The 115,343-nt window shown below is 35.5% G+C and carries 86 protein-coding genes, 2 pseudogenes and 3 riboswitches (2 of these 91 cut by a window edge); of the genes and pseudogenes, 59 read left to right on the forward strand and 29 right to left on the reverse strand.

The annotated features are described in order from the left end of the window. The 5 genes from IGJ11_RS04385 to IGJ11_RS04405 form a co-directional block, all read left to right on the forward strand. Window positions 1-307, forward strand: partial view of a family 43 glycosylhydrolase gene (locus IGJ11_RS04385; RefSeq protein WP_178306082.1) — the 3' end only. Its footprint begins 671 nt before the window's first position; the window shows 307 of its 978 coding nt (coding positions 672-978); its start codon lies off the left edge, out of view; the stop codon is at window positions 305-307. Between the two features lie 16 nt (window positions 308-323). Further along, complete coding sequence (locus tag IGJ11_RS04390) at window positions 324-1,757, forward strand: PTS transporter subunit EIIC (RefSeq protein ID WP_178306081.1); 1,434 nt, start codon at window positions 324-326, stop codon at window positions 1,755-1,757. 40 nt (window positions 1,758-1,797) lie between these two features. After that, the gene (locus IGJ11_RS04395; RefSeq protein WP_207433566.1) at window positions 1,798-4,212 is read left to right on the forward strand and encodes a glycoside hydrolase family 3 N-terminal domain-containing protein; all 2,415 of its coding nucleotides are present in this window, start codon (window positions 1,798-1,800) and stop codon (window positions 4,210-4,212) included. 110 nt (window positions 4,213-4,322) lie between these two features. Then, entirely contained in the window at window positions 4,323-4,811 is a 489-nt protein-coding gene (locus tag IGJ11_RS04400) for a PTS sugar transporter subunit IIA (RefSeq protein WP_251850091.1), read from the forward strand. A gap of 145 nt (window positions 4,812-4,956) precedes the next feature. Continuing rightward, window positions 4,957-5,208 (forward strand): hypothetical protein, encoded by a 252-nt coding sequence (locus IGJ11_RS04405; protein ID WP_251850089.1) that lies wholly within the window; start codon window positions 4,957-4,959, stop codon window positions 5,206-5,208. Between the two features lie 120 nt (window positions 5,209-5,328). On the opposite strand, the gene IGJ11_RS04410 is transcribed toward IGJ11_RS04405, so the two are convergent. After that, the gene (locus tag IGJ11_RS04410) at window positions 5,329-6,291 is read right to left on the reverse strand and encodes an AraC family transcriptional regulator (RefSeq protein ID WP_178306077.1); all 963 of its coding nucleotides are present in this window, start codon (window positions 6,289-6,291) and stop codon (window positions 5,329-5,331) included. Between the two features lie 150 nt (window positions 6,292-6,441). Between IGJ11_RS04410 and IGJ11_RS04415 the strand changes: the two genes are divergently transcribed. Beyond that, window positions 6,442-9,081, forward strand: a complete 2,640-nt coding sequence (locus IGJ11_RS04415; protein ID WP_438772364.1) for a glycosyl hydrolase — start codon at window positions 6,442-6,444, stop codon at window positions 9,079-9,081. 130 nt (window positions 9,082-9,211) lie between these two features. Then, complete coding sequence (locus IGJ11_RS04420) at window positions 9,212-10,363, forward strand: PTS transporter subunit EIIC (RefSeq protein WP_207433563.1); 1,152 nt, start codon at window positions 9,212-9,214, stop codon at window positions 10,361-10,363. 196 nt (window positions 10,364-10,559) lie between these two features. Here IGJ11_RS04420 and IGJ11_RS04425 read toward each other — a convergent pair. Beyond that, a pseudogene (locus tag IGJ11_RS04425) lies at window positions 10,560-11,639 on the reverse strand (ISL3 family transposase). 852 nt (window positions 11,640-12,491) lie between these two features. Here IGJ11_RS04425 and IGJ11_RS04430 point away from each other — a divergent pair. Next, window positions 12,492-16,496, forward strand: a complete 4,005-nt coding sequence (locus IGJ11_RS04430; protein WP_438772366.1) for a Cna B-type domain-containing protein — start codon at window positions 12,492-12,494, stop codon at window positions 16,494-16,496. A gap of 245 nt (window positions 16,497-16,741) precedes the next feature. On the opposite strand, the gene IGJ11_RS04435 is transcribed toward IGJ11_RS04430, so the two are convergent. The 3 genes from IGJ11_RS04435 to IGJ11_RS04445 form a co-directional block, all read right to left on the reverse strand. Beyond that, complete coding sequence (locus IGJ11_RS04435; protein ID WP_207432527.1) at window positions 16,742-17,008, reverse strand: bacteriocin immunity protein; 267 nt, start codon at window positions 17,006-17,008, stop codon at window positions 16,742-16,744. A 4-nt stretch (window positions 17,009-17,012) separates the two neighbouring features. Further along, complete coding sequence (locus tag IGJ11_RS04440; RefSeq protein ID WP_207432557.1) at window positions 17,013-17,177, reverse strand: leucocin A/sakacin P family class II bacteriocin; 165 nt, start codon at window positions 17,175-17,177, stop codon at window positions 17,013-17,015. Window positions 17,178-17,269: 92 nt separating this feature from the next. Next, window positions 17,270-17,467 (reverse strand): DNA/RNA non-specific endonuclease, encoded by a 198-nt coding sequence (locus IGJ11_RS04445; protein WP_207432525.1) that lies wholly within the window; start codon window positions 17,465-17,467, stop codon window positions 17,270-17,272. 272 nt (window positions 17,468-17,739) lie between these two features. Here IGJ11_RS04445 and IGJ11_RS04450 point away from each other — a divergent pair, with 272 nt between their 5' ends. Then, entirely contained in the window at window positions 17,740-17,982 is a 243-nt protein-coding gene (locus tag IGJ11_RS04450; RefSeq protein ID WP_438772368.1) for a hypothetical protein, read from the forward strand. Between the two features lie 172 nt (window positions 17,983-18,154). Here the strand turns inward: IGJ11_RS04450 and IGJ11_RS04455 are convergent, their stop codons facing one another. From IGJ11_RS04455 to IGJ11_RS04465, 3 genes are all read right to left on the reverse strand, one after another. Continuing rightward, window positions 18,155-18,505 (reverse strand): bacteriocin immunity protein, encoded by a 351-nt coding sequence (locus tag IGJ11_RS04455; protein ID WP_207432523.1) that lies wholly within the window; start codon window positions 18,503-18,505, stop codon window positions 18,155-18,157. Beyond that, window positions 18,505-18,723: a leucocin A/sakacin P family class II bacteriocin gene (locus IGJ11_RS04460; RefSeq protein WP_207432521.1), complete on the reverse strand. Its 219-nt coding sequence runs from the start codon at window positions 18,721-18,723 to the stop codon at window positions 18,505-18,507. Before IGJ11_RS04460 ends, IGJ11_RS04455 begins: the two co-directional genes overlap by 1 nt. A gap of 748 nt (window positions 18,724-19,471) precedes the next feature. Beyond that, window positions 19,472-19,783 (reverse strand): hypothetical protein, encoded by a 312-nt coding sequence (locus IGJ11_RS04465; RefSeq protein WP_207432513.1) that lies wholly within the window; start codon window positions 19,781-19,783, stop codon window positions 19,472-19,474. A 29-nt stretch (window positions 19,784-19,812) separates the two neighbouring features. Here IGJ11_RS04465 and IGJ11_RS04470 point away from each other — a divergent pair, with 29 nt between their 5' ends. After that, window positions 19,813-20,334, forward strand: a complete 522-nt coding sequence (locus IGJ11_RS04470) for a thioredoxin family protein (protein ID WP_207432511.1) — start codon at window positions 19,813-19,815, stop codon at window positions 20,332-20,334. 1,117 nt (window positions 20,335-21,451) lie between these two features. Beyond that, on the forward strand, window positions 21,452-22,045 hold the full coding sequence (gene yqeK, locus IGJ11_RS04475; RefSeq protein ID WP_207432509.1) for a bis(5'-nucleosyl)-tetraphosphatase (symmetrical) YqeK: 594 nt from the start codon (window positions 21,452-21,454) through the stop codon (window positions 22,043-22,045). Between the two features lie 419 nt (window positions 22,046-22,464). Here yqeK and tenA read toward each other — a convergent pair whose 3' ends face one another. The 5 genes from tenA to IGJ11_RS04500 all read right to left on the reverse strand — a co-directional run bounded on the left by tenA (window position 22,465) and on the right by IGJ11_RS04500 (window position 26,638). Beyond that, the gene (tenA, locus tag IGJ11_RS04480; RefSeq protein ID WP_207432499.1) at window positions 22,465-23,148 is read right to left on the reverse strand and encodes a thiaminase II; all 684 of its coding nucleotides are present in this window, start codon (window positions 23,146-23,148) and stop codon (window positions 22,465-22,467) included. Between the two features lie 4 nt (window positions 23,149-23,152). Next, complete coding sequence (thiE, locus tag IGJ11_RS04485; protein WP_433961363.1) at window positions 23,153-23,782, reverse strand: thiamine phosphate synthase; 630 nt, start codon at window positions 23,780-23,782, stop codon at window positions 23,153-23,155. Further along, on the reverse strand, window positions 23,775-24,596 hold the full coding sequence (gene thiM / locus IGJ11_RS04490) for a hydroxyethylthiazole kinase (RefSeq protein ID WP_207432489.1): 822 nt from the start codon (window positions 24,594-24,596) through the stop codon (window positions 23,775-23,777). Before thiM ends, thiE begins: the two co-directional genes overlap by 8 nt. A gap of 4 nt (window positions 24,597-24,600) precedes the next feature. After that, a complete protein-coding gene (gene thiD, locus IGJ11_RS04495) occupies window positions 24,601-25,404 on the reverse strand; it encodes a bifunctional hydroxymethylpyrimidine kinase/phosphomethylpyrimidine kinase (RefSeq protein WP_251849641.1) in 804 nt (267 codons plus the stop codon). A 75-nt stretch (window positions 25,405-25,479) separates the two neighbouring features. Next, a riboswitch (TPP riboswitch) is annotated at window positions 25,480-25,578 on the reverse strand. Between the two features lie 112 nt (window positions 25,579-25,690). Further along, complete coding sequence (locus tag IGJ11_RS04500; RefSeq protein WP_081128757.1) at window positions 25,691-26,638, reverse strand: sugar-binding transcriptional regulator; 948 nt, start codon at window positions 26,636-26,638, stop codon at window positions 25,691-25,693. A gap of 246 nt (window positions 26,639-26,884) precedes the next feature. On the opposite strand from IGJ11_RS04500, the gene srlA reads away from it, so the two are divergent. Genes srlA through IGJ11_RS04530 form a run of 6 tightly spaced genes read left to right on the forward strand, consistent with a single transcriptional unit; the run spans window position 26,885 to window position 32,227 of the window. Then, window positions 26,885-27,418 carry a PTS glucitol/sorbitol transporter subunit IIC gene (gene srlA / locus IGJ11_RS04505; protein WP_010737301.1) on the forward strand — a complete coding sequence of 178 codons (534 nt, stop codon included), beginning with the start codon at window positions 26,885-26,887 and terminating at the stop codon, window positions 27,416-27,418. Window positions 27,419-27,442: 24 nt separating this feature from the next. Then, window positions 27,443-28,480, forward strand: coding sequence for a PTS glucitol/sorbitol transporter subunit IIB (gene srlE, locus IGJ11_RS04510; protein WP_207432486.1), 1,038 nt, complete (start codon window positions 27,443-27,445; stop codon window positions 28,478-28,480). Window positions 28,481-28,495: 15 nt separating this feature from the next. Beyond that, complete coding sequence (locus IGJ11_RS04515) at window positions 28,496-29,569, forward strand: zinc-binding dehydrogenase (RefSeq protein WP_207432484.1); 1,074 nt, start codon at window positions 28,496-28,498, stop codon at window positions 29,567-29,569. Next, a complete protein-coding gene (locus IGJ11_RS04520) occupies window positions 29,566-30,561 on the forward strand; it encodes a 2-hydroxyacid dehydrogenase (protein ID WP_207432482.1) in 996 nt (331 codons plus the stop codon). Before IGJ11_RS04515 ends, IGJ11_RS04520 begins: the two co-directional genes overlap by 4 nt. A gap of 40 nt (window positions 30,562-30,601) precedes the next feature. Next, window positions 30,602-31,849 (forward strand): NAD(P)H-dependent oxidoreductase, encoded by a 1,248-nt coding sequence (locus IGJ11_RS04525; RefSeq protein ID WP_034867482.1) that lies wholly within the window; start codon window positions 30,602-30,604, stop codon window positions 31,847-31,849. Between the two features lie 15 nt (window positions 31,850-31,864). After that, complete coding sequence (locus IGJ11_RS04530) at window positions 31,865-32,227, forward strand: PTS glucitol/sorbitol transporter subunit IIA (RefSeq protein ID WP_063626862.1); 363 nt, start codon at window positions 31,865-31,867, stop codon at window positions 32,225-32,227. A 158-nt stretch (window positions 32,228-32,385) separates the two neighbouring features. On the opposite strand, the gene IGJ11_RS04535 is transcribed toward IGJ11_RS04530, so the two are convergent. From IGJ11_RS04535 to celB, 7 genes are all read right to left on the reverse strand, one after another. Next, window positions 32,386-33,381 (reverse strand): DUF916 and DUF3324 domain-containing protein, encoded by a 996-nt coding sequence (locus IGJ11_RS04535; protein WP_178286473.1) that lies wholly within the window; start codon window positions 33,379-33,381, stop codon window positions 32,386-32,388. A 16-nt stretch (window positions 33,382-33,397) separates the two neighbouring features. After that, window positions 33,398-34,006 carry a WxL domain-containing protein gene (locus IGJ11_RS04540; RefSeq protein WP_010719619.1) on the reverse strand — a complete coding sequence of 203 codons (609 nt, stop codon included), beginning with the start codon at window positions 34,004-34,006 and terminating at the stop codon, window positions 33,398-33,400. A gap of 21 nt (window positions 34,007-34,027) precedes the next feature. Next, entirely contained in the window at window positions 34,028-35,386 is a 1,359-nt protein-coding gene (locus tag IGJ11_RS04545; RefSeq protein ID WP_063626866.1) for an adhesive domain-containing protein, read from the reverse strand. Window positions 35,387-35,844: 458 nt separating this feature from the next. Further along, window positions 35,845-36,453: an alpha/beta hydrolase gene (locus IGJ11_RS04550; protein WP_063626868.1), complete on the reverse strand. Its 609-nt coding sequence runs from the start codon at window positions 36,451-36,453 to the stop codon at window positions 35,845-35,847. A 63-nt stretch (window positions 36,454-36,516) separates the two neighbouring features. Then, complete coding sequence (locus IGJ11_RS04555; protein ID WP_034867486.1) at window positions 36,517-37,491, reverse strand: VOC family protein; 975 nt, start codon at window positions 37,489-37,491, stop codon at window positions 36,517-36,519. A 157-nt stretch (window positions 37,492-37,648) separates the two neighbouring features. After that, window positions 37,649-38,368, reverse strand: coding sequence for a GntR family transcriptional regulator (locus IGJ11_RS04560; protein ID WP_010719615.1), 720 nt, complete (start codon window positions 38,366-38,368; stop codon window positions 37,649-37,651). A 214-nt stretch (window positions 38,369-38,582) separates the two neighbouring features. Beyond that, window positions 38,583-39,854 (reverse strand): PTS cellobiose transporter subunit IIC, encoded by a 1,272-nt coding sequence (celB, locus tag IGJ11_RS04565; RefSeq protein ID WP_010719614.1) that lies wholly within the window; start codon window positions 39,852-39,854, stop codon window positions 38,583-38,585. 153 nt (window positions 39,855-40,007) lie between these two features. Here celB and IGJ11_RS04570 point away from each other — a divergent pair, with 153 nt between their 5' ends. From IGJ11_RS04570 to thiD (IGJ11_RS04600), 7 genes are all read left to right on the forward strand, one after another. Then, entirely contained in the window at window positions 40,008-41,405 is a 1,398-nt protein-coding gene (locus tag IGJ11_RS04570; RefSeq protein ID WP_207432478.1) for a glycoside hydrolase family 1 protein, read from the forward strand. Window positions 41,406-41,719: 314 nt separating this feature from the next. Next, the gene (locus IGJ11_RS04575) at window positions 41,720-42,712 is read left to right on the forward strand and encodes a hypothetical protein (RefSeq protein WP_251849639.1); all 993 of its coding nucleotides are present in this window, start codon (window positions 41,720-41,722) and stop codon (window positions 42,710-42,712) included. A gap of 34 nt (window positions 42,713-42,746) precedes the next feature. After that, entirely contained in the window at window positions 42,747-48,536 is a 5,790-nt protein-coding gene (locus IGJ11_RS04580) for a hypothetical protein (RefSeq protein WP_251849637.1), read from the forward strand. A gap of 145 nt (window positions 48,537-48,681) precedes the next feature. After that, the gene (locus IGJ11_RS04585) at window positions 48,682-54,156 is read left to right on the forward strand and encodes a hypothetical protein (RefSeq protein ID WP_251849635.1); all 5,475 of its coding nucleotides are present in this window, start codon (window positions 48,682-48,684) and stop codon (window positions 54,154-54,156) included. Window positions 54,157-54,228: 72 nt separating this feature from the next. Then, the gene (locus IGJ11_RS04590) at window positions 54,229-59,550 is read left to right on the forward strand and encodes a hypothetical protein (protein WP_251849633.1); all 5,322 of its coding nucleotides are present in this window, start codon (window positions 54,229-54,231) and stop codon (window positions 59,548-59,550) included. Window positions 59,551-59,625: 75 nt separating this feature from the next. Further along, window positions 59,626-60,066 carry a universal stress protein gene (locus IGJ11_RS04595; protein WP_010719609.1) on the forward strand — a complete coding sequence of 147 codons (441 nt, stop codon included), beginning with the start codon at window positions 59,626-59,628 and terminating at the stop codon, window positions 60,064-60,066. 337 nt (window positions 60,067-60,403) lie between these two features. Beyond that, window positions 60,404-61,252, forward strand: coding sequence for a bifunctional hydroxymethylpyrimidine kinase/phosphomethylpyrimidine kinase (gene thiD / locus IGJ11_RS04600; protein WP_010737316.1), 849 nt, complete (start codon window positions 60,404-60,406; stop codon window positions 61,250-61,252). Window positions 61,253-61,447: 195 nt separating this feature from the next. Here the strand turns inward: thiD (IGJ11_RS04600) and IGJ11_RS04605 are convergent. Further along, window positions 61,448-61,594: pseudogene (locus IGJ11_RS04605) on the reverse strand (MurR/RpiR family transcriptional regulator); the annotation flags it as partial. Window positions 61,595-62,072: 478 nt separating this feature from the next. On the opposite strand from IGJ11_RS04605, the gene IGJ11_RS04610 reads away from it, so the two are divergent. The 5 genes from IGJ11_RS04610 to IGJ11_RS04630 are packed head-to-tail and all read left to right on the forward strand — an operon-like array spanning window position 62,073 to window position 66,541. Further along, complete coding sequence (locus IGJ11_RS04610; protein WP_010737322.1) at window positions 62,073-62,384, forward strand: LPXTG cell wall anchor domain-containing protein; 312 nt, start codon at window positions 62,073-62,075, stop codon at window positions 62,382-62,384. Continuing rightward, window positions 62,381-63,040, forward strand: a complete 660-nt coding sequence (locus tag IGJ11_RS04615) for a WxL domain-containing protein (RefSeq protein ID WP_063626886.1) — start codon at window positions 62,381-62,383, stop codon at window positions 63,038-63,040. Before IGJ11_RS04610 ends, IGJ11_RS04615 begins: the two co-directional genes overlap by 4 nt. Before the next feature lie 28 nt (window positions 63,041-63,068). Then, window positions 63,069-63,779, forward strand: a complete 711-nt coding sequence (locus IGJ11_RS04620) for a WxL domain-containing protein (protein WP_207432469.1) — start codon at window positions 63,069-63,071, stop codon at window positions 63,777-63,779. A 13-nt stretch (window positions 63,780-63,792) separates the two neighbouring features. Continuing rightward, window positions 63,793-64,806: a DUF916 and DUF3324 domain-containing protein gene (locus IGJ11_RS04625; protein ID WP_063626888.1), complete on the forward strand. Its 1,014-nt coding sequence runs from the start codon at window positions 63,793-63,795 to the stop codon at window positions 64,804-64,806. Between the two features lie 13 nt (window positions 64,807-64,819). Then, the gene (locus IGJ11_RS04630) at window positions 64,820-66,541 is read left to right on the forward strand and encodes a hypothetical protein (protein ID WP_207432467.1); all 1,722 of its coding nucleotides are present in this window, start codon (window positions 64,820-64,822) and stop codon (window positions 66,539-66,541) included. A gap of 197 nt (window positions 66,542-66,738) precedes the next feature. Here IGJ11_RS04630 and cls read toward each other — a convergent pair whose 3' ends face one another. Then, window positions 66,739-68,190, reverse strand: a complete 1,452-nt coding sequence (cls, locus tag IGJ11_RS04635; protein ID WP_010737327.1) for a cardiolipin synthase — start codon at window positions 68,188-68,190, stop codon at window positions 66,739-66,741. Window positions 68,191-68,540: 350 nt separating this feature from the next. Here cls and IGJ11_RS04640 point away from each other — a divergent pair, with 350 nt between their 5' ends. The 3 genes from IGJ11_RS04640 to IGJ11_RS04650 all read left to right on the forward strand — a co-directional run bounded on the left by IGJ11_RS04640 (window position 68,541) and on the right by IGJ11_RS04650 (window position 75,049). Then, window positions 68,541-71,207, forward strand: a complete 2,667-nt coding sequence (locus tag IGJ11_RS04640) for a cation-translocating P-type ATPase (protein ID WP_207432465.1) — start codon at window positions 68,541-68,543, stop codon at window positions 71,205-71,207. Window positions 71,208-71,591: 384 nt separating this feature from the next. Next, a complete protein-coding gene (locus tag IGJ11_RS04645) occupies window positions 71,592-72,320 on the forward strand; it encodes a class I SAM-dependent methyltransferase (protein WP_207432463.1) in 729 nt (242 codons plus the stop codon). 581 nt (window positions 72,321-72,901) lie between these two features. Beyond that, window positions 72,902-75,049, forward strand: a complete 2,148-nt coding sequence (locus IGJ11_RS04650) for a putative mucin/carbohydrate-binding domain-containing protein (protein ID WP_242697167.1) — start codon at window positions 72,902-72,904, stop codon at window positions 75,047-75,049. A gap of 284 nt (window positions 75,050-75,333) precedes the next feature. Here IGJ11_RS04650 and IGJ11_RS04655 read toward each other — a convergent pair whose 3' ends face one another. Further along, a complete protein-coding gene (locus IGJ11_RS04655; protein ID WP_010719603.1) occupies window positions 75,334-76,485 on the reverse strand; it encodes a hydroxymethylglutaryl-CoA synthase in 1,152 nt (383 codons plus the stop codon). Window positions 76,486-76,670: 185 nt separating this feature from the next. Here IGJ11_RS04655 and IGJ11_RS04660 point away from each other — a divergent pair, with 185 nt between their 5' ends. The 3 genes from IGJ11_RS04660 to IGJ11_RS04670 all read left to right on the forward strand — a co-directional run bounded on the left by IGJ11_RS04660 (window position 76,671) and on the right by IGJ11_RS04670 (window position 81,744). Further along, window positions 76,671-79,112: a hydroxymethylglutaryl-CoA reductase, degradative gene (locus IGJ11_RS04660; protein WP_178286457.1), complete on the forward strand. Its 2,442-nt coding sequence runs from the start codon at window positions 76,671-76,673 to the stop codon at window positions 79,110-79,112. Between the two features lie 221 nt (window positions 79,113-79,333). After that, a riboswitch (M-box (ykoK) riboswitch) is annotated at window positions 79,334-79,501 on the forward strand. 281 nt (window positions 79,502-79,782) lie between these two features. Further along, window positions 79,783-80,922: an FtsW/RodA/SpoVE family cell cycle protein gene (locus IGJ11_RS04665; protein WP_010719601.1), complete on the forward strand. Its 1,140-nt coding sequence runs from the start codon at window positions 79,783-79,785 to the stop codon at window positions 80,920-80,922. Window positions 80,923-80,967: 45 nt separating this feature from the next. Further along, on the forward strand, window positions 80,968-81,744 hold the full coding sequence (locus IGJ11_RS04670) for a phosphatase PAP2 family protein (protein WP_034700241.1): 777 nt from the start codon (window positions 80,968-80,970) through the stop codon (window positions 81,742-81,744). A 249-nt stretch (window positions 81,745-81,993) separates the two neighbouring features. Here the strand turns inward: IGJ11_RS04670 and IGJ11_RS04675 are convergent, their stop codons facing one another. From IGJ11_RS04675 to IGJ11_RS04685, 3 genes are all read right to left on the reverse strand, one after another. After that, window positions 81,994-82,710, reverse strand: coding sequence for a hypothetical protein (locus IGJ11_RS04675; protein ID WP_034867500.1), 717 nt, complete (start codon window positions 82,708-82,710; stop codon window positions 81,994-81,996). A 230-nt stretch (window positions 82,711-82,940) separates the two neighbouring features. After that, window positions 82,941-83,195, reverse strand: a complete 255-nt coding sequence (locus tag IGJ11_RS04680; protein ID WP_010719598.1) for a hypothetical protein — start codon at window positions 83,193-83,195, stop codon at window positions 82,941-82,943. Window positions 83,196-83,215: 20 nt separating this feature from the next. Then, complete coding sequence (locus IGJ11_RS04685; RefSeq protein WP_096709251.1) at window positions 83,216-84,067, reverse strand: aldo/keto reductase; 852 nt, start codon at window positions 84,065-84,067, stop codon at window positions 83,216-83,218. A 171-nt stretch (window positions 84,068-84,238) separates the two neighbouring features. Here IGJ11_RS04685 and IGJ11_RS04690 point away from each other — a divergent pair, with 171 nt between their 5' ends. The 4 genes from IGJ11_RS04690 to tuf all read left to right on the forward strand — a co-directional run bounded on the left by IGJ11_RS04690 (window position 84,239) and on the right by tuf (window position 87,865). Continuing rightward, a complete protein-coding gene (locus IGJ11_RS04690) occupies window positions 84,239-85,243 on the forward strand; it encodes a nucleoid-associated protein (RefSeq protein WP_207432459.1) in 1,005 nt (334 codons plus the stop codon). A 341-nt stretch (window positions 85,244-85,584) separates the two neighbouring features. Continuing rightward, the gene (locus IGJ11_RS04695) at window positions 85,585-85,965 is read left to right on the forward strand and encodes a VOC family protein (protein WP_207414565.1); all 381 of its coding nucleotides are present in this window, start codon (window positions 85,585-85,587) and stop codon (window positions 85,963-85,965) included. A gap of 44 nt (window positions 85,966-86,009) precedes the next feature. Beyond that, entirely contained in the window at window positions 86,010-86,414 is a 405-nt protein-coding gene (locus IGJ11_RS04700; protein ID WP_010737338.1) for a GNAT family N-acetyltransferase, read from the forward strand. A 263-nt stretch (window positions 86,415-86,677) separates the two neighbouring features. Then, window positions 86,678-87,865, forward strand: a complete 1,188-nt coding sequence (gene tuf, locus IGJ11_RS04705; protein ID WP_010719593.1) for an elongation factor Tu — start codon at window positions 86,678-86,680, stop codon at window positions 87,863-87,865. 105 nt (window positions 87,866-87,970) lie between these two features. On the opposite strand, the gene mprF is transcribed toward tuf, so the two are convergent. Beyond that, on the reverse strand, window positions 87,971-90,556 hold the full coding sequence (gene mprF, locus IGJ11_RS04710; protein ID WP_207432457.1) for a bifunctional lysylphosphatidylglycerol flippase/synthetase MprF: 2,586 nt from the start codon (window positions 90,554-90,556) through the stop codon (window positions 87,971-87,973). A 21-nt stretch (window positions 90,557-90,577) separates the two neighbouring features. Then, window positions 90,578-91,294, reverse strand: a complete 717-nt coding sequence (locus IGJ11_RS04715; RefSeq protein WP_010719591.1) for an alpha/beta fold hydrolase — start codon at window positions 91,292-91,294, stop codon at window positions 90,578-90,580. 211 nt (window positions 91,295-91,505) lie between these two features. Between IGJ11_RS04715 and IGJ11_RS04720 the strand changes: the two genes are divergently transcribed. The 17 genes from IGJ11_RS04720 to IGJ11_RS04800 all read left to right on the forward strand — a co-directional run bounded on the left by IGJ11_RS04720 (window position 91,506) and on the right by IGJ11_RS04800 (window position 112,015). After that, entirely contained in the window at window positions 91,506-92,138 is a 633-nt protein-coding gene (locus IGJ11_RS04720; RefSeq protein WP_053766455.1) for a lysozyme family protein, read from the forward strand. 144 nt (window positions 92,139-92,282) lie between these two features. After that, window positions 92,283-93,065, forward strand: a complete 783-nt coding sequence (locus IGJ11_RS04725; RefSeq protein WP_242697180.1) for a DUF368 domain-containing protein — start codon at window positions 92,283-92,285, stop codon at window positions 93,063-93,065. A 168-nt stretch (window positions 93,066-93,233) separates the two neighbouring features. After that, on the forward strand, window positions 93,234-95,555 hold the full coding sequence (locus IGJ11_RS04730) for a cation-translocating P-type ATPase (protein WP_179299871.1): 2,322 nt from the start codon (window positions 93,234-93,236) through the stop codon (window positions 95,553-95,555). 186 nt (window positions 95,556-95,741) lie between these two features. After that, on the forward strand, window positions 95,742-97,583 hold the full coding sequence (gene dnaG / locus IGJ11_RS04735; RefSeq protein WP_010719587.1) for a DNA primase: 1,842 nt from the start codon (window positions 95,742-95,744) through the stop codon (window positions 97,581-97,583). 23 nt (window positions 97,584-97,606) lie between these two features. Beyond that, the gene (gene rpoD, locus IGJ11_RS04740) at window positions 97,607-98,716 is read left to right on the forward strand and encodes an RNA polymerase sigma factor RpoD (protein ID WP_010719586.1); all 1,110 of its coding nucleotides are present in this window, start codon (window positions 97,607-97,609) and stop codon (window positions 98,714-98,716) included. Window positions 98,717-99,090: 374 nt separating this feature from the next. Further along, window positions 99,091-101,400 (forward strand): cell division site-positioning protein MapZ family protein, encoded by a 2,310-nt coding sequence (locus IGJ11_RS04745; RefSeq protein ID WP_207432453.1) that lies wholly within the window; start codon window positions 99,091-99,093, stop codon window positions 101,398-101,400. A 201-nt stretch (window positions 101,401-101,601) separates the two neighbouring features. Next, window positions 101,602-102,465 carry a CvfB family protein gene (locus IGJ11_RS04750; RefSeq protein WP_010719584.1) on the forward strand — a complete coding sequence of 288 codons (864 nt, stop codon included), beginning with the start codon at window positions 101,602-101,604 and terminating at the stop codon, window positions 102,463-102,465. A 103-nt stretch (window positions 102,466-102,568) separates the two neighbouring features. Beyond that, a complete protein-coding gene (gene fur, locus IGJ11_RS04755; RefSeq protein WP_010719583.1) occupies window positions 102,569-103,042 on the forward strand; it encodes a ferric iron uptake transcriptional regulator in 474 nt (157 codons plus the stop codon). Between the two features lie 92 nt (window positions 103,043-103,134). After that, complete coding sequence (xerD, locus tag IGJ11_RS04760; RefSeq protein ID WP_010719582.1) at window positions 103,135-104,022, forward strand: site-specific tyrosine recombinase XerD; 888 nt, start codon at window positions 103,135-103,137, stop codon at window positions 104,020-104,022. Between the two features lie 18 nt (window positions 104,023-104,040). Further along, window positions 104,041-104,412, forward strand: a complete 372-nt coding sequence (locus IGJ11_RS04765; protein WP_010719581.1) for a hypothetical protein — start codon at window positions 104,041-104,043, stop codon at window positions 104,410-104,412. Continuing rightward, complete coding sequence (locus tag IGJ11_RS04770; RefSeq protein WP_277749450.1) at window positions 104,409-105,176, forward strand: segregation/condensation protein A; 768 nt, start codon at window positions 104,409-104,411, stop codon at window positions 105,174-105,176. The genes IGJ11_RS04765 and IGJ11_RS04770 overlap by 4 nt, the downstream gene beginning before the upstream one ends. Continuing rightward, a complete protein-coding gene (scpB, locus tag IGJ11_RS04775; protein WP_181914903.1) occupies window positions 105,160-105,735 on the forward strand; it encodes an SMC-Scp complex subunit ScpB in 576 nt (191 codons plus the stop codon). Before IGJ11_RS04770 ends, scpB begins: the two co-directional genes overlap by 17 nt. After that, on the forward strand, window positions 105,735-106,451 hold the full coding sequence (locus IGJ11_RS04780) for a pseudouridine synthase (protein ID WP_010719578.1): 717 nt from the start codon (window positions 105,735-105,737) through the stop codon (window positions 106,449-106,451). The genes scpB and IGJ11_RS04780 overlap by 1 nt, the downstream gene beginning before the upstream one ends. Before the next feature lie 80 nt (window positions 106,452-106,531). Further along, window positions 106,532-106,655: riboswitch (FMN riboswitch) on the forward strand. A 121-nt stretch (window positions 106,656-106,776) separates the two neighbouring features. Then, on the forward strand, window positions 106,777-107,391 hold the full coding sequence (locus IGJ11_RS04785) for an ECF transporter S component (RefSeq protein ID WP_010737347.1): 615 nt from the start codon (window positions 106,777-106,779) through the stop codon (window positions 107,389-107,391). A 596-nt stretch (window positions 107,392-107,987) separates the two neighbouring features. Next, window positions 107,988-109,511 carry a YfcC family protein gene (locus tag IGJ11_RS04790; protein ID WP_010719576.1) on the forward strand — a complete coding sequence of 508 codons (1,524 nt, stop codon included), beginning with the start codon at window positions 107,988-107,990 and terminating at the stop codon, window positions 109,509-109,511. Between the two features lie 151 nt (window positions 109,512-109,662). Further along, complete coding sequence (locus IGJ11_RS04795; protein ID WP_081128717.1) at window positions 109,663-111,003, forward strand: M20 family metallopeptidase; 1,341 nt, start codon at window positions 109,663-109,665, stop codon at window positions 111,001-111,003. A 286-nt stretch (window positions 111,004-111,289) separates the two neighbouring features. Further along, window positions 111,290-112,015, forward strand: coding sequence for an alpha/beta hydrolase (locus IGJ11_RS04800; protein WP_053766480.1), 726 nt, complete (start codon window positions 111,290-111,292; stop codon window positions 112,013-112,015). A gap of 373 nt (window positions 112,016-112,388) precedes the next feature. On the opposite strand, the gene IGJ11_RS04805 is transcribed toward IGJ11_RS04800, so the two are convergent. After that, window positions 112,389-112,607, reverse strand: coding sequence for a ferredoxin (locus tag IGJ11_RS04805; RefSeq protein ID WP_010719573.1), 219 nt, complete (start codon window positions 112,605-112,607; stop codon window positions 112,389-112,391). A 30-nt stretch (window positions 112,608-112,637) separates the two neighbouring features. On the opposite strand from IGJ11_RS04805, the gene IGJ11_RS04810 reads away from it, so the two are divergent. The 3 genes from IGJ11_RS04810 to IGJ11_RS04820 form a co-directional block, all read left to right on the forward strand. Beyond that, on the forward strand, window positions 112,638-113,666 hold the full coding sequence (locus IGJ11_RS04810) for a helix-turn-helix domain-containing protein (RefSeq protein ID WP_207432451.1): 1,029 nt from the start codon (window positions 112,638-112,640) through the stop codon (window positions 113,664-113,666). After that, a complete protein-coding gene (locus tag IGJ11_RS04815; RefSeq protein WP_207432449.1) occupies window positions 113,650-115,041 on the forward strand; it encodes a RecQ family ATP-dependent DNA helicase in 1,392 nt (463 codons plus the stop codon). The genes IGJ11_RS04810 and IGJ11_RS04815 overlap by 17 nt, the downstream gene beginning before the upstream one ends. 84 nt (window positions 115,042-115,125) lie before the next feature. Beyond that, window positions 115,126-115,343: the start of an SAG1386/EF1546 family surface-associated protein gene (locus tag IGJ11_RS04820; protein ID WP_010719570.1), read on the forward strand. It continues 409 nt past the right edge of the window; only the first 218 of its 627 coding nucleotides appear in the window; it begins with the start codon at window positions 115,126-115,128; its stop codon lies off the right edge, out of view.

The raw sequence follows: 115,343 nt of genomic DNA on the forward strand, positions 1-115,343 counted from the left end.
TCCAAATTCATCGTTAGCAGCGAAAGCATCTAATATACATGGTCCATGGTATATAACAGGTGATCCGTGTATAAATGATAATGAGAAAAATTCTTTTAATTCACAAATAAGTAGTGTATTTAAAGTACCAAATAAGGAGTTGTACATCGCAATAGGCGATCGTTGGGTTGTTGACCTGACGAAAAAAATTGAGAAAAGTTCATGGAACATAGATACAAGCATTTCAGAATATGTCTGGCTACCTATTGACTTAAGTAGTGGAATACCACAAATAATTTGGCATCCACACTGGAATCCGAATAAATAGAGAAGGGGAGCCCAAAATGAGTTTGAAAGAAATGGCAAAACAAATTGTAGATGAAGTTGGTGGGAAAGACAATATTGTAAGTGTCACCCATTGTGTAACAAGATTAAGATTTGTATTAGCAGATGAATCTAAAGCAAACGATGATAAAGTAAAAAAAATAGATAAAGTTCTTGGAGTAATGAGAGCAGGTGGTCAATATCAAGTAGTTGTTGGAAATATTGTGAATGATGCCTATAAAGAAGTAGAGAACATTTTGAGCAATGAAGCAAGCAGTAAGGTAGTAACAGCTGATGGAGTTGAAATGTCTGAGGATGTTACTGGAATGAAGGACAAACTTGATTCAATTCGGGACAAAAATAAAGAAAAACTGATTAACAGAGTTTCAAGAATGCTAATGAATACAATTTATCCACTTGTACCAACAATGGCAGCAGTTGGGGTATTTAAAGGATTGCTGGCTCTGTTTGTTTTAGCTGGATTATTAAAAGAGACTGATGGAACTTATATTATTTGGGCAGCAGCCAACGATGGTTTTTTATATTTAATGCCACTAATGATTGCGTTCTCTACAGCAAAATACATGAAGTCAAATCCATATATTGCGGCAGCAATTGCTTCAAGTATGGTATTTCCTGCAATTGTTACAGCTTTGGGTGTAGAAGCGGAGGCTATTAATTTTCTTGGTATTACTGTTCCACAAGTAGGGTATGGTAATTCTCTATTTCCAATGCTAATTGGTACAATGATTGCAGCAAAATTTGAACACTTTTTAGATAAGTATATTCCGCAATTTTTAGAATTTATCAAGATTATGATTGTTATTGTTGTTATGATTCCTTTAATGTTTCTTGCAATTGGACCGGTATTTACAGAAGTTGGGAAACTATTAGGTGGCGTTGTAACTGGAATGTATGGTTTAAGCCCAATTCTTGCAGGGTTATTCTTCGGAGCATTTTGGCAGGTATGTGTAATGTTTGGTATCCACTATGCTTTGATTCCTGTTTTGACGGATATTGTTTTACGAGAAGGTTCTAGTGCATTTAACCCAATTTTAGGTATGGGAGTTTGGGCATTAGCAGGTGCATCACTTGGTTTTGCTTTGAAAACAAAAGACAAAACGAAAAAAGCTCTTGGTTTTTCAACAATGACTTCTGCCTTATTTGGGATTACAGAGCCTGCAATCTTTGGAGTTGCTTTGACTTACAGAAAACCATTTATTGCGGCTATGATTTCTGGTGGTATCGCTGGCATGCTGTCTTCATTTCTTGGAGTTAACCAATATTCTCCAGCAACAGTTGGAGGCGTTTTAACATTTGGTGCTCACATGAATCCAAATGGTAATCCCAATTCTTTGATTGGCTGGATAATTTGTTTCTTCGTTGCATTTGGTATTAGTGCAGTCTTAACATTCTTTATGACAAAGCCAGATGAAAAACTGGATATAGCTTAGTATAGGTGTAGTAATCAAATTAAGAAAGGTTTGAGAAAAATTGAATTATCAAAATGCAAACTTATCAAATGTAGAAAGAGCTCATGATCTTCTAAAACGATTAACAACAGAAGAAAAAGTAGCTCAATTACAATGCTACAATCCGAAAGACAAAAATGGTCCTAACTTGGAAAATGATTTTTCTCATGGTGTAGGGGCAGTGGCTTTCCTTGCAGCTGCATGGGATGATTCAAAAGAAATGGTTGCAGAGAAGTTAAATACTTACCAGAAACAAGTGATGAAAAATAGTCGGTTTTCTATTCCAGCATTGTTTCATATAGAAGGATTAACTGGTGTATTGATGCCTGAAGCAACGAGTTTTCCTACTGGAATAGGAAGAGGTTCTGCTTGGAATCCATCTTTAGAAAAAGAAATGGGACAAGTAGTAGGAAAAGAGATGGACGCAGTGGGGATCAAACATGCTCTAGCCCCAGTTCTTGATGTTACAAGAGATGCTAGATTAGGAAGATATGGAGAAAGTTACAGTGAAGATCCTACATTAGTCTCAGCACTGGGTACCTCATATGTTTCAGGAATTCAGAACTCAGGTGAAAATTCAAATTACAAAATTATGGCAACTAGCAAACACTTTATTGGATATCATGCCGGGCAAGGAGGGATCCATGCAGCAGCAAGCAATATCCCTCCTAGAGAATTACAAGAAATATTTGGCAAACCATTCCAAGCAGCAATAGCTAAAGGTAATTTGAGATCTGTAATGAACCAGTATGGTACCGTTGACAGTGAACCTGTTACGGCTTCAAAAAAAATCTTAAAGGATTTGCTGAGAAAAGAAATGGGATTTAATGGATTACTAGTATCTGACTATGCTTCAATTGAAGAATTGTATACTCGTATGCATGTTTGTGAGAATGCCGATGATACGGCTGCTAAAGTATTAGATGTAGGATTTGATATGGAATTTCCAACACCTAAAGCCTATAGTGATAATTTAGTTAAATTGATTGATCAAGGAGAAATTAATCCCAAATTACTTGATGAGGCTGTTCTACGAATTCTAATCGAAAAATTTAAATTAGGACTTTTTGAAAGTCCATTTGCAAAATCTGAAGAAGAAATTTCGGAAATATTCAACCTTAAAAGTTCTAAAGAGGTTAGTCTGCAATATGCAAGAGAATCACTAGTTCTCTTAAAAAATGAGAATATTTTACCATTAAATACTGATAATAAAAAAATTGCAATTATTGGTCATTTAGGTAAATCAGTAAGAAGTTTGTTTGGCGGTTATTCATATATGAGTGTTGTTGAGTTAGCTATGGGTGCAAGAAATACAATGGCAGGTATAGAAGTTCAAGATTCTGACGTATTATGGAGAAATCAAAAGAAAGCAACTTATCCTGGTAGTATGATAGAGCTTGAAATTCCTAAATTGGAACAAGTTGCCAGGAAAGCCTACGAGCATTGCAACAATATTTTTGAAGAATTTAAAACAGCATGCCCCACAGCAGAAGTGAGTTATGAATATGGCTATCCATATGTTGGTGATGATATGAGCCAACATGAACCAGCATTAAAACTTGCTGAAGAATCTGACATAACGATTGTCACGGTAGGTGGAAAATATGGTTGGGGGACATCTTGTTCAACGGGTGAAGGTGTTGATTCAAGCAGTATCAATCTTCCTGTCTGTCAAGAAGCATTTCTGGAAAAACTAGGAGAAAAGGGAATTCCTTTTATCGTTGTTCATTTAGATGGTAGACCTATTTCAAGTAATGCTGCTGATAAATACGCTCAAGCAATTATTGAAGCTTGGAATCCGGGGGAATACGGTAGCCAAGCAATTGTTGAGACAATTACTGGCAAAAATAATCCTAGTGGCAGATTACCAGTTTCTATTGCCTATAGCTCAGCGCAAGCACCACTTTACTATAATCATAGTCAAGGATCAAGCTACCATGTAGGAACAGATTCACCTTTTTCGACTTATATTGATTTACCTCATACGCCAAGATACTACTTTGGTTATGGATTGTCATACAGCACTTTTGAATACAGTGGTTTGAATGTTGAGAAAAAAGAGATTAAGCCATTTGAACAAGTATGTATTCAAATTACGGTGCAAAATATCAGTGATAGAACAGGTATAGAAACTGTGCAGGTCTATGTTCGAGATAAAGTTGCGTCAATGGTTAGACCAGAGCGCGAATTAGTAGGATTTTGTAAAGTGGTATTAGAACCAAATGAAAGTAAGCAAATTGAATTTTCTATTTCACCAAGTCAATTTGCATTTCTAGATGAAGATATGAAGTGGAAGATTGAAGCGGGCGAATTTGATTTGTTAGTAGGGAGTTCAGCAAACGATATTCATTTGGAAGAAAAATTCTCCATTAGTGAAAGCAAGTATATGGCAAGCAAAGATAGAAACTTCTATGCTTCTCACAAAATTTTAGACTAAATAATAATGATTAAGGCCGTGAACTTGTTCCCTTGTTTCTTTTAAGGTAATAAAACAAGTCATGGCTTTTCTTGACGATAAAGTATGTTAAAAATTTAGGAGGAAATACTATGTTAAAAATATTTAAAAAGAATAAAAGTAAAGATATTACTATTTTTAGTCCAGTAAAAGGAAAAGTTATCCCTATTGAATATATCAACGATGGGGTATTTTCTGAAAAAATGTTAGGTGATGGATTTGCAGTTATTCCTAATAGTAATGAAATATATTCTCCAGTCATCGGTAAAGTAGTAAATATTTTCCCAACAAAGCATGCGATAGGTATTCAAACAGATGCGGGATTGGAAATACTTATTCATATAGGTTTAGACACAGTTGAGCTGAATGGAGAACCTTTTGAGTTGCTGATAGATATAGGGGAAACGGTTGATGAAAATACCTTATTAATGAAGGTTGATTGGCCTTTAATAGAAGCCAAAGGGAAAGGAAACCCAGTGATAATTGTGTTCACGGATACTGAAATAATAGACTTGATAGAAATGAAGACTGACTCTGATACGGTTGAAAAACAACCAATTGGATTAGTCCAGCTAAAGTGAAAGTTTAATACTATGAGAACTCGATACTTGCTATGGTTCAGGATATAGGGATGTGGAAAAAATTGAGTGTGCTGTCTTTAAAAAACGGTAAAGACATTAATATATCAGTCTTCAATTATAAAAAAATGAGTACATGGCTTCTTTTATGCCGAATCAACTAAGCAACTGGCCTTACAAAATATCTTATAAAAATATAGAATTGTCTGTCGAATTTGAATGTATAAAAACAAATAAAATATTTCATGGACTTGTAGAAACTAAAGGTTCAGTTTTTTCTTATACTGCAGGTAGAGGTCATAGATATTTAACCCATGACAAGAAGTATTGTGAGCAGCAAAGTAACTGGGTAAGTGAAAGTTTCTCTTCTCGAAAAAAGAGAGAAGAGAAATTCTTTTAACGCAAGAAGACAGTTGATTTATTATGACGACATTTCTTAAAAAGTAGCTAAACAATTTTAGTTACTTTTTAAGAAATTTAAAGTAATAGAAGTCTGTTACATTGCGTCTGCTATCTTTTATTATCTTTCCGAAGGTAGCTTATTGAATTTTTCTTTGTATTTATTATAGAAGAAAGTTGGGTTTGTAAAACCGGCTGCAATGGCTACATCATTAATTGTTAAGTCAGAATGTTGTAATAGCGCATGTGCACGGTCTAGTTTTTTCTCTAAAATAATTTCTGAATAACTTTTCCCAATTTTCTTTTTCAATAAGGTGCTTAGATAATTTGGTGTGTAATTAAATTTTTTGGCCAATAAAGATAAATCCAAACTTTCATAATTTGTTTCCAAATATTTTAGAATTTCCAATATTTCCTGTTCTTTGCGGCTTGTTTGACCGTTTGTTTCATAATCAAAGTCTCGAAGCAGCTTAATAAAAAAGATACTAAGATAATGACTAATGACTTGTTTATCTCCTATATTTGGAGAGTACGATTCAAGCAACATATCACAAATTGTAGAGTGAATTTTTTCAAAGTCCCTGTTTTTAAAAATAATGTATTGACGGTGATTGGCAGTTTCAGATATGACATTCATTATGAAATCTGTAATGATACCTTTATTTAAAGAATTTGAGAGCAGCTGGTTTTTAAAGTAGTTTTTATGAATCAATATATTGATTATAATATCTTGTTCTCCTGTTTCTTTAATTGAGTGAGGGACATCTGTATCAATTAGACAAATTTGTCCTTTGGTAAGGAGAACTTCTCTGCCATCAATGATTTGTGTGCATTGACCATTAAAAATATAATTGATCTCTATGAAATTGTGTATGTGTGTAGGAACTGGAGCAAATCGATTATGTTTTTGAATGGTAAAGTCGTCATTTTTAGGAATATAGCCATCAAATATATAGACTTTTTGTTGGTTAATCATCTTGAATTTCATGAATTCATAAGATTTTGAAAGAGTGTGGGTTTCTAAATAACGCAGTTCACTTTTATTTTTCTTATACAAGTTTTTTTCTAGTAATTGCAGCTCCATGAGAGTAGAAGCACTCCTTTCGTAGAAAATGATATAAAAATACATGTGTTTTGACATTGATGGATGAATGTAATCATAATACCATATTATAAGAAAATAAAAAATTTTCTTACATATGTATGAAAAATAGAAAGTGAGGAAATTAGATAATTGAAGAAAATTGTTAAGGCAATTAACCGAGAATATGATAATCATTTTTTACCTTTTTTATGGATGCATGGAGAAGATCATCAGATAATTGGTGAGTATTTAGAAAAAATCTCTGATGCAGGTATCCAATCAATTTGCATTGAATCAAGGCCGTATGAGAACTTTTTAGAGGAGCAATGGTGGTCTGATTTGTCATTTATTATTAAAGAATGTAAAAAGCTAAACATGACTGTCTGGGTACTAGACGATAAGCATTTTCCAACAGGCTATGCAGCGGGAGTAATCGAAGCACAGTATCCTCATTTACAAAAACAGTTCTTAGCAATGAAGTCATTGGATTTTGTTGGACCACGAGAAGATGCAGAAATTCTGCTAGATTGGTTGGTTTCAGAACGGCCAAATATAATGAATGTTGGGACAGAGGTAGAAAAGCTTTCGGCTCATTCAAATAACATAAAAAATGAGATTTTGGGTATTTTTGCAGCTAAGAAAACAGCCTACAGTGAAATTGATGAAGAAATAATTATTGATCTTAGTGAGTATATGAATGAACGTACGCTATTTTGGAGTGTACCTGAAGGTGAGTGGACCATTTTTGCTTTGTACACTACATTCGAAGGTGGGGAAGAAGCCACAAAAGGGTACTTAAACCCATTAGTTAAAGAATCCACACAAGTATTAATAGATACCGTTTATGAGCCTCATTATAAGCATTTTGGTAAAGAATTTGGAAAAACAATTGCTGGATTTTTTTCTGATGAACCACGTTTTGGTAATGTTAAAGGACCAAATGCATCAATTGGAAGACAAGAAATGCAACTATCATGGAGAAAAGGGTTAGAGGTTGAATTAGCAGAAAAAATGAGGATTCCTCAAGATAAAATATACCCCTATTTATTGCTATTGTTTACTGGTGAAAATAAAGAAGCGCACGAAGTTCGATACCAGTATATGAATTTAGTAAGTCAGTTGTATTCAGAGAATTTCTCCGAGGTCATTGGAGAATGGTGTAATAATCGAAATGTTGAATATATTGGTCATGTGATTGAAGATAATAACGCTCATGCTCGTTTAGGTTATGGTGCTGGTCATTTCTTTAGGTCAATGGCAGGACAGCAGATGTCAGGAATTGATGTTGTATTACATCAATTGATTCCTCGCCAAAACAATGATTTATTTAAGTCGTATACAAGTACCGGTTGGGATGGAGAATTTTTCACATATGGATTAGCAAAATTAGGTTCCTCACTAGGTCAATTAGACCCACAAAAAAAAGGAAGAACGATGTGTGAAGTTTATGGAGCATATGGCTGGTCTGAAGGTCTTCGTTTAATGAAATGGATAACAGATCACATGCTAGTAAATGGAGTAAATTATTTTGTTCCTCATGCATTTACAATGAAAAAATTTCCAGATCCTGATTGTCCACCACATTTTTATGCACATGGTCATAATATGCAATTTCCATATATGAATAAGTTGATTGAATATGTAAATCGAATCAGTTATTTGCTTTCAGAAGGGAAATTTACTAGTTCAGTTGGAGTGTTATATCATGCCGAAGCAGAGTGGTCTGGAGACTATATGTTATTTCAAAAGCCTGCTAGAACTTTAACTGAAAATCAAATTGGTTTTAATATCATTTCTGCAGACATGCTAACCAACCAAGCACTTATTGTTGACTCAAAATTTGTGTTAAATGAAATGACATTCAATACATTGATCATACCGTATTCAGAAAGACTACCAATCAAATTGCTTAATCAGATAACCCGTCTAGCAGATAAAGGCGTATCAGTTATTTTTGTAGACGGCTATCCATTAGGGACTAGTGAAAACATAACGGATACAGAGTTATTTGAGAAGATCAAAGAAAAATGTAAAGTAAGTAATTTAAGCGATTTAAATAAGAATCTTAGAAATCAAGTGGATCAATTAGAAGTAGATAAAGTTTCTCCATATTTGAGGTATTATCACTATACTCAAAAAGATGGAGAGATATTCATGCTATTTAACGAAGATCTGTATGAACCACTAGAATTTGCTGCTTCATTTCCAACAAAAGAAGATTTATTAATCTATAATCCAATTGAAAATAGGATTGTTCGACCAACTAAAATACAAGGTAAGTACCAGGTCTATTTAGATCGCGGAGAAACACTTATTTTTTATACTGAAAATGAACTTAAACAACGTATTGAGGTGGATGAAGTTGGAATAAATGAATCATCTTTAAATCATTATCCTTGGTCTGTGGAAATTGTTAGAGGATATGGATTACCTGAAAGAAGAAATTGGAATTTTGATAAGCTACCGAATCTAACAAAGTTACCTGAATTTAGTGATTTTTCTGGTGAATTAATTTATAAAACTTACTTCGAATCTAAAAGCGAAAAGTTATCTCTGAATATTTCAGATCTATCTGAAATAGCAACAGTTCGATTAAATGGCGAGGAGATTGGAACTAAAATTTCATATCCGTATAATTTTGATTTATCCGAAAAACTTAGGGTAGGTAAAAATGAATTGGAGATAGCTGTTATAAATAATTTAGGTCGTCATGTGAAGGACTACTTATCTCAATACTTATATTTAGACCCAGTAGGAATTTCAGGAAGTGTTACATTGATTGAATATTAAATGTCCGGTCTGCTAGTTAAAATAAAGATTAAGAAATTTATAGAGAATTGATTTCTTGATTTTTATACTATCACTGCTTGAGAAACTCGTTTAATCGCTTTGTTGGTAATTTTATGTAGGAGGGAAATGAGTGGATAACGTGAATTTTTCAAAAGAAGTTGCTGTGACAAATAAAAGGAATGTATTTGATGCATTTTCAGCAACTGTTTCAGGTATTTTTTCTCCCGTTCTAGGGATATTAGCTGCTTCAGGTACAATTAAAGGTATATTGTCTATTCTGCAAGTAAGTCATATTCTTAAAGATGATTCAGGGACATATATTATTATATTTGCTATTTCAAATACATTTTTCTATTTTATGCCAGTTGTCCTCGGTGCCTCAGCGGCAAAATATTTCAAAATAGATAGCTATTTGGGAATGATTATTGGTGCGTCAATGATTTATCCTTCACTTATTCCTTATATTTCAGAAGGAAATTTAACTTTTTTAGGTCTCTCGGTAAATATGACAGATTATACTTTTTCTGTCTTTCCAGTAATTATAGCAGTATGGTTTGCTTCAAAAATTGAAAGACAAATTCAGAAAATCCCATTAAGAGAGGTACGTTTTTTAATTCAACCAATGCTTATTTTGATAGTTATTATTCCTAGTTCTTTATTAGCTATCGGACCTTTTGTATCTCGGTTTAGTAAAATTATCGCTGTAATGATGGACTTAGTGTATAGCTTTAGCCCAATTATAGCTGGAATAGTATTAGGTGGAACATGGATTTTATTAATTATACTAGGACTACATTGGCTATTTATCCCTATTTTCATTAGCAATATAGCAGTGCAAGGGTATAATCCAATTTTAGGACTATTACTAGCAAGTCAATTTGCGATTGCAGGAGCATCTTTTGCTGCAGGACTGAAATCAGAAAAGGAAGATTTAACAGCGTTGTGTTATTCAGTAGGAGTCACTACTTTAATAGGTGTTGCTGAACCAGCTCTTTATGGAGTATTACTTCCGTTGAAAAGACCTCTTGTTGCAGCTGTAATTGGTGGCAGTGTAGGGGCAATGATTGCTGGTATGACAAATACAGTACAATATGCTTTTGGCGGATTTGGACTATTAGGAATCCCGTTAATTATCAATAGTAAAGGAATTGATGTCGGTTTTTATGGAGGAATAGCTTCTCAAATTATTGGTTTCACTGTTGCTTTCCTAATAACATTGGTTTGGGGATTAAAAAAAGAAGTAAATAAAAAGGAAATAAAAGCAGATCTATCGATGTATTAGTTAAATAATCACCCAGATGTTGTCTGCTTTCATTTTTTTTAGAATACACATGTAACAATAAAATAAAAATGAGCAAAAAAATCCAGATGATTAATTGTTCATTACTAAATAATGAGGTTCTTTGTCAAATGATGTTGGTAAAGAGAAATCTTAGAATCATTTGGGCAGAAAGAAGAAAAACTTCTTTCTGTTCTTTTTATTTGGTTAAAATAGTTTTACCGTGTCGAATCATGATCCGACGTTTGAAATGATAAAAATTTCGAAACCCATAAGCATTGCGTTTTAATACTTTAATATGGTTGTTTAAACATTCTAGTGGTCCGTTTGAATAACTGTAGCGGAGGGCATTTTGGATCTGTGGCAGAAACTTTTTAAGTGTTCGCAAAGTTGTCGCATAAGTTTCAGGTAACTGGCAGACTTCTCTGGATACACAGTTCTCAAATAGTGAATGATCTCTTTTCTTTGTTGCATAAAGAACATCTTGGTATAACTGATAGCCTTGTCGTAGATTGGGACAAGTAGCTAACAATCGGTCGACAATCTCACTTTCAGTTAAGTAATCTTTGAAACTGGCACGCCAAACCCGTTTTTCATCGTTCAACTTTGCTTCTTCTTTTTGCAGGAGTTTCCAATAACGTTTCATTTTTTTACCAAGCCCACGTTGGTATTGAGAAGTACTTTTAAGTCGTGCATTGGTTTCCTTTACTCGGTGGTTTAAAAAAGTTCTGCCTATATGTTGGACAATATGGAAACGATCAATAATCAACTGAGCATTGGGAAAAGCTTTTTAACCAATGAAACATAAGGGGCATACATATCAATAACAATGAATTCAACGGCTTTTCGAGTCGCTAAGGAAAACCGAGAAAAATAGCGTTCTAAATAAGGCAATCGTCGATTTTCAACAATGTCTAATAGTTCGTGCCTTTGTCCATCCATCATAATAAAGCTCATGGCACTTGCGACACTTCGAACTGATTTGAATTCATCAAAGCATAAGACCTTTGGTAAAGTCTGTTTGAAAGGGTTCAATGGGCGGTAAAATCTCTTCATGACACGATAAACCGAAGAAGTGGAAATATTTTTCTGACGAGCGATTTCCGTCATCAACGACACAAAGACAAAGTGGACACTCTTCGGGCGTGTATTGAAGAGTACCTTTGTAAATCAAGCAAATTTGTCCTTTTTATCTTTCTTTGGTTAAACAATTTTCCTCGAAATAGATAGTTAGGTCTAGAATATTTAGGGTATCTTTGATAAGCTGAGTCTGAGACATCTTGAATCCTCCTTATGAATGGTTATGCCAAATCAATTCTAAAGGAGGATTCAAGGTGTCTTTTCTATTTTTTTATCAATAAAAAAGATGTCAGTGGAATCCACCAACATCAAAAAGTATAGAGACGAAATTACACACTAGTTGGTAAGGTGAGGATAATCATGTAGAAACTTCAGTGAATCTTTCATCACGAAATTAGGCACAACTGTCGATCCCCAATATGAAATCGACTCATACGCAGAGAAAGGATTTTTGGAAGGTTAAGTTCACTCGATGTAACAAATCAAACTACGAATATTACCATGAGAATATAAGAACACGAACATTTTAAGATAAAAAAATGGAGAGACTTATGAAAAATATTCTTGGAAGCAAGTACAGTTGAAGGAGAAAATCCTAAATCATCAATATACATGTTTTACTATCAAAATCTACTGAAATCTATGTATTTAATTATAAAATTTAATTGGTGTTATATATAAGTACAGGAATATTTTTTAAATCTAATATTTTTTAAATCTAATATTTTTAGGTATGCCATTGATATATATAACGTACGAAAATAAAATGATGGGGTGGTGGAATAACTTTCATAATATAAAATATATTATTAATATTAAGTATAAAATAATTTAAAAATAACATATTTTAATTTCGTATTACATAATTATACCTATATATATGTTCAGTTTTATCCAATGTTGACTATAAATAAAATATTTTGCTATATTATACAAATCAGGTATAATTTGCTTGGCTTGTTAAAACTAGAGATAGCTATGTTTGTTTTATGTTACGTTTTTAACGTGATTCTTTTTAGGTATGCCAATTATATAGTTAGGAGAATTAAGAATGAAAAAATTGAATAATCTACTAGTATTGACTTTATTTTTGTTATCCAATTTTTCTTCTCTTCTTCCGCAATTTGTATATGCAGAAGAGGGTAGAGATGTCAGTAGTAATGTTACCTCTTTAAGTGTTGATCCTAAAAATGTAAGAGATGGTGAGAATTTTACTGTTAGACTAGAATTTGACGAAAAATCTATAGACATTAAACCGCAGGATTATATCAGGGTAAGTTGGAATAGTAATGGGGAAATTTTTGGAACAGGATATAATAAAAACATTGATTTACTTATTCAAGGTAAAAATGTTGGAACAATTTACGTAAAAAATGATAATGCTACAATTGTTTTCAATGAGAATATACGCAATTTGAATGATGTAGAGGGTTGGGCTCAATTTGAGATGCTAGCAAGAAACTTAACTAATACCAGTCAAGAAAATACAGGTGATTTGACAATAAGTAGTGGTAATAAGAATGCGGAAGTGTCTGTAACCAAACCAGCTTCAGGTAATAGCAGTGTATTTTATTATAAAACCGGTGATATGCTTCCAGAAGATACACAACATGTTCGTTGGTTTTTGAATATTAATAATAATAAAGCATATGTAGAAAAAGAGGTATATATAATAGATGAAATTCAACGAGGGCAAAGACTTGATCCAGATACTTTTGAAATCACAACAGAAATGAATGGTTATTCAAAGAATTACAGAGGCACAGAAGGAGTCGCTAAATTTTTAACGGAATATCCAGGATCAACATTCAACTATTCAGTAGATGATAATACTATTACTGTCATCTTACCTGCCAATATAGTAAATCTAACAACTTTTAGAATTGCATATAAGACGATTATTACTAATGATAATCAAGAGTCCTTTGTTAATAATTCTACAGCTTGGTTTAAAGAGTACAATCAACCAGCCGTTGAAGGCGAAGCTTTTAATCATTCAGTGAAAAATATAAATATTTCAGGCGGAATTACTGGAACAGTCAAAGGCGAATTAAAACTTGTGAAAAATATTCAAGGGACAGATATTGGGATTCCAAATGTTCAATTTGAGTTAAGAAGAGTAGATGGGCAGCTTATTCAAGGAAAAGATAGTGTCACTTTAAAAACAAATGAACAAGGAGTTGCAGTAATTAAAGGTTTAGCAGTAGGTGAATATGCTGTAAAAGAAATAAGTGCACCAGAATGGATTCATTTCGATCCATTAAATACACCTGAAATAAAATTTTCGATTAGTGAGACAGATACTAAAGGGATCGAATTAAATATAACTAATGAAAAGAAAAAAATAAATGTTACAGCAACGAAAAAATGGGAAGGTGGGGAATTACCTCGACCAACTATTTATTTTAAATTATTCCGCGCAATATCGACGGATAATAAACTAGAAGAGATTTCAAACATAAATCTAGGAGAAATCAAAGATGGACAAGATTCATTTACATGGAATGATTTAGATCAATATGATGATTATGGTAATGAATATAAATATAGTGTCAAAGAAGTTGATCAGAACGGAAATGATTTTGTTCCGAATGGATATAAAAAAATAGAAAATGGGCTTACAGTAACCAATCAAAATATTGAACAAGTTAATATCACAGGAACAAAAACATGGAATGACAATGAAAATCAAGATGGAAAACGACCAAAAAATATTACGGTGAACTTACTGGCAAATGGGAAGCAAGTACAAAGCAAAGAAGTAAGTGAAACCGACGGTTGGAAGTATGAGTTTACCAACTTACCAAAATACGAAAATGGACAAGAAATCACCTATACGGTGACGGAAAACCAAGTGCCAGAGTACAATACAGAAATCAAAGGATTCGATATCACCAACAGTTACACCCCTGGAAAAACCAGTGTAAGTGTAACAAAAACATGGAACGATAATAATAACCAAGATGGTCTACGTCCAAATAGTATCAAAGTCCAATTGTATGCCAATGGAGAAGCCAAAGGATCACCAATTGAGTTGACAGAAGGAAATCAATGGAACCATACATGGAATGATCTAGCCGAAAAAGCGAAGGGACAAACCATTGCCTATACAGTAAAAGAAGTAGACCAAGTGCCAGGTTACACGAGTCAAGTAGACGAGAGTGATTTAGGAAATGTGAAAATCACGAACACTCATAATCCGGAAACGACAGAAGTATCTGGTCAAAAAACATGGAATGACAATGAAGATCAAGATGGAAAACGACCAAAAAATATTACGGTGAATTTACTGGCAAATGGGAAGCAAGTACAAAGCAAAGAAGTAAGTGAAACCGACGGTTGGAAGTATGAGTTTACCAACTTACCAAAATACGAAAATGGACAAGAAATCACCTATACGGTGACGGAAAACCAAGTGCTAGAGTACAATACAGAAATCAAAGGATTCGATATCACCAACAGTTACACCCCTGGAAAAACCAGTGTAAGTGTAACAAAAACATGGAACGATAATAATAACCAAGATGGTCTACGTCCAAATAGTATCAAAGTCCAATTGTATGCCAATGGAGAAGCCAAAGGATCACCAATTGAGTTGACAGAAGGAAATCAATGGAACCATACATGGAATGATCTAGCCGAAAAAGCGAAGGGACAAACCATTGCCTATACAGTAAAAGAAGTAGACCAAGTGCCAGGTTACACGAGTCAAGTAGACGAGAGTGATTTAGGAAATGTGAAAATCACGAACACTCATAATCCGGAAACGACAGAAGTATCTGGTCAAAAAACATGGAATGACAATGAAGATCAAGATGGAAAACGACCAAAAAATATTACGGTGAATTTACTGGCAAATGGGAAGCAAGTACAAAGCAAAGAAGTAAGTGAAACCGACGGTTGGAAGTATGAGTTTACCAACTTACCAAAATACGAAAATGGACAAGAAATCACCTATACGGTGACGGAAAACCAAGTGCCAGAGTACAATACAGAAATCAAAGGATTCGATATCACCAACAGTTACACCCCTGGAAAAACCAGTGTAAGTGTAACAAAAACATGGAACGATAATAATAACCAAGATGGTCTACGTCCAAATAGTATCAAAGTCCAATTGTATGCCAATGGAGAAGCCAAAGGATCACCAATTGAGTTGACAGAAGGAAATCAATGGAACCATACATGGAATGATCTAGCCGAAAAAGCGAAGGGACAAACCATTGCCTATACAGTAAAAGAAGTAGACCAAGTGCCAGGTTACACGAGTCAAGTAGACGAGAGTGATTTAGGAAATGTGAAAATCACGAACACGCATAATCCGGAAACGACAGAAGTATCTGGTCAAAAAACATGGAATGACAATGAAGATCAAGATGGAAAACGACCAAAAAATATTACGGTGAACTTACTGGCAAATGGGAAGCAAGTACAAAGCAAAGAAGTAAGTGAAACCGACGGTTGGAAGTATGAGTTTACTAACTTACCAAAATACGAAAATGGACAAGAAATCACCTATACGGTGACGGAAAACCAAGTGCCAGAGTACAATACAGAAATCAAAGGATTCGATATCACCAACAGTTACACCCCTGGAAAAACCAGTGTAAGTGTAACAAAAACATGGAACGATAATAATAACCAAGATGGTCTACGTCCAAATAGTATCAAAGTCCAATTGTATGCCAATGGAAAAGAATTTGGAAACGTTGTGAAGTTGAGTGAAAATAATAGTTGGACTACAACGTGGAATAACCTATCGGAAAAATCTGGAGGTCAAACAGTTACGTATACAGTAAAAGAAGTTGGAAAAGTAGATGGCTACACGAGCCAAGTAAATGAGAAAAATATGGGGAATATCGTGATTACAAACACTCATAAGGTTGATAAAAAAAGCACATTGATCAATAAAGAGAATAATAAAGTCAATAAGGATAATATTATTAAAAAATTCCTACCTAGAACAGGTAGTCATAAGTCAAATATATTCATACTTCTTGGTATATTAGTATTAGCAGTCAGCTTAATTTTGTGGATTAAGAAATATAAAAAGTGAGATCTTTATAATTATTGGAATTGGATCGATAGGTTTATTTAAAAACATAAAAGCTAGTAAAATTTTCGGCTCTTTGTCAAACAATATTGGTGAAGAGAAACCCTAGAATGATTGGTGAACAGAAAGAACTATTTTTCTTTCTGTTCCTTCCAAATATATTGTAACATTTTAATTTCTATATTCCATATGTTCCTTAAAACTCAATTAGATACTTTTACAAAAAATAGAATGGCACTTATCGTAACTCAAAGTCCCGACCATGCTTTGGGAGTTTTTACTTCAGCAAGTAACTCCAATAAAACCTTCGGGGTGGAAAAGCCATTTCTAATAGTGAATCCACTAATTGCAGGTTGAAATTCTTTCTTGTAATCATAATAAAATTCACCTTTAGCAGCACTAGCTTTTACTTTTTCTAAAATTTCACATAGATTTTTATCTTTTTTAATTTCCGGGGTGGCTAATGCTGTTTCAGTTAATTCTAGAACTTTGTTGATAGATTTATTACTTTTCATAGTATTAATGTCCCATACCTGCCAAACCAGAAGCCCAGCCACTAATAATGATTCCTGCAATATTTTCTTTAGCTTCTTCCCAGTTAACCCAGCATTTACTATTATTACAATAAACAACATTACCATATGAACGCGTAGCTGCATCAACTTTTGTACCAAAATTTGTCACAGCTAACCCAAATGTTCCAATAAGAGCTAAACTAAATAATTTTTTTCTCATAAATCAATACCTTCTCTTTCTAAAATAATTATAAATGATTTTTAGAAAAATTTGATAATTATATCATAAACAGTTGTTTTGAAAGCATAATGGCAATAAAAAATCATTGTTAAAACTAATCTCATTTGTATTCTTCTGGGAATTAATTCATTCCCTCGAAAATCGAGTGTCACACAATAACGCACATAATTTCCTACTTTTCTCAAATATTTTGCTACTTGATTTTCATATTCTTCCATTCCTGGAGTATACCCTATTGAGATCTAATTTTATATCTATCTGAACTTAATTAAATGAACTATTGAAAGAACGCTGAAATGAGGAATTAAAACAGGATCAAAACCTTAAAAGTTGTTGGCCCTTCTATAAAGCTATAGAATATTTTTCGAATTTTTGTGTGACAAATACTGAGAAAAATTTTTGCTATTTAAATAGAAAAGTGACAACTAGATTTTTCAATGATCCGTCAGTGTCTATTTAGGGTACACTCAAATTTAACACTACAAAATACTTGAATGCAAAATTCGTTTGTTTTATCGAAGAAGATAATTGGTCGATTCAATCGCAGAAAGAAGTTGCCACTTTTGAAAGAGGAAAAGCTATTCTCAAGCAGTGGATATTAAATAACTTAGAATTTGTAAACTTAGACCAATTAGTACTAAGATATATTGATCCAGCAAAGCAGAAATTTGGACTATCCATTATTTCAGGTAAGAGAATCTATGTAGAATATAGAAAACAATATGGTATTTAGTGTTCATACAACGATTCTAAGGTCATTTTGAATTAACTAGTTGTATAGTTTTGTCAAACAAGATGAATGAGAATCTCTTATAGTAGTGAACCTAGTTGAACAAAAAAAAGTTAGACATTTTTGTCTAACTTTTCTTTATCAATTTTTTATATTTATAGTAGTATACTATATTTTATCGTGGAGGCATTGTTTCTGAATAACTATAAAATTGCGATTTATCTGTAAAGTTTGCTTTATATTTACTATTAATTCCAGCTTTTTTAGAAATATCCCCTAATTCTATTAATAATTTTTCATCATTATCAATAAAGCGTATTTTATTATCAAAACCCACGATGTAAATATAATTAACTAATTTATTTACAAGAATTTCAGGATATTTTGCTGTATCAATTTTTTTATATACCTGAAATAAAACATCAGTAATATCTAATAATGCTTTTGTCTGATTAGGTCGTGTCATTAAACTATTATATAATTCATGTATGACTTTTTTTGTGTGATCAATGTTTATTGAAGTCATTATCGGCCTCCAATAAAACTACCAAAAAGATTATCTCCCCAACGTTTTAACCCTTCTGACCATGATTGTCCCCAATTTACCCAACATTTTTCTTTGTTACAATAAAGAACATTTCCATAGTAAGTAGCTGCGTCAACGTCTATTCCTGTACCAATGCCAGCTAGACAAGTTCCTAATATTCTTAGAATAACACAATGTTTCAATACTTTCTTTTTCATAATCATTTTTTCCTTTTCGAATTTTTTTAGATTGCTTGTAATATTAAATAACTTTAGTAATTTTATTATATAACAATGATTGACGTCATAAAAGTAGCTTTGAATTCATAATCGTTTATATAACGATTAATAGAAAACAATATAGTATTTAGTGTTCATATAACGATTCTAAGATCATTTTGAGTTAATCAGCCCTATAGTTGGTTAAACAAGGAGAATAAGACGATCTCTAAATTGTCATTACTAAGAATTTTTGCCATTTAAAAAGAAAAGTTATTCACTTATTTTGAGATTAAAAAATATGTTTAAATGAAAACTGAGATATAAGATTTGATGAGCAATCAAAATCTTATATCTCAGTTTTTATAAATAAATCTTATATCTGTCATTTATTACTGAAATATTTTTCCGTTTGAAAAGAGGTATATCCTCAATTACTTATTTTTCATAATGTTGTCTTGGAGTTTAAAAATCCCATTTATAATAAGAAAAAGCAGGAAATGGTTTTATATAAACGTTTTTTAATGATGTTCTCTTATTTTAAAATATATATATTGCCCAATTGTTGTTATTATAATAAAAAGTATAACCATCACTAAATATCGTGTGAAAGTTGTTAAATTAAATGACCCCAAGCTAAAGTAACTTATAAGTTGACTAACAAAAGGTTGAATAATAACAATAAACAGGTTAAATTTTTTTTTAAAAACATATTTAGTATTCATGACAACATCTTCTTTCACGTAGCTTACCTACAAGCATTATTCCAAGATAATAATCCTGTGCCCAACATTACATAAGGAACAGAAGGAGAAGATAAAATCATTGAACCTGCCATGTTTACATAACAATTCCACTGCTTTGATGTCAATCCACTTTTATAAATAATTGGACGTTTACCATATTTTCCTATAGATCCGCGAGTGCGTGTTTGAATTTGAGGACCACTTTTCATTGGTATACTTTCAGCTTTAACAATAGTAGATATGCCCATACTAGAAATACTGAACAAAGTAACTAGTGCTAGTTTATATAATTTCGTTTTTATTTTATCAAACAAGTTAATTAAATCGCTTTCTAAAATTGAAAATGGAGTGGTTTAGTAATGAAAAAAAATTAAATAACTTTTTTAGTTTAAGTATACTTTTATTTATATTTTTAGTTCTACAAGTGAGTTGTTCTAAAAAGGGTTCTACACATCAACAAATGAAAGAAACTTCTATTTCAGTTTCAGAGCATCAGAAAAATATTCCCGTAAATAAAAAAATTGCTGAAGCATATAAAGAAAATACGAAAAATTTTATTCAAATTAATCCTGAGAATTTAAAAAATATCGTTAATGAAAAAAGAAATAAGGATATATTTGTATATTTTGGACGACTAAGCTGTCCTTATTGTAGAAATTTTGTTTCATTATTGACTAAAGAGAAACCGTCTAATTTAGATATTTATTATATTGATACAGAAGACACAGACGAAAACTTACAAATAAAAAAGGTGAGAACAGAATATGAAATTGACTCAGTTCCTAGCTTTATAAAAATAACTAAAAATACATTCATAAAATTTAATATTGAAGATGGAAACTTTAGTAATTTTTTTGGAATTTGAAAAACAATAAAATTATAAAATGAAATTGTTAAACCTTAAATTTAATGAAGTTGACAATTGAAATTTATAATATGTTATAAAAATTATTTCTAAAGTTAGAATCAATGGAAATACTTCAAACATGTATATTTGATTGATTTTTTTAGTGAATTATTTTTTGTTTTGGATATAAATAATATGAAAGAAGGGTACTTTTAATGTCTAAACTGAATTGGTTAGTAGTCAAAAAAATTATTTTGATTATTTTAACTTTTACTGCAGGGATGGTATTTGCAGACATAGTTTTTTCAACCATTTTGAACTGAATTGATTATACAAATAAAGGCTCTTTGTCAAATGATGTTGGTAAAGAGAAATCTTAGAATCATTTGGACAGAAAGAAGAAAATTTCTTTCTGTTCTTTTTATTTGGTTAAATTAGTATTACCATGACAGATAATATTCTAGTATCTCTAAAAACGAATAAACGGTGTTCAAAGAGCTGACCTTCGGCGATAAGTCAAAAAATCTCAAAACATGAGGAGCTATTTCGAGATTTTCATCCTTAATGCTCCTGCGATTACTCGTCGCAGTTTTTACTTGGTGAGCGCTCAGGTCAAGACACTCTTTTCACAACCTCATGAAATAATGAGAGAGAAGTAAGAAGTAGTTAGTCTCTAAGGATAAACGATCACCTGTGATAGCTGGGTTATTAATAGGTAGTATGATAAAGTATGAGTAACATATAAAGGATGGTGAATCATATGAAAGTTTTTAAGTTTCTCGTTAAAATGTTCTTAGCTGTAGTAATTCCTGCTTATGCCACTTATGGTTTGTTATCTGATAGGAATAAGTCAGACAGTAAGAAATCAAAACGCACTTAGATTGATTTGATGATTTTATTCGTTGTACCCTGATCCATGGGAATCGAAAAGCTAAAAAGGAGCAAACATCAATTTTTCATACTGCAAATCAGTCTATCTTCATTTTTCTTTTAGCTTTTTTCCTAAAATCATCTGAGCTGATAGGTGAAAGCTTAAAGGAGCAAAACTATCAGAGGATGGAATGATTGTCGAACTTTATTTTTGACCTTATTAATACATAATAATGTAAATGCATTCATTGGAAGGTGAGTTAAAATGAAGAACATTATTGAGTATAAGATACCCTTTAGTTCTAAAAATATTGAAATACAAGTCAGAGAATTTTTGAATTATTATGAGAAAGATAAAACTGTCTTTCACTCGTATGAAGTAGCCAACAAGGCGAAAGAACTTGCAGAAAAATTTAATGTACCAAAAGATAAAGCCTATCTTGCTGGTTTGTTACATGATATTAGCGTAGTCATTCCTGATGATGAAAGGATAGAACAACAAAAGAGTTTAGGGGAGGAAGTTCTAAAAGAAGAAGAGAAACTACCTATGATTCTCCACCAAAAACAATCAGTATGTATAGCAAAAGAACTATTCAATATAAAGGATAGAGAAATATTATCAGCTATTGAATGTCATACAACGCTTAAAAAAAATGCTTCTAGTTTAGATAAAGTTGTTTTCATTGCAGATAAGATTAAATGGGATAGAGACCATAGTGCTCCTTATTTAAAACAATTGGACAAAGCTTTAGACATCTCTTTAGATCAAGGGTGTAAAACCTATATTGAATGGGCTTTAACGGATATTTTCGTTTTACATCCTTGGTTAAAAGACGCAATGTGTGACTTAGGAATGTGAGTTTATGAGAAAATTCTATTTGGTTCAATAAAGAATTTGTGCTTTTTTATGATTATATTTTCGTCAGTTAATTTTATAGAGAGATTACTATTTTTTATGTCGAATGAGTGCAATCACCGATGAGGACTAGACAAACGATTATTCTCAAAGCAGTAAAAGACATACACAATTTTACTTAGTAGTTTGGCGTGATCAAATAAGTTCTTTCAGATTGATGGGTTGAATAACTTCATCTTAACGGTAGTGTGGTAGTTTTTTATAAAAAAATCAGGACCGATAGAATACTCTATCAGTCCTACAATGATTGAGTGTTCGTCTGGTATAGAGACTAAAAGGAGAGTGTCCTAGACTTAACATGTTTTACTAGATCTGCTTTAAACGAAAGCAGAAGAAGTTGTCTACTGAGATCACTATACAATTTATTCTGATAATGGAATCAGATTCATTTCTTCATAATAAGACATTTCCCAAAAAAGATATTCAAATTCCAAACTTGATATAAAAATTTGTTTTATTTTTTGTTGGTCCTTCGCACTTTTCATTTCGGCTAATTCATCCAACAGGTCAAACATCCACTCAAATGATTTTTCAAAACTAGGATCTGCATATAAATCAATCCAGGAGCGATAGGGGTTCTTTTCTAAACTCGATTGATATCGTTTTTTTAAACGACTCGCATAATCGTAATAGGTCCAAGCACAGGGAAGGATAGCTGCGATGATTTCAGCGACACCTCCACTATGGCCGATTGCTAGCATATTTGTTGTATAAGAGCGATTGTAAAAAGAAGGTTGTACGGTGTTAAATTCTTCTTTTTCAATAGCATAATCCAACATATATTGGCGATGTAAGTCAAGTTCTGTTGCTAGAATACTGTATTGTGCTTCCACAAAATGAAATAATTGATGTTCATTGTCTGATTTGGTGGCAGCTAATGCGAATACTTTAGCATATTCAAATAAATACAAGTAATCTTGTAGTAAATAAAATTGAAATGTTTTTTTAGCAAGAATACCTTTTCCTAATTCTTGAATAAATGGATGATTAAATCCTTTTTCCCAGCTGTCATAAGCTTCGATTTTTAAATTTTTTGAAAATGACATTGATTTACCTCCCAATCGTTTGATCAATCAATCCTAAAAGTTCCTGACTGGCTTTTTTGATATCTTTTTTTGACAAAATAGCAGATACGACAGCAAAACCTTGAACGGGAAGTGAGTGAAAAGCTGGGATTGTTTGCTGATTGATTCCACCGATCACAATGATTGGAAGCGAGATTTGCGCACAGATTTTTTCTAATTCTTCAGTTGTGACATGTATTGCATCTGGTTTGGTATCTGTAGGAAACATTGCACCGACTCCTAGATAATCCGCACCATTTTTTTCTGCTTCGATGGCTTCTTCAACCGTTTGTACTGAAACCCCGATTAGTTTATCTGGTCCAAGATGCTTACGAGCTATAGTTAAGGGTAAGTCATTTTGACCTATATGGAGACCGTCTGCATCACATGCCAGAGCAATATCAAGGCGGTCATTGATGATCAAGGGAACGTTATATCTTTTGGTTAATCGTTTTATCTGTATGGCTTCTTCGTAAAACTTTCTAGAATCTAACTGTTTTTCTCGGAGTTGGACAGCAGTAACGCCTCCTTCAAGTGCTTGTGAGACAGCTTCTAGCAGTGTATTGGTAGTGAACAAGAGTGGATCTGTTACTAGGTAGAGCCGGTAATCAATCATCGAATGCAATATAGTCACCTCGTTCTGATAAGGTTTGATCCGTTAGTTTACTTATTTCATCTATTAAATGGGTGCGTAAACTACCTGTTCCTTTGGTTTTTGCCTTTTCAAAAGCTAATTCACCAGCAACTCCCATTGCAATCACGCTACTTACGGCTGCTTCAAAAAAATCATCGGAATAACCACCACAAAAACTAGCAATTAGAGAATCTAACATACAACCAGTACCAGTAACATGGCGCATTGCAGCACAACCATTTTTGACCTGCATTGTTCGAACACCATCTGAAACGATATCGATTGCGCCGGTTATGACGATGATACAGTGAAAAGAAGAAGCTAGTGTTCGTGCAATATTGATGACTTCAGTTTCTTTTTTTTGATTCACAAGCGAAGTGTCTACTCCTTTAGCTGAAGTTTGAATACCTGCTAGACAAAGGATTTCTGAATAATTTCCACGAATGACTGTAAAATGTATACTGTTTAATAACTTTTTAGTCACATCCATACGAAATTGAGAAATACCCACACCGACTGGATCGAATATGACCGGAATTCCATGCTTGTTCGCTTCTTTGCCAGCAAGAATCATCGAATCAACGGTTTGTTCATTCAAGGTTCCTATATTGAGAACGAGTGCATCCGTTTTAGCTGTTATTTCTGCTACTTCTTGAATCGCATCAGCCATTATCGGAGAACCACCAATAGCTAAAGTAATATTGGCACAATCATTGACTGTTACATAGTTCGTTAGATGGTGAACCAACGGATTGCATGCACGAATCTGTTGGATAATAGTTTCGGATGATGACATAAAATTACTCCTCTTCAACGGTATTTTGGTAAAGCGAGTAGAAATGATTCGTAGGACCATGTCCTTGACCGATCACCAACGAATGTTGGATTGCAAGTGTAACGTATTTCTTTGCTTCACAGACAGCCTGCTCTAAAGATTTTCCTAGAGCTAATTCAGAAGCAAGAGCAGAAGATAACGTACACCCTGTCCCATGAGTATTTTTGGTTTCGATTCGTTCTGCAGTAAAATGATAGAATTTATTTCCATCAAAGAGCACATCAGTAGCTTCGCCAGATTTATGTCCACCTTTGATTAAAACAGCTGTTCCACTATTTTCGTAGATGGTTCGTCCGACTTGTTCCATATCTGCAATTGATGAGATCGTACATTGAGCAATTTTTTCTGCTTCTGGGATATTAGGTGTAATCAAGTTAGCTAAGGGAAGAACCGTCTGAATCAGTGTATCAATCGCAGTTGGCTCCATTAACGCATTGCCGTTTTTAGCGTACATCACTGGGTCTAAAACAATATTTTGTGGTTGCCATTTTTTTAAACTTTCAGTCACTGCAAGCATTGTTTCTTGGCTAGAAAGCATCCCAATTTTTACGGCATCGGGAAAAATATCTTCAAAAACCGCATCCATTTGATCCTTGATGATTCGAGGGGAAATATCTTGGTAGGTCAATACACGAACCGTATTTTCAGCTACGACTGAGGTGATAACCGACATTCCATACACTCGATGAGCAGAAAAAGTCTTTAAATCGGCTTGTATACCCGCGCCACCACTACAATCTGATCCTGCAATACTAAGCACTTTTTTCATCTGTAATCCTCCTTAAAATAGAAAAAGACATTCCCCTAGAAAGAAGAATGTCTTGTTTGTTTTGATTTCGCATCAACAAAAAGGACATTTGCTCCCTACGCTGGTATCAACCAAACAGGTTCAAAGGGTCAGGTTTTACCTTCTCAACGCAACAGCGTCCCCCTGCAAACAAAATCATATTTTATTACTTTTTAATCATAGCGGAAATAGTTAGGAGATTCAAGAGCAGATAAAGGAAACAGTGAGAAACGGAACCGCTCTTACGTAACTTCCGTTTTTGTCATTGCTAAATATCCATATGAATCAAGTGATCCGCAATGGTGTCGGTAGTAATGATGGAGTCAATCAGTTGATTTTTACAAGCATAATAGATTCCTTGCCATTTCGCATCATCATAAGCAATAGCGATGGTTTCAGGAATTGCTTTAAGCTCTTCAAGACTTAGGCCAACCACATGCTTATTGATTGGATGATTTACTTCTTGCCCATCTTTATCATAAAAACGGGAGTTGATGTCCCCAACTGCACCAATCCCTCTTAATTGTGCCATTTCTTTTTTATTAGTATACCCGATTTCTTCCATCGTGTTGAAATGATCAGGGGAGGAGATACCGACAAGTGCTAATTCGACTTTTTTGGCTTCAGAGAGAATTTTATCAATGTAGATATTACCTTCAAATTCTTGACGAATTATCTCATTAGAAACCAGTGCTGGAGTGTAAAGATATTTTGAAGAACCACGTGTCTTTCGAGCAAATTCATGGCAAAGTTGATTGGAGTGGATATCAAAATGATCATATCCCATGCCGCCGATTAATGGAATGAATGTTGTATCAGGATAATTCTCAAATGGAAATTGAGTAACTAAGCTTTTGATTGACTTTCCCCATGAAATCCCGATTGTTTTCGCAGCTGCAATCTTATCTTTTAAAGAAATTGATGCAATTTGTCCAACCATTTTCTCGATTTCTGGATAAGATAGATTAGTTGTGTCCACCACTTTAACAAAAGATAAGGCAAATTTTTTCTCTAGTTCGGTTTCTAATTCAATGGCATAGATATTTTCACTATTAATAAAAAATTCAATGAAACCTGCTTTTCGAGCATCAATTAACCATTTAGAAATGAGTGAACGAGAGACTCCCATTTTCTTAGCAATCTGTGCTTGTGTCAGACCTTCTTTATAATATAAAGTTGCTACTTTCACCATGTTTCTTTCTTCAGATTTACTCATTTTTTCCTCCAATTGATCGTTTCACTCCAGTTATTCACTTCACTTAAATAGATCAAGTCGATCGGGTAATCATAACTGTCATACATTTAATAAAAAACATTTCCATTTTTAGTGTACTTTATTTTTTCAAAAAAATCAATTGACATTAATTTTGTCAAATGATATATTCTTGGTGTGATATCATATGACAAATGAATTGTCTTTTGATATAAGCGCGCAATTTGATCTTAAAAGGAGGAATGGGATTTGAATTTTCTGGTGAAGTTGTCAGATGGCTTTATGGGAATGTTTCAAGCTGGAGCAGATACTTTTGTTGGATTTTTAACGACGATCGTTCCGCTGTTGATTTCTTTGATTCTTTTTGTAAACGCTCTAATAAAAATTATCGGAGAAAAAAGAGTATTTGGATTCATGCAACGATGTACGAAATTCACGTTATTACGCTATACATTGATTCCGTTTTTAGCGTGTTTCTTTTTAACAAATCCAATGTGTTATACATTTGGACGATTTTTAAAAGAAGAACACAAGGCAGCTTACTATGATGCAACGGTGTCAATGCTTCATCCCATCGTGGGATTATTTCCTCATGCAAATTCAGCTGAACTATTTGTTTATCTTGGTGTGGCAGCTGGCTTTGGTAAAGTGGGAAATCAAAGTGAATTAGGTCTAAGGTATTTACTAGCTGCTTTTATGATTATCTTAGTACGAGGAATCATTACAGAAAAAATTGCTCGTTTCTTAACACAAAGAGAAGCAAAAAAAACAACAGAAGCATAGACGAAACTGAGAATGGAGGTAGAGATGGAAGCGAAAAAACTAATTATCCATAAAGGAAATGGTGGCTGGGGAGGACCATTAACCATTCCGTTAAATGATGAACGTAAGAAGTACGTTATCAGCGTAACCGGTGGGGGCATTCATCCCGTCGCTGAAAAGATTGCGGAATTAGCTGGGGTAACAGCGGTTGATGCATTTAAAAATCCAGTGGAAAAAGAAGAAACCTTGTGTGCAGTCATTGATTGTGGCGGAACAGCACGCTGTGGAACGTATCCAAGAATGAAGATCCCAACAATCAACGTAAAATTGCAAGCGCCTTCTGGGCCGTTGGCGAAATTTATGACAGGAGATATTTTTGTTTCAGGAACAACGATTACAAACATAGAAATTATTAGTGAGAGCGAAGCTGCACAAGTACATAATAAAGAAGATAAGAATGAAAAAACATCAAATATCAACACAAATAAACCGGAAACAACTACAGAAATAACAAAAGAAACCACTGAAAAGAAAAATCATAGCAATAAAAAAGGTGGGATTTTTGGCTTGATCGATACCATCGGACGTGGTGCGGGGAGCTTTATCAATATCATGTATCAAGCAGGGCGTGAAACGATCGATACCGTGCTAACAAATATTATTCCATTTATGGCTTTTGTTGCAACTTTGATTGGTATTATCAACTATACAGGAATTGGGGATATTATTGCGAAGATTTTGTCACCTTTAGGCGGTAGCTTACTTGGCTTAGTTCTATTAGGTGCTATTACTAGTTTGCCGTTTTTATCTCCTTTATTAGCACCAGGGGCGGTGATTGCTTCGGTGATTGGTTTATTGATCGGAACAGAGATCGCTAATGGTACAATCCCGCCACATTACGCTCTACCAGCACTGTTTGCTATCAATTCACAAGTTGGCTGTGATTTTGCACCTGTAGGAATGACTTTGGGAGAAGCAAAACCAGAAACGATTTCTAATGGTGTGCCAGCTGTGTTGTTTTCGCGAATTTTAACTGGTCCGATCGCAGTTATCATTGCGTATGCTTTTTCAATTGGATTATAGAATAGGAGTGAAAAAATGCAACCTAAAAACATAACGTTTGGCTATTTAGCTGAGAAGAAGAATGCAAAGATCAAGGAAATACCGATGCCTGAATTGGCAGAAGATGAATTGTTAGTAAAACAAGAAGCTTGTAACATTTGTACAACTGACTATCAACAATGGTTAGGACTTAGAGAACATCAAGGCTATCCTATGGCTGGCGGACATGAATGTTCAGGAATTGTCATAGCAAAAGGCAAAGCTGTCGGCGATACCTACCAGATCGGCGATCGAGTCAGTGTACTTTATGATTATTGTGGTTACTGTGATGAGTGTAAATTTGGTGAAATTACGAATTGTGAAAACAAACGGCAATTTGGAAAGAATTATTCAAAAGAGTTTTATGGGATTTTTGGATTTGCGAATTATTTTGTTCGTAAAGCCAAGAGCTTCGTCAAGATGAGACCAACTTTATCTGCCTCAGAAGCTGCTTTTGTCGAACCCTTATCCTCCGTCGTTCAAAATATGAAAAAATTACGAATAGTGCCTGGGAAAGAAACGATCGTGATCATCGGTGGAGGAACAATGGGACTTCTTAATGGACTAACAGCACGAGCAATGGGCGCAAGGGTCATTATTTCTGAGGTCATGCCTAAAAAGTTAGCTCTAATCAAGGAATTAGGGTTTGAAGCGATTGATGCAAGTCAAACCGATCCAGTCCAAAAAGTCAAAGAACTCACAAATGGGAGAGGGGCTGACAGCGTTATTGTCGCAGTTGGATCAACTTTGGCGATGAATCAATCCCTTGAGATGGTGAAAGAAAAAGATGGGAAAATCTCGATTTATGCTGCGGGTTATCCTGCGCCTGAAATGGCTATCCAGCCAAATACGATTCATTATATGCGTCTCGAAGTGATCGGTACGTATGCTTCCACATTAGAAGATTTTTATGACGCAGCTACACTCCTGAATGAAGGACGAGTGGATGTATCAAAATTGATCGAAACCAAAGTTCCATTAATGGATATTCAAAAAGCATTCGAGATCGCTAGCACCCCAGGAAGCTACCGGGTATCAGTTGTATTAAATGAGGAGGGGAATAAAGAATGATCAAATGTTTAGCAATCGCAGATTTATTTATCAATCGAGAAATGATGGAAGAAGGCTTAAAAGATTTAGCTACAAAAGGAATTTCTGTAGACATCAAAGAATGGCGGCATTCTGATTTAGATAGTCTGCAAAAAGATAATATCAAGATTGAAAAACATGGGTGTGATGCAGTCGAATTACCAGAGTATCTCTTAGAAAATATTGAAGAGTATCAGTGGATCATTACTCAATTTGCACCGATTGGTAAAAAAGTGATCGAACGGGCGGAAAATTTGGAATTAGTTGGCGTACTGCGAGCAGGTACAGAAAATGTCGCTGTTAGCTATGCCGAAGAAAAAGGAATTGCTGTTTATAATACTCCTGGCAGAAGTAAGACTAGTGTGTCGGAATTTACTGTTGGTTTGATTTTGACAGAAATTCGAAATATCGCACGAGGAAATCAAAAATTAAGAGAGCATCAGTGGCAAAAGTACTATCCTAATGGGCTATTAGCACCTGAATTAAAAGAGTCAACGATTGGTTTAATTGGTTATGGCGAAATTGGCCAACGAGTTGCTCATTTGTTGCGACCTTTTGGATGTAACATTCTTTTCTTTGATGATTATTTTGATGGTACGTCCCCTGATACTCAAGTTAGCTTAGAGGAACTTGTGGAAAAAGCAGATATCTTTTCGATGCATTATCGATTGACTCCTCAAACAAAACATATGATCAATGAGTCGCATTTCAAGAAAATGAAACCTTCTGCTGTTTTCATCAATAGTGCCCGTGCTGGATTAGTCAATGAACAAGATTTGATTCAAGCATTAAGAAACAAAGAGATTACGGGAGCGGCAGTGGATGTTTTTGAACAGGAACCATTACCCGCAGACCATCCTTATCTAACATTAGATAATCTCACGATCACTCCTCATATTGCGGGCTCGACAATTGGTAATTTTGCCAATTCGCCTAAAATATTAGTGAACCGAATCTTTAGAGAATATTTATAAAAAAACATAAAAAATTGAATGAGTGGAGGAAATACATAAGATGACTTTATATGGTGAATTACAATTAAGAGAAAAAACAGGAAATCCAATCAAAGTGGGTGTAATTGGTGCAGGACAAATGGGCAGGGGAATGATTGCACAAATAGCGTCAATTCCAGGGATGATCGTAACAGGGATCAGCGACTTGTCCCTTGATTATGCACAAAAAGCGAAAGAAGCGTATCTAGCTTCGGCAAAAGTTAAAAATGATGTCCTTATTTCAACAGATGCTAAAGAAATTATTCACTCTGATTGGAATGAAGTAATCGTAGATGCTACTGGTGTACCTGAAGCAGGAGCAAAAATTGCGCTTGAAGCGTTATTAGCAAAAAAACATCTTGTCTTATTAAATGTTGAAATCGATATCACTATTGGACCTTTGATGCATAAACTCTATGATTCAGCAGGGTTGATCTATACTGGATCAGATGGCGATGAACCTGCAGCAACCACCGAATTATTTGAATTTGCTTCGTCTATGGGGATGGAAGTCTTAGTTGCGGGAAAAGGGAAGAATAATCAATTGAATATTTCCGCAAATCCGGCAACTGCTGAAAAAGAAGCTCAGAAAAAACAAATGGCTCCTCATATGCTAGCTGCTTTCCAAGATGGAACAAAAACAATGGCTGAAATGAATCTTTTATCAAATGCGATTGGCTATATCCCTGACAAGGTAGGTATGCATGGTTTGAAAGGGGATCTAGATTCTGTCATTACTTCGTTAGATTTAAAAGAAAATGGTGGGGTCTTATCTCAATTTGGTGTAGTGGAATATGTGGATGGTTTAGCGCCAGGCGTCTTTGTTATCGTTAAGGGGCAAAATAGCGAAGTAGCTGAAGAAATGAATTACTTGATGAAGAAAGGGGAACGGGATCATCATATCTTATATCGCCCGTATCATTTAGCAAGTTTAGAAACACCAATTACGATTGCAAAAGCTGTCTTACAACAAGATCATGCCATTGTTCCATTAGGCGCCCCAATTTCAGAAACCGTTGCGGTAGCGAAAAAAGATATTCAACCTGGGGATCATTTAGATGGAATCGGTGGTTTTTGTGTCCGAGGAGTACTTGAGACCCACGAAGAAATGAAGCGAGAGGGACATATCCCGATCGGACTGATCTCTGGAGAAGTAGTAGCAAAACGTTTTATACGGGCGGGTTCTTTCTTAACTGAAGATGACGTTGAACTAGATGCCAGTACCACTGTTTGGCAGTTACGTCATTTACAAGATACGACGTTATCATAGAAGGAGGAGAAAACCATGCACACAACAAAGATTGTTGAGGTTGGTTCTTTAGTGGAAGAATTTGCGGCAGAGTACTTAATGATTCTTTTCGGACAACAGGTACCACCTGAATTAAAAGACATCTGTGTGGTTCATAACAATCATGAAACGGCTAAAAATGTCATCAAAACAGGGGATATACTGACCATCGGCAACCAAGAATATCAAATCAAAGAAGTTGGCAGTGAAGCCAATCATAACTTTGAAACCCTTGGACATATCTCCATTTATTTCCGCACAGGAGAAAACGAAGTTTTGCCAGGAGCAATCGTTGTAGAGCCTCAAATCTTTCCAGAGTTTGCGATTGGAGATACCATTCGATTTGGAGAATCACAATAAGAAGCTGTTAGTTAGAAATAAATAGATGGAATCACTGTTGTTCGTGAAAAAGAACAAATGAGGTTGGTGGTATATCCTTCGATAAAAACTATACCAGAAATAAAAACTAACTCTGCCTCGTGAAAATTTAGGTAGAGTTAGTTTTTGTTTGATAACAGTTATCGTTTTTTCTTTTTTACAATATACAGTAAAAAGACAATAATGAGGACGAGAGCGAAAATAATACCTCCAGCTAGCCAAAGGAGCCAATTGTTTTGCGGCTCATCCTTTGTAGTAGATATATTTTGTTCATTATAAGTTGCAGCTGTTTTTTGCGAAATAGTAAAATTTATCTTTTGCTGCCAATTGATTTCCTTGTTTTTGACATTCGTCATTAGCTGATAGGTTCCTGGTTCGAATTCTTTTCCTTCTAAAAAAATCAAATAGTCCGTGCCGCTGTTAGGGGCGAACGAAATGGGCTGGGTCCCAGTTAGTACTGGGGTTTGTTGTTGTTCTTTTTTGATCTCATAGTGTATACGAGCACTAGATAGATAAGCAGCATTAGTATTTTCCAAAGTTGCTTTGATGGCATTTCTCTGGTTGATTTGGGTAGGTGCTGCTTTTTTTAGTTCTAAGTTCGGTTGGATTTTGTTTAGTTGTGTTTTAAGTAAGACAGCAATCTCCCGAGAAAAAACATGTTGAATATTTCCTTGTATATCTTTTTTTGGTTCTTCTTGGAGGTAGAGCCCACCCGCAATTACTCCATCAAAATCTTTTTCTGGCATTTTGATGGTTAAAGGAATCTTTTTTTGTTCATGTCCCGCAAGAGTAAACTTTTGCTTATCAACAGAAACAATTTTCTCGATATCAATGGGCAAATTATTAGGACGATCTTGATTTCTACCAGAATATTCAACAACACCTAGTTGATTAGTCTTTGCACGATTAAAGGACGGAATGATCGTGATCTCAGTTTCTTTTAGATTCGTGACTAAGACATTCAAAGTCGATTCCTGTCCAGGTTTTAGTTGTAGATCAAAATAATTGTCGTTTGTTGATGGTGTTGATTCATTGCCTTGCATTTGTGCATCAAAACTTTGTAAGGATTCGCCGTAGACGGTAAGATTTCCCATCAGTAGAAAGAAGAAGGGTAGTATCCAAAACCACTTTTTCACGATCATTCCTCCTTTCTTAGTTGGTTGGACTGGATGAGAAAGTCCAATTTAATGTAGTAGTATATTGTTCGGCTACTTTATTTGTATTCGCTGGAACAGATAAGCTGAATTGATTAATCGCTAGTGCAGTATCGCCCGAGTTTTGACCTGCGGTTGCATCTAAAATCGTAGCATCTTGATTGAATACTTGGATCGCTAATTCATCGTTTTCATAGGCACTGGTAGGGGCTAACCCTAAGTTATTTGTAAGTGCGCCAAAAGATAAATTGAGCTGTGCACCTGATAGCTCAACATCATCCGCTGTTTTGAACTGGTCAGTTTGAGATAACTTGACTGTCCATGTAGCTGCAGGATTTCCTCGGTTGTCTCGAACTGCTACGGTTCCAGTAGTAGGTGTAGAGCCGGTTTGTTCACCTGTAGCAGTAGCAATCCAGTTTTCAGCAGCTGCAGTTTGCAGGGGATGATCCCCAAAGTCTAAATTAGTTGGTATACCGCCAGCATAGTCAAATTCAAGTGCGCCTTCCACATAGGCCACTTCTCCTTGGGTTTGTGAATCAGCAAAAACGAGAGAACTTGAAAACAAGCTGATTCCCAAGACAAAAAAAGATAACGTTTTCTTTTTCATTTCTTCTTCCTCCTAAATAAATTACGGTGTATCCGATAAGAGCCATTCCACCATTGTTTGGTAGGTTCCCTTTGTTTTCAGACTTTCTTTGGGAACCGCTAATGAAAACTGATTGATTGCTAATTGGACTTGACCAGGATCAGTTACACCATTTAATTTGAGTAATGTTTGTTGCGTGCCTATAGATAGAGGGACCATTTGATTAGCAGTACTTGTGATCCCAGTGATAGGAAAGGTAGTTGTTAAATCTGCTGTTGAGATTTGTAATTGGGACGTTAATTGATTGGTTCCGTTTTGCCAAGGACTAAGTTGTTGGACTTTTATTTGCCAATTTTTTACAACTGTCCGTGTATCAGTAATCGAAATTGACCCGGTAGTTACTTGATTGTTATTGGTGGCTACTAAGTGCTCATCCTGTTGGGTCTGGATCAAGTGCTGACCAAAGTTCAAGTGAGTCGGCAAGCTTGTGCTCTGCCAGGTGAGTGCTCCAGCTGAAAAATAAACAGGTGTTGTACCAGTAGTAGTTCCTAACTGAATCGTCGACTGATCTGTTTGAATAAAACCGCCCTTAAAATTAGCTGTTAGATCTTGGGTCAATTTGGGCGAAGATAAAAGAAATGGTAGCGAAACACTCGTATTACCTAAAATCGAAGCAGCAACCAAATTTTTACTATTATCAGAAGTTGGTGAATTTAAACTCGTAATAAATTGAGACAAAGCTGTGACAAAGGGGGACAATAATGTTCCTAAAACAGTCCCAATCAGCGGTAAAGCTTGGACGATCGTTAATAAATTTTGAATCCGATTTTTTAATGTCGTTGTCAGGATGGGTAATAGCCCTTGACTAATCGCTACGCCATACTGAGTGCTCGACCGTGGGACGATAGCTAGAGTAAGATTCTGGGCACCAAAAGTTTCCGAACGTAATTCTGACAATGCCTGATTAACCGCTGTTTTATTTTGTGTGGAAACTAAAGGTGAGTTGACGATCAACGAAATCACAGAGGTTATGGTCGGCAAAATCAATTGTAAAGGGGACTGACTAAGTGGCACAGTAACAGTAGTTTGAACAGTCGCATTCCCATTAGGTTGGATATACCCGACCATTTCAGTCGGTGCTTCTAAAATGGCATATTTATCGCCAGTTGTGATAACCCCAGCGCTGATGCCATTTTTTCCTTCAATGAGAAAAGTGACAGGGACATTTACTCGGTTTAAAAAAGGCGCATTTGGACTGGTTTGACTGTTATTAGTTGCGGTAGTCGTACCAAATAAATTTAACGAAACTGCTTGAACAACATTTGTTTGTGCAAGCACTGACAGAAGTGTCAATAACAGAAAGATTACTTGTTGAATCTGTTTTCTTTTTTTGTGAAGCATCGTGCCCCCTCCCTAATGAGTGAACCATATTAACTCGACAAAAAATTGGCGAACGCTAAAATGATTGCAACTCTGATTAATTAAACTATAGCAATTTTTCGGAAATCTAGCTAATCAAAAACTCATTTTTTTCTAATTTTTATAATAGAAATCCATATTCTACAGTTTTTTCAAATGAGGAATATTTCTATTTATCTTTAATATGATGCGTTTATAATGAGGGGGAGCCAAGAAGGATTTTCCAAAATGAAAGTTAAAAGAGATGATTTGAGAAAAATGGATAGTTGGATCTAGCACTTACATTCATTTTTCTGTTTCGTGAGTAGAGGTCGAAACAAAAAAATACGCTCCAAAAATTGTCGTTTTCACGTACAACCTTTGGAGCGTACCTCATTATAGAGTCTTTGAAAAAGAGACTTTGAAAAAATAATCCGATGCATCACAACCTTGGTCCAATATTAGTTAACCGAAAGCGAAGAAAGCCAACTTTTTGCGGCAATTAATTCAGCCTTTGTTAATTGATGACCAGTAAACGTTTCTTGGAATGTGAGGTGAGCTTTTTGCATTTCAAAATCTTTGATCAGATTCGTAATCGCTACAGAGGAGACGATTGGATCGGTCTTGCTGTAAGAAAGCCAGATCTGAGTATCAGTCATTATTTTTGCTGGATAATTGACGTTTAAAGACATTGGATGAAAAAGGATTCCTTTTCGCAGCTCAGTATTTCTCGATAATAGCAAGTGAGCAGCGATATTCGCTCCATTGGAATAGCCTACGATCACCCAGTCATGTAACGAGATGTTTTCTTTTTGGCTAACTGCTGAGATTTTATGATACAGAAGCGCTGTTTCTTCTGCTAAACTCTGGTAATCGAATTGATTCAACCCATTCCGTCGAAAGAAGCGATTCATTCCGTCTTCTTTGATTGAACCACGAAATGAAAGAATCGTAGCATCCGGTTCAAGGAACTGGACGGTTTCAAGTAAAGAATATTCATCGCCACCTGTACCATGAAGAAGGAGTAAATTTCTACTTGTTTGTTTTCCCGCTTGAAAAAAATATTCCATGATTTGACCTCTTTTTCTTGAAAGATATGCTTCTTGGAATCGAATGTCTGGATAGAAAGAAGATCATTCTCGTTGTTGGTTGGCATCCTGAGTATCGAAGGGACGAATGTACGCTTCGATTTCTTCTCTTTTACTTTCGAGTTGTGGTGGGAGTGATAGTTTTTCGCCAGCTGTATCTGCTGATTCATCTCCAAAAAAACCAGGTCCATCTGTTGCTAATTCAAAGAGAACGTGGGTGGCAGCTAAGAAGTATTCTGATTGGAAGTAGAAGCGATCCACAAACCCTGAACTTGGTACGTTTATCTGATTGATCACATGTATCCAGTGACGTAAGGCTTCTTCATCAGCGACACGCAAGGCAAGGTGATGGATATTGCCGAATCCTTCGATTGCTTTTGGTAAATCTGCTCGCTGTTCAACAATGATGCTTGCTCCATTACCGCCTTGACCGACTTCAAAGAGCGAAAAAGCTCCTGTTTGATCAGTAAGTTTAAACTCTAAAGTCTGTTCTAATAGTAACTGTAATGGTTCCATTTGACTCACTCGGACAAAAACTGGTCCCAAGCCTGTAATTGCATATTCTGATGGAATATTGCTGTTCTTCCAAGGAGTACCACCAGCAACACCTGTATTGTTTTCATCAGAAATCAATTGATAGAATTGATGATCAAAGTCTTCAAACTCCAGATATTTTTTTGAAAAACGTTCCTTGATCGCAGAGTGAAGAACATTCTTTTCTTCAAAGCGTTTGAACCAATAAGTCAATGCTTCATCAGTTGGTACTCGAAAGGACACTCTAGAAATCGTATCCGTTCCTTTACTTCCTTGAGGTTGATTAGGAAAAGCGAAAAAAGTCATGTCAGTTCCAGGGGAGCCGTATTCATCTGTAAAATAAAGGTGATACGTTTCGATATCATCTTGGTTGATCGTTTTTTTTACTAAGCGCATTCCTAAAATATCCGTAAAAAAACGATAAATTTTAGTGGGACTTGAAGTCATAGCGGTAACATGGTGGATGCCTTTGATTTGAGTATCCATGAGAGTTCCTCCTTTGCACTTACAAAAAGTAAGCGTTGTGTTAATTACAGTATAGTGAGTGGGAACGTTTCTGGCAATTATTCTGTTTGACTCCGCTCTTTTGTAAACATCAAAAAATCCGTTTCACAATAGTTTCCTATTTTTGAAACGGATTTTTTTAGTTTGAACGGACATCAAGTAAGGAATAGTTGCGGACATCAAACCGATTTCTACTAGATGAATATTCGATGGGCTGACCATCTTTTAGATAAACGACTTGTTGCACATCCAAAACAGGATCTATTTCCGAACAATTCAAGTATTCCTGATCAAAGTGCGTACTTTTATCTGCTGAAATTGCTCGATAGGCGCCTGCAAAATGAAGATTTAGATCTTGGTGCAAGTAATCATAGATAGAAGAAAGCAGATGTTCTTTTTTTAGCCCTGGAACTAAATGTACAGGCATAAATGTATGTTCCAAAATATAAGGTTCGTTGTCTAAAATTCGTAAACGGTGAATATTATAAACCGGTTGTTCGGCACCAATCATTAATTTTTCTTGAATAAATGGGTTCGGAAACTCGACATCAAATTGAATGATTTGACTCGTCAGTGAACGATGACGACGCTTCATTTGATGGCTGAGTCCCTCATACTCATTGGCAGGGGAGGTATCTTTCTCGATAAAAGGATGATCTAAAATTTTGGTTCCAGCCCCTCTTTGCGAATAAACTAATCCTTCCATAGCCAGAATATTGATGGCTTTTTTGATGGTCATTCGACTTGCGCCAAATTCTTCGACTAAAGTGATCTGATTAGGCAAAAAGCTGTTTGGTGGATATTCTTTTGAACGGATTCTTTCCCTTAAAACATTTGCGATTTCTTCATATTTTGGCACGTTATTCACCTCGTATTGAGTATAACGAAAGTTATTTCGTTCGACAAGAAAGAAATAACGAAGTTTAGTTGTTGAATCACTCATTTCAATGAAACAAGCATGAACAAATCAATTCACATCATTCCATGTTTTGACTGTTCATGCTAGATTATAAAATTTGCTTAATCTCTATTAGAAAGAAGATGATTTGCTTCACAGGTGAGTAGATAAGGCTTTACACAACGTCTAAATCAGGTTGTTTATCTAATACTTTTAAGAATGGGTACCAAATAAAAGCGACGATCACAAAATCGACTACTTGTAAGAGACCGCCTAGCCATGAATTGGTAGCTAAAACACCACTAGCAATGATCGGCACAGTCCACGGAACTGAAACACCTGTAGGCGGAGGAACGATGCCAGCTGCCATCATCAAGTAGTTGAACGTTGTCACGACCAAAGGAGCAACGACCCAAGGAATCAAAATGGTTGCGTTCAATACGATTGGTAGACCAAAAATCGCAGGTTCATTGACATTGAAGATTCCAGGTGCTAGCGCTAAACGACCAACATCACGGTATTGTTTTTTCTTCAAGACAAAAGCCATCAATAATACTACTGCTAACGTCATTCCAGAGCCACCGATACCAACGGTAAAGGTTTCCATAAATGGTTTTGTGATGATATGTGGTAGTTCTTTCCCATGCTGATAAGCTTCTAAATTATCAAGCATCAATGTATTCCAGATAGGGTCCATAACAGAATTAACAATAATTTGACCGTGAAGACCAAAGAACCACAAAAATTGAACAAAGAATAAGGCAATCAACGTGGCAGGTAAACTACTACCTAAACCAGTTAGAGGTTTTTGGATAACTTCATAGACTAAGTCATGAAGGTTCGCATTGAATACGCCAGTCATGACAGCGTTGATGATCAAGAAAACAGTCAATGTGACTACAGCTGGAATCAAAGCGGCAAAAGATTTCGTTACTGCAGGTGGTACGCCATCAGGCATTTTAATTTGCCAACCACGTTTGGTGATTCGACAGTAGATTTCCGCAGCTAAAAAGGCAGCAATCATTCCAATGAACATTCCTTTAGCACCTAGACGATCAAGTGATAGGACACCCGAAACTTCTTCACCACCAGCTGTTGTCATCACAAAAGGTGTGAGAATCAAAAAGCTTGCGAATGAAACAGCGCCACCAAAAATACCTTCTACATCATATGATTTTGATAAATAATAGCCGATACCAAATGTAACAAAAACGGACATGATACTCATCGTCGCATTTTGACCATTGCCAAAAAGGGTGCTTAACGTGCCTTTGGTACCATCACTGAAGAACGGTAGATTATTCACAACGACCACAATTGATCCAAACATTGTTAGCGGAAATGACAACATAAATGCATCCCGTAACACAGTTAAGTAACGGTTTTGCCCTAAAAGATTGGCTAAGGGCATAATTTTTTGAGAAAGTTTATCCATAAAACCATTCATTTTTTTCACCTCAAATTTATTTTGCAATCGATTACAAACGTAGTATAACGTCTGTCTGTTTAAATGTCTAGTCATTTTTATCAAAAGTATTGATTTATTTTTAGTGATTGTTTATGATTACGGTAATTACTAAAAGAATTGAGGGATTATGAAATGAAACACTACGATTTTCCAAAGAATTTTTGGTGGGGAACCGCCGCAAGTGGACCACAAACAGAAGGCAGAATCAAAGGAGATGGGAAAGGAGAAAACATTTGGGACTATTGGTATGATCTAGAGCCAGAAAAATTTTTCAATCAAGTTGGTCCTGAGAAAACCTCTCAAGTTTACACGAAATATCGAGAAGACGTTCAATTGATGAAAGAGACAGGTCATAATACTTTCCGAACATCCATTCAATGGAGTCGTCTATTCCCTAAAGGAAAAGGAGAAGTGAATCAACAGGCTGTATCATTTTACCGTTCATATTTTACAGAATTACTGGAGCAGGGAATTGAACCATTTGTCAATTTATATCATTTTGATATGCCTTTAGAATTACAACAAACAGGTGGCTGGTTGTCTCGTGATACGGTTGACGCCTATGTGGCCTATGCAAAAACCTGTTTTGAGTTATTTGGGGATTTAGTAAAGAAATGGTTTACCCATAATGAACCGATTGTTCCAGTAGAAGGCGGTTATCTCTATCAGTTCCATTATCCTAACCATATCAATCTAAAAGAGGCTATTCAAGTTGGTTTCCACGAAAATTTGGCAAGTGCCAAAGCAATTGAAGCCTATCATAAGATGGGACAAAAAGGAGAAATTGGAATCATTTTGAATTTAACTCCTAGCTACCCGAGAGACGAAACAAACCCTGAGGATGTCAAGGCTGCTAGAATCGCTGATGCTTTTTTCAATCGTTCTTTTCTTGATCCTGCAGTAAAAGGAGAGCTTCCATCAGAGTTGGTTGCTATTGTGAAAGAATTAGCGATAATGCCAGAGATGGGGCCCGATGACTTAACGATTATCAAAGAAAATACGATTGATCTATTAGGAATCAATTATTATCAACCTCGGAGAATCAAGGCAAAAGAAACACCGATTGATCATCAGAATGGACCAATGCCAGAAGATTATTTTGATTATTATGATATGCCTAATAAAAAAATGAATATCTATCGTGGTTGGGAAATTTATGAAAAAGGGATCTATGATATCTTGACGAATACGAGAGAGAACTATGGCAATATCAAATGTTATATCTCTGAAAATGGTATGGGTGTAGAAGGGGAAGAACGTTTCATTAACTCGGAAGGCGTAATTGAAGATGATTATCGGATCACTTTTGTCACAGACCATCTGAAATATGTGCATCAGGCAATCCAGGAAGGAACGAATTGTGTGGGTTACCACATGTGGACTTGCATGGATAACTGGTCTTGGACGAACGCTTATAAAAACCGTTATGGACTGATTGCTGTCGATCTAAACAAAGACGGTAAACGGACGATTAAAAAGTCGGGCCATTGGTTTAAAACCGTAGCCATGAAAAATGGGTTTGAAGCCTAAAAAGGTTTGTAAATAGTTTTTAGAATAAAAACGAATGAAACTGGGACAAAAAGTTGTGAAGTACAAAGGTCATAATCGCAATAAACGATTTTATTATTTTTACCAATCTTCAGAAATTTCAGCTTATCGGCTTATTTCTTGAGAATAAAAACTTTTTGTCTCAATTTCATTGGTTTATTACATAAAAAATGGTAGATACAATACTAAAAAGCAGTGTGAACCGACACAGTTATCCATACTAGTAAGAACAAGGATACGAGTGATTAAAATTTGTTGCAATTTACAAAAACGGACGATAAAGAAAAGGAGATCGAATGGAAAAAAACGAAGGTTTATTTAATGTATATTTTAAAGCAGATCGAGTGGACTATGGAAAAAATGGCTATGAATCTATCAATTTAAAGAATAACCCGAATTTGATGTCAGATAGTATTTATTTATATAATCTTTTATTCATGAATAAGCCGGCATTTGCTCCAAGGGATTGGGAACAACACCAAGTTAACTTTGAAAGATATGTTATGCCACGTTTAACTTTGAACGAACAAGCAATAGTCAGTGAATGGATAAATACTCTTCATAAAAATGAATTGTTAAAGTACAGATCTTTAGAGGGAATGGCGAAAACTTACGTTACTTTTCATAAGCTGTTAAAAAAAATAACTAATGAAGCGGACCAAGCTTTTGAAGATCAGTTTAAAGATGTTCAGTCATTAGATCAGCAATCACGAAAGAAAACAATCGATATCTACAGTTTTTATCATAAGATTTCTAATGAAAAAACAGCAGAATCAACTAAAAGACTGGAAGCACAGGTCAATGATTTGTTGATCAAACCGATGGTAAATAAAGGTGAGACTAGCCCTACTTGGTTTAATGATTTAGTGAGAGCAGTTATGGTTCTGGATCGAGAGATAGAGTCAGAGAAACTAAAAACAAAAATATTTACTGAAATAAAAAAATCCGGTAATCAACCCGTTCTTGAAGAAAAATGGGATTCATTCATCAAAAACCATGCGATTCCACGCCTGAAAAAAAATACCGGTTTGGATGAAGTCTATTATGAATTATCTCAAACAATCAATGTTTTGAACAAGAAAATTAAGGTATCTGTAGAAGAAGCACAGTCTGTTTCTTCTGTTTTTTATAATAAAATATTTCCCAATTTACTCCGTTTGCCTGACATGTCTCATCTGGAAAAAATAGCAATTTATGAAATTTATATCGATGAAAGTAACTTATTACCGAAAACCAAAAATAAAATAAAAAAAACTTTGGAGAAAAATTTATTAAAAAAAGAAACTTGAAGAAGTCAAGCTTTTAAAAAAACAAAATATTCAGATGATAGAAGAGATAGAACCGCATGATTTATTAGCCCTTGAAGAAATACAGCGAGGAAAGCAAAAAGCAACAGTAGATTTTTTTACAGCTATTTATAAAAAGTATGGTGCATTAAATAGAACAACAATGACTAGAGAAAAATATTTAAGTGAAGAAGTACAGCGAGGAAAGCAAAAAGCAACGGGGGATCTTTTTACAGTTATTTATGAAAAGAATGGTGCATTGAATAGAACAGCAATTTCTAGAGAAGCGAAGAAATATTTAAGCAAAGTAGGCTATTTAGAATTTGAATTTATAGTACATAATAGTGAACAAAAAAATCATATAATAAAACAAGAATCCACTTCTTTAAGTGTACTTAAATCTATGCTTAAACGGAAAGATTTATCTCCTTATGCAGTGAAAGCTTATTGTTTAGCCTATTTAGAAGAGCGACAACTGGGAAGCAATATCAAAAAACTTTGGAGAAAACCTTTTTTGAAAGATTTAACACCAGAAGAGATTAAAGTAGTGGAGAATCTAGTTTCTGAAAAAAGATTATGTCTACAATTGGGGAAGGAAGTAGGGCCAGAACTTGCAGTCAGATATGAAAGAAGCAATCAAGATAATCAAGTAGAACGACTGAAATTGTTCAATGAAATGGATCAAAAGGTTTTTTCAGTGACTTGTCGCCAATTCATCAAAGAGCAAGCTAAAAAAAGGTTAAGTGAAGAAAACTATGTTCGATATAAAGTAACTCGAATGGTACGAGCTGTAGAGAGAAAAAAAGCGTTACAGAGAGAGGATAAAACAGAATTTCTTGATCAATTTATTAGAAATGTAAATTTATCCCCTAACGAAATTAGAGCTTATTGTTTAGCTTATTTAGAAGAGCGACAAATAAACCGAAATAGCAAAGAAAAGTTTAAAAACACTTTTTTGAACGGTTTAACACCAGAAAATATTATAGAAGTGATGGATCTAGTTTCAGAAAAAAGATTATATTTACAATTAGGAAAAGAAGTAGGTCCAGAACTTGCAACTAAGCTTGACAATAGCAAGGAAAGCAACCAAGTAGTCCTATCTCAATTGTTCAAAGAGATGGATCAAAAAGCTTTTTCAGTGACTTGTCGCCAATTCATCAAAGAGCAAGCTAAAAAACATTTAAGTAAAGCAAACTATGTGAGATTTGAAATAGGTCACGTGATACGAGAGGGAGAGAGTAAAAAAAATTTACAGGAATGGGAAAAAACAGATTTTCTTAATTCATTTCTAAGTCGCGAAAATTTATCTCCTAACGAAATTAGAGCTTATGAGTTAGCTTATCTAGAAATGAAATACGAACCACTTAGCCAAATGAATAGTTGGAAAAAGAGTTTACAACAATATTTTGAGAAAAACTTAACAAGTGAAGAAAGAAATGAAGTGCAAGCCTTAGTTCCTCAAAAAATAGTTCTTATCCAATTGTCAAAAGAGCTAGATTTAAAAAACGTATTCCAGCTTGAAGAAATACAGCAAGGAAAACAAGAAGGAAGGCTTGGTTTTTTCACAGATATTTATGAAAAATCCTTTTCAACGACTAACCAAGAATACATCAAAACACAAGCAAAAATATGTTTAAGTCCTGCTAACCATGCTGAATTTGCAGTGAAAAGTCAGATGCAAGATGCATTGAGAGAAAAAGGATTAAAGCTAGCGAATATTAAGTTTAGCGAAGATAAAATTCGGGTGTTTCTTGACCAGAAAATGCAATCACCACTTGAAATTAGAGCGTATTACTTAGCCTGTATAGAAGAACAAGTGATACCAATGGATATCAAAAAAAGTTTGATACACGCTTTGAAAAAAGATTTAACTGTAGACGAAAATCTGAAATTGTCAGAACTCATTTCAGAACAACAAAGACTTATCCACTTGTCTGAAGAAATAGGCCCAGAACGTACATTGGAATTCTTAAAAATAAAAAAAGAAAACAAAGCAGCAACAATTGATTTCTTTACAGATTTATATAACAACGTATCTTCCTATACCCAACAATGGATAAAAGAACAGGCATCGTTACATTTAAATCAAAAAGAACATTTAGAGTTTACTAAAAAAATCAAACTAAAAGAAATAATCAAAGAAGGTGGGCCTGATTTAAAAGCATCTGCAGTCTATACCCAACGTAAACGAGCATTCGAAAAAGCAATGAGTCTTCCAGTCATTGAAGAGTTGCAAGTGAGAAACGGGCTGCAACAAGTCAATGCTAATCTTATAGATCCTCTTGAACTTAGGCGATTAAACAAGGAACAACTAATCGATTCTTTGGTCAAAGTCCAAGTGAGATTTCCACATTGGGAACAACGTTTAAAAGATCAAGCAATCGACCGCTCCATCTCGCATTTAAACGATTTAGAAAAAAAAGAGATCAAGACTTCTTTAAAAGTTGAAGAATTGAAAGGATTTTTAAATAAAGTTAAGTTTCATGATTCTGATGGATTTAGCTTAATTTGGGGTTATGCTAAATTTCACGTTGACAATGATCGTAGAATTATTAAACTCCAAAAAATTAAAGAACAACTAGATGAGATCGCGCCAGCCAATTTACTTCAGCCAGTTGTTGTAAAAATATTAACGAACAATAAGTGTGATTATCAAGATCTAAAACTAAGAGAAGCTATTGTGTCCTATGATGAAACAGCGATAGAAATCAATCGTCAATTAAAAAGTGAATTTAACGCAATGGGTGTAAGGTTTAAAGAGGTAGGTAGAAACCAAATACTAAGAAGAATATTCAAAAATCTTGATAAGGGACTAAAGTCAGAAAAAGAACAAATTGCGGAGGTTCTGTCAGATTCCAACTTACACTATAATAATTTACTAAATACATTGCTCGTTCAGTTTGAAAAGAAGGTACATGAGTATATTCCATATTTAGATACGTTGATTCAAAAGGATTATGAGGATAAAGGTGACGTGTCATTAACGAATAAAAGGATTTTAAAACTTGTAGAAAACGAACCGGGCCTTAAAGATTTACTCGTTTGTTGCCAAAATATGCTGCCTTCTTATCCTTTAAAAAATTATGCTCAGACGATTCCAATGGTGTCTACCTATTTTGCCAATTTAGCGCATCAAATTGAGGAAACATATCAAAGTCCAGGAAAAAAATTAGCAAAGCAAATTTTCATGCTAGGGAAACTGGATCCATTATATTGTGCAAAAATGATTCAGTACTTGAGCGCACAATACACTAATAAGCAACCTAACCCTTTACCAATACATCCAAATATTTTAATACAAAATAAAATGGAGAAGATAGTAGAAAGCTATCATGACCTATACCCACTTCCGTCCATGCGTAGCGAATTGACTGGCAAAAAAGTAGTTAATAAAGTAGCTAATGAAGTAGTTGGAAATGTTGAAAGGCCAATCTCAACACCAATCATAGAGCAATCAAGTCAGCCGTTTGATTGGGATCCTTTTGTCATTTTAAATCAAGAAGTAAGTCCGACTGAAACAGCTAAGGCAATTGTTGCGTTTCACAATAAATACCATGATCTAGAGATGACTAAGCAGTTTACAGCTTTTGTAACGAAACCAAGGCTTGAGAGAGAAAAAGACAAAACCAATACAACTAAAGAAGAAAGTCTCAAAGAAGTTGCCTATCAAGAATTTCTTAAGAAAAAAAAGAGCTATAAAAAATCAAAAAATTCCGCTGGAAGAGAGATTGCTCATAAAGAAATGGAACTAGCATTAAAAAAATATCAGCATGTCGTGCAAAAAAAACAAGATCAAAAAGAATGTGCGAACAATATGGAGAATCAAGAATTAGTTCGAGCAGGTGTGTATTTGACTCAACAATTACAGTCAGATGAGCTGACGAATTATCTGGTGGAACGAATGATTGCTCCTGAAACCAGTTCTCCTGAAAATAGGAGACCCGCTAATGTTCAATTGCAATATTTTATTAAAGAATTAGTACATGATTTAAATACAGCAACAGAAAGAGAAGCGGCAATTCAAACGATCATGCAACCCTATTTAAGTGTGGAAGAAAGACAAAAGTTTTATGCTTTTATGAAGCAGGATACGTATCTTCAACAGTTTCTTAAGCAAGAAAACCTATCGAAAATTGAATTAAAAGCATGTGTTAGTGCTTGCCTACATAAAAGTGATTTGCCATTTAAAGAACAAGTGGATCAGAAACTAGATGTTTTTTTAACAGACAAGGAACAACGTCAGTTGAAAGAAATGGTTAGTCAAAAAGAGATAGTACGTGTCTTAGCAGAACAACGGGATTATGAAACAGCAGTGAAATTTGAAAAGGTATTAAAGAAAGAAGAAGTAGGTGAGATAAATTGGCTAGTATCCATTTATAATGATACGCCATTCCTATTAATAAAAGAATCAATTACATCACTGATTGATTCTTCTTTTAATGAAGCAGATCGTATGCAATTTTATAATAAAATTAACTCTAACCATAAGCTGAAAGACCTTAGCAAACAAGTGTCTCTTACTACAGCAGAAGGAGAAAATTCTCGGTCAAACAAGGAAGACCTGTTTTCGTTAGTTTCTGCAATCAGTCCAGAAGTTGCAGAGAGGATAGAAGCAACTAACTTAAAACGATTGCCATTAATTGCTGAAATAAAAGACAATCTAGAAGAGAAAGGGATCAAGTATTATCTTCCTGAAATAATCAAAGAAATTGGAAAGATAGATTGGAACAACCATCAGGGAAATTCTGAAAATGAATTAATAAAAGAAAAATTGAAACAAGTAAGCATAACTTGTTCAGATGAGCAAATAGAAAATTGGAGAGATATATTTTTTGATAACTTTATAGAAGGCATAAGGATAGGGGATTTAAATGAACAAAAAGAAATATATCCTTTAAGTGGAATGGGAGTAACATTTAACACAACTATTGAAAAAATAAACGAACTTTTAAAGAAAAAATATGAGGAACAAATGAATCAAGTGGAAAGCCCATCAATGAAGAAATCTTTAGATGAGGCAAAAGACAACTTAATCGAAGAGATTGAACAATCTGTGCGTATGATTAACCCAAACGATAAAAAAAGGACTATAGAAGATCAATTTGTTGAAAATTTTACTCGTTGCAGCATTCAAAAGTATGGAGGAAAAGGTTTCCCAGTCAAAAATATTTTAGAGGAATCACCTACATTGAAAAAGGTATTGTTAAAAAAATTACCCACTATTAATCTTTCTTACCCTATTGAATTACGTAAGCTAATCAATGAATGGTATGAAAATACCCCATTCTCTCCATTTTTAAAAGAATATAATGAAACAGAACAAGAAAGAATCCAAGTTGAGAAATCCATTTACAAATTATTTTATAATGATGACAATTATTGTGCAGAAAATATGCGTGTAATGCTTGTCGATTATGCGGGTATATCGGTAAGTTTAGACCCAAGAGATAGAGAAATGTATGGTTATCCCCTAAGAAAGAAGGCAGAATCAGTACTAGTGGGCTATAAAGAAGTAATGAAAAAACAAGGTATATCAAAGATACTTCCGAAAGAATTACAAGAATTGCAGAAAAACATTCCTGGGCAAACAAAAAGTACTATGATCTCATTTGATTTTATCACGCAAAATGATCAATCAGTGAAGGGCAATCAAAGAACGCAAGTTAGCATGCAACAAATAATGGAAAAAGCAGGAAATTGCTCTACTAATTCACCATTGGTACCAGAAAGAACACACGGCACGTCAATAAAGAGAGGTGAAAGCACAAATGAGAGGAGCATGCCTAACGATAGACAATTATCAGAAAAACTTAGTTATAATCGATGAATTTGGAAATCATCTTTCTTGAGTTCAGTATCCTTCCTGATTGCCATCTAACTTGAAGAAAAAGTCAGTCAATCTATTGATTGATAGAAAATTAGATAGATAAAAACATAATGAGGGCAAATTCTGAATAAAAGGAGTAAAACAAATGGGAAGAGACTCTTATAAGAAATACTGTATGCAGATTAAAGGAAGTAAAGTATCTTGTAAAGAAAATGAAGAGTGGATCACAATTAACCTAGACAATAATCCCAACTTATTGGCGGATAGTATTTATTTATTGAATAAATTATTAGATGAACAAGATGTACTACCTCGAAAGGATACGGAGGAGAAAAAGGAAATTTTAAAAACAAGTATATCAGAACGATTGGTAGGAGATCAGAAAAAAATTTTTTTAGATTGGCAAGAAGTCACCCAGGCAATCTCTGAAGGCAATCTTACAACACGACAAAAACTTATGGAGGTGTTCCATAAGAAAAGATTATTTTCTTTAGAAGAAAAGGCGAAAGTTTGTGTGCTGTTTCAAGAGTTGATAAACGATATCAAAGATAAAAAGGAAAAAAAGTTTAAAGAGCAATTTTATGCTAATTATTCATTAAATGATAACGAACTAAGTGAATCCATGGAAATTTATCATTATCTATATCCATTCGAGAATGAGAAAATAGCCAAATCAATGAACAATATCGAACAACTATTTATTGATTTGGTGTCTCCTTCCAGTAGTACAGACAAAAGACGTAAAATGTATGATGTAGTCAGAGCCACTTTGATTTTAAAACGGAAATTATCCTCGATACAATTGAAAAATGATTTACTCAAAAAAATGGTGGAACCTCAGGTTTTTTCCCATGAACAACCCGAGTTTGATACGTTTATGGAGATAATCGTTAACCCCTATCTTAAGAAAAATCCTGCCACAGATCCTGACTATAGTCGTTTTCCAATTGAAAACGAACAGGAACAAGTTGAATTATCCCTGACAAACGAGGTAGAACCATACTACTTATTAGCATTGAAAGAAGTCCGAAAAGGATTTAGAAAAGCATCAACAGAGCTATTCACACATATCTACTTACAGACAACGATTGAAGAGAAAAGAGATATCATTGATGGGTATGCAAAACAGTATTTAACTAAATTTGATTATTTGGATTTTATGTTCAGGATAAGACAACAACATATTCAGAAAAAATGGAATAAAAACAATTCTTTACAAGAAAATTTCCATCTACTCCTAGATGGAAAAAGCAGAACGGCTTACGAGGAACGAGCGTATTATTTAGCTTATCTTGAAGAGACGACATTACCAAAGTCTCTAAAAGATACTTTGAAATACCTTTTATTGAACGAGCTATTTTCTGGTGAATACAGACAAGTGATAGAGCTTGCTCCTGAGAAAAGACAATTGTTGCTGTTGGCAAAAGAAATAGATATAGAGACTGTATATGAATTTGAAGCAATCCAACAAGGCAAAAAAAAGGTGACGTACGCTTATTTCTTAGAGTTATATGAAAAAACCAATTCGAAAAAGGTTCAAGAAATTATCACAGAACAAGCCAAAAAATACTTAACTGAAAGTAAGTATGTTGAATTTGAAATTTATACCTATTTTCAAGAAGAATTTAGAAGAAAATCAGTTACACAACCGAATGTAGAAAAAGTATTCAGACGATTTATTGAGAGGGAAGACTTATCTGCTAATGACATTCGAGCTTTTTACTTGGCGTATATAGATGCACAAAAATTTCCGAATGATATCCAAGTAATTATTGAAGAACACTTAACTAAAGATTTAACGGATAAAGAAAAAAATGAAGTGATAACGCAATCTTTAGAAAAAAAACAATTGTTACTGTTGGGGAAATACTTAGGAAGCGACATTGGATTAGAACTTGAAGCAATCCAAAAAGGTAAAAAAAAGGGAACAGATGACTATTTTTTAGCGATATATAAAAAGAGTGACTCGATATTGGCTCGAGAAATGATTAAAGAGCAAGCTCAAAAATATTTGACTGAAAGTAATTATCTGGAATTTGACATAAAAATCCAACTCCAAGAGGAAAGTAGAAAAATGGACGTCACTTTACCGACAGTGGACTTTAAAGATGAAGCACTACGGTATTTTGTTGACCATGAAGTATTATCCAAAAATGAACTGATCATTTATTGTCTAGCCTATCTTGAATCTAAAGAAATACCCAGTGATTTAGAAACAATAATAAATTTAAAAAAAGCTGTCGTAACTCCAAGTCAAATCGATGTCGAAGATTTGGTTTTAGAAAAAAAAAAACTTTTATCAATAGCTAACAAAATAGATCCAAGTGTATATGAAAAATTAAGAGCTAATGCAGGAATATCAATCGGCGTCTTTACGGAGATGTATGAAAATGCGAAGTCTAATGAGCATCATCAGTTTATCAACAAACAAGCATCATTGTATTTAGATGCTGAAAAACATTTAGAATTTAAAAAACGCATTGCACTTTATGAATTAAGCAAGTCTGACGAACTAACCTTTGAAGTTGCTTTTTTTATTGGACTGCAACGTCATTATCAACAAAAAAAAGGGGAGAACCATCGAACGAAAGTCAGTCTTCAAGACATAGAAGAATTGAGGAAGCAAAACCTGTCTTTCCTAGCTAAGACGATGGTTTTAGATCAGAAATCTACCGAAGGAATAGAAAGCAAAAAAAACGATGAACCAAAAACTGTCAAGGAAGAATTAAAAGATTTCATTACTTTAATTTCTCGTTTTGATAGTAATGATTCATATACATTTATAGATAGTAATTTGAAAGATATATTCAGGTACGTCAGACATTATGCTCATCGGAGGAACCAAGTTTATTCTATACCACAATCAGTTAGAACGTTTAATAAATTGAAACATCTGAGGGTATTATTTATTGAAGAAAATAGAAGCAACTGGCTGTTCGTGTTAGATCTGAATGACAAGAAACAATCGAAGTATATCAAAATAATTAAACAATTCATTTTATTGCCTGAATGGCAATTTGTAGCTGAAATTGATCCTTTATTTATCGCTGTAAAGAAGAGAATAGAGAAAAAATTAGAACGATTTAGCCAAGAGGTGGAAGCAAGTCAACTGAAAACGGATGAAGAAATTTTAGCGATCGCAGAAAAAGACCCTAAAGTCAAAGAACTACTTACATACTATCAAAACATTGCTCCAGTAGTTCCGTTGAAAGATTTTGCAAAGGCGACGCCAACCGTCGTTGCTCATTTTAAAAATTCAGCACATCAACTTGCAAGAGAATACTTTGGAAAAGATGCGGAATTATCTCAACAAATTTATGAACTGGGAAAGCGAGACCTACCGTTTTGTGTAGATGTAATTAGGTATTTGCTATCAACTGACAATAATGAGAAAGCGAAAGGTATTCCGAAATCTTTTGATAAGGAAAGTCAAGAAAGAGCCGAATATATAATAGAAAATTATCATCAAAAGTTCATAAAGCCACAGCAAACTAAGCAATCGAAAAAAGTTCTACAAAAGGAAAGGAAAGAAAAGCAGATTGCAAATGACACCCAACTGAAAGAATTAGTAAGACATGGCGTTTATAATTATCAAATGGGTGATGGGAAAGAAATACATATAGGACAGGCTAATATTGGTTCTGTTTCGGGCAACACTCGATTACAGCAATTTATAAAAGAACTAGCTGAAAAGTTAGATACAAATATGCAAAGAGAAGCAGCGATTCAAACAGTAATGAAACCAAATTTAAGCTTGGAAGAAAGGAAAGAGTTTTATGCTTACCTAAAAAACGACCCGTTTCTTCCATTATTTTTACAGAAGGATAACTTATCAAAACTTGAATTAAAAGCTTATGTAGATGTTTGTCTTAAAAAAACAGACTTATCTTTTAAAGGGAAAATCTCTGGCAATTTGAGGGTTTTTTTAACGATAACTGAAAAAAAAGAATTAAATAAATTGATTACTGAAAAAGAAGTTATCCGTGCAGTTGCAGAAGAAATCAGTCATCAAACAGCTTTAGAATTGGAGCGAGTAGTAAACCAAAACAAACAAGAGATTGATCCACTCGTAACTGTTTATCGTCAAACAACCTTTACAGCGATTAAAGAGTTTGTCCTACAACAAGTTGATTCATCACTAACTGAAAAAAATCGCTCTGAATTTTATCAGAAAATTGGTTCTGCAGCTTCTATAAAGCATCTAGATCAGACTAATTTTGGGGAACACTTAACAAACAAAGAGGAATTAGGACAAGAAACTAAAATAGGCTTTCTTTCACTAATTAATGAAATGAAAGAAACATTAGAACAACAAAAAATCGCCTATTACTTTCCTGAAATAGTCGGAGAATTTAATTCTCATCAAGTAACGAGAGAAAGTTTGGAAAAATTAGGTATCCATTTTACAGACGATCAAATGAAAAATTGGGAAGCTACATATAAAAAAGGCCCGATAGTAACCGATAATATTCAAATATCCATACTTCAAACAATCGCAAAAGTAATTGAAAAACATATGGAACGAAAAGGAACTCTAATAGAAAATATCCCCACCGAAAAAGAAGAAAAAAATAGCATAAAAGAAAGACTGAAAAAAGAAATCGAACAATCAGTAGCTAAGATTAATAAGAATGACCCTAGGATCAGTATAGAAGAGCAGTTTATAAATCATCTTTCGACTCAGCCAATCTTCAACCATTTAGTAAGGAAAGAACCCAAAATAGGGGAAAAATTATTGAAAAAATGTCAGAACAGACTTCCTTTTATTTCGCTACCTTCTTCAAAAGAATTTCTTCAGATGATGAATAGAGAGTTCCTCAAAAAACATACCGGGATTAGACGTTTTGCATTAGAATATGCGAGAGAAAAAAGAGCACGATTGTTTGAAGAAAGAAAAATTTATAAGTTGTATCAAGAAAATCCATTCTGGTGTTGTGAAAATTTACGAGTGATCCTCGTCAATTATGCTGGGTTCAAGAAGAAAAATTTAACCCCAATATATAGACCTGAATTATACTCTTTTCAAGTGGATAGGAGTTTTAGTCAGCAGAGATTACTAAATAAAGCCAAAAAAATAACCGATTTTTATATAGATATCTCTTTAGATTTAAAAAAAGTATTACCTAAGGAACTTCAAAAAAAAGAATCAACGAATAAGGAAAGCCAAACTGAAGTATCATTTGAGTCAATAGTAAGCGACCAAGAGAAGTTAAATAATGATATGGCTTTAACAGAGGCGAGAGAAAAGAAGAGGTTATTTCCTGCCACAAATCATTTTGAACCGAAAAGTAATTTGGGACAAATGGAGCCGTTAGACAAAAAACTGCGTTTGACTCAGATAAAAGAATCAGCGAATAAGGAAAGTCAAACTGAAATATCATTAGAATCAATAGTGAGCAAGCATGAGAAGTTAAATAATGATATGGATGTAACAGAGACGAACGAAAAGAAGAGACTATATCCTTTTCTTGGTCAATCCGAATCAGAAAGTAATGTAGAGCAAATGAAGTCGCTAGAAAAAAAGCTGCGTATGACTCAGATAGAAAAAGCAAGCCAAGAAGGTTACAGCTCTAATGAGAGAAAAACGCATGAACAAGTTCAAAGACAAGCGAATCGCTGAGTTTTGTCATTGCTAGTAAATTAGTTGTTCCCTAAAAAACTAAGTATATTAATGAAGAACGGAGAAATGCAAATGGAAAGAGACTTTTATGAGAAAGAATATATGGAGATTAGAGGAAATGAAGTATCTTGTAAAGAAAATAAAGAGTGGATCACAATTAACCTATACAACAATCCCAACTTATTGGCGGATAGTGTTTATTTATTGAATAAATTATGGGATGAAAAAGATGTACTATATGGACATGTTTTTCAGAATAAAAAGGAAATTTTAGAAAAAAGTATATTGAAACGATTGCCAGAAAATCAAAAAAAAATATTTTTAGACTGGCAAGAGGTTACACAGTTAATCGCTAAGGCTGACTATGGAACAAGACAAAATTTTAGGGAGTTGTTCCTTAAAAAAAAATTATTTTCTTTAGAAGAAAAGGCAAATTTTTGTGTGGCTTTTCAAGAGTTGATAAACGATATCAAAGATAAAAAGGAAAAAAAGTTTAAAGAGCAATTTTATGCTAGTTATTCATTAGATGATAGCGAACTAAGTGAATCCACGGAAATTTATCATTATTTACATCCATTCGAGAATGAAAAAATAGTTAAATCAATGAATAATATCGAACAACTATTTATTGATTTGGTGTCTCCTTCTAGTAGTACAAAAAGAAAATGGGGGAATCAAATGGATGATGTAGTCCGAGCCAGTTTGATTTTAAACCGGAAATTATCCTCGACACAATTGAAAAATGATTTATTTAAAAGAATGGTGGAGCCCTATGTTTTTTCTGATAACCACCTCAACTTTAATACGTTTATGGAGACAACCGTTAACTCCTATCTTAAGGAACATCCCACCACAGATCCTGACTATAGTTATTTGCCAATTAAAAAAGAACAGGAACAAGTTGAATTATCTCTGACAAACGAGGTAGAACCATACTACTTATTAGCATTGAAAGAAATCCGAAAAGGATTTAGAAAAGCATCAACAGATCTATTCACACATATCTACTTACATACAACGATTGAAGAAAAACGATATATCATTGATGGCTATGCAAAACAGTATTTAACTACATTTGATTATTTGGATTTTATGCTCAGGACAAGACAACAACGACCTCAGGGAAAATGGAATGAAAATGATCGTTTACAAGAAAGTCTCCATCTACTCGTGGATGGAAAAAGCAGAAGGGCTTACGAGGAACGAGCGTATTATTTGGCTTATCTTGAAGAGACGACATTACCAAATTCTCTAAAAGATACTTTGAAATACCTCTTATTGAACGAGCTAACTTCTGCTGAAAAAGCACAAGCGTTAGAGCTTGTTCCTGAGAAAAGAAAATTGTTACTACTGACAAAAGAATTAGATAGAAAGACTGTATATGAACTTGAAGCAATCCAACAAGGCAAAAAACAGGTAACAGATGATTATTTTTTAGTGGCCTTAGCGGCGTATAAAAAGACCGATTCGAAAAAGCATCAAGAAAGAATCAAAGAACAAGCCAAAAAATACCTAACGGAAAGTAAGTATGTTGAATTTGAAATTCATACACAATTTCAAGATGAATTTAGAAAAAAATCAGTCACACAACCAAATGTAGATTTTCAAGAAAATGGACTAAGTCGTTTTCTTAAGAGGGAAGACTTATCTGCTAATGAAGTTCGGGCTTTTTACTTGGCGTATCTTGATGCACAAAAATTACCGAATAATATCCAAATAATTTTTGAAAAAGTTTTGATTAAAGATTTAACGGATAAAGAAAAAAAAGAAGTGATAACGCTATACTCAGAGAAAAGACAATTATTATTGCTGGCAAAATACTTAGAAAGCGATATTGTGTTCGAACTTGAAAAAATCCAACAAGGGAAAAAAAGGGGAACAGATGATTATTTCAGAGCGATATATAATAACAGTGATTCGATACTAGCTCGAGAAATGATTAAAGAACAAGCTCAAAAATATTTGACTGAAAGTAATTACCTAGCATTTGATATAAACAACCAACTCCAAGAGGAAAGTAGAAAAACGGACTTTACTTTACCGACTGTTGACTTTAAAGATGAAGTACTACGGTATTTTATTGACCATGAAGTATCATCAAAAAGTGAAATGATCATTTATTATCTAGCCTACCTTGAAGCTAAAGAAATACCAAGTGATTTAGAAACAATAAAAAACTTGAAAAAAAATGTCGCAACCCCAAACCAAATCGATATTGATGAATTGATTTTAGAAAAAAAACAACTTCTAACAATAGTTAACGAAATAGGCCCAAGCGCATATGAAAGATTAAGATATGACATAGGAGTATCAATCGGCTTCTTTACGGAGATGTATGAAAAAGTGAATTCAGTTGATACTCAGCAGTTCATCAAAAATCAAGCACAATTGTCTTTAGATGCTGAAAAAAATTTAGAATTTAAAAAACGTATTGCACTTTATGAACTAAGCAAATCTAGTAAATTAACCTTTGAAGTTGACTCTTTTATTCAAAGACAACGTCATTCTCAACAAAAAAATGGGGAGAACTATCGAACAAAAATCAGCCTTGAAGACATAGGAAGATTGAGAGAGCATAATCTGTCTTCTCTAGCTGAGAGGATGGTTTATGTCCAGAAGTCTACCGAAGAAATAGAAAGCAAAAAAAACGATGAACCAAAAAGTGTCAAGGAAGAATTACAAGTTTTTCTTGCTCTAATTTCTCGTTTTGATGATGATGATAAATATAGATATATGGACAGTCATTTTGAAAATATATATAGTTCAGTCAAAAAAAAATCTCATAATGGGAAACACATTTTATCTCTACCAAAAAAAAATAAGGCTTTAAATAAATTAAAGGATAAGTGGGTACTGTATGATGAAGAAAAGGGAAGGAACTGGCAGTCAGTATTAGAACTTAATAAACAGAAACAATCGAATATTACCGGTTTTATTAGCCGAATCATTTTATTACCTACATGGCAATCTGTAGCCGAAATTGAGCCTTTATTTATCGCTGTAAAGAAGAGAATAGAGAAAAGATTAAAACGTTTTAGCCAAGAGGTGGAAGCAAGTCAATCGAAAACGGATGAAGAAATTTTAGCGCTCGCAGAAAAAGACTATAGAGTCAAAAAACTATTTACATACTATCAAAAAATTGCTCCGGCAGTTCCGTTGAAAGATTTTGCAAAGACAACGCCAACCGTCGTTGCTCATTTTAAAAATTCAGCACATCAACTTGCAAGAGAAGATTTAGGGGAAGATACAGAGTTATCTGAACAAATTTATGAGCTAGGTAAGCAAGACCTCCCGTTTTGTGCAGATTTAATCCAATATTTGGCATCAACTGGTATCAATGAAAAAGCGAAAGATATTCTAATATCTCCTAATGAGGAAAGTCAAAGAAGAGCCAAACAAATAATAGAAATTTATAATCAAAAGCTCGACATGGCGCAGCAAAAAAATATTTTGGAAACTGAAAAGAAGCAGCAGCAGATTGAGAATGATAACCAACTGAAAGAATTAGTAAGGAATGGCGTTTATAACTATCAAAAGGATGGGAGTAAAGGAATACAGATAGGTCAGGCTAATTCTGATTCTTTTCCGAGCAAAAATCAATTACAGCAATTTATCAAAGAACTAGCTGAAAAATTAGACACCAATATGCAAAGAGAAGCAGCGATTCAAACAGTAATGAAACCAAATTTAAGTTTGGAGGAAAGGGAAGAGTTTTACGCTTACCTAAAAAAAGACCTATATCTTCCACTATTCTTAAAGAAGGAGAATTTATCAAAACTTGAATTAAAAGCTTATGTAGATGTTTGTCTCAAAAAAACAAACTTATCTTTTAAAGGGAAAATCTCTGGCAGTTTGAGGGATTATTTAACAGTAACTGAAAAAGAAAAGCTAAACAAATTGATTACTGAAAAAGAAGTTATCCGTGCAGTTGCAGAAGAAATCAATCTTCAAATAGCTTTAGAATTGGAGCGAGTAGTAAACCAAAACAAACAAGAGATTGATCCACTCGTAGCAGTTTATCGTCAAACGTCCTTTACACCAATTAAAGAGTTTGTCCTACAACATGTTGATTCATCATTGACTGATGAAAATCGCTCTGAATTTTATCAGAAAATTGATTCTGTAGCTCCTATAAATCAACTAGATCAGACTAAATGGAAGGCCCCCTCAACAAATAAAAATGTAAAACAAGAAAATGATAGATTCTTATTTTCATTGATGGATGAAATGAAAGAAACATTAGAGCAGCAAAAACTTGTTTATTACTTTCCAGAAATAGTTAAACAAATTTTGCCTCCTAAAATTAGGAATTTGGAGGAAATAGATAAAGAATATCAAATAACAAGAGAAAGATTAGAGGAAATAGGTATCCATTTTACATACGGGCAAATGCAAAAGTGGATAGACACTTTTGATGAAGGTCCTATAGTAAACGATAATAATCATATATCCATACTTAAAACAATTGCAAAAGTAATTGAAAAACATATGGAACGAAAAGGAATTCTAATAGAGAATATTCCAACCGACAAAGCGGAAAATAATATAGTAAAAGAAGAATTAATAGCAGCAATCGAACAATCAGTAGTCAAGATTAACAAGGATGACTCCGATAAAAGTGTAGAAGAAAAGTTTAGGGATCATCTTTCGAATTATCCAATTATTCTAAATTTAATAAAGGAACAACCTGAAATAGGGAAAAAATTACTGAAAAAATGTCAGGACAGACTTCCTTTTGTTTCGCTAACTTCTTCAAAAGAATTTCGTGAAATTGTCGATAATGAGTTCGCTATAAGAAATACTAACATTAGGAAGTTTGCACGAAAACATGCCCCGCAAGTAAGAAGTCAAATGACAGTAGAAAAACAAATCTATGATTTGTATCAAGAAAATCCAGCTTGGTGCTGTGAAAATTTACGAGCGATCCTCGTCGATTATGTTGGGTTCAAGAATATAAATTTAAACCCAATTTATAGACCTAAATTATACTCTTTTCAAGCGTGTGGTAATTTTGATCAATGGAGATTACGGGGTAAAGCACAAAAAATAATCAATTTTTATACAGGTATCGCTTCAAATTTAGAAAGAGTATTACCTAAAGAACTTCAAGAAAAAGAACCAGTGAATAAGGAAAGACAGACTGAAATATCATTAGAGTCAATAGTGACCAAGCATGAGAAGTTAAATAATGATATGGTTTTAACAGAGACGAACGAAAAGAAGAAGTTATTTCCTGCCACGGATTATTTTGAATCGAAAAGTAATTTAGGACAAATGAAGCTGCTAGAAAAAAAACTGCGTATGACTCAGATAAAAGAAAAAGCAAGCCAAGAAGGTCACAGCTCTAATGAAAGAAAACCGCATGAACAAGTTCAAAGACAAGCGAATCGCTAAGTTTGGTCAGTGCTAGTAAATTAGTTGTTCCCTTAAAATAATCGTGCTACACTGATTGTAAAGGAGGCGGTTTCAATGGCAGACACCTATAAAAATATATTAGTAGCAATTGATGGATCAGAAAAAGCAGAAAAAGCCTTTTCTGAAGCAGTTACAATTGCAAAAAGAAATCAGGCAAAGCTACACATTTTGTACGTAAACGAAGTAACGGGTAACTATTTCGGTGATTTTGCATTTGTTACAACGAACTTACAAGAGGAATTAGATGAAGTTGCAGAAAACCAAATGAAAGAGCATCGCAACTTAGCAATTGAAAAGGGACTAACAGATATCGAGACGTATATTTTGTATGGATATCCGAAAACATTGATTGCAAATTTCAATGAATCAAAGGAAAAAATTGATTTGATTGTTATGGGGGCTACAGGATTGAATGCCGTGGAACGTGTCTTAGTTGGGTCAACTACTTCTTATGTAGTCACACATGCACCGTGCAATGTGTTGGTAGTAAAATAACGTCACTCGCTAGTTAGTGAGATGATGCTAGAACTGAGTAGTACACTGAAGAAGCAAATAAAAAAGTAAGCCGAAGAAGCTGAGCATCATCTCGTTTATGTCAGTATTCTTCGGTTTTTTTATGCTGTATTTTGCTTATTTCATCTTTTTAACTAATTAGTAAGTGATTAGTTAAAAAGATCACTATTCTTAAGGAGATATCTTGAATATTACTAATTTGACAAAAGCTGCAATCAACAATTGTCCATCCACTACGATTTGATTCCTTAAAGTAAGAAGTGGTATAGTTGTGTAGAATAGGGAATGAGTTGGAAAAATAAAAAAGGGAATGAAGCGTATGAACGACCAATATGTACAAGTCATGACGATCGCGGGATCAGACAGTGATGGAAGTGCAGGAATGCAAGCAGATATGCATACTTTCTTTACCCGTGGCGTCTATGGTGTATCAGTTATGACGGCTTGTGTGGCAGGAAATTCTTATGGGATCGGAGCAAGTGTGACCTTACCAAGTGCGTTCATTGATAAAGAATTTTCTTTGATCGCTGAAGACTATCAAATAAGAGCGGCTAAAACAGGTATGCTAGCTGATGCAGAATTGATTGAAACAGTAGTTAAAAATTATCAACAGTATAACTTTGGTCCATTAGTGGTCGACCCAGTAATCGTGACGAAGCATGGAAATCTATTATTAGAAGAGGCTGCTTTAAGTAGTCTGAAAGAAAAACTAGTACCGTTAGCGACTGTCTTGACGCCGAATTTCTATGAAGCAGAGAAATTAACTGGACGAACCTTAACGACAGATGAAGATTATGTTCAGGCCGCTGTTGACTTACAAGCAATGGGTGCCAAAAATGTGATGATCAAAGGATTTCATACGAAAGAAAGTAATCAAGAAGAAGTAAGAGATTATGTGTTGCTGGAATCTGGACGATCATTTTGGTTAAGTGCAGTCTTTTATCCGACAGATCGAATCAACGGTACAGGAGACACATTGTCGGCTTGCATCGCTGCAGAATTAGCGAAGGGAAAAACAGTAGAAGAAGCAATCCGAACGGCAAAAGACTACGTCAATATTGCAATTGGTGAAGAAATCATTGTCGGTCACAAGTATGGTCCCATCAATCACTGGGCAGCAGAAAAGCAACTCTCAGCAAAAAACTGTTCTTCAAAAAAGAATCAATAGCTATCTAAAAGAATCGTTTTTTTTGCTTTTGTAATTTTTCAAAATAGTATAAGTAAATCATATAAATAGCTGGTTAAAGTAACCGAGAAAGACAGAGGAGGATCATTCATTGATGATCACTCCACTGTCTTTCGTTTGTTTTATTCAAAAAAAATAAGTTCATAGAGTATGAAAGTAAACGATCCATGTTCTCTTTTACTCGCTTGTTCTCAATGCGTATGCATCTAATAATATACGCGCTAATATCGACAATGGGAGTCTGGATCTTACTTCGTAATCAGGAAAAAATGAACCCTCTGATTTAAACCCAACAAAAGCGATTTCAATAAATTGCATCATATTGTGAAAGAAGGCAACGAAGCTGCAGTAGATTGGTTTCAAACCATTGGAAAAGAAAAGTTACATTCGTTAAACAACGTATTAGAGCAAACTGCTTCTTCCATATTCAATAAAATTCAATAAATCTTCATTTCATAATTTTTATACTGAAAGAAAAGTATCTATATTTGAGAAGGAAGTCGAAGAGCCAAAAGTAGTTTAACTTTGGGGCTCTTCGGCTTATTTTGTTTCATGAATGACCTAGTCTCAGCTAGTTTAGTTTAACTAGTTAAAAAAAATTCAAAAACCTCAAAAAACTCTCATTGAAAATTGTATGGCATACATTTATTACGTTGCTGGGAAAAGAGGAAGCGTGTATGATTCTGGTTTGAAAAGATATAGACCTATTTTTTGTTTTTGAGTGTTCTAACTAGTCAAGAACGAAAAATCGATCCTATCTGTCATTTAATAACTATTTAAAAAGGGGAGATGCAAAATACATGTGAAGACATTTCAAAAGATTGTTTTGTATGTTTTGATTTTTTTATCGGTCCAATTATCCGTTTTAAATGATGAAGTATTTGCTTCAAGTGAAAAAAGTCAGGTGGGGATCACCTTTAAAGGGGAGCTTCCGAAAGACCCAAGTACTCTATTTTCTGCATCTGAAAAAAATCAGGTAACAAAAAAAGAAGAAAAAACACGATTTCCACAGACAAATGACCGATCCTCGTTCTTTTTAGAATGGCTGGGTTTTCTTACTTTAGTGATAGGTCTATGGCAACTGTTCAGGAAAAGAAAGAAGGAACAACAGTGAAAAAAATAATCTTAACGACTGTATTACTCAGTACAAGTTTTTTAATGGGGGCTTTAACCGTACATGCCGATGATTTAAGTGGAAAAAGTACAGCAAAAATCGGCTTGACGAAACAAGATCCTGATCATCCAGTAGGGCCGATTGACCCTCTTGATCCAGATGATAACCCATCATCGAATCAACCTACTGGTAACACAGGTGATTTGCGTATTGACTATATCTCAAATATTGATTTTGGGACTCAAATGATTTCTGGGAAGACAGAGACTTACCAAGCAACAGCACCAGCTAACATGGTCGAAGCTCAAATCTCAGATTTACGAGGAACAGGGGCTGGTTGGAATCTGCAAGTAAGCTATGATCCAGCACAATCTGGTTTTTCTTCAGCTGATCAAACATTAAAAGGGGCAGAACTCACGCTACCAGTTGGGCAAACTAAAACTGTCGCAGATAGTCAATCCGCTGCGCCTGCTACAAATGAAATCACCGTCAATGATGATGCCCAAAATATCATGTCAGCAGTGAAAGATACTGGTCTGGGTACTTGGGCAGATGAAATGACAACGTCTCAAGTGAAGTTAAAAGTTCCTTCAGGGAATTTGGCAGGAGCCTACACGGCCACTTTAGTTTGGACATTAACTGATGCACCAGCATAGTTTTAATTAAAGGAGAAATGGAATAACAATGAAAAAACAAGTACTTTATACGCTAGCAACGGCCTCATTATTTTCTACTATTTTATTATCTACGATGGTGAAAGCAGACGAAACGATTGATGATTCAACTACTTCTACTGCAAAGATCACTTTTGATGGAACCAATACCGATCCGGTCACACCAGTCAATCCTAACGATCCGGATACGCCAGTTGATCCAAATAATCCGATTGATCCAGATGATCCAGATAACCATGGAACAGGAGACAATGGTCCATTATCGATCGATTATGTTTCGAATATTACATTTGGTACCAAAGATATTGCTACGACTGGACAAGTATATCATGCAGTCAATGCTTCCCCTTATGTCCAAGTAACGGATAAGCGTGGTGTAGAAGGTGGTTGGGTTTTGACAGCCTCAGCCTCAAAATTTACAGCTAGTGACAACTCAGAATTAAAAGGAGCCATTCTTTCATTTAACAATGGTGAAGCAGCTACTAATTCAGATAATATCAGTAAAAAACCAGTGACGAATGATGTCGTTTTTGCCAATACAGAAGCACAAACGGTCATGACAGCAGATAGTTTAGCTGGAGAAGGCACTTGGGTAGATGTCTTTAATGGAACACAAGGAGACAATGCAAATGTGCAGTTAGCGGTTCCTTCAGGATCGGCACAAGCAAAAGAATATACGGCTACGATTACCTGGACATTGACGGCAGGCCCAACGGAATAGAAAGAGGAGTAAGATGAATAAACTACGAGCATTGATTGTTTTGGTTCTTGGATTATGGGTGACTATGTCGCCAATGTCCGTCTATGCTGATTCAAATGAATCAGCATATAGCGTTAGCGCGGATATTCCAGATTTCCAAGTTGACAAGAATCTTTCGTATTTTGATTTACACCTTCAGCCCAATCAACAAAAAACAATTAAGATCCATCTAGCGAATACTGGGAAAGAAACAGCTGCTTTTCTTGTGAACGTGAATAATGCTGCAACCAATAGCAATGGTGTGATCGATTATGGAAAAAATGAATTTAAAAAAGATCCGTCAGCCAAATACGAGTTGAATCAACTAGTAAAACCCAAAACACAAGAAGTAGAATTACCTGCGGGAAAAGCTGAGGATGTTCAATTCCAGATCACCATGCCAAAAACTGCTTTTAAGGGGATCGTTCTTGGCGGGATTCACGTTAGTAAGAAGGATGACATTAGCCAAAAAGCAAAAGGAACGGCGATCCGTAATAAATATGCCTATGTCATTGGCGTTAAATTACAAAATAGTTTGGTTAAAGTGACTCCTGACTTAAAATTAAAAAAAGTCAACGTAGGATTACAAAACTCGTATACGACAATCTTTGCAAATATCCAAAATCCGACAGCTACGATCATTAGTAAGGTGGCATTTGATGCTAAAGTGACGAAAAAAGACAGTAATGAGATACTGTATGAAACGAAAAAGGAGAATTTGTCGATCGCACCCAATACAAATTTTGATTTTCCGATCGGTTTGAACAAAGACAAAATCGCTGCAGGTAACTATACAGTGACCATTGATGCAAAAGAGCAAGGAACCACTCATCGCTGGCATATGACCTCTGATTTGACAATTAAAGCTGATAAAGCAAATAAACTAAATCATGATGCTGTGACAAATGAAAAGGGAATCCCTTATTTATCCCTCATTATCGGAATTGGACTATTTCTTGTGCTGATCATTTTATTTTTAAGTTGGAAATTACTGAAAGCAAAAAGGTAGGTGAGCTAGTCAAATGGATGCAAAAAAACAATTAAGACAAGAGCTCTTTATCTTTTTATTCTTTTTTTGTTTTTTGATCACTCTTTTCTTTTCTACTACTTCGGTGTTAGCGGATGTTACTTATCCAGAAAAGACGGAAGGACTCATTTTTGATGGGCATGTAAAAGCAACCATTTCTTATACAAAAGATCATGCACCTAATTACACAGCTATAGGCGATAAAATTACTGTCACGACGACTTTAGAAAAACAGGACGAAGGAATTCTGCCAGATGTGTACAAGCAGTCTTCTGTCGTGATTTTATATCCCGAAGAAACTCAAGGGCTAAAATTATTCGGGGATCCAGCCTTTACTTATCAGCCAATGAATGGGGAAAATCAAACAGGTGCCTTTATTGATAGCAATACACAGTTGCAATCAACGATGTTGTGGTATTTTAATACGAATGTAAAAATATTATATTCAGACGATATCACATATAACGGTAGGATGACCCAAATCTCTGACTCAGGTTTTACAGATGGAAACTATGACGATCAATATTCCTTACAAAAATTATTGCTTCATCAAGGGGATAAAGTGTCATTATCTTACCAAGCGGAGATCACAAAAGAAGCACTAACGAAAAGTAAATTTACTTTTCATACAGCTATTTTCGATAGTCAGACAGCTACGATTGACTGGGATAATTTCCTAACAGTATCAGCGCCAAAGATTCAAGAACTAGGCCTTTCTTTTGATGAAGCAACAAAAAATAAGCAAATCACTGTTTCAGATGAGCAGTCCTACCAAACAACATTGACAGGAAATTGGGTGGGCGATCAAAGCAATCTTTCTCCTGACTTGACGATCAATGGGCAAACGATCCCAGTATCAGTAACAGATTTTAAGGAAGACGGGACGTTTTCAATTCCTGTTGATTTGAAAAATCATGGGAAATTAGGAGATAATGCAGTTCATCTTAAGATCACTAACGGCACGCAAGTAGCTGAAGATGATGCAGTGCTATCACTTGTTCAAGCAGACACACCACCAGAGGTCAAACTATTAGAACCCACAAGTGAAGTCACGGTTTCACCGACCGATCAGTCACTAGTGATCAAAGGTCAATGGAAAGATAAAGAAAGTGAGAGTATCCGTCTTTTCTATCAATTAAATGGTACGGAAAATGTTTTAGTAGATTCTATTAGTAATGAAAAGAAAGATACGTGGACAGATTTTTGTCAAAAACTCCCACTAGATCAGCTCCAATTAGGAGAAAACCACGTAGAAATTTATGGAAAAGATGCGGAAGGACAGGTTTCTGAAAAGGAGAAATTGATTATCCAATTGGTTCAAGGAACGATTTCATTTAAACAGATTGATCCAGAGATGTTATTTCAAGATTTAGTGATCACAGGGCAAACGAGCCAATCAACGACACAAAAAGCAGTGAATGTGATAGTAGAGGATACAACAGGCAAGCCAAAGGATTGGGATTTAACCGTTAAACAAGTTCAACCGTTTAGTAATGGAGATCAAAAGTTAGCGGCTCAGTTAGCCTATCAAAATGACTCGGTCCGTTCAGTGATTTCAACGACACCTGTCAATCTTTCATTAAGACAGATCAATGATAGGGAGTATTCTTTACCTCAAGACCAAGATCATCAATTCCAACTAACAGTTGCTCCAGGAGGGAAAAGTGGGGTATATCAATCTGAATTAGAATGGACTATCGTAAAAGCTCCTGGATAGAGTTATTTTTTGATAAGAGACTTACTTCATTTTTCCGCTAGCAATTTTCGACGTTTCCTAATAAGCAATAGTTAAACATAAAGAAATAAGCCGAGAAATCCAGAAACAAAAAATGTTTCTGAAGCTCTTGGCTTTTTTTGTGGCTCAAGGAAAAAACACTAGTTTTTCATGTTTTGTAAGTCTTTCCTGCGTATGATTTATAAGATAGGTGAAAACAAACGAGAAATTTGTTGTTTGAATAACAACCAGCCAGACATTTCTTTGACTGTTTCCGTGGTCATCGGTGTACACTGTTTTTCATCTTGTAAAAATTGATCTGCTAACTGGGTTAAAAAGGCTGGATCATAAATGACAGCACTGGTTTCGAAGTTCAACCGATAACTTCGAACATCTTGATTGGCAGAGCCGACCATACAAATTTCATCATCCATGATCAATGTTTTCGCATGTAAAAAACCATTCTCATAAACCAAGATTTGAACGTTTTCTTTGATCAATTGACGTGCATAATATTGGGTTGCTCGGTAAATAAACGGATGATCAGGTTTATTAGGAATCATGATCTTGACTTCTACGCCAGAAGAAGCGGCAATTTTTAAGGCAGCGATCACACTTTCATCTGGAACCAGGTAAGGTGTTTGAATCCATACCCGTTTTTTAGCAGCTGTGATCAATTTAATAAAGGATAATTTAATTTGTTCACGTTCGTTGTTAGGACCGCTTGATACTAGTTGAATCGAAGTATTTTCATGCTTGTCGTCTTTCCCAAGTTCTTTTTGAAAAAAGTAATCAAGATGATAGGCAACCTTCTTTTGTTCGGGTACTGAAACATTCCAATCCGTTAGAAAACGTAGCTGTAATAATGAAGCAGCAGCGCCATAGATTCGAATATGAGTATCACGCCAATAACCAAACTTTTTGGTTGGATTGACATATTGATTGGCGATGTTAAAGCCACCGGTATAGCCGATTTTACCATCGATCACGACGATTTTACGATGGTCGTGATAATTTAAGCGGAATCGAAGTAATGCTCTTTGTGACGTGACGAATGTATGGACGTGACCACCATTTTGGATCAAACGGTTAAAGTCTTTCGGTTTAGTGCCGTGTGAGCCAAACGCATCATATAATAAGCGGACTTCAACCCCTTCAGCAGCTTTTTCTTCAAGTAATGTCAAGATTTGTTGTCCGATGTTGTCCGTGACGAATGCATAATATTCGATATGAATTGAATGCTTTGCCTGCCGAATATCACTTAATAGAGAAGTTAATTTTTGTTGACCATCTGTTAATAAAGTGACGGAATTACGTCGGGTTAATGGCATACGATTTAAAGAAGAGAAGAAGTCAACGAATTGTTGATGCTCTTCATTATCCATGACGGGATCATAGTGATCGATCGTATCTCCTTTGAAATCTTGAAAATTTTCTAGTTCTTTCAAGTCGCTTTGTCTCAAATAAAATTTTTTCTTATCAGTCAATCCGCGACCGAAGAAGAGATATAGGATAAATCCAAGACCTGGAAGAGCAAATAGTACGAGCAACCACGCCCAGATTGCAGCTACGTCACGAGGTTTGATTAAAATAGTTACTAAAGCAATTAGTGCATTGATGAAATAAAGGATCGTGAGAATAGTGATAACCAAAATAGCTTCCTCCTTATTTAGAATAACAAACAGTATTATATCATGAGAATCCTTAGAATCCTAAATTTGAAGTTGCAGAGATTATAAAGTGGTTTGAAAAAATAAAGAACCACAAGGCAAAGTGGTTGCAATTTTCTATTCATTCATGTAGGATAAGAATATAGTTGAATATCTCCTTAGGGGAGTAACCGACAACGTTTGTTGTGATAATATCAACAGTAAGTTAACCATTTGGTTTTCTGGTATTGTATGAAATGGTGAGACCTAAGACAAATCCGCATTTGTCTTAGGTCTCTTTTTTTTCAGTCAGAAAACTTTTTGGTAACGAAAAACAAAATGGGGGATGGAATTTGGAAAACAAAGAACAGGCTCAGCAAGTTGTCTATAAAGAACCAATTGACTCGCTGATGCAAAAAACACAGAGCTCAATCGATGGTTTGAGTACATCACAAGCAAAAGAAAAGTTAGAAAGAGACGGATTGAATCAGTTAAAAGAAGCACCTAAGAAGCCAACGTGGAAATTGTTTTTAGAAACTTTTAAAGATGCAATGGTTATTGTCTTATTGATTGTCGCTTTGATTCAAATGGTCATGGGAGATTATATCGAATTTTTCGTTATTTTTGCCGTATTGATGTTGAACTCCGTGATTAGTGTGATCCAAACGAAGAAAGCAGAAGGTTCTTTAGAGGCATTGAAAAATCTTTCTGCACCTGATGCACGTGTGATTCGTGATGGAAAAGAAAAAACGATCCCTGCGAATGAACTGGTTGTAGGAGATATCGTTTTATTGGAAGCGGGAGATTATGTCCCTGCCGATGGTCGGTTGTTAGAAGCTGGATCATTGAAAGTGGATGAAGGGATGCTAACTGGTGAATCGACAGCATCGGAAAAAGAAGTAACTGATATTAGTCAGACAGTGCCGATTGGTGATCGTATCAACATGGTATTTAGTGGAACAATCATTACTTATGGTCGTGGGAAATTCTTAGTTACCGCTACTGGAAATAACACAGAAATCGGTGAGGTGGCAGGGTTACTTGAATCAACAACTGAACAAGTAACACCACTACAGCGTGGATTAGATAAATTTAGTAAGAAGTTAAGTTTAGCGATTTTAGCTTTATCGTTAGTTATTTTAGGTATCCAATTGTTCCGAATCTATCTTGGCGGCGGCACAGGTGATTTAACTGCTGATATCGTTAGTGCAGTAATGTTTGCAGTCGCTGTTGCGGTTGCTGCCATCCCAGAAGCATTACAATCAATCGTAACGATCGTTTTATCCTTGGGAACCAATAAAATGGCGAAACGACATGCTATTATCCGAAAATTACCAGCAGTGGAAACACTGGGTTCGACTAGTATTATTTGTACAGATAAAACTGGGACATTGACCCAAAATAAGATGACGGTAGTTGATTATTATCTAGCGAATGGTTCGACTGGAGATTTTACCGATGATCCAAAAAAATGGACAGACGATGAAAGACGGTTGATTGAAATCAGTGTATTAGCCAATGATGCTTCCATCAGTGAAGATGGTACGAAACTTGGAGATCCGACAGAGGTAGCGTTTATTGATTTTAGTGAAAAATTGAATCAACCGTATCAAGAAATCCGTAACAACTATCCAAGAAAAGCTGAATTACCATTTGATTCTGACCGAAAATTAATGTCGACTGCTCATAACATTGATCAGGGACACTATCTTTTTGTTAAAGGTGGACCAGATATCGTGTTTGCTCGCAGTAAAAAGGTCTTGCTAAATGGTGAAGTTGTACCAATGACAGAGGAATTGATGAAACAATTCAAAGAACAAAATGAAGCTTTCTCAAACAAGGCATTGCGTGTTTTAGCCTTTGCTTATCGCCCAATTGAAAGTCCAGAGTTGTCATTTGAAGATGAAAATGAATTGATTCTAGTTGGATTACTTGCCATGATCGATCCTCCAAGAGCAGAAGTCACACAAGCAGTTAAAGAAGCTCGAAGCGCTGGAATTAAAACGATTATGATCACTGGAGACCACAAAACGACCGCTGTTGCGATTGCGAAAGAAATTGGGATCTTTGCAGAAGGAGATCAAGCACTTACAGGGACAGAGTTAGATGAATTGACCGAAGATCAATTAAACGAAGTCTTGGAAAAAGTGACTGTATACGCACGTGTATCTCCTGAAAACAAGATCCGAATCGTACGTGCATGGCAAACAAAAGGACACATTTCTGCGATGACAGGCGATGGTGTTAATGATGCTCCGGCCCTGAAACAAGCGGATATCGGTATTGCCATGGGTACGGGTACGGATGTATCGAAAGATGCGGCAGCGATGGTCTTGACCGATGATAACTTTGCTTCAATCGTTAGTGCCGTAGAAGTAGGACGTAATGTTTTTGATAATATCAAAAAGGCGATTGCCTATTTATTCTCTGGAAACTTAGGTGCGATCATTGCGATTGTCTTCGCTTTAGTTGCTGATTGGTCCAATCCATTTACAGCATTACAATTATTGTTTATCAACTTAGTCAACGACTCATTACCAGCGATTGCTTTAGGAACAGAAAAAGCCGAACCAGCTACAATGAAACGTCCACCAAGAGATCCAAATTCAGGAATCTTTACCGATAAAACATTGATCTCGGTTACTTATCGAGGCGTATTAATCGGTATCGCAGTCATTTTTGCGCAATGGTTAGGGATGCAACATTCACCAGAATTTGGCGTAGCAATGTCGTTTTCTACATTGATCTGGTGTCGAACATTACAAACATTCCCTGCGCGTTCTAACACACAAACAGCGATCCAAGCAGGTTTCTTCGCAAATCGAAGCGTATTGTTAGCTGTTGTAGTATGTAGTGCATTGTATTGCTTGACGATGATCCCAGGCTTGAAAGAAGTCTTTTCAATTCCAGCAGCATTTGGTTTGACAGAAGTCTTTACGTCAATCGGGATTGCCTTAGTAACGATCATTTTAATGGAAATCACAAAACTGATCCTTGTACACGTACAAAAAGAGAAATAAAAAGGAATACCTGGGATAATTTTTTGATGTGCTATTCAAAAGTTAATAGCAGAGTATTTCACCAACAGGCTGGTATGGCTTCGGGATTCAACCGAATGTATACCAGCCAGTTTTTTGTTCGATGACAGCTTTATTCTTTACTTGATGATAGCTGTCTAATATACATAGTGAAGAACTATATCGGCAATTTAAAAATTTGGCTCTGATGAGATAGAAAGAAAGGAAAACACATGTGAATCATGTATAATGAAAGGATAGAAATTTTAAGAATAATTATTTCGATAAGCCTAAGAGCAGGTTGGTTTTGGTTATGAATTAGTCAGTGTATTATTTATTCCGAAAAGTGAAAATGCGATATAAAAATAGAGAAATAGAGGAATGAAAATGAACGAAGAAGAATGGGACGCCTTTGCAAGCGATTACTACATGAATCAAAAAGAATCAGACAAAACAATTGTCCGTGATGTCATTGAGTATCTAAAAAAAGAAGCTGCATTACCAACTGAGAAAATAGTGGATGTAGCAGGTGGCGCTGGACGCTATCTAGCGATGGCAAAAGAAGCAACTACATATGAATTGATAGATTTTTCGGATGAAATGTTGAAGTTTGCTACTGAAGAAGCAGCTAGATTGGGGAGGGAAAACATTCATCTAACGAAACAGACTTTTTCTGAATTTCTGGAAAATGGAAAAACGTATGATTTTATTTTCTCTGCTTCTAATCCGGCTTTAGACGATTCCGTAAAGTTAAGTAGAATGTTAACAAAGATGAAAAAATATTGTGTCATCCTAAGAGTTGTCTCTTCTAAAGAAGATCTGTTTACATCGTTGGAAAAAAAATTAGGAATTTTCGAAGAAGATGCTGTGACTTCACCAGTAATAATGGATCAATTGGAAACTTATTTAAAAGATGAAGAATGGTCCTATAAAAGAAAAGAATTTACGTATACGTTTAAAGAAAAAATTACGGAAGATTTTATGAGAGCTTATTATCAAGAATATCTAGAAGAAACAATTTTTAAAGAGTATATTCAAAAATATTTTGACCCAAAAGAAAAAATTGTTAGTACAACGATGTTGACCTATCGGCTACTACTAATCAAGAAGGAGTGACCCAAAATGGGCATGACTAGTTTTGTTTACTCTAAGAATATAGAGAAAAACGATTTATCTCTTAGGACGGATTGACGAGGAATGACTTTTTGAACACCGTTTATCCGTCTTTAGAGATATGATGAGAAGAGACTGAGGCATGTTTTGATTGATTGGCTCAGTCTTTTTTTGTTGTGGCTAATGGAGTAATCGAAAATTAACGTAAAAGAAAAAACACTTATATTTGCTTGTGTCTTAACAATTCACTCTAAGAAATCGGCCTAAAACTATTTTTTGACTGTTGGTTATCTTTCTAAAATAATAAACGGAGAAAAATGAGTTGTCAGATATATTGGTATTATGTTTTCTTAACTGTTTTAAATAATTTTTATTATTTTATAAAATAACAAATCATTGAAATGTTTGTTTTGGAAAATTATAGCTTGCATCTTAATTATTTCTTTAAAAAAATAGTTTAATTGAAGTGAAAGTATAATTTTTATTGTGGTTGTTGACTATTTTATTTATACTTAAATGTATACGATTGCTTTGTTTGATTAGATGGCAATTTGTATAAAATTACATAACAGGAGGTTTTTTGTTTGAAAAAGATTTTTTTGATAGGGTTATCAGTGTTATTTTTTGGTTGTTTGTTTTCTACGAATGTTCAGGCGCAAGAGGTAATTAAAAAAGAGATTTTTAGTATTCCTGAACCAACTTGGATCTTCAATGCAGGGATGAATAAAGGAAAAAATCATGATCGCCAGGATTTAGGATTTATCTTGCCAGAAAATGTTGAATTGAGGATTAGACAAACAAATAAACAATTCAAAAATAAATTAAGATTGAGATTGTTAGGTAATGCCTCAAGTATCGAAAAAAGTATCTTAGTTGATTCAGAATGGGTAAGTATAAGTGCAGATAATCCTTTAGTTCCGTTTATTGATACGCCATATGGAGAAGAAGCTGCTCAGATTGAATATGAAATCGTCACTTCTGAACGTATTAAACCATTACCAGTTTATAGTTATCATGGAGATGATACTATGTTTCTTTCAATGTGGGACAAGTTCGATGCTGAATATGCTTTGATTAAAGGACCAGATTTTCAATTACTTGTTCCTAAAAATGATAAAGAAAAAGTAAGAAACTTGAAAGATTACCGTTCCTTAGATGAATTGATCGAACACTACATCGAATTGTTTGGTTATTATAATCAAATCGCTGGTTTTGATAACTCATCTAAAGAAAATCAAAATGGAGTGAATCGCTTTTTCTTGAAAGCAGATAAAAATGGAGGTGTCGGTGCTTATTATTCTTCAGAATGGGCAGCAAATAGCTATAGCACAGTCGAGTGCTGGTTAACTGAAGACAGTTGGAAAGTGTTGCATGAAATTGCACATGGCTATCAAGCTGGCTTCGATAACATAGGGATGTATACAGGAGAAGTCTCGAATAACTTATTTGGTGTGCAGTATCAATATCTTATCTATGGAAAAGAAGCAGATGAAAAAGGTTGGCTATTTAATTATGGTAAAAAAGAAGAGGTAGAAAACGCACTATACGAAAAGCTAATCAATCAGAATGGAACTTATGCTGATGCTGATCTGCGCGAAAAATTAATTTTATTAACAATGTTAAAACAAAAAGCAAATGATGATTCGTTTACAAAGATGTATCAGGAATATCGTAAAATAGCTAATCAACCAGATTTTAATCGCAACGATTACCCATTACCTGATTTAATGAATCGTATCTATAGTGAAAATAGTCAACTAGATTTTTCAGGTGTTTTAGAGAAATGGGGATTGACGCTTGATCAAGTACAAGTTCAAAAAAATCGTGAGCATGGTTATCCGGCAGTCGCTTCTTTAGCTGATGTCGTACCAGAAAGTGAGTTGGCACGTGCGCGTGAATTAGTCGACCCATCTTATTTGATCAATTCTAATTTCGAGATGGTACAAAACAAGGAGATTGCTGCGCTAAATCTAAAAGGTGATCTTACGATTGAATTAAGTTTGAAAGATTTAAACCTATTAAAAGGTACCAAAATAACTTTAAAAGATGGAGCGAAAGAAATAGCTACTCAAGAAATCACTGGAGGAGTAGTCACTTTTAAAAACATTCCTAATGGCATCTATTGTGCAGAATTCTCTGGAAATCAAATGATGTATTTCATCCCACAGAATAGTTATGTTTACGTGAAAGAAGCAACAAATCATGCGGTTATTACGTTGGACGAAGTAAAAGATAGCCAAGTCATTGATTTTCATGGAGTGAATGACAGGAAGTTTGGCTCATTTACATTTAGAACAAACAAGAACAGTGATACTCAAGAAGCAATTGTTTCAGTTACGCATTCGAGACCTCATTATCGTTATGAGAATGAAACTTATGTAAAAGTAATGGTCAAAAGTAGTACAGGAGAACTGAAATACGAAAAAACGATCGAAGGCATAGAGTCTGTTACTGGTGAAGAAAATGTGTCATTGAAAATAGGTGATATCGTTGAAATTTATCATGCAGAACCTAAAAACCGCTTCATTTCTTCTGAAGGGATCGTTGATACTACGCAATCGACCAATCGTTGGGTAGTAACCCAATTTGGATTAGAAAACCTAGCTTTGAAAAATGATGCCAAAGAGGATCTCAAAAAAAGAATTACGTCATTAGCCACTCAACTTTGGGATAAAGAGTTAGTCAATCCGGTTCCAAGTGACCGATCACCTGAAAAAAATTGTTATGGGTGATGATTGATCAAACAACATTAAAAGAAAAATCAGAATATCAAACTTTATATTATATACTATTCAAAAAATGGTTCTAAACATTAAGAAGCATCATATAGTTTATGAAATAGGATAGAAAATCAAATAGCGACTTACAGTTATTTATTGTCACAACAATGTTGACAAAAGTAATTGCAAGCCGCTATTTTTTGTTTTACTGCTTTTTGTAGCTATATGTCAAAAGTTGCTTTTTTGCAAACATTTTTGATTACCTATTAAATCAATCAGGCAGTTGTCTTATATGGTTACTTGTAGTAACGAATATCATTTTCAACTTTATAGATTGAAAATGGTACATCGGAAGAATATTCGGCTGTTTCCCCATGTTCAGGTAATTTTTCCTTGAAGATTGTTTCATATTGATCGACTGTGACAGCTTCTCTACCTTCTAACATTTCTTGATGTAGTTCAGTCAATAGGAAATCTTGATAGCCGTCTTGTAAGTAACCTGTGAAAAATTCACTGACAGCACCCGAACCATAGCTGAATAAGCCAATTCGATCACCTGATTTTAACACTTGTGAGTTTTCTAAAAGAGAAATCAATCCTAGATAAAGAGAACCAGTATAAAGGTTACCAATTCGCCGACTATAACGAATACTTTCTTCATAGCGAGTCAATAAGCGATTTTGTGTTTCTTCATCTGTCTGATCCAAGACACTTTGTAAGGCTTTTTTCCCCATTTTTGTGTAAGGAATATGAAAACTTAGCGCATCATAGTCTTCTAAAGTAAATCCTGTTACCTCTTTATGTCGATTCCAAACTTTTTGAAAAGATTCGATATAAGTGGAGTTGGATAAAGGACCATCAACCACTGGGTATTGCGCATAATCAGGACGCCAAAAATCATAAATATCTTCGGTTAAGAAAGTACTATCGTCTTCGATAGTGATGATTCGTGGATCTTTGGTAACCATCATAGCGACAGCACCCACACCTTGTGTCACTTCTCCACCACTAGCTAGACCATAACGGGCGATGTCACTAGCGATCACTAAAACTTTTCGATCTGGGTGATTTTTTACATATTCTTTTGCCATGTGGAGAGCAGCAGTTCCACCATAACAAGCTTCTTTTACTTCAAACGAACGAGCAAAAGGTTGGACTTTCAATAAATGATGGATAATTACAGCACTCGCCTTTGAATGATCAATGCCAGATTCCGTTCCTACGATAACCATATCAATCAGCTCGCGATCTTCATTTGTAACGATCCTAGTAGCTGCATTTGCTCCTAAAGTCACGATATCTTCTGACACTCGGTTGATGGCCATTTGATCTTGGCCAATACCGATATGGTATTTAGCAGGATCATCTCCCCGACGTTCAGCTAACTCTGTCATATCTAAATATAAATTTGGAATAAAAAAGGAAAGACGATCAATCCCTACTTTCATTTCAACACCTCTTTACTCATGATAAAAAAACTTACTTTACTAAAGTATCATAAAAAGATTAAAAGAAATATAAAAAAGCGAATATTTAAGGATTTGTAAAATTTATTCCTAGATTTTTTTGAAGCTGTAGTGAGGTATTTGTTTTTAGCATAAACAATGGTATATTTTTCTAGGAGGTGACTGACTTGAAGGAAGTCGTTATTATAGATGCTGCGAGAACGCCAATTGGAAAGTATCGTGGCAGTTTAAGCAGTTTTTCTGCTGTAGAATTAGGAACAATCATTACAAAAGAACTGTTAGAAAAAACAGGTATCCATAAAGAAAACATCGATCAAGTAATATTTGGAAATGTATTACAAGCGGGGAATGGTCAGAATGTTGCCAGACAAATTTCTGTCAATAGTGGGATCCCTGTTCAGGTTCCTGCCATGACAGTCAACGAAGTATGTGGCTCAGGAATGAAGGCGGTTATTTTGGCTCGCCAATTGATTCAGTTAGGTGAAGCTGATCTAGTAGTCGCAGGAGGCACTGAAAGCATGTCACGTGCGCCACTGCTTCAGCAATATGAAGCAGAAAATGCAACTTATGAAGAGCCGATCTCAAGTATGGTCAATGATGGGCTGACAGATGCGTTCTCAAATGCACATATGGGCTTAACTGCTGAAAAAGTAGCGAACGAATTTTCCGTTACGAGAACAGAACAAGATCAATATGCGCTCAACTCACAAAAAAAAGCAGCTCAAGCTAGTGAAAACGGGGTATTTGAAGCAGAAATTATTCCCGTTACTTTACCTGATCAAAGAATCATGGATAAAGACGAAGCCATCCGAGGGAATAGTACACTGGAAAAATTAGGGACTTTGAAAACTGTTTTTTCCGAAAATGGGACTGTGACAGCAGGGAATGCTTCTCCGTTAAATGATGGAGCATCGGTATTGATTTTAGCTTCAAAAGAATATGCGATCAAACATGGGCTTCCTTATCTTGCAACAATCAAGGCTGTTTCTGAAATTGGGATTGATCCGAGCATCATGGGAATTGCACCTATCTCAGCAATCCAAACATTATTGAAAAAAGCAGAAATTTCTATTGATCAAATCGATCGTTTTGAGATCAACGAAGCATTTGCGGCTTCATCGATCGTGGTCAATCGCAACTTAAAACTAGCTGAAGAAAAAGTCAATGTAGATGGTGGTGCCATCGCACTCGGTCATCCGATTGGTGCAAGTGGTGCTCGTATTTTGACAACATTAAGTTATGGCTTGAAACGAATGAACCAACAATATGGTGTGGCTTCTTTATGTATTGGTGGAGGCTTAGGACTAGCCATGTTACTTGAAGCAAATCTAGAAACGGAACAATCAAGTGACCAAAAAAAAAAGTTTTATCAACTGACGCCTGAACAACGTCGGAGTCAGTTGGTTAGTGAAGGAATCATCAGTCAATCACAAGCTGATGAATTAAAAGTAGGAACACTCTCTGAAGAAGTAGCCAATCATTTGATTGAAAATCAAATCAGTCAAGTTGAGATTCCTCTAGGGATTGCACCTAATTTTCAAATCAATGGAATCAAAAGGCAAGTACCGATGGCGACAGAAGAACCGTCTGTAATTGCTGCAGCCAGTAACGGTGCAAAAATATGTGGAGACATTACAGCAATTACACCACAACGCCTGATGCGTGGTCAGATTGTACTATCAGGGGAACTGGATAATCGAGGCATAACTGATGCTGTCATCGCCAGACAAGATGAACTACTAGCATGTGCGAATGCAAGTTATCCCTCGATCGTGAGACGTGGTGGTGGAGTGCAGGAAATCGCAACAAGAAACTTTAAGGGCAATAATTTGGATTACTTATCGATCGATTTCTTGGTTGATGTAAAAGATGCGATGGGAGCTAATATCATCAACGCTATCTTAGAAGGTGTTGCCCAGAAAATACGTTCCTGGTTTCCTAAAGAAGAGATTTTATTTAGTATTTTAAGCAATTTCGCAACAGAATCATTAGTAACAGCTAGTTGTGAGATTCCCTTCGAGCAATTGGGAAAAACGATTGAAGCAGGAAAGAGAATTGCTGAAAAAATCCAACAAGCTTCCGAGTATGCTAAATTAGATGTTTATCGGGCAGCAACACATAATAAAGGGATCATGAATGGCATCGAAGCTGTCATTCTTGCTACTGGAAACGATACGAGAGCTTGTGCAGCTGCCGTTCATGCGTATGCTGCGAAAGATGGTGTTTACCAAGGCCTGTCAGACTGGCAAATGATTGGAGATAAGTTAGTTGGACAATTAACGGTACCTTTGGCAGTGGCAACAGTTGGAGGGGCTTCTAGGATTCTTCCAAAAGCAAAGATTGCACTAGACATGTTGAAGATTGAATCAGCAAAAGAATTAGCTCAAATCATTGCTGCCGTCGGTTTAGCACAAAATTTAGCTGCTTTGCGGGCATTAGTGACAGACGGTATCCAAAAGGGGCATATGTCGCTTCAAGCTAGAGCCTTAGCGATCACAGTCGGGGCACAAGGAACTGAAATTGAACAAGTCGCTGAATTTCTAAGAAAAGCCGAAGGAATGAATCAGGACGTAGCTAGAAAATTTTTGATGCAATTACGTAAAAAATAAGTATTTATAAAAAAGAGAGACTGATTGGGATAACAGCAGAATGGATAAAAAGCTACTATTGTTTATTTATATGTTTATTCATATTATTCCTAGTCAAAAGCTCTCTTTTTTTGCTAATTGCCGGTAAAATTAAGGAAAAGGTTAAATATGACTAAATTTTTGCGAACTTTCTACGGGATGCTATTGTGAAATTGTTCGTTAAAGGATATACTTTTTTCAAATTTAATACTTGTTAGGCGAGGCTCCTAAACAAACATAGGCTATTGCGCAGAAACGTCGAAAGACGCCAATGTGTAAAACAGGAATTGTCGAATTAAGGCTCTTCATAAGATAGCTAAGAGAAATCTTTACGTTGTTTAGTGTCAAAACTCACACGATGAGATAGTTGTTGATGTACGCAACTTTAACAAATAAGCCGAAACTTCTAAAAATCTTTGCTGATTTTTGTGAATTTTCGGCTTATTTTTTGGAGTTGGATATTTACACCACTTACTTGAAAATAAATCACAGCACATTTTGATCACGCTACTTTTATTTTTCCTCATGTGAAAGTGACTCCTTTTGCCTAATAGAAAGGATGGCAAAATGGATACTAGTTGATAACGGATGTTTTGATAAGAAGATTAGAGAAATTCTGGTTACGAAAACTTTCGTTTAAGAGGTGTTGTGTGTGAAATCAAAATCATTTGAGTTTAATTATGCGTTATTTTTGCCGATTTTTCTCTTTTATTTATTAAGTATCGGTGTGCAATATGGAGCAGCAGTCTACGACCAAGTGCCTTATAAAACTATTGTTTTAAAACAAGTGATCTTTTGCATTGCTTCATTAGGACTTTTGTTACTGACACAAAAAATCAAGACAGCGTTATTGTTACGATTGTCTCCTTATTTTTATGCCATTTCATTAGCAATTATGAGTTTGCTCTACAAATTTTATGATCCGGTGATGTACCAATTAACCGATACGAAACGTTGGCTGAGGATTGGTAGTTTTACTTTTCAACCTTCTGAATTGGTTAAATTGACTTTTGCATTAGTTCTCGTTTATTTCACCTTGCTTTATGAAAAGAAAGTCAGTGAACGTACCGTGAAAACGGATCTGATCTATGTCTTTCAAGTTCTGTTGATCAGTTTACCAACTTTCTTGTTGATGTATATGCAAAAAGATTTTGGGACAAGTTTGGTATTTATTATTTGTTTGGGGGCTCTGTTCATGATTGCAGGGGTCCATTGGAAGATCTTGGCCGTATGTGCTAGTTTTTTATTTATTATTGGGGTCATATTGATTTGTCTAGTTTTTACGAAATACGGTAATGAGATCCTTTATAGTCTGAACTTTAAGACGTATCAATTAGACCGGGTGAGAGCTTGGATCGATCCTTTTGCTTACAGTCAATCGATCGGATACCAACAATCACAAAGCTTATTGTCTGTTAGTGCAGGTGGATTTAGTGGACGACCAGCTGAAATACCACCAATCTATGTACCAGTACGTGAATCAGATATGGTATTTACTGTAATTGCCGAAACGTTTGGTTTTTTAGGTAGCGTGACCGTCGTTTTTCTATATTTCTATCTTTTCTACCAAGTTATTTACACTGCGATACAGACAAACAATAAAGGAAATCTATATCTAGCGGTAGTACTCGTATTTGGACTATTATTTCAAATCGTAGAAAATATCGGCGCTTCGATTGGTTTACTGCCTTTAACAGGAATTCCTTTGCCTTTTCTAAGTCAAGGAGGAACCTCTTTGTTGATCATGGGAGGCGGATTAGGTATGATTTTAGGTTTTAAAAAAGTAGAATAAGTCATTTGTTTAGTCAGATGAAGTTAGAAAGTAAGTGAAAGTTTTATGAGTGATTATCAACAAAAAGCACTGAAATTATCAATCGTTCCATTATGTCTTTTGATTGGATTGATTTTATGCGTAAAAATCAATCCTCCATGGTTCGAAACACTAGATTTAGCGGTTTATACAAAGATCGATTTACCTAATTTTCCACAACTAACAGCGATTGTTCGTTTGTTTGCTAAGTTAGCAACGATTGGTCCGACCTTATGTTTCGCCTTTCTTTTTGCTTTTTATATTTGGAAAAAGAATTACCATTTGTTAGCGATTTGGAATATCTGTAATATCTTTGCGGTTAGTTTTTTTGGGTATATTCTAAAAAAGCTCATTGCACGAATCAGACCTGCCGTTTCACAATTGGAAATACGTACGAGTTACTCGTTTCCTAGTGGACATTCTTTATTATCCTTTGCGCTTTTCCTAACAATTATCTTATCGTTAAGTATTATTTGGAGTCGTCAGGATACCAGAAGAGTTGCTTGGTATCTTATCAGCTATCCATTGCTGATTGCAGCAACTCGATTATATCTAAGAGTCCATTATCCAAGTGATATTTTAGCTGGATTTTCGTTAAGTGCAGTAGTAGTTTTATTGTCTTATGTTGTTTGTTTCTCTTTTATCTCCACAGATTCAATATTGAAAACAAGGCAATTAGAGAAGAAAAAAACGCTTTTTTCTAAAAAGCAAAAAGTAGTTTTAGGTCTTTTAGTCCTTTTACTAGCAGTAATTATTTCTGGTGTCGCTTATGAACTGAATGTCTTTTATCATGCACATGGGTAAGCTGGAAAAACATAACCAATAAACTAAGGGGAAGAGACCGCTTGTTTTTTTGGTTCTATCTTTTTTAAGATTGGTGAAGATTATTGACAACTTTTGGTGATTAAAAGTAATAGAAAAAATATTTTACTATAAAAAAATGAGCAGAGGGCAATTGCCTTTCTGCTCATTTAACATTTTATGATTTCTCATTACCGGCATCATTTGACAAAAAGCCGTTTTTTGATGCGGTGGATAGATTTGTGAAACTGGTTATCTTTCTGAAATAGCTGTTGCAGCAAACTGTTCGATCAATGGGATCAATGTCAGTTTCACTTTGTATTTGCGTTCTAACGCTTTTTCAATTGTAAATTGGTTTTCTGCTGTCATTGAAATTTCAGCTAATTTACGTGGTTCATCTGAGGTTTTCTCATAGATGACTGCTGCATCAGCTTCTTTTTCTACATAAAATTTTGGATATTCCGCTACTGCGCTTGAAAAATCAGCGAAATTCAAAGCGGCAGTTTCAGTTGAGCGTTGTTTTTCAGTTGTTTCCGCTTTTGATACTTCAGCTGTTTTAGGTGATTCCACAGGTTTTGAGTCAGCAACTTTTGTTTCAGCAACAGGTGTAGAAACCTCTTGAGCAGTTGGTTCATCATTTTTAAGACGTTGATCATTCCAATAAGAAACGATTTCAATCAATAAGTTGTCACGGAAGCGTTCAAAAATGTCTTTTTCTCCTGAACGGATTCGTTTTAAGACAGTTGTGAAATTATCATCAATCGGTACATTGATGCGAGTATCTTCATTTGTTTTTCCTGCAAGTCCAATCGTTAAGATGTGGCGGTCTTTCGGATCAAGCATGACTTGTAAAGGTAAGCCGTAACGACGTAGACTTTCATCCTCTAAAGAATGAAATAATTGACTTCTGATTCCATCTAAAGAAGGACGGAATTGATTGAGTAATTTTTGTTTTTGTTTTTTCTTCATATGTTCTCTCCTTCGCTCATACCCTTTCGATTATAAGAAAAAAAAGATGAAATGAAAAGGATTATACGAAAAAAACTTAGATATGTATGTATTATACGCAATTTTTTAGGAAAATATTTGTTTTTATCAGAAATGTTTCCTCTTTTTAGGTGTATATCAAAAGATAAGCCGATACGACACCGGCAAGAAAAACTCAGTGTGTATCGGCTTATCATGATCATTGAAGTCAGCTACGTTGTTTTGGAACAAGGAATCAAAGCAAAGACAGACAGTTCAGGTGAATAGATCACTTCATGTCCTTGCCAAGTCGTAACCATTAGCGAATGATCGAAACGGTTGGTTAGCTCTTGAATTTTTTGATCATGGGACCAGTTACGTGCTGGGAAGTGTTGGATCTTGTCTGGTCCGATCAAAAAGATAAAATCAGGATGAAAAGTACGAGTGATTTCTTCTGAGAGCCTTTCTAAACGTTCAATCGGAGTCATTGTTATCAAACATCCTTAAATTAAAATTGGGTAGTATCTGGATCTTTTGCTTTACCAACTACGCCATCTAATTGATCGATTTGTTGCATTTCTTCTTCTGACAGTTCAAAATCAAAAAGTTCAGTATTTTCTTTGATCCGACTAGGAGTTACGGATTTTGGCAGAGGCAAGAAACCATGTTGTAAAGACCAGCGTAAAGCAACCTGAGCAATACTCTTTTGATGGGCTTTGGCAATTTCCTGCATCTCTGGTACATCGAAAATTTTCCCTGTGCCAAGTGGGCTGTAAGCTTCCAGGATCATTTCGTGTTTTTTTGCATAGTCAACGACTGCTGGTTGTAATTCACCAGGAGCTAAGAAAATTTGGTTGACCATTGGCATGATCTTGGCTGTTTTTTGTAACGCATCTAGATGATGGGGCAAGAAGTTGCTGACGCCAATGGCTTTGATTTTTCCAGCTTCATACAGCTCTTCAAAAGCTCGCCAAGTTTGGGCGTTTGCTTCTTCCCAATTGTCACGGAAAGCCACAGGATTAGGCCAGTGGATCAAGAAAAGATCAATATAATCTGTTTGTAATTTTTGTAGTGATTCTTCAAACGAAGACATCACTAAGTCATAACTGTGATTGGCATTCCAAAGTTTTGTTGTTAGAAAAATCTCTTCTCTGGGAATCCCACTTTCTTTGATCGCTTGACCGACGCTTTCCTCGTTTTTGTAACCTTGTGCTGTATCAATGTGGCGATAACCTGCAGCCAGCGCTTCTTTGACTGAAGAAACTGCGACATCGCCATCCGGTGTTTGCCAAGTACCAAAACCAACAATCGGAATTTCATAACCATTTGATAAACGATACGTATTTGTTAATGAATCCATATTCTCAACTCCTTAATTTTTAGTTCACTTTTAAGTGTAGCGCATTTTCTCAAAAAAGGAATCCATTTTGTTTAGGAGACAATTATTTTTTTCAAAAAAAGGAAAATAATGATTTTCGTTCTGGTATTTTGTATTGATTTTCCGTAAACTAAACCAGAAGGGAATGAGAACATGGATATTTATTTAAAAAAAGCAATTATGCATATTATTGATCGTGAAACGGTATCACCCGTATTTTCTCAACAAGAATTGGATCTGACTAAAGAGTTTATTCGAGATTTTTTACAAAAGAAAATCCAAAAAATTTCTTCTGCACAAACGAAAACAGGACAGCTGTCACCTGAAAGTATGATGGCGAAACAAGTCCAGGACTGTCAAGAAAACTTTGTAGCAGCAAGTGAAGGGATCGTTCAACGCTGGTTCGAGATCTATCAAGAAAGCGAAGAAGCACCAAGCGCTGATGTCTTTGTTGTTTTGTATGAAGTAGATACGGTGATGTATGTGGCTTTGTTAAAAGTCAATTACCGAGAATCCTATACACATTTTGTAGAGGCAGACGAAACAGGAATCGCCAATCAATTGATTTTGAATCGAGCGATATTGGGGGCAAAATCCCAAAAGGCAGATGAAGCGTTTGCGGTGGCGTTAACTGATTTAACCTATGAATTGATTGAAAAAAAATATGAGTTTTCTGGAAAAAAAGAACTCTATTTTTCGGGGAGAGTCATCGAAAGTGTTCCTGCGCCTTCATTAGAAGAGAATGTCAAAGTGATCCAAAAAGTAGCTAAAAGTTTAGGGAAAAAATTTGAAACTGAAGAATTTGATCTAGTGGCTGATTTAAAAGAGGCTGTTTATGATACGATCGAGGAAAAGGGCAGACTAGACCATGAAATGATTGCGGAAAAAGTCTTCAAAGAAAATATCACAGCGAAATTAGCTTTTCAAGAAGAAGTCCAAGAACAGGGATTTGTTGCTGAAGCTTTGCCAGTCAGAGAAGTCCAAGAAATTTCTGAGAAAAAATTTGGTAAACAAAAATTCAAGTTATCCAATGGAATCGAATTGATCGTCCCTGTAGACGTCTACCGAAATCCAGATTTGATCGAATTTGTTAATAACCCAGATGGAACAATCTCAGTGATGATCAAAAATGTAGACGAAGTATTAAATCGTTTATAATTATTAAAAGAATGCTTATTCAGAGAATACAATAAAATGTAGCAGACAAGAAAAGAGCCAAGAGAAACTATAGTGAACGTTAAAAGTTGGATAAAAAAGTTAACTTTTTTCGGTCAGTATAAAGTTTTCCTTGGTTTTTTTGCAGGTGTAAACTATATAAGTAGTGCATATCTTTAGATGTTTCAGAATGACAGCTTTCTTTTTACCAGATAACACCATTTCTTTTGTTAACTGATCACTAAGAGCAAAAGCCAAAATAATCACATCATTCTTTATCAAATAAAGAGAAAATGGTATAAAGGATAGGAAGAGATAACGAAAATATAAAGGAGTGTTACAAAATGAAAGTTGAACATATTGCTATTTGGGTTAATGATTTGGAAAAAATGAGAGCGTTTTATGAGAACTATTTTACTGCAGAAAGTTCAGAGAAATACACGAATCCTAAAACCCGGTTTCAATCTTACTTCCTGAATTTTACCTCAGGAAGTCGGATTGAATTGATTACAAAGCCTTTTTTATCAGATCGTGCAGTCGATACTTTTGGTTATGCTCATTTAGCAATTTCAGTGGGAACAAAAACAGAGGTGGATTCATTTGCTGAAACATTTGTAAAAGATGGCTTTCCACTGATCAGTGGACCAAGAACTACGGGCGACGGTTATTATGAAGCAGTTATCCAAGATCCTGAAGGAAATCTGATTGAGTTAACGACAGATTGAGACGGATTACATCATACAAAAATATAGCAAAGGATAGGAAGCACATGGAATTCAGCGAAGAGAAAAAAATTGACCTTGATGCATTGTTCGCGCTCTATACAGCTGTAGGATGGTCAGCCTATACGAAGGACATCCAACAATTAGCTCTGGGAATCCAACAATCTCTCGAAGTAATAACGGTATGGCACGAACAACAATTGATTGGATTGATCCGTAGTGTCGGAGATGGCGAAACGATTCTTTATATTCAAGATTTGCTTGTTCATCCTGCTTATCAAAACAAGGGAATCGGGACACAATTAATCGAAAAAATGGTACAAGCTTATCCAAAAGTCAGACAAAAAGTTTTATTGACAGAAAATGAACAACGAACCCGTCGATTTTATGAAAAATGCCAATTTCAGTCGGTAGCGACACAAGAAATGATTTGTTTTTATCGCGAATATTGATAGTTAAGAAAGAGCCCATTGTAGTGAAAACAAGGAGATAGTCACAACAATTACGCATGGTTGGCTGATGAAAAATTAGTCATTAATCAGCATAAGTGTTCTTGGTTGACTTTGACCAAGTTTGACGTATAATACAAATTGTTCGATACTTACAAAAAGTAAGGCGGACAGATTCTTTTTGGATTTTTCCAAAGAAGTCTATAATGGACAACAGATGAGAGCAAAACTTTAAAGCTCTAAATTAATTAGGAGGTTTGTTAATTATGGCAAAAGAACATTATGATAGAAGTAAACCACACGTAAATATTGGAACCATTGGACACGTCGACCATGGGAAAACTACTTTAACTGCTGCGATCACTACAGTACTAGGTAAAAAAGGCTTAGCAAATCCTCAAGACTATGCTAGTATCGACGCAGCGCCAGAAGAACGTGAACGTGGAATCACGATCAATACTGCTCATGTGGAATACGAAACAGACAAACGCCACTATGCACATATCGATGCACCAGGGCATGCGGATTACGTGAAAAACATGATCACGGGGGCAGCTCAAATGGACGGAGCAATCTTGGTTGTTTCTGCTACGGATGGCCCAATGCCTCAAACTCGTGAACACATTTTACTTTCTCGCCAAGTAGGCGTGAAATATTTGATTGTTTTCTTGAACAAAACAGATTTAGTCGATGATGAAGAATTAATTGATCTAGTAGAAATGGAAGTTCGTGAACTATTAAGCGAATATGGATTTCCAGGTGATGATACACCTGTAATCAAAGGATCAGCATTAAAAGCATTACAAGGTGATCCTGATGCAGAAGCAGCTATCATGGAATTGATGGACACAGTCGATGAATACATCCCAACACCAGAACGTGATACGGACAAACCATTATTGTTACCCGTCGAAGATGTATTTTCAATTACTGGACGTGGAACAGTAGCATCTGGTCGGATTGACCGTGGGGCTGTTCGAGTCGGTGATGAAATCGAAATCGTAGGGATCAAACCAGAAACGCAAAAAGCCGTAGTAACAGGAGTTGAAATGTTCCGCAAAACGCTTGATTACGGTGAAGCAGGGGATAACGTAGGTGTGTTATTACGTGGGATTCAAAGAGAAGACATCGAACGTGGCCAAGTGATTGCCAAACCTGGTTCAATTACACCTCATACTAAATTCAAAGCAGAAGTTTATGTTTTGACTAAAGAAGAAGGCGGACGTCATACACCATTCTTCAATAATTATCGACCACAATTTTATTTCCGCACAACTGACGTAACAGGAACAATTGTTTTGCCAGAAGGAACGGAAATGGTCATGCCTGGCGACAACGTAACGATCGATGTAGAATTGATTCATCCTGTTGCTATTGAAAACGGGACGACTTTCTCCATTCGTGAAGGTGGTCGTACAGTAGGTTCAGGTATCGTAACAGAAATCGAAGCCTAAGAACAAAGGATAGATAAATAAAAAAGACGCACGATTCAACAAGTCAGATGACTTTTAGAATCATGCGTCTTTTTTTCTTCCATCATTAGATATAAGTTGCCATATTCAGCGTTTTTGTAACCATTTCTTTAAACCTACTAATCGCTTTTTATGGTCAACTGGTGCATTATCAATGATCAATAATGCGATCATGACATAGGCAATCCAACTGTCACGTGAATAGGAAGTATAGCGGGAAGTCCAATGAGTCGCATATTTATCTTTATACTCACGCAAGCCGTGGAAAGAGTAAAAATGTGAACCAAATTCATAAACTAAGTAAGCGATTCGTTCTTGAATAAAACTTTTTCTTGAGGTTCCAACGTTGGATAATGGCGCCATCCCCAAGTTGAAAAACTCAATCTGTTCCTCTTTCATATACTCAAATAAATGAAGGAAAAGATAATCCATACTTCCAGCTGGTGCTTTCTCAGGATCATAACGCATCAAATCAATCGTGCCGATTTTGTTATCTGTGTAGGTTGGCATGATCGAAGCAAATGCTACTAAGTCTTGTTGTGGGTCTTTTAAAACAGCGATCGGTGCCCGCTGTAGATAATCTTCTGAGAAGAACCCCAGTGAAAAACCTTTTTCTTTTCGGCTTCCTAACCATTGATCAGAAATTTGTTTGAGTTCAGTCATCTGTGTCGCAGAAAAAGGTGGCTGAATAATCTCAAAAGTAAAACCTTCTCGGTCAATCCGATTCAAGATCGCACGTGACCCTTTCATTTTCTTTCCAGAAGTAGTGAAATTGGCTAATTCAACATGTGCTTCTTCGCCCATTTTGATGAAATCATAGCCAAATTCATGTAAAATCATCACGATTTCTTCACTCGTTTCATAAAAGACGGGGAGGTAACACAAACGATCAGTTTCTTCAATAAACGCTTCGATAGCAGCAGGAAAATCTTCTTTTTTACCCGAAGGATCGCCCATCACGATACATTTATTATTGTAACAAGCAAACTGTAATAAAACCGTTCCAACTTGGCCTTTTTCGTAAATAAACATGCGCTTGTCTTTTAAGAAAATCAATTGACTGTCAGAATTTCCGCCAAAGGTATGGAGGATATTTAACGCTTTTTCTTCATCCAACGGTTCGCCGACTTGCTGTTTCTTTCCTTGTAGGAAGTGGACGAAAAGAATGATGATAAAGCTTACTGCAATAATAGCAAATAATCCAGATAACCAAATCTTTTCTGACGGGAACAAAAAGAACGAAATAAAATGATGCTTACGATGAGGAAATGTTGGCAGATTATAAACACCAATAATGATGTAAAGCAACGCTAAAGCACCAATAATCACACCATCAATCGTCAACCATTCCCATGAATAAATGATTTGTTCTCTAAATAATTCATTTTTCGAAGCAATTACGATCAACAACAGTAACAATAGGAAAATAGCTGCAGTAAAGCTAAAGTCAATAATCGTCACATAAGATGCTGCTAAAAAGATCAGTGCAATAGTTGGCCAATAGGCTCTTTTGACTCTTGCAGCAATCCCACGCCCCATGATGACAAAGAGAAATCCTAACAACATACTTGGGAATTGAATAATAAAATGCAACCTTAACGGATTGATACTATGCAGCCAACGAAACTCGGTAAAAGCTTGTGGGATCGTTGCTGAAAGAACCATCATGATACCAGAAAAATATAAAAGGACGACGACGGCTTTATGAGCAATCTCTGTTGCCAGCTGCTTAGGAATACCAGAATAACGTTGATCAAAGGTTGAGCCAATATTCTTAAAGAAAAAGACGATCCCGATCAAAAAAGGAATAATGTAATAAAAAATTCGGTACAGTAAGATCCAAACGACTACAGTTGCCTTTGGCACACCTATGGCAGAAAGACCGATAATCATCATGATATCAAAACTACCGATTTCACCAGGAATCATCGAGACGATTCCGATAACTGAAGCTGCGATAAAGAGCGGTATCGTTTGCCACAAATCGACTTTGATATCCATAAGTGCCCCGACTGCTAGAAAGGTGAACAAGACACCAGACCACTCTAAGATCGAGACAAGCAGCAATTGTCCTTGTGTTTTTAATGAGAGTCCTCCGAGGTAGCCCTCTTTTTTTAAGGTAGTGACCACAAAAACAAGTGGGAAGTATAACCCACCACCGATCAACCAAATCCAATACTGCTTAATAAAAGGCGCAACCGGTGCAAAAAAGACCATAAAAAAAGAAATCAAACTATAAATAGACAGTCCAGCCATTAGAAATAAAAAGATCTTCGACAAAGCTTGCATCAACTGCTTACTGTCTTTTTTATGACCGTATAATTCGGAGCGTAATCCGATGCTGACAAAGCCGCCAAAACCGGCAACATTGTTGATGGTATTGATCAACCAACTTGTTTCAAATAAATAACTCTTTTTTAATTTTTGTCCCAACAAGCGGTTAAGGATGATGTCATACCCAATCATCGGTGCAACAGATAGTAATCCAACAATGAGCATCAACCCCGTCTTCCAAAGTGGGATTGTTGCAAATGTTTCGGCTAATTGAGCGATCGATAGTGTTTTGCCAATATTGATCAATTCACTAACGATAATGACAACCACAGAAATTAAAAAGATTGTTTTAAAGAGACCTAAATGGTTTTTGAACCATTGTAAGGCTTGTTTTAACAAAAAAATCACCTACTATTCTTATTATTCAGACAAAAAATCTAATACTTCTTGATTGAAACGTTGAGGATCTTTTCTAGCTAACTGATGTCCTTGTTCGTTCACTAAAACAAAAGAAGCATTTGGGATCGTTTTTGCTAGGTAAAGGGAGTGTTGCAGTTTGATCACATCTTTTTTTCCAACAATAATTAATGTTTTACATTTAATTTTCTCTAAATCTGCTGTTGAAAGACCGATATCTTTTAACAACAATTTGATCACCAACAAATTTTTTCTAAGCGATGGGCAAACTAAAGAAAGCAACCACATACCAATATAATGACAGTAGCTAAGCAGTCTCGCTGAGAATAAAACCCCTTTAACTAAAGTATTTCCTGAATTTAATATTAATCGATGTACTTTCTCTGGATAATAACTTGAAAAGACCAATCCAAGATTAGCTCCATCACTAAAACCTAGTATATTTGCTTTTGTAATTCCTTCAAGTAGCATGATGGTATAAAGATCTTCTGCCATCAAACGAAAAGACAAGGTATTTGCTTGATTCGTTGAACGTCCGTGACCTCGACTATCAATGAGATAAACGGTATAAAACTGACTAAAGACAGGAACTTGCTCTGAGAAGAAACGACCACTGCCATCATTACCATGGAGTAAAAACAGAGGCATGCCATTTCCGCTTTTCTCATAATAGATCTCTGTTCCATCAGTCATTTTTGCATATTTCTTTTCTTTTTTCACATAATCACCTACTGGTTAAAGTATAACGACAATTCTCCTATAAGAGCAATTGTTTTCCTAAAAAAACAACGATCATTTTCGTAAGATAGTAAAAAATTCCGAAAATTTCAGTTTTTATTAAGGAAAGGAACAAATGATTAGTAAGAAATAGCCAAGAACGATAATAAATAGTAAGATAAAAAAAGATGTCAAAATAACTAGGTGAATGTTTATGAAAAAAAAGAAAAAATCAATCTTTCGAAGAATCGTCTCTTTTTTAGTGATTGTCTTGGTCATAGGAGTATTGATCATCTTAGGAAAAACCTATCAATCGATTAAAAGAGTAGAAAAGTACGAACCAGAAATAACAACAGCAATCAAAAAGTACCATATGGAAGAGTACGAGTCTTTGGTCAAGGGGATCATTTTAACAGAATCAAAAGGCAAGGGGATTGATTTGATGCAAAGTTCGGAAAGCGCCTATGGTAAAGCCAATGTGATCGATAATCAAAAAGAAAGTATCGATCAAGGAGTCAGCTACTTAGCAGAAATGATCAATGAGGCAAAAAAACAAGGATGTGATCTTGATACAGCTATACAAGCCTATAACTTCGGTAAGGATTATATTGTCTACGTAAAAAACCGAGGTGGGGAAAATACTATGGAGATAGCAGAAGAATATTCCAAAAATGTCTTGAGTCCACTTTTAGGTAATGAGAAAAAAACCAAGTATCGCTATTGGCGAGTCCCCTCATTGCTTTACAATGGCGGTTATCTTTATCATAATGGAGGGAACATGTTTTACACAAAAGTTGTCAAGATGAATGAAGACCTCATTGAGTTATATGACAAAGTTTTTAACTAATTGAGTGTAATGCTGAGATTTTTTGCTAGATCTTTATCTTATCAGAAAGAAGGAGTGCTCAAAAAAGTGGAAAAAGAACAAATCATAACAGAAAAGGTAGCGAAAGATTCAGGGAAAGACTGGCTATTGCGCTTTGTAAAGGGAATGTTTATCGGTTCGGGTTTTATTTTACCGGGGGTAAGCGGAGGCGCTTTAGCAGCTGTTTTTGGGATGTACGAACGATTGATCTCTTTTTTAGCTCATCTAACCAGAAATTTTAAAGAAAACGTGCTTTTCTTTTTGCCTGTCGGATTAGGAGGCATCAGTGGAGTCTTTTTGCTTTCCTTTTTGGTGAGTTTCTTATTAGGGACATATGAAACGACGATTTTATGGTTTTTTGTTGGGTGTATTGTAGGTACTGTTCCAGCGTTGTGGAAAGAAGCTGGAAAGAAAGGGCGGCAATCAGGTGATATCATCCTGATGATCGTCACATTGATCGTGGCTTATTTCTTTTTACTTTACGGATCACAACTATTTGATGGTCAAGTTGAACAAAACACAGTAACTTGGATCATCACTGGCGGTCTAATCGGCTTAGGGATGATTGTTCCTGGACTGAGTCCCTCGAATTTTTTAGTCTATATGGGGTTATACAAGGCGATGGCTGATGGTTTCAAAGAAGCTCGCTTAGACGTGATCTTACCGATCGGTTTAGGCGCGGTAGTCTGCGTGTTGACGTTATCAAAGTTATTTGATTTTATCTTTTCTAAGGCATATAGTAAATTGTTCCATTTTATTTTAGGAGTTGTTTTTGCTTCGACGGTAATGATTGTTCCTACAGATTACACAAATTTAAGTTTACTAGGAATCATCTTTTGTCCCATTTTATTTTTTGCTGGTATCGCATTAGGTTGGTGGATGAGTCGTTTAGAAGAACAATATAAATAAAGGTTGAATGGCACATGATTTTTTGCTGGGATTTCTCAGCGGCATAGAATCATGTGTTCTTATTTTGTATAAATTTGTAAAAAATAAGTTGTTTTTAATAATAGAACAAGCTAGACTTAAATATATTGATTATTTTTTGAAAGTTGGCGAAAAATGGAAACGAAAGAAATGAATGGTCTTACTCAGGAAGAAGTGAGACAAAAAATTTCCTCTGGGCAGCAAAATGATTACCAAGAGGATGCATCAAAAAGTACTAAGCAGATTCTTAGTGACAATATACTAACGCTGTTCAATTTTTTAAATTTTGGTATTGGGATTTGCTTACTATTGGTCGGTGCCTATTCCAATATGGCTTACCTGGCAATCATTGTGGTGAATATCATTATTGGTATCTATCAAGAAATCCATGCTAGAAATCTAGTAAGAAAGTTATCGATTGTTTCGCAATCAGAGGTACGAGTTGTCCGCGAAGGAAAAGAGCAGTCGATTTCAACGAAAGAATTAGTTTTAGGAGATGTCGTAAAGATTGGTGCAGGGGAACAGATCCCTTCTGATTTAAGAGTGATCTCAGGACGCGCAGAAGCCAATGAGGCACTATTGACAGGGGAGTCAGACCTGATTGTCAAAACCGCGGGAGATGAATTGCTTTCAGGTAGTTTCTTAACCAGTGGTTCTGTTTTAGCTCAAACGATTCGTGTTGGCGCAGACAACTATGCAGTTCGCCTAACGAGTGAGGCAAAAACCCATAAAGCGATTCATTCTGAACTTGTCGATTCTATTCGAAAAGTATCGAAATTTACTAGCTTCATTATCATTCCATTAGGTATTATTTTATTTTTAGAAGCGTTATTTATCCGTGATGCTTCCATTAAGATTTCTGTTATTGCTTCGGCAGCAGCATTACTAGGGATGTTGCCTAAAGGCTTAGTACTTTTGATTAGTATTGCACTGACTACTGGTGTAACGAAATTAGCAAAGAAAAGAATCTTGGTCCAAGATATGTATTCGATTGAAACACTTGCTCATGTAGATACGCTTTGCTTGGATAAAACAGGGACGATCACTGAAGGAAAAATGAGTATCCAACGGGTCGAAGCCCTAAATCCTAAGTACGAAAAAGCGATTCCTGAAATCATGGGAACCTATCTAGCTGAAAGCAGTGACAATAATCTTACCATGCGGGCACTTAGAGATTACTTTCAAGTAGCTAATCGCTATACTGTGACTGAAAAGTTAGCTTTCTCTTCTGACCGAAAATGGGGAGCGATGGAGTTTCCTGAATTAGGTGTGATCTATGTAGGAGCTCCTGAACGTTTGGTAGAAAAATCACAACTGCCAGAAAGTTTGGTGGATGCTCAAGCAAATGGCTACCGTGTATTGATGCTGGGTGTCGCTCCTGAACAACATTTGACTGAAGGAGAGCCAAAAGGCGTTGAACCAATCGCACTATTTGAGATTGACGATCCAATACGTAAAAATGCAGAAGAAACATTAGCTTATTTACATGCTGAAGGTGTGAATCTAAAGGTTATTTCAGGTGATAATCCGTTCACAGTTTCAAATATTGCCCGCCGTGCAGGCTTACCAAATTATGATTCGTATGTTGATCTTTCTACGATGACAGAAGAAAAAGCTGTCCGGGAAGCCGCTCATGAATACACGGTCTTTGGTCGTGTGAGTCCACAACAAAAGAAAACATTAGTGAATGAATTAAAACAAAGTGGTGGAACTGTGGCTATGACTGGGGATGGAGTCAATGACGTATTGGCACTGCGTGAAGCAGACTGCAGTATCGCCATGGCTGAAGGAGACGGTGCAACAAGACAAATTGCTAATCTCGTTTTACTTGATTCTGATTTTACGACTTTACCAGAAGTCTTATTCGAAGGGCGTCGTGTCGTAAACAATGTGACCAAAGTTTCAGGTATTTTCTTTATCAAGACGATCTATTCGTTTATTCTTTCTATCTTATGCGCAATTACTGCAATCGGGTTTCCATTCATCCCAATCCAGATCACATTGATTGACTTAGCTATTGAAGGTTATCCTTCTTTCTTCTTATCGTTTGAACAAGATAAACGAAAGATTACCTATCGTTATTTACCAACAGCATTGATCAATGCATTGCCAAATGCATTGCTAGTCGTATTGAATATTATTGTGGTTTATATTTTAGGAAAAGTTTTGCCATTTACCCAGTTGCAAACGACCACTTTAATGTATTATCTATTGATCGGAATCAGCTGTATGGCAGTAGTCAAAGCGTGTTATCCATTTAATCCGTTGCGAATTTTCTTAGCGGTAACAACTGTTGTAGGGATTTATGTAGCAGCGATGCTTTTCCATCATCTGTTAGAAGTTGATCTTGGGTTAGGAACGGCTTGGCCATATTTCATTGGTTTTATGATCGTTAATATCATTTTGAGACTGATTTATGGAAAGACCAATATCCGTGACTACTTATTGAATAAATTAGCAACAACGAAATAAACCGTTGCTTGTTCTTAGAATGACAAGTATTATACTTGAAAAAGTTTAGAATTGTGATAGAATGAAACATGTATAATTGTGTCCTTTAAAATCGCACTGATTTTCGTTAGTGCGATTTTTTACCGGTTATTCTCCTGAGGTATCTCTTTGACAGATGCCAATTAGCTATTTACAGGGGGTGAAAGCATGGCTCAACGGATTCCTCAAGAAGTCATTGAAACGATTCGTGGACAAACGAATATTGTTGAGGTGATTGGTCAATACGTCCAATTAAAAAAATCTGGAAAGAATTATTTAGGTTTGTGTCCTTTTCATGAAGAACGAACACCATCTTTCTCGGTGGCTGAAGATAAACAGATTTTTCATTGCTTTGGTTGCGGAAAAGGAGGAAACGTCTTTACTTTTCTTCAAGAACTAGAAGGACTTAGTTTCCCAGAAGCAGTCGTTAAAGTTGCTGATTTTGAACAAATTCAGTTAGAAGATCAATGGCGCAAACAAACACTTCCCTTCGAAAATAGCGATTCAATTACAGGAAAATTGATTTTAGCGCATGAAAAAGCCGCAGAAGTATATCATCATATGTTGCTACACACGAAAGTAGGCGAGCAAGCTTTAGATTACTTACTACAACGTGGTTTGACACTAGAATTGATTGAAGAATTTGCGATCGGATTTGCACCGAATGAACGTTCATTTTTGAAACAAGTATTTAAAACTGAAGCATACGATCAAGAAGTGTTGGAACGTTCTGGTTTGTTTATCTCTCATGAGGATGGAGGAATATCTGATCGGTTTTACCAACGTATCATGTTTCCTATCAGAAACCCTCAAGGGCGCACGATTGGTTTTTCTGGACGCTGGCTTGCACCAGAAAAAGGACAAGAAAAAGATCAACCCAAATATTTGAATAGTCCAGAAACAGAATTATTCAATAAAAGACAAGTGTTGTTCAACTTGGATAAAGCACGTAGTGATATCCGAAAAAGCGGTGAAGTTCTTTTATTTGAAGGTTTCATGGATGTCATTGCTTCTTGGCAAGCAGGTGTAAAAAATGGGATAGCTTCCATGGGAACGAGTTTAACGAATCAACAGATCCAGCAGATTGAACGAGTAACCAAAGAACTAGTTTTTTGTTACGATGGAGATAAGGCAGGATTCGAGGCAACGAATCGAGGGATCGAATTGTTACGACAAAATAGTCGATTGCAATTATCAATCGTTGTGATTCCGGAAAAACTTGATCCCGATGAATATTTACGTAAATATGGAAATGACTCCTTTAATGAACTGATCTTTCATGGTCGTGAAACGGTCTTTACTTTCAAGTCACGTTATTTGAAGCAAGACAAGAACCTGGAGAATGAAAAAGATAAAATCCAGTACTTAGAAGAGGTATCGAGAGAACTTAGTCAAGTTGTCTCGCCAATCGAACAAGATATGTATTTGTCGCAACTAGCGACCGAATTTCAACTTAGTCGTGAAACCCTGCAAAAGCAAATACGGGATTTTCGCAGGGAAAATCAAACGAATCGAACCAACCAACCAACGACATTGCCAGAACCAGCTATTTCACGGACGGCAATAACGAAAAAGAGACCGCTGACTCAAGTAGAAAAAGCGGAACAAATGCTCTTGTACAGAGTGTTCAAAGAGATATCTGTCCGTAATCTTTTGAAAGAACAGCAATTTCAGTTTATTCATGACATTTATGCAGAAGTATATTTTTTATTCGATGCATTTGTGTCACAACATGATGAATTCAACCTTGCGGAGTTTTTGGACTTTTTGCAAGATGAAAATTTAAGGCGTTTAGTGGTGGAAATCGAGTATTTGCGTGTAGCCGAAGAAAGCACACCAAGAGAAATCCAAGACTTATTGCGTGTAATCAGAAAGTCTAGTTTAGCTGATGAAATAACTTTAAAAAAACAAATGCAGCAAGAGGCTAGAAGAACTGGAAACAAGCAATTAGAATTGGAATTAACGATTGAGATCATTAATTTAACAAAACAGTTAAAACAAGCCGAATAGCTACTCAAGGGGGGCCTTCTTTTATGGCAAATGTAACAGAGAATAAAAAGTATGAAGCAGCAGTAGCAGCTTTTATCAAAGAAAACAAACCAAAAAGACAAGTCGTGTATGATGATCTTTCAAATAAACTTGCAACGCCATTCACATTGAATGCGGATGAGATGGATAAATTGATCCAAAAAGTCGAGGATGCTGGAATCAGCGTTGTTGATGAAAACGGAGATCCATCGATCCATAGCTTGAAGAGTGCAGAGAAAAAAGCGGAACAAGCAAAAACAGAAGATCTGTCAGCACCTACTGGTGTAAAAATCAACGATCCAGTTCGTATGTATTTAAAAGAGATTGGTCGTGTTTCCCTATTAACTGCGGAAGAAGAAGTAGCTCTTGCTTTAAAAATCGAAGAAGGTGATCAAGAAGCAAAACAGCGTTTAGCTGAAGCAAACCTTCGTTTGGTCGTAAGTATTGCTAAGAGATATGTTGGACGTGGCATGCAATTTCTTGATTTGATCCAAGAAGGAAATATGGGCTTGATGAAAGCTGTTGAAAAATTTGACTATCGTAAAGGATTCAAATTTTCAACTTATGCTACATGGTGGATCAGACAAGCAATCACTCGTGCCATCGCTGACCAAGCACGTACGATCCGTATCCCAGTGCATATGGTAGAAACCATCAACAAATTGATCCGTATCCAACGTCAATTACTTCAAGATTTAGGAAGAGAACCGACGCCAGAAGAAATTGGGGCAGAAATGGACCTTCCTACAGAAAAAGTACGTGAAATATTGAAAATTGCGCAAGAGCCAGTTTCTTTAGAAACACCAATTGGTGAAGAAGATGATTCTCATTTAGGAGACTTCATTGAAGACCAAGAAGCTACTAGTCCTGCAGAACATGCGGCTTATGAATTGCTAAAAGAACAATTAGAAGATGTTTTAGATACATTGACTGACCGTGAAGAGAATGTTCTCCGCTTACGTTTTGGTTTAGACGATGGCCGTACCAGAACACTCGAAGAAGTTGGGAAAGTATTCGGAGTAACACGTGAACGTATTCGACAAATAGAAGCGAAAGCGTTACGTAAATTACGCCATCCATCACGTTCAAAACAATTGAAAGATTTCTTAGAGTAAAAATAGGATTCAAATTTTGAATCTTATAGACAATGACTGTCTTTTAAAATTGCGAGTAGCCTTTAGTGAAAACAAAGTAGCACGGGATCAGAATAGATGATCCCGTGCTACTTTTTTAGTCAATAGCTGAGTCAAAAGCTTGAATCTGATCATAATAAACAAATAATTGATGCGCTATTAACATTATGATGATGAAAACATAAATAATTGCGTAACTATGCGTAATTATAAGAAACTTTTTATAAATTATTTGTTTTATTTTTACGAGTTATACTATTTGACATCTGTTTGATCAAAATAGGCTCTTGGCGAAACTTTCAGAATATGGTAGATTAAATGGTAGCGTAAACCTAACAAAAGGAGCCGATCGCTCAGTGATAAAAAAATGCCCAACGTGTGGATCAAAGAAAATCAAAGGAAAGTTGATTTGTCCTGATTGTGGTTACCAAATAAAAGAGCAAGACCAACACACGAATGAAGAAAAGAACAACAGTCAATTACCAATAGATTCTTCAGAAGAACATTTTCCTGACACGGAATTAAATGATCCAATCGAATGGTCAGAATTAACAGAGTTACCATTAGAATCGGTCATGGCCTTGTTTAAAGAAGAATCATCTGAAGAAACGAATCTAGCAGAAACTAATGATGCTGAAGATGTAGTCACTAAAAAGACAAATACAAAGCCGTCAACAAGTGAAGAAGGAACTGATTCGAAAAAACAAGTTAACGGCGATGAAATGACGGATGAACTCGAAGCAGAACAACAAAAAAGAGTAGCTGAATTAAAAGAATTTGTTGATCATGAAAAAGAAAATTCGATTTTATCTGCTTATATCAAAGCTCATAGAGAAGATACAACAGAAGAACATGCAGAAGAATTGATGCGAATGATCCAAGAGGAACTCGCAGCTAAAAATGCCAAAGAGACTGATTCAAAACAAGAAAGTACAGTGCCAGGAACTAACGAACGTGAAACGAAAGAAAAGGAAACAGTTGATACGAAGGATAGCGTTGTTCAGCCAACTGACCATCAAGCGATTGATCAAGAAGAAACGTTTGAAACGGCAACAGAAAAAAATCATGAACGCTTAACGGCACCCCAAACTTCAGAAGAAAATCAACTGCTTTCTTCTAAGGAACAAACTGAAGAACCAGTGCCCGCTTCAAAAACGACTCACGTCCAATCATCGTCAGAAAAACTTTTGATAGGAAAAAAAGAAGTCGAAGAAAAAACGAGTGTGGAAGATGTCGATAAAAACTCAACCCATGAGGTCGAAGCGTTAAACGAAAATTTGAAACCTGAAGTTTCAGAAAAAGATATTCCGAAAGCAGCTCCATCACAAGAGAATCAATCAAACGGAGAAGTTCTAAAAGAAGAAATATCGAAAAAAGAAACAGCAAAAGAAGAAGTACCGAAAGAAGAACCAAAAGAAGAAATTCGTAAGAAAGATTCTTCAAAACCAGAAGCTATAGAAAAAACAGAATTATCAAATGAAATCGATCAAAGGACAGAAACGGAACAAAAAGAACCAGTTACATCAGCTAAGACTGATGAGGGGAAACGAAAAAGATCGAAAAAAGGACCGTATCTGGCTTTAGCAGCAATCGTCTTGCTCGGAGTCGGTGGTTGGGCTTATTATGACCATCAGCAAGATGTTCAGGCACAAATCGCTGCACAAGAAGAAAGACAAAAACAAAAGGTGGCAGATCTACAAACAGCCTTGAATGCTTTTTATACAGATCCGTCTCACCAGTTTATCCGTACTTCAATGATCAATCAAGACTTAGCTAAACTAAAGACTGATCTGAATGACGTAAAAAAAGAGAAAGAATACCCTGAATTAGAAAAAACATTCCAGGATATCCAAACCAAAATCAAAGATATTCAACGTGTCAACCAGTTATTTACTTCGGTAGTGATTGACGATGATCATTTAGCAGCTGATCCCAAACTAAAAGAGGATCAAGCCATTCAACCAATGACTACAAATGAAACTGCTTTTGGACGTCTGATCAAGCAAGCGCAAACCGAAGCAGAGGACCAATACAAACAATTACAGACGGCTAAAGATAAAGTGAACGTTGTCTATCATGATAATCAAGTCGTAGACAGTGCGAACAGAGAGCAGTATGACGAAGCAAAAAATGCTGTAGAGCAAATCAAAAATGAAGAGCTAGCTGTCGCTTTAAAAGATCAACTAAAAAAAGTAGATGAAACCTTGACTGCGAAAGAGCAGAAAGAAGCACAAGCAAAAGAAGAAGCAAAAAAAGCTGAAGAAGCAAAAAAAGCAGCTGAAGCAGCCAAACAAGCCAAACAAGCTGCAGCTCTGGCTGCACAACAAGCAAAATCTAGTTCCACTACCAATAAGACTAATTCAGCCAATCAACCCATCATGTCAACTCGACAAAGTGATGTGGCTGATGCATCTAATCCAGCATGGAATTGGGCACCAGGAGTCCAACAAAGTGTTATTGCTACTTGTATTCAACGAGGCTACATTGTGGCAGGTGGATATAAACTAGAAAAAGCGAGAATCGAAAATGGTGAAGGTTACTATAATCTTTATGCTACTTCAACCCAATCTAATTTGATGCGTGGAATCGGTGAAAGTGCATTGCCATTTTATATTGTGACGATCAATTGTAAAACAGGCTGGTTTGGCGGAAATGGCAGCCATTAATCTGCTAGATAGACAATGATCAAATACTACTCAGATATCGTAGATCGTATGGAACTAAGTGGATGACCATATAGGATCAGATACACGATGTCTGAGTTTTTTTGCGACGACTAAGACCAAACCAACTACTAATCATGGGAACATTATGTTATGATAGCTAAGAAAAGATGGCTGAATCTTTTATAAATAAGGAGAAATAAGATGAATGAATTATTGGCAACAATATTTACCGGAATGGTAATTGATGAAAATGAAAAAAATTACTTTGTCCAGAAAAATGGACAAACTTTTGGATTAAGTAAAACCGAAGGGACCTATCGTATCGGTGAAGCAGTCGAAGGGTTTGGTTATCAAAATCAAAAACATGAAAATCGTTTTACTACGTTGATTCCTAAAAGTCGAATTGGTCATTATGCTTTTGGTACAGTGACTGCTTCACGAAAAGATTTAGGAGTATTCGTCGATATTGGATTACCCGACAAAGATTTTGTAGTCTCATTAGATGAACTACCAACGATGACAGAACTTTGGCCTAAAAAAGGCGATCGTTTAATGGTTGCTTTAAGAGTCGATAGCAAAGACCGAATTTGGGGTAGTTTAGCCGATGAAAAGATTTTTAAATCATTGAGTAAACGTGGAACAGAAGAAATCAAAAATAAAGACATTACAGGCGTTGCTTACCGCTTGAAACTGACCGGAACGTACGTCTTAACAGATGATTATTATATCGGATTTATCCACCCATCCGAACGCTATAATGAGCCGCGCTTAGGTGAACAAGTCAAAGGACGAGTAATTGGCGTGAGACCTGATGGAGTATTGAATCTTTCATTAAAACCAAGAGCATATGAAGCAATCTCTGATGATGCACAAATGATTTTAACAATCATCGAACGATCAGCAGATGAGCAAATCCATTTTACTGACAAATCTGATCCGGAAGATATCATGAAAACTTTTGGTATAAGCAAGGGAGCTTTTAAACGAGCAATCGGCAATCTATTAAAACAAGGACTAGTCAAACAAGAAGCAGGCGTAACGAAACGAATTAGAAAATCTAATTGAGAATACCTTGCATGTTTTTCTTAACTAGCTTATAATTATTTTAATTTAGAAAGAGATTCTTTTTGTTTGATTATAATTATTATAAATTGTCGGGGTTGAATACATGGTTATGAATGCGATGTCAGTAATGAAAAAAACGAAACAACAATTGCACGAGTCGGGGTTCAAATTAACCCCACAAAGAGAAGCAACTTTACAAGTACTTTTAGAAAATGAGAAAGAACATTTATCGGCAGAAGAAGTCTTTTTTCTAGTGAAAAAAAAGAGTCCAGAAATTGGGTTAGCTACTGTCTATCGGACGTTAGAGATTTTGACCGATTTGAAAGTCATTGATAAAGTCAGCTTCAATGATGGTGTTGCTCGCTATGACTTGAGAAAAGAAGGAGCAAAACATTTCCATCATCATTTATTGTGTTTACGATGTGGCACGATTGAAGAGGTTGAAGAAGATTTATTGTGTGAAGTGGAAGAAATTGTGGAGCAACGGTATCACTTTTTGGTAAAAGATCATCGCTTAACATTTCATGGTATTTGTCAAAAATGTTACACTAAAGAAAAAGAAAGCAAAACCGTCTGATTGCTAGACGGCTTTTTCTTTGCCTAGCTGTAAAATAGACTATCGAAAATGAAGGGTATCTGATATGATAGAAGAGCACGAGGTGGATTATTATGAATGAAGAAATTAATGATTATCTCCACTATTTGACGATTGAACGTGGCTTGTCATTAAATACGAGAAAAAGTTATGAACGAGATTTGTTACAGTATCTTCACTATTTAGAAGATGAGCAAATCACTTCCTGGCAAGATGTCGATCGCTACGTCGTGATCAATTATCTGGAAAAGATGCATGATGAAAAGAAAGCTCCAGCAACCGTGACCAGAATGATTACTAGCTTGAGAAGATTTCATCAATTCTTACGTCAAGAACGATTGACTGATCATGACCCGATGCAACACATTGATACGCCTAAAAAGGTTCAAAAGTTACCTAGTACCTTATCCTTGACTGAGGTTGAACGATTGATCGAAACACCTGATACAACCAAAAATCTAGGGATCAGAGATCGAGCAATTCTAGAAGTCATGTATGCAACAGGTATGCGTGTCAGTGAACTCGTTGGTTTAAAGCTAAGTGATCTTCACTTGTCGCTCGGCTTGGTCCAAACACTTGGTAAAGGGGACAAAGAACGGATCATACCTCTAGGTGATTATGCGATCCAATGGTTGGAGCGGTATCTAGACGAAGCACGCCCTCTCCTTGTAGCGAATCCTTCTGAAACGCATGTATTTGTCAATCATCATGGTACAGGGTTATCACGGCAAGGTATCTGGAAAAACCTTAAACAATTAGTGCGTGAAGCAGGAATCAATAAAGAGGTCACCCCTCATACTTTAAGGCATAGCTTTGCGACACATTTGCTGGAAAATGGTGCAGATCTTCGAACGGTACAGGAATTATTAGGACATGCTGATATCTCAACAACACAAATTTATACACATATCACAAAGAAAAGAATGACGGATGTTTATAAGCAGCATTTTCCAAGGGCTTAGTCATAGGAAGGTGAAAAAATGTTAACACATTACCGAAAAGAAAATCGTAAAATTGCTATGGGACTGTTAAGTTTTCATAAGAAACTAACGGATAAATCGAATTTACTCAAAGAAATCAATACCTATGAAACAGAAGAAGGATATGAACTTTTTTTCTTCACACCAGAAGGTTCAACGAATATTCAAGGGATTATTGGTGTTTATTGGGGTGAAAATCAGGAATTGATTATTCACGATGTTTCATTGAATCCATCTTATCGGGGAGATCAGATGGGCTTTCAAATGCTTGATGAACTTCAAGAAAAATACCCAGACTTTTCCATACGACCAACAGAGATTACCCGTCCATATCTCGCAAAATGGGTCGATCGAAACAAGAAGAAAGAGTGAATATGGTGACAGAAATCAATATCAAATTAGATATATTTGAAGGACCCTTAGATTTACTCCTTCATTTGATCCAGCAAATGGAGATCGATATTTATGATATCCCGATTGCAACGATCACTGAGCAATACATGAGTTATATCCATACGATGAAAACTCTTGAACTTGCTGTTGCTGGAGAATATCTAGTGATGGCTGCCACGTTGATGGCGATCAAAAGCAAAACTTTGTTACCTGTTCAAGAAGCAATCATTGAAGATGAGTATTGGGAAGAGGACCCGCGTGACGAATTAGTCAATCAATTATTGGAATATCGAAAGTATAAGTATGCTGCAGAGCAGTTAACCGAAAAAGCCCAAGAGAGAAGCTTATATTATACGAAAGAACCAGTTGCAGTAGACGATCTCATTGGACAAGAGAAACCATTGAAACGTGGACAAGTCAAAAAGATTGATTTGTTTCATGCGATGGAAAAAATCTTAGAGCGAAAGAAATTCTCAGAGAAAGTTGAAAAAACGATTACTCCTGATGATACAACAATTGAAGAACGTATCATCTTTATTGAAGAGCGTCTTAAGCAACATCATAAGGGATGCTCTTTTGAGTCTTTTTTTGAAACGCCTTCGAAAACAGAAGTAGTCACTACATTTATGGCTTTATTAGAAATGATGAAAAATGGTCAGATCGTTGCGCAACAAGAAGGAAATTATGAAACAATTATGCTTTATCTAGCAGTAGGAGATACCAAAGATGACAAAATTAAGTGAACTTGAAGCCATTTTATTTATTGTTGGCGAGGAAGGAATCGGGTTAGAAGAAATCAGCTATCTGTTAACTATTACGAAAGAAGAGACAGCGGCTTTATTAACGGAATTAAAAACAAGATATGAAAATGATCCAGCTAGTGCTTTGCATATTTTGGAAACAGAGGCACATGTCGTTTTAACAACCAAAAAAGAGTTAGCGCCATTGTTGAAACGCTATGCCCAAGGGACGTCTAATACTCTCTCACAAGCAGCTGTCGAAACGTTGGCGATCATTGCATATAAACAACCGATTACCAGAGTAGAAATCGAACAAATTCGTGGGGTTCAAGTCTCAGGTGCCATTCAACGGCTAGCTGCTCATCAGTTGATTGAAGAAAAAGGACGCGTGGAAGGACCTGGACGACCTATTTTGTATGGGACGACTCCTTATTTTTTAGATTATTTTGGTCTCAACTCATTAAAAGACTTACCAGATATACAAGCAATGGAGCATTCATTAAACGAAGAGTCTTCACTCGACTTATTCTTTGATGAAATGGATGAAGGAGAACAGATATAATGGAAAGACTACAAAAAGTAATTGCGCATGCAGGGATCACTTCCAGACGTAAAGCGGAAGAATATATTTTGGCTGGACGAGTAAAAGTCAACGGCAAAGTAGTAAAAGAACTCGGAGTAAAAGTTAGCAAACGTGATTTGATCGAAGTAGATGAAGTGCCGATTTATCAAGAAGAATACGGGTACTATTTACTATATAAACCAAAAGGCGTGATTTCCGCTGTTGCTGATGACAAGGGGCGAAAAGTCGTAACTGATTTGCTTCCAATGGTGAAAGAACGAATTTATCCAGTAGGACGATTAGATTATGATACTTCGGGTATACTGCTCTTGACTAATGACGGTGATTTTGCGCAACGTTTGACCCACCCGAAACATGAAGTAGACAAAGTATATGTGGCGAAAGTCAAAGGGATTGCTACTAAAACAATGTTATCTCCCTTGACGAAAGGGATAAAAATCGAAGGGAAACGAACTTCACCAGCACGTTACCAAATATTATCTGTGGATCCTAAGACAAATCATAGTATCGTTGAATTGACTATCCATGAAGGTAGAAATCATCAGGTAAAAAATATGCTTCAAGCAGTTGGCTTACCTGTTCAAAAATTAAAACGAGAAAAATACGGCGATTTGACGCTTCAAGGCTTACGCCCTGGCGACTATCGTGAGTTGAACAAAAAAGAAGTCAGCAGTTTATTGAATCAATCAAAATGATTACTTACTTATTATAAGAATAAATGATTGCATTTTTTCTCAAGCGATGTATAATGTAAAGGTAAACAAAATTATAAATGGTTCGTCTTCAGGGGCAGGGTGAAATTCCCGACCGGTGGTTATAGTCCACGACCTACTTTACCTAAGTAGCTGAATCGGTGAAATTCCGATACCGACAGTATAGTCTGGATAAAGAAGATAGAGCTTATTTGACGTAGTTTTTTGCCAAATAACTCTAACTCTCCCTGTTATTGGAGAGTTTTTTTATTTGCAAAAAGTTCGTCGAAAAGTTCGCTGAAGAGGAGTCCTAACAGGAGGATTTCAAATGAAGAACACCCGTGTACAAAAAATGGTCGCTGTGGCATTATTTGCTGCGATCGGATTGGTTTTGCAATATATCGCATTTCCGATCATGCCAGCCTTTAGTTTTTTAAAGATCGATTTTAGTGATATCCCAGTACTGATCAGTATGTTTTTATTTGGTCCAGTTGCTGGATTGGTTACAGCTTTCTTACGATCGATCTTACACTTGATCACTACTGGCTTTTCACCAGATAATTTGGTAGGAGATACAGCCAGCTTTTTAGCAACAGCTATCTTTACCTTACCTATTTTCTACTTCTTCCGTAAGAAGACTCAAGTAGGGAAAAATAAGTTTTTAGGTGTGATTTCTGGTACGATCGCAATGACGATCTTCATGAGTGTCGCAAACTATTTTGTGATTACCCCATTGTACCTTATGTTTTTAGGTTTAAATGCTAATCAAATGTTAGGAATGCCGTTAGCTAATTATGTCCTGATCGGAATCGTCCCATTTAATATCATTAAAGGATTTATCGTCAGTGCTGCCTTTTTGGTTTTACACGCAAAATTATTGCCATGGTTAAGTCGGAAACAACACCAGTTGGCACAAAGACATACAGTGACGAACAACAAATAAATAGTACAGCAGCTCATGCTCGTTTATCCATTTTTAGAGGGAAGCATGAATTGATGCCACTTTCTTAATTATTTTATCATTAAAAAAATCAGTCAAGGCTCCTTAACTTTTACAATATAAAAAGTTAAGGAGCCGTTTTTGTCAGTACTAGTATTTCTGAAAAAGTAGTCCAACTATTAGAAAAAAAGGGGATGAGAAAATAAACATTGTTTTTTCTAAAAAGAATTCAAGGAAATAAAAAAATATCGGAAATTTTAATGAAAAAAAATTCATTAACCCACGTTGTGTAAGCGTTTTATAAACGGTGTTTGAGTATTTCTTTTGTTTATGCATAAAAATGTATTTTATGATTCAAAATGTGAAATTAATCACTTTTTGAATGATAAATAGTTTTGTTATAATGGAAGTGGAAAACGCTACAATTGTATTGAAAAAGCTTTACCTTAAATTTCATAGAGGAAGGAGTGAAAGCAGGATTTTTGAATAAAGTTTGCCAAATCAATAGGTTATTGTTTTGGTTATCGTATTCTTTTTGATAAAATAACTGATGGAATCACTCTTATAAGATTCTAATGTTACAAGAAAGGGAGAAGAACATGGAACAAACAAAGAAGAAACAATTTCAAATGCCTTCAGCGTATACGGTCTTATTTATTATTATTGCGATTATCGCTGTACTAACTTGGTTCATACCAGCTGGACATTATAGTGTCAATGATGCAGGCAACATCATTGCTGGATCATATGAACGAGTAGAGCAAAATCCTCAGGGGCTATGGGATATCTTTATGGCACCGATTAATGGGATGCTAGGTGTACCTGCTGGGGAATTAACGAAAGAAACACCGGCTGCTATTCCAATTTCATTCTTTATTTTAGTTGTGGGTGGTTTCTTAGGTATTATCAATAAAACTGGTGCTTTGGATGCAGGGATTGCTTCCGTTGTAAAACGCTTTAAAGGGAAAGAAAAAATGTTGATCCCTGTGTTGATGATCTTATTTGCATTAGGTGGTTCAACTTATGGTATGGCGGAAGAAACTATTCCGTTCTATGCTTTATTGATTCCTGTTATGATGGCTGTTGGGTTTGATACAGTTGTTGCAGTAGCTATCGTTTTAGTAGGGTCACAAGTTGGTTGTTTAGCTTCAACCGTTAATCCATTTGCTACTGGGGTGGCTTCTCAAGCAGTGGGTATCTCAATGGGTGAAGGAATCGGGTTACGTTTCTTGATGTTCGTGGTACTACTGGCTATCTCAATTGCTTATGTCTACCGTTACGCATCTAAAGTGGAAAAAGACCCAACGAAATCACTTGTATATAAACAACGTGAAGAAGACATCAAACATTTTGATATCGATTCAATTGGTCGTCAAGAATCAATTACTAAAAGACAAAAACATGTAAATATCCTATTTTTCATTACCTTTGGTATTATGATCATTAGTTTGATTCCTTGGACAACATTGAATAAAAACTTTACGATTTTTGAATCATTAACTAACTGGTTAACAGGGTTACCTGTAGTCGGAACTGTTTTAGGTAAAAACATGCTTCCTTTAGGAGAATGGTATTTCCCAGAAATTACCATGTTGTTCTTAGTGATGGCCATTGTAGTGGCAATCACTTACGGAATGAAAGAATCAGTCTTTATTTCTGAATTCTTAGCAGGAGCTTCAGATTTGATCGGTGTTGCGATCGTGGTAGCTGTTGCACGTGGTATCCAAGTTGTGATGAATAATGGTTTAATCACTGATACGATCTTACATTGGGGTGAACAAGGATTAAGTTCATTGTCATCTAGTGTCTTCTTGATCTTAACGTTTATCTTCTATATCCCTATGTCATTCTTGATCCCATCAACTTCTGGACTAGCAGCAGCTACTATGGGAATCATGGGACCAATGGGTGAATTTGCAGGCGTTGGTAAAGATTTAGTTATCACTGCTTATCAATCAGCATCTGGTTTGGTCAACTTGATCACACCAACATCAGCAATCGTTATGGGGGCTGTTGCGATCGCTCGTTTTGATATTTCCGTTTGGTGGAAATTCACAGGAAAATTGATTGCTATCCTATTTGTAGCCATTTGTGTTATCTTAGGTGTAGCGGCAATGTTATAACAAAGTAGACAAAACCGTTGACTTAGAGTGTACATGGTTTTCTACTTGATGTGAATGGACAAGATCCAAGCTCAACTATTTATTGTTTGAAAAAAGAGGTTGTGTCTGTTGTTTTGACATAACCTTTTTATTATATTAGGAGGCTAGTAACATGAAACAATTTGTAACAAAACAACATCATGAACAAGCATTGGAATCTTTAAATGAATTGATTCGAATCCCTTCAGTTCTGGACGAATCAGATACTGGTGAAGGGCATCCTTTTGGGACAAAAGTGATCGAAGCATTGGATAAAGTGTTAGAAATCAGTGAAAATCTAGGATTTAAGACATTTAAAGATCCAGAAGGATATTATGGTTATGCGGAAGTCGGATCTGGCGATGAGCTATTTGGTATCTTGTGTCATATGGATGTCGTTCCAGCTGGCGATGAAAACAATTGGGATTCTAAACCATTTGAACCAACTGTCAAAGATGGTTGGTTGATCGGAAGAGGATCACAAGATGACAAGGGACCTTCCATCGCTGCAATGTATGCTGTCAAATCTTTGATGGATGCAGGCGTTGAATTTAATACACGTATCCGATTTATTTTTGGAACCGATGAAGAAAACTTGTGGCGTTGTTTAGATAAATACAACGAAAAAGAAGAAGGTATTACGCAAGGATTCGCACCAGATGCAGAGTTTCCATTGATTTATGCTGAAAAAGGATTACTACAAGCTTACCTAACTGGACCGGGAACATCTGAATTTTCAGTTAAAGCTGGTGGCGCACTGAATGTCGTTCCAGATGCAGCTCCTTATGCTGGTGAAAAATTAGCTGAAGTCAAAGAAGCATTGAAAAAACATGGATTTGACTTTGAAGATCAAGGAGAATCAATTGTCGTTCTTGGAAAAAGTATCCATGCCAAAGATGCAGCAGAAGGTGTCAATGCAATCTCTCGTTTAGCGATTGCTCTTTCTGAAGTATTTGATTTTGCTCCAATCAACTTCTTAGGTCAATTAGTTCAAGAAAATGCTACTGGTGAAAACGTGGTAGGAAAAACGGTGGATGAACAATCTGGCGAATTGACAATGAACTTTGCTAGTCTGGAAATTACTCCTGAACAAACTAAAATCGGGGTCGACATGCGTATCCCAGTAACTTTCAAAAAAGATGAACTCGTAGAAAAACTAACAGAAACTGCTAAAAAGTATGACTTGACTTATGAAGAATTTGACTTCTTAGATTCCCTTTATGTTCCATTAGACAGTGAATTGATCAAAAATCTTTTAGGAACTTACCGTGATATTACTGGTGATATGACTGAACCATTTGTATCTGGCGGTGCAACTTTTGCACGGACGATGAACCAATGTGTAGCATTTGGTGCAATGTTCCCAGATACCCCTGATTTTATGCATCAGGCAAATGAACGTTGGGAACTAAGCAGCATGTACAAAGCAATGGAAATCTATGCAGAAGCTGTTTACCGTTTGTGTGGAAAATAATCATTTGAAATGCTCAACTAAATACACTTTAGTTCAATAGAGAACGAAACTGCTCTCTTACTGTTAAAGGCTGATGAAGGTCAATGTACATTCATCAGCCTTTTGTTTTGTTATAGTGGGTCTTGTTGAGGGGAAGAGTCAGGTCTCAGAAAGATCGCATTTAGTGCCACTGGCTAAACAAATTTATTCTTTTTCAAGAAAAAAGAGTTGCAATTTATTCGTATTTTATTTAGTGTGAATTTATAATCGATCAATAGGTACGATAAAAGGAGAATAGGTGAGAGATGTGAAGATATTTAAGCGAGTATTAATTGGTATAATTATTTTTTTGGGGCTAGCAGGAGGCGCTGGGTACTACTATTTACAACAAAATACCTATGAACCATCTAGTCAAGCAAGTCAAATAGCCCAAAATGGAAAGGATAAAAAAGATTATTTATTTTTTGAGACGAAAGAAAAAAGTCAAAAACCACTGGTTATTTTTTATCCAGGTGCTTTGGTTGAACCAGCTAGTTATAGTGTCTGGGCTGAACAATTAGCAAAAAGTGGGTACTCCGTAGCAATCGCTAAGATGCCTCTTGACTTAGCCATACTTAGTGGGAATAAGGCAGATAAGATCAAAGAAGACTTTTCAAATCGAAATTATGTGATTGGTGGACACTCCTTGGGGGGCGTCATGGCGAGTCGTTATGCTAATCAGCATTCTTCTGACAAACACTTAAAAGGAATCTTTTTCTTAGCAAGCTATCCTGATGAAAAAGGTACATTGGCGAAAACGACATTACCTGTATTAAGCCTGACTGCTTCTAATGATAAAGTCTTGAATCAAAAAGCCTATGAATCAGCTAAAGAATATTTACCTGAGCAAACAGAATATGTTTCGATTAATGGAGGAAATCATGGCGGATTTGGCAGCTATGGGGAACAAAAGGGAGACGGTAAAGCTAAGATTACAAACGAAGACCAACAAACAGCGATTATTAATACGTTAATCAATTGGTTAGGAGAATAGAGTTCCAGACCTAAATCTTACAGCTCACTTTAAAAATGAGTAAAAAGTGTGTATCAGCTCTTTGAAAAAAGCTTGGATTTTTTATAACATGAGAAACTGTTAAAAAAATTCAAGCTTATTGTTATCGTAGCTTCCCGCTTCTTTCATGACTTTATCTAAGGCAGTTCAGAAGTCCATTTATCAGAAACTTTGCCGAAGAGCTACATAAGTCACAATCTTTATATAAATAGACTAGAGATAAATCAACTCAAACTTTCACTTGAACATAGAAAGAAATTTGTTCAGACACCATTTCCAGGTCAACTGCCTACTTTTCAAATCATCATTGTTAGAAACACTTACATTGATTTATATTCATTTGGTTAACTAGTTTTCATGATTTCTCTAATAAAATAGCTCTTACTGGACATTTTTGATAAGCTTTTCTGACGGCTTCCTCGTCAGTTTGAGAAACAAATTGCTGATGAGCTTCTGGTTCTTGCGCAAATAAAACGATTCCTTCTTCATCATAATCAAAGATATCTGGGGCTTCGATTTGACAAAGACCACAAGCGATACAGCGCTCAGGTACTAATTTACATAGTAATGACATTTTGACCATCCTATTCTTAAGGGGAGTAATATGACTTCATTTATTTTAGCTTTATTTTCAACAAGAAACAAGTTAAGGATCAGCTCCTTATACCAAGTTATCACAGGAAAACGAACGAGTTCGGTATTGATTTATAGTTTTTTAAACCATTTATTATTTATACATGGTAGTTTTCCTAAAATGAATCAAGAAGAATTTACACGTATCATTGACCAATTAGTTGACCAAAAGCTCCTTATTCAGCTAGAAGATGGCGTGATGATCACTCATTTAGGTGAAAAAGCTTTAGCAGAAAAAAAGATTGATCTAGAAGGGCTCCATTATGATCGTTATGGCAGAACCGCTGAGAATTGTTGGCGGTTGATCAAGTTTGCTGTTCAAGTTGTCTCTCATCTGGTAAATAATAAAAAGGAATACTTACCGATTGAAACTAGTCCCTATTATACTATCCAAGTAAAAAAATGGTTAGCTGACACACAACTAGATCGACAAACCTTAGCAAAAAAATTAAGCCAAGAACTGAGTGAAATCTTTTCAACGATGACGTCTGAATCGGCTAACTTTCTGGCCAATCAATTTTCAGGTATCCAGTCACCTGGTCTATTAACTTATCAATTAACAGAAATAACCAATGAAGTGCAACGTGAATTGTATGAAGCAAAGCAAGTACACCTGCTGCTAAAAACAATCGAAGAAAAAAAAGATTCGTTACTTTTTCAATTGGTTTCACCACTACTTATGCAAAACTTCAATCAAAGTATGTTAACGACGAGAAAACTGATTTTATCTGGATGCTCAATTGATGAAGTAATGAAGATACGTCATTTAAAAAGAGGAACAGTAACCGATCATTTGATCGAATGGCAACTTTATTTAACTGAATTTCCTTATCAAAAAATGATCACCAAGCAGACATTTAAGCGACTAAGTCAACTATCGAACATCAAAGAATGGAATTATCGAGAATTAAATGAAGTCGCACCACTGGACTATGGAGAGTTTCGTTTTTATCAAATTGGTGTATTGAAAGGGGAACTGAAGAATGTCGCTGAAGGATGAACTACAAAAACGTTTTGGATTTACTTCGTTTCGTTCAGGACAAGAAGAAATCATCCAGTCTTTATTGAATGACCAAGATGTCCTCGCAGTGTTACCGACAGGAAATGGAAAAAGTCTATGCTACCAACTGACCGGTTATCTGCGTGAAGGAATGGTTATCATTGTTTCACCTTTGCTTTCATTGATGGAGGATCAGGTGATGCAACTACAGAAACAAGGAGAAAAGCGAGTTGTTGCTTTCAATAGTTTACTATCTAGAACAGAACGATATTATGTGTTAAATCATTTGTCCAATTATAAATTTTTATTTTTAAGTCCAGAAATGTTGACGCAAAAAGATGTGATAGAACAATTACAAAAACAAAAAATTGGGTTATATGTGATCGATGAGGCGCATTGCGTTTCTCAGTGGGGGGTAGATTTCCGTCCGGAATACCAACAACTAGGAGAAATTGCTCAGAAATTAGGCTCTCCAGGAACGCTTGCCTTGACAGCAACCGCTACTACAGCCGTGCAACATGATATTGAAACTGTCTTGTTTCAAGAAGTGCCAGTTCGAATTATCCATTCGGTTAATCGACAAAATATTGCTTTATATGTCAAAAAGACTTCCCAAAAAGAAGCTGATCTAGAGGACCTGATGAAACAAGCAAAAGGCTCGATGATTATTTATTGTGCGACAAAGAAAGAGGTAGAGCGTTTGTATCAGCTATTTCGCTCACGTTTTACTATCGGCTATTATCATGGTGGATTAGAGGCATCACAAAGGCGACAGTTGCAACAACAATTTAGTCAAAATAAACTTCAATTTTTGATTGCGACGAATGCTTTTGGTATGGGCATCGATAAGCCAGATATCCGTTATGTTGTCCATTACGATTTACCAGATAGTTTAGAAAATTATGTTCAAGAAATCGGGCGTGCGGGAAGAGACCAACAGGCGAGTGAAGCGATTCTTTTATACAAAGAAAATGACGAACGCATTCATTATTTTTTTAATCAACTTTCTAGAGAACAACGACAAAGTTTTGAAATTTATCTGCAATATCATAGCAATGAACAAGAACAATTCGATGAGATTCAACAAAAATGGTTAGAAATAATTGCACAAACGAGCAATCCGCAAGAGTGGTTAAATCGGCTAAAACGTCAAGAAAAAGAAAAGGAATATCGACTACAACAAATGCTTCATTATGTCAATGCAAAGACTTGTCGAAGAGCGCTGATTCTTGAATACTTTGGGGAGAAACTGATAAAAAAACCAGAAAAATGTTGTGATATTGATGGAGCGGTCCTTACGAGTCAGGAAAATAGAGAAGTCAGCCCATCTGTAGAGCTAAAACAGTGGCAAGATATTTTACTAAATTTATTTTAAAAAAACATTGGATAGAAAATTTATAAGACAATCGCGTTCTGGCTATGGTATAATATTCACGATAGAAATTAGGAGGTTAATAAGGTGAGCAGAAAAGATAGACATCATTCATCAGAAAATAATGAAACACAAGAGCCATGGGAACAACCGATTTATGACACTGAAGACGAAGTTTCTTCAAGAAGTTCTCAACGACAACAAAAGAAAGGCAACACGCTGTTTTTGTCTCTCTTCTTAGTATTATTAGTATTGTGTATTGCAATTCCAGCGGGAGCTTACTTCTGGATTAGAAATGGGTCTTC

Origin of the sequence: Enterococcus sp. DIV0691, assembly GCF_051711145.1 — a bacterium.
Lineage (GTDB): Bacteria > Bacillota > Bacilli > Lactobacillales > Enterococcaceae > Enterococcus_B > Enterococcus_B hirae.

Excerpts from the sequence above, each read along its gene's own strand:
- IGJ11_RS04630 (WP_207432467.1), top strand. The coding sequence starts at position 64,820 with ATGGATGCAAAAAAACAATTAAGACAAGAGCTCTTTATCTTTTTATTC.
- IGJ11_RS04805 (WP_010719573.1), bottom strand. The coding sequence starts at position 112,607 with ATGTCATTACTATGTAAATTAGTACCTGAGCGCTGTATCGCTTGTGGT.
- IGJ11_RS04500 (WP_081128757.1), bottom strand. The coding sequence starts at position 26,638 with ATGAGTAAATCTGAAGAAAGAAACATGGTGAAAGTAGCAACTTTATAT.
- tuf (WP_010719593.1), top strand. The coding sequence starts at position 86,678 with ATGGCAAAAGAACATTATGATAGAAGTAAACCACACGTAAATATTGGA.
- IGJ11_RS04765 (WP_010719581.1), top strand. The coding sequence starts at position 104,041 with ATGTTAACACATTACCGAAAAGAAAATCGTAAAATTGCTATGGGACTG.
- IGJ11_RS04430 (WP_438772366.1), top strand. The coding sequence starts at position 12,492 with ATGAAAAAATTGAATAATCTACTAGTATTGACTTTATTTTTGTTATCC.
- IGJ11_RS04680 (WP_010719598.1), bottom strand. The coding sequence starts at position 83,195 with ATGACTCCGATTGAACGTTTAGAAAGGCTCTCAGAAGAAATCACTCGT.
- IGJ11_RS04575 (WP_251849639.1), top strand. The coding sequence starts at position 41,720 with ATGGAAAAAAACGAAGGTTTATTTAATGTATATTTTAAAGCAGATCGA.
- IGJ11_RS04530 (WP_063626862.1), top strand. The coding sequence starts at position 31,865 with ATGCACACAACAAAGATTGTTGAGGTTGGTTCTTTAGTGGAAGAATTT.
- IGJ11_RS04445 (WP_207432525.1), bottom strand. The coding sequence starts at position 17,467 with ATGGAAGAATATGAAAATCAAGTAGCAAAATATTTGAGAAAAGTAGGA.
- IGJ11_RS04700 (WP_010737338.1), top strand. The coding sequence starts at position 86,010 with ATGGAATTCAGCGAAGAGAAAAAAATTGACCTTGATGCATTGTTCGCG.
- IGJ11_RS04690 (WP_207432459.1), top strand. The coding sequence starts at position 84,239 with ATGGATATTTATTTAAAAAAAGCAATTATGCATATTATTGATCGTGAA.
- srlE (WP_207432486.1), top strand. The coding sequence starts at position 27,443 with ATGGAAGCGAAAAAACTAATTATCCATAAAGGAAATGGTGGCTGGGGA.
- thiD (WP_251849641.1), bottom strand. The coding sequence starts at position 25,404 with ATGAAAAAAGTGCTTAGTATTGCAGGATCAGATTGTAGTGGTGGCGCG.
- IGJ11_RS04785 (WP_010737347.1), top strand. The coding sequence starts at position 106,777 with ATGAAGAACACCCGTGTACAAAAAATGGTCGCTGTGGCATTATTTGCT.
- IGJ11_RS04790 (WP_010719576.1), top strand. The coding sequence starts at position 107,988 with ATGGAACAAACAAAGAAGAAACAATTTCAAATGCCTTCAGCGTATACG.
- IGJ11_RS04400 (WP_251850091.1), top strand. The coding sequence starts at position 4,323 with ATGTTAAAAATATTTAAAAAGAATAAAAGTAAAGATATTACTATTTTT.
- IGJ11_RS04620 (WP_207432469.1), top strand. The coding sequence starts at position 63,069 with ATGAAAAAACAAGTACTTTATACGCTAGCAACGGCCTCATTATTTTCT.
- IGJ11_RS04460 (WP_207432521.1), bottom strand. The coding sequence starts at position 18,723 with ATGAAAAAGAAAGTATTGAAACATTGTGTTATTCTAAGAATATTAGGA.
- IGJ11_RS04405 (WP_251850089.1), top strand. The coding sequence starts at position 4,957 with ATGCCGAATCAACTAAGCAACTGGCCTTACAAAATATCTTATAAAAAT.
- IGJ11_RS04815 (WP_207432449.1), top strand. The coding sequence starts at position 113,650 with ATGTCGCTGAAGGATGAACTACAAAAACGTTTTGGATTTACTTCGTTT.
- IGJ11_RS04685 (WP_096709251.1), bottom strand. The coding sequence starts at position 84,067 with ATGGATTCATTAACAAATACGTATCGTTTATCAAATGGTTATGAAATT.
- xerD (WP_010719582.1), top strand. The coding sequence starts at position 103,135 with ATGAATGAAGAAATTAATGATTATCTCCACTATTTGACGATTGAACGT.
- IGJ11_RS04435 (WP_207432527.1), bottom strand. The coding sequence starts at position 17,008 with ATGAAAAGTAATAAATCTATCAACAAAGTTCTAGAATTAACTGAAACA.
- IGJ11_RS04655 (WP_010719603.1), bottom strand. The coding sequence starts at position 76,485 with ATGAAAGTAGGGATTGATCGTCTTTCCTTTTTTATTCCAAATTTATAT.
- IGJ11_RS04645 (WP_207432463.1), top strand. The coding sequence starts at position 71,592 with ATGAACGAAGAAGAATGGGACGCCTTTGCAAGCGATTACTACATGAAT.
- IGJ11_RS04390 (WP_178306081.1), top strand. The coding sequence starts at position 324 with ATGAGTTTGAAAGAAATGGCAAAACAAATTGTAGATGAAGTTGGTGGG.
- IGJ11_RS04780 (WP_010719578.1), top strand. The coding sequence starts at position 105,735 with ATGGAAAGACTACAAAAAGTAATTGCGCATGCAGGGATCACTTCCAGA.
- IGJ11_RS04525 (WP_034867482.1), top strand. The coding sequence starts at position 30,602 with ATGACTTTATATGGTGAATTACAATTAAGAGAAAAAACAGGAAATCCA.
- IGJ11_RS04580 (WP_251849637.1), top strand. The coding sequence starts at position 42,747 with ATGATAGAAGAGATAGAACCGCATGATTTATTAGCCCTTGAAGAAATA.
- IGJ11_RS04795 (WP_081128717.1), top strand. The coding sequence starts at position 109,663 with ATGAAACAATTTGTAACAAAACAACATCATGAACAAGCATTGGAATCT.
- IGJ11_RS04670 (WP_034700241.1), top strand. The coding sequence starts at position 80,968 with ATGAGTGATTATCAACAAAAAGCACTGAAATTATCAATCGTTCCATTA.
- IGJ11_RS04695 (WP_207414565.1), top strand. The coding sequence starts at position 85,585 with ATGAAAGTTGAACATATTGCTATTTGGGTTAATGATTTGGAAAAAATG.
- yqeK (WP_207432509.1), top strand. The coding sequence starts at position 21,452 with ATGAAGAACATTATTGAGTATAAGATACCCTTTAGTTCTAAAAATATT.
- IGJ11_RS04675 (WP_034867500.1), bottom strand. The coding sequence starts at position 82,710 with ATGAAGAAAAAACAAAAACAAAAATTACTCAATCAATTCCGTCCTTCT.
- IGJ11_RS04590 (WP_251849633.1), top strand. The coding sequence starts at position 54,229 with ATGGAAAGAGACTTTTATGAGAAAGAATATATGGAGATTAGAGGAAAT.
- celB (WP_010719614.1), bottom strand. The coding sequence starts at position 39,854 with ATGAATGGTTTTATGGATAAACTTTCTCAAAAAATTATGCCCTTAGCC.
- IGJ11_RS04810 (WP_207432451.1), top strand. The coding sequence starts at position 112,638 with ATGACTTCATTTATTTTAGCTTTATTTTCAACAAGAAACAAGTTAAGG.
- IGJ11_RS04545 (WP_063626866.1), bottom strand. The coding sequence starts at position 35,386 with ATGCTTCACAAAAAAAGAAAACAGATTCAACAAGTAATCTTTCTGTTA.
- IGJ11_RS04410 (WP_178306077.1), bottom strand. The coding sequence starts at position 6,291 with ATGGAGCTGCAATTACTAGAAAAAAACTTGTATAAGAAAAATAAAAGT.
- dnaG (WP_010719587.1), top strand. The coding sequence starts at position 95,742 with ATGGCTCAACGGATTCCTCAAGAAGTCATTGAAACGATTCGTGGACAA.
- tenA (WP_207432499.1), bottom strand. The coding sequence starts at position 23,148 with ATGTCATTTTCAAAAAATTTAAAAATCGAAGCTTATGACAGCTGGGAA.
- scpB (WP_181914903.1), top strand. The coding sequence starts at position 105,160 with ATGACAAAATTAAGTGAACTTGAAGCCATTTTATTTATTGTTGGCGAG.
- IGJ11_RS04725 (WP_242697180.1), top strand. The coding sequence starts at position 92,283 with ATGTTTATCGGTTCGGGTTTTATTTTACCGGGGGTAAGCGGAGGCGCT.
- thiD (WP_010737316.1), top strand. The coding sequence starts at position 60,404 with ATGAACGACCAATATGTACAAGTCATGACGATCGCGGGATCAGACAGT.
- IGJ11_RS04555 (WP_034867486.1), bottom strand. The coding sequence starts at position 37,491 with ATGGATACTCAAATCAAAGGCATCCACCATGTTACCGCTATGACTTCA.
- IGJ11_RS04750 (WP_010719584.1), top strand. The coding sequence starts at position 101,602 with ATGAATGAATTATTGGCAACAATATTTACCGGAATGGTAATTGATGAA.
- IGJ11_RS04595 (WP_010719609.1), top strand. The coding sequence starts at position 59,626 with ATGGCAGACACCTATAAAAATATATTAGTAGCAATTGATGGATCAGAA.
- IGJ11_RS04515 (WP_207432484.1), top strand. The coding sequence starts at position 28,496 with ATGCAACCTAAAAACATAACGTTTGGCTATTTAGCTGAGAAGAAGAAT.
- IGJ11_RS04730 (WP_179299871.1), top strand. The coding sequence starts at position 93,234 with ATGAATGGTCTTACTCAGGAAGAAGTGAGACAAAAAATTTCCTCTGGG.
- rpoD (WP_010719586.1), top strand. The coding sequence starts at position 97,607 with ATGGCAAATGTAACAGAGAATAAAAAGTATGAAGCAGCAGTAGCAGCT.
- IGJ11_RS04550 (WP_063626868.1), bottom strand. The coding sequence starts at position 36,453 with ATGGAATATTTTTTTCAAGCGGGAAAACAAACAAGTAGAAATTTACTC.
- IGJ11_RS04540 (WP_010719619.1), bottom strand. The coding sequence starts at position 34,006 with ATGAAAAAGAAAACGTTATCTTTTTTTGTCTTGGGAATCAGCTTGTTT.
- IGJ11_RS04470 (WP_207432511.1), top strand. The coding sequence starts at position 19,813 with ATGGAGTGGTTTAGTAATGAAAAAAAATTAAATAACTTTTTTAGTTTA.
- IGJ11_RS04585 (WP_251849635.1), top strand. The coding sequence starts at position 48,682 with ATGGGAAGAGACTCTTATAAGAAATACTGTATGCAGATTAAAGGAAGT.
- IGJ11_RS04455 (WP_207432523.1), bottom strand. The coding sequence starts at position 18,505 with ATGACTTCAATAAACATTGATCACACAAAAAAAGTCATACATGAATTA.
- fur (WP_010719583.1), top strand. The coding sequence starts at position 102,569 with ATGGTTATGAATGCGATGTCAGTAATGAAAAAAACGAAACAACAATTG.
- IGJ11_RS04625 (WP_063626888.1), top strand. The coding sequence starts at position 63,793 with ATGAATAAACTACGAGCATTGATTGTTTTGGTTCTTGGATTATGGGTG.
- thiE (WP_433961363.1), bottom strand. The coding sequence starts at position 23,782 with ATGATTGATTACCGGCTCTACCTAGTAACAGATCCACTCTTGTTCACT.
- IGJ11_RS04720 (WP_053766455.1), top strand. The coding sequence starts at position 91,506 with ATGAAAAAAAAGAAAAAATCAATCTTTCGAAGAATCGTCTCTTTTTTA.
- thiM (WP_207432489.1), bottom strand. The coding sequence starts at position 24,596 with ATGTCATCATCCGAAACTATTATCCAACAGATTCGTGCATGCAATCCG.
- IGJ11_RS04520 (WP_207432482.1), top strand. The coding sequence starts at position 29,566 with ATGATCAAATGTTTAGCAATCGCAGATTTATTTATCAATCGAGAAATG.
- IGJ11_RS04570 (WP_207432478.1), top strand. The coding sequence starts at position 40,008 with ATGAAACACTACGATTTTCCAAAGAATTTTTGGTGGGGAACCGCCGCA.